Origin of the sequence: Streptomyces luteolifulvus (assembly GCF_008806595.1) — a bacterium.
GTDB lineage: Bacteria > Actinomycetota > Actinomycetes > Streptomycetales > Streptomycetaceae > Streptomyces > Streptomyces luteolifulvus.
The window spans coordinates 57,304-163,080 of the sequence record NZ_VZRB01000020.1 but is presented as its reverse complement, the minus strand read 5'-3'; the positions used below and the strand labels follow the sequence as shown (position 1 = coordinate 163,080).

General features: G+C 70.8%; 88 protein-coding genes, 2 tRNA genes and 2 pseudogenes (1 of these 92 only partly in view). 34 read left to right on the top strand and 58 right to left on the bottom strand.

The window, feature by feature from the left end:
• Window positions 1-293: 293 nt before the first annotated feature.
• The 3 genes from F7R91_RS26525 to F7R91_RS26515 all read left to right on the top strand — a co-directional run bounded on the left by F7R91_RS26525 (window position 294) and on the right by F7R91_RS26515 (window position 1,914).
• On the top strand, window positions 294-566 hold the full coding sequence (locus F7R91_RS26525) for a hypothetical protein (protein ID WP_191971648.1): 273 nt from the start codon (window positions 294-296) through the stop codon (window positions 564-566).
• Window positions 567-1,240: 674 nt separating this feature from the next.
• Window positions 1,241-1,495, top strand: coding sequence for a type II toxin-antitoxin system VapB family antitoxin (locus F7R91_RS26520; protein ID WP_150951920.1), 255 nt, complete (start codon window positions 1,241-1,243; stop codon window positions 1,493-1,495).
• Window positions 1,495-1,914, top strand: a complete 420-nt coding sequence (locus F7R91_RS26515) for a PIN domain nuclease (protein WP_150951917.1) — start codon at window positions 1,495-1,497, stop codon at window positions 1,912-1,914. Before F7R91_RS26520 ends, F7R91_RS26515 begins: the two co-directional genes overlap by 1 nt.
• A 372-nt stretch (window positions 1,915-2,286) precedes the next feature.
• On the opposite strand, the gene F7R91_RS26505 is transcribed toward F7R91_RS26515, so the two are convergent.
• Entirely contained in the window at window positions 2,287-8,100 is a 5,814-nt protein-coding gene (locus F7R91_RS26505; RefSeq protein ID WP_225320803.1) for an AAA domain-containing protein, read from the bottom strand.
• Window positions 8,101-8,634: 534 nt separating this feature from the next.
• On the opposite strand from F7R91_RS26505, the gene F7R91_RS26500 reads away from it, so the two are divergent.
• On the top strand, window positions 8,635-9,465 hold the full coding sequence (locus F7R91_RS26500) for a hypothetical protein (RefSeq protein WP_150951914.1): 831 nt from the start codon (window positions 8,635-8,637) through the stop codon (window positions 9,463-9,465).
• Window positions 9,466-10,115: 650 nt separating this feature from the next.
• On the opposite strand, the gene F7R91_RS26490 is transcribed toward F7R91_RS26500, so the two are convergent.
• The 12 genes from F7R91_RS26490 to bldG form a co-directional block, all read right to left on the bottom strand.
• A tRNA-Thr gene (locus tag F7R91_RS26490) sits at window positions 10,116-10,189 on the bottom strand.
• Between the two features lie 106 nt (window positions 10,190-10,295).
• Entirely contained in the window at window positions 10,296-11,897 is a 1,602-nt protein-coding gene (locus F7R91_RS26485) for an alpha/beta hydrolase (protein WP_150951911.1), read from the bottom strand.
• 112 nt (window positions 11,898-12,009) lie between these two features.
• Window positions 12,010-13,215, bottom strand: coding sequence for a DNA polymerase III subunit delta' (locus F7R91_RS26480; protein WP_150951908.1), 1,206 nt, complete (start codon window positions 13,213-13,215; stop codon window positions 12,010-12,012).
• 114 nt (window positions 13,216-13,329) lie between these two features.
• On the bottom strand, window positions 13,330-16,593 hold the full coding sequence (tmk, locus tag F7R91_RS26475) for a dTMP kinase (protein ID WP_150951905.1): 3,264 nt from the start codon (window positions 16,591-16,593) through the stop codon (window positions 13,330-13,332).
• A gap of 167 nt (window positions 16,594-16,760) precedes the next feature.
• A complete protein-coding gene (topA, locus tag F7R91_RS26470; protein ID WP_150951902.1) occupies window positions 16,761-19,610 on the bottom strand; it encodes a type I DNA topoisomerase in 2,850 nt (949 codons plus the stop codon).
• A gap of 267 nt (window positions 19,611-19,877) precedes the next feature.
• Complete coding sequence (locus tag F7R91_RS26465) at window positions 19,878-20,075, bottom strand: hypothetical protein (RefSeq protein WP_150951900.1); 198 nt, start codon at window positions 20,073-20,075, stop codon at window positions 19,878-19,880.
• Between the two features lie 149 nt (window positions 20,076-20,224).
• Window positions 20,225-22,486, bottom strand: coding sequence for a serine/threonine-protein kinase (locus tag F7R91_RS26460; protein WP_150951897.1), 2,262 nt, complete (start codon window positions 22,484-22,486; stop codon window positions 20,225-20,227).
• Between the two features lie 185 nt (window positions 22,487-22,671).
• Window positions 22,672-24,207 carry a DUF7059 domain-containing protein gene (locus tag F7R91_RS26455; RefSeq protein WP_191971647.1) on the bottom strand — a complete coding sequence of 512 codons (1,536 nt, stop codon included), beginning with the start codon at window positions 24,205-24,207 and terminating at the stop codon, window positions 22,672-22,674.
• Between the two features lie 195 nt (window positions 24,208-24,402).
• A complete protein-coding gene (locus F7R91_RS26450) occupies window positions 24,403-24,993 on the bottom strand; it encodes an oligoendopeptidase F family protein (RefSeq protein WP_150951891.1) in 591 nt (196 codons plus the stop codon).
• Between the two features lie 194 nt (window positions 24,994-25,187).
• Window positions 25,188-27,593 (bottom strand): sodium-translocating pyrophosphatase, encoded by a 2,406-nt coding sequence (locus tag F7R91_RS26445; protein WP_150951888.1) that lies wholly within the window; start codon window positions 27,591-27,593, stop codon window positions 25,188-25,190.
• A 322-nt stretch (window positions 27,594-27,915) separates the two neighbouring features.
• Entirely contained in the window at window positions 27,916-28,353 is a 438-nt protein-coding gene (locus F7R91_RS26440) for an ATP-binding protein (protein ID WP_150951885.1), read from the bottom strand.
• 111 nt (window positions 28,354-28,464) lie between these two features.
• Window positions 28,465-28,806 (bottom strand): anti-sigma factor antagonist BldG, encoded by a 342-nt coding sequence (gene bldG, locus F7R91_RS26435; RefSeq protein ID WP_150951882.1) that lies wholly within the window; start codon window positions 28,804-28,806, stop codon window positions 28,465-28,467.
• An 80-nt stretch (window positions 28,807-28,886) separates the two neighbouring features.
• On the opposite strand from bldG, the gene F7R91_RS26430 reads away from it, so the two are divergent.
• Window positions 28,887-31,436, top strand: coding sequence for a DEAD/DEAH box helicase (locus F7R91_RS26430; RefSeq protein ID WP_225320802.1), 2,550 nt, complete (start codon window positions 28,887-28,889; stop codon window positions 31,434-31,436).
• Between the two features lie 197 nt (window positions 31,437-31,633).
• Here the strand turns inward: F7R91_RS26430 and F7R91_RS26425 are convergent, their stop codons facing one another.
• The 7 genes from F7R91_RS26425 to ssd all read right to left on the bottom strand — a co-directional run bounded on the left by F7R91_RS26425 (window position 31,634) and on the right by ssd (window position 36,919).
• Window positions 31,634-32,074: an Rv3654c family TadE-like protein gene (locus F7R91_RS26425; RefSeq protein WP_150951876.1), complete on the bottom strand. Its 441-nt coding sequence runs from the start codon at window positions 32,072-32,074 to the stop codon at window positions 31,634-31,636.
• On the bottom strand, window positions 32,071-32,400 hold the full coding sequence (locus F7R91_RS26420) for a TadE family type IV pilus minor pilin (RefSeq protein WP_150951873.1): 330 nt from the start codon (window positions 32,398-32,400) through the stop codon (window positions 32,071-32,073). The genes F7R91_RS26425 and F7R91_RS26420 overlap by 4 nt, the downstream gene beginning before the upstream one ends.
• Before the next feature lie 22 nt (window positions 32,401-32,422).
• The gene (locus F7R91_RS26415) at window positions 32,423-32,632 is read right to left on the bottom strand and encodes a DUF4244 domain-containing protein (protein WP_150951870.1); all 210 of its coding nucleotides are present in this window, start codon (window positions 32,630-32,632) and stop codon (window positions 32,423-32,425) included.
• A gap of 91 nt (window positions 32,633-32,723) precedes the next feature.
• A complete protein-coding gene (locus F7R91_RS26410) occupies window positions 32,724-33,509 on the bottom strand; it encodes a type II secretion system F family protein (protein ID WP_150951868.1) in 786 nt (261 codons plus the stop codon).
• Window positions 33,506-34,369, bottom strand: a complete 864-nt coding sequence (locus F7R91_RS26405) for a type II secretion system F family protein (protein WP_150951964.1) — start codon at window positions 34,367-34,369, stop codon at window positions 33,506-33,508. The genes F7R91_RS26410 and F7R91_RS26405 overlap by 4 nt, the downstream gene beginning before the upstream one ends.
• Window positions 34,362-35,645 (bottom strand): TadA family conjugal transfer-associated ATPase, encoded by a 1,284-nt coding sequence (locus F7R91_RS26400; RefSeq protein WP_408056063.1) that lies wholly within the window; start codon window positions 35,643-35,645, stop codon window positions 34,362-34,364. The genes F7R91_RS26405 and F7R91_RS26400 overlap by 8 nt, the downstream gene beginning before the upstream one ends.
• A gap of 167 nt (window positions 35,646-35,812) precedes the next feature.
• Window positions 35,813-36,919: a septum site-determining protein Ssd gene (gene ssd, locus F7R91_RS26395; RefSeq protein ID WP_150951865.1), complete on the bottom strand. Its 1,107-nt coding sequence runs from the start codon at window positions 36,917-36,919 to the stop codon at window positions 35,813-35,815.
• A 562-nt stretch (window positions 36,920-37,481) separates the two neighbouring features.
• Between ssd and F7R91_RS26390 the strand changes: the two genes are divergently transcribed.
• Window positions 37,482-38,327 carry an HAD family hydrolase gene (locus F7R91_RS26390; protein ID WP_150951862.1) on the top strand — a complete coding sequence of 282 codons (846 nt, stop codon included), beginning with the start codon at window positions 37,482-37,484 and terminating at the stop codon, window positions 38,325-38,327.
• Between the two features lie 417 nt (window positions 38,328-38,744).
• Here the strand turns inward: F7R91_RS26390 and F7R91_RS26385 are convergent, their stop codons facing one another.
• Window positions 38,745-39,569 (bottom strand): Fic family protein, encoded by an 825-nt coding sequence (locus F7R91_RS26385; protein ID WP_150951859.1) that lies wholly within the window; start codon window positions 39,567-39,569, stop codon window positions 38,745-38,747.
• A gap of 100 nt (window positions 39,570-39,669) precedes the next feature.
• On the opposite strand from F7R91_RS26385, the gene F7R91_RS26380 reads away from it, so the two are divergent.
• Window positions 39,670-40,650, top strand: coding sequence for an ATP-binding protein (locus tag F7R91_RS26380; protein ID WP_150951857.1), 981 nt, complete (start codon window positions 39,670-39,672; stop codon window positions 40,648-40,650).
• A gap of 66 nt (window positions 40,651-40,716) precedes the next feature.
• Here F7R91_RS26380 and F7R91_RS26375 read toward each other — a convergent pair whose 3' ends face one another.
• Window positions 40,717-41,997: a polysaccharide deacetylase family protein gene (locus F7R91_RS26375; RefSeq protein ID WP_150951854.1), complete on the bottom strand. Its 1,281-nt coding sequence runs from the start codon at window positions 41,995-41,997 to the stop codon at window positions 40,717-40,719.
• Between the two features lie 338 nt (window positions 41,998-42,335).
• On the opposite strand from F7R91_RS26375, the gene F7R91_RS26370 reads away from it, so the two are divergent.
• The 6 genes from F7R91_RS26370 to F7R91_RS42990 all read left to right on the top strand — a co-directional run bounded on the left by F7R91_RS26370 (window position 42,336) and on the right by F7R91_RS42990 (window position 50,474).
• Window positions 42,336-44,756, top strand: coding sequence for a bifunctional SulP family inorganic anion transporter/carbonic anhydrase (locus F7R91_RS26370; protein ID WP_150951851.1), 2,421 nt, complete (start codon window positions 42,336-42,338; stop codon window positions 44,754-44,756).
• A 234-nt stretch (window positions 44,757-44,990) separates the two neighbouring features.
• Window positions 44,991-46,991, top strand: coding sequence for an acetate--CoA ligase (acs, locus tag F7R91_RS26365; protein WP_191971646.1), 2,001 nt, complete (start codon window positions 44,991-44,993; stop codon window positions 46,989-46,991).
• Between the two features lie 192 nt (window positions 46,992-47,183).
• Window positions 47,184-48,635 (top strand): Na+/H+ antiporter NhaA, encoded by a 1,452-nt coding sequence (gene nhaA, locus F7R91_RS26360; protein ID WP_150951846.1) that lies wholly within the window; start codon window positions 47,184-47,186, stop codon window positions 48,633-48,635.
• 95 nt (window positions 48,636-48,730) lie between these two features.
• Window positions 48,731-49,219, top strand: a complete 489-nt coding sequence (locus F7R91_RS26355) for a phage holin family protein (RefSeq protein WP_150951843.1) — start codon at window positions 48,731-48,733, stop codon at window positions 49,217-49,219.
• Window positions 49,216-50,163, top strand: coding sequence for an alpha/beta fold hydrolase (locus tag F7R91_RS26350; protein ID WP_150951840.1), 948 nt, complete (start codon window positions 49,216-49,218; stop codon window positions 50,161-50,163). The genes F7R91_RS26355 and F7R91_RS26350 overlap by 4 nt, the downstream gene beginning before the upstream one ends.
• 128 nt (window positions 50,164-50,291) lie before the next feature.
• Window positions 50,292-50,474: a hypothetical protein gene (locus F7R91_RS42990; protein WP_150951837.1), complete on the top strand. Its 183-nt coding sequence runs from the start codon at window positions 50,292-50,294 to the stop codon at window positions 50,472-50,474.
• A gap of 54 nt (window positions 50,475-50,528) precedes the next feature.
• Here the strand turns inward: F7R91_RS42990 and F7R91_RS26340 are convergent, their stop codons facing one another.
• The 3 genes from F7R91_RS26340 to nth form a co-directional block, all read right to left on the bottom strand.
• On the bottom strand, window positions 50,529-51,728 hold the full coding sequence (locus F7R91_RS26340) for a MarP family serine protease (RefSeq protein WP_150951834.1): 1,200 nt from the start codon (window positions 51,726-51,728) through the stop codon (window positions 50,529-50,531).
• A gap of 51 nt (window positions 51,729-51,779) precedes the next feature.
• Window positions 51,780-52,475, bottom strand: coding sequence for an NUDIX hydrolase (locus F7R91_RS26335; RefSeq protein ID WP_150951831.1), 696 nt, complete (start codon window positions 52,473-52,475; stop codon window positions 51,780-51,782).
• Window positions 52,476-52,553: 78 nt separating this feature from the next.
• Window positions 52,554-53,486, bottom strand: coding sequence for an endonuclease III (nth, locus tag F7R91_RS26330; protein ID WP_225320800.1), 933 nt, complete (start codon window positions 53,484-53,486; stop codon window positions 52,554-52,556).
• Between the two features lie 274 nt (window positions 53,487-53,760).
• On the opposite strand from nth, the gene F7R91_RS26325 reads away from it, so the two are divergent.
• Together F7R91_RS26325 and F7R91_RS26320 are read left to right on the top strand one after the other, a co-directional pair.
• Window positions 53,761-54,435, top strand: coding sequence for a Crp/Fnr family transcriptional regulator (locus F7R91_RS26325; RefSeq protein ID WP_094218401.1), 675 nt, complete (start codon window positions 53,761-53,763; stop codon window positions 54,433-54,435).
• Between the two features lie 223 nt (window positions 54,436-54,658).
• Window positions 54,659-55,265 (top strand): annotated as a pseudogene (locus F7R91_RS26320) (nucleotidyltransferase).
• Here F7R91_RS26320 and F7R91_RS26315 read toward each other — a convergent pair.
• The 4 genes from F7R91_RS26315 to F7R91_RS26300 all read right to left on the bottom strand — a co-directional run bounded on the left by F7R91_RS26315 (window position 55,262) and on the right by F7R91_RS26300 (window position 57,680).
• Window positions 55,262-56,092 carry an MBL fold metallo-hydrolase gene (locus F7R91_RS26315; protein ID WP_150951824.1) on the bottom strand — a complete coding sequence of 277 codons (831 nt, stop codon included), beginning with the start codon at window positions 56,090-56,092 and terminating at the stop codon, window positions 55,262-55,264. The pseudogene F7R91_RS26320 and the gene F7R91_RS26315 sit on opposite strands and share 4 nt — an antisense overlap.
• A 25-nt stretch (window positions 56,093-56,117) precedes the next feature.
• Window positions 56,118-56,987 carry an NUDIX hydrolase gene (locus tag F7R91_RS26310; protein WP_150951820.1) on the bottom strand — a complete coding sequence of 290 codons (870 nt, stop codon included), beginning with the start codon at window positions 56,985-56,987 and terminating at the stop codon, window positions 56,118-56,120.
• Between the two features lie 67 nt (window positions 56,988-57,054).
• The gene (locus F7R91_RS26305; protein WP_150951817.1) at window positions 57,055-57,522 is read right to left on the bottom strand and encodes a RidA family protein; all 468 of its coding nucleotides are present in this window, start codon (window positions 57,520-57,522) and stop codon (window positions 57,055-57,057) included.
• Window positions 57,519-57,680, bottom strand: coding sequence for a DUF4177 domain-containing protein (locus tag F7R91_RS26300; protein WP_003975360.1), 162 nt, complete (start codon window positions 57,678-57,680; stop codon window positions 57,519-57,521). Before F7R91_RS26300 ends, F7R91_RS26305 begins: the two co-directional genes overlap by 4 nt.
• 105 nt (window positions 57,681-57,785) lie before the next feature.
• Here F7R91_RS26300 and F7R91_RS26295 point away from each other — a divergent pair, with 105 nt between their 5' ends.
• Together F7R91_RS26295 and F7R91_RS26290 are read left to right on the top strand one after the other, a co-directional pair.
• Window positions 57,786-58,763, top strand: a complete 978-nt coding sequence (locus tag F7R91_RS26295; protein WP_150951814.1) for an ArsA family ATPase — start codon at window positions 57,786-57,788, stop codon at window positions 58,761-58,763.
• A gap of 40 nt (window positions 58,764-58,803) precedes the next feature.
• Window positions 58,804-60,147, top strand: coding sequence for an ArsA family ATPase (locus tag F7R91_RS26290; protein ID WP_150951811.1), 1,344 nt, complete (start codon window positions 58,804-58,806; stop codon window positions 60,145-60,147).
• Window positions 60,148-60,188: 41 nt separating this feature from the next.
• On the opposite strand, the gene wblA is transcribed toward F7R91_RS26290, so the two are convergent.
• Window positions 60,189-60,527 carry a transcriptional regulator WblA gene (gene wblA / locus F7R91_RS26285; RefSeq protein WP_063757766.1) on the bottom strand — a complete coding sequence of 113 codons (339 nt, stop codon included), beginning with the start codon at window positions 60,525-60,527 and terminating at the stop codon, window positions 60,189-60,191.
• A gap of 555 nt (window positions 60,528-61,082) precedes the next feature.
• Between wblA and F7R91_RS26275 the strand changes: the two genes are divergently transcribed.
• Entirely contained in the window at window positions 61,083-63,311 is a 2,229-nt protein-coding gene (locus F7R91_RS26275; protein ID WP_150951806.1) for a transglycosylase domain-containing protein, read from the top strand.
• A 205-nt stretch (window positions 63,312-63,516) separates the two neighbouring features.
• On the opposite strand, the gene F7R91_RS26270 is transcribed toward F7R91_RS26275, so the two are convergent.
• Entirely contained in the window at window positions 63,517-63,981 is a 465-nt protein-coding gene (locus tag F7R91_RS26270) for a GatB/YqeY domain-containing protein (RefSeq protein ID WP_150951804.1), read from the bottom strand.
• 94 nt (window positions 63,982-64,075) lie between these two features.
• On the opposite strand from F7R91_RS26270, the gene F7R91_RS26265 reads away from it, so the two are divergent.
• The 3 genes from F7R91_RS26265 (at window position 64,076) to F7R91_RS26250 (ending at window position 66,134) form a co-directional block, all read left to right on the top strand.
• Entirely contained in the window at window positions 64,076-65,002 is a 927-nt protein-coding gene (locus F7R91_RS26265; RefSeq protein WP_150951801.1) for a metallophosphoesterase, read from the top strand.
• Window positions 65,003-65,264: 262 nt separating this feature from the next.
• The gene (locus tag F7R91_RS26255) at window positions 65,265-66,026 is read left to right on the top strand and encodes a Pr6Pr family membrane protein (RefSeq protein ID WP_408056064.1); all 762 of its coding nucleotides are present in this window, start codon (window positions 65,265-65,267) and stop codon (window positions 66,024-66,026) included.
• A 34-nt stretch (window positions 66,027-66,060) separates the two neighbouring features.
• A tRNA-Pro gene (locus F7R91_RS26250) sits at window positions 66,061-66,134 on the top strand.
• 76 nt (window positions 66,135-66,210) lie between these two features.
• Here F7R91_RS26250 and F7R91_RS42985 read toward each other — a convergent pair.
• Window positions 66,211-66,960, bottom strand: a complete 750-nt coding sequence (locus F7R91_RS42985) for a bifunctional DNA primase/polymerase (RefSeq protein WP_225320798.1) — start codon at window positions 66,958-66,960, stop codon at window positions 66,211-66,213.
• A 168-nt stretch (window positions 66,961-67,128) separates the two neighbouring features.
• Between F7R91_RS42985 and F7R91_RS26240 the strand changes: the two genes are divergently transcribed.
• Complete coding sequence (locus F7R91_RS26240; RefSeq protein ID WP_150951798.1) at window positions 67,129-67,644, top strand: hypothetical protein; 516 nt, start codon at window positions 67,129-67,131, stop codon at window positions 67,642-67,644.
• Here the strand turns inward: F7R91_RS26240 and F7R91_RS42980 are convergent.
• Window positions 67,611-67,952, bottom strand: a pseudogene (locus F7R91_RS42980) (hypothetical protein); the annotation flags it as partial. The gene F7R91_RS26240 and the pseudogene F7R91_RS42980 overlap by 34 nt on opposite strands.
• Window positions 67,953-67,959: 7 nt before the next feature.
• On the bottom strand, window positions 67,960-71,460 hold the full coding sequence (locus tag F7R91_RS26230) for an ATP-binding domain-containing protein (RefSeq protein ID WP_225320797.1): 3,501 nt from the start codon (window positions 71,458-71,460) through the stop codon (window positions 67,960-67,962).
• Window positions 71,461-71,574: 114 nt separating this feature from the next.
• Between F7R91_RS26230 and F7R91_RS42975 the strand changes: the two genes are divergently transcribed.
• A complete protein-coding gene (locus tag F7R91_RS42975) occupies window positions 71,575-72,030 on the top strand; it encodes a DUF6153 family protein (RefSeq protein ID WP_331000619.1) in 456 nt (151 codons plus the stop codon).
• Between the two features lie 102 nt (window positions 72,031-72,132).
• On the top strand, window positions 72,133-72,771 hold the full coding sequence (locus tag F7R91_RS26220) for a DUF305 domain-containing protein (protein ID WP_150951789.1): 639 nt from the start codon (window positions 72,133-72,135) through the stop codon (window positions 72,769-72,771).
• A 54-nt stretch (window positions 72,772-72,825) separates the two neighbouring features.
• Here the strand turns inward: F7R91_RS26220 and F7R91_RS26215 are convergent, their stop codons facing one another.
• Together F7R91_RS26215 and F7R91_RS26210 are read right to left on the bottom strand one after the other, a co-directional pair.
• Window positions 72,826-73,113 carry an SHOCT domain-containing protein gene (locus tag F7R91_RS26215; RefSeq protein WP_150951958.1) on the bottom strand — a complete coding sequence of 96 codons (288 nt, stop codon included), beginning with the start codon at window positions 73,111-73,113 and terminating at the stop codon, window positions 72,826-72,828.
• 210 nt (window positions 73,114-73,323) lie between these two features.
• Window positions 73,324-73,941 (bottom strand): TetR/AcrR family transcriptional regulator, encoded by a 618-nt coding sequence (locus F7R91_RS26210; RefSeq protein WP_150951787.1) that lies wholly within the window; start codon window positions 73,939-73,941, stop codon window positions 73,324-73,326.
• A gap of 122 nt (window positions 73,942-74,063) precedes the next feature.
• Here F7R91_RS26210 and F7R91_RS26205 point away from each other — a divergent pair, with 122 nt between their 5' ends.
• On the top strand, window positions 74,064-74,711 hold the full coding sequence (locus F7R91_RS26205) for a DUF2218 domain-containing protein (protein WP_150951785.1): 648 nt from the start codon (window positions 74,064-74,066) through the stop codon (window positions 74,709-74,711).
• A 17-nt stretch (window positions 74,712-74,728) separates the two neighbouring features.
• Here F7R91_RS26205 and F7R91_RS26200 read toward each other — a convergent pair whose 3' ends face one another.
• The 8 genes from F7R91_RS26200 to F7R91_RS26165 all read right to left on the bottom strand — a co-directional run bounded on the left by F7R91_RS26200 (window position 74,729) and on the right by F7R91_RS26165 (window position 81,767).
• Complete coding sequence (locus F7R91_RS26200; protein ID WP_150951782.1) at window positions 74,729-76,162, bottom strand: MFS transporter; 1,434 nt, start codon at window positions 76,160-76,162, stop codon at window positions 74,729-74,731.
• Window positions 76,155-78,065 (bottom strand): glycoside hydrolase family 15 protein, encoded by a 1,911-nt coding sequence (locus F7R91_RS26195; RefSeq protein WP_150951778.1) that lies wholly within the window; start codon window positions 78,063-78,065, stop codon window positions 76,155-76,157. The genes F7R91_RS26200 and F7R91_RS26195 overlap by 8 nt, the downstream gene beginning before the upstream one ends.
• A 96-nt stretch (window positions 78,066-78,161) precedes the next feature.
• Window positions 78,162-78,611, bottom strand: a complete 450-nt coding sequence (locus tag F7R91_RS26190) for a spore germination protein GerW family protein (RefSeq protein WP_150951775.1) — start codon at window positions 78,609-78,611, stop codon at window positions 78,162-78,164.
• 127 nt (window positions 78,612-78,738) lie between these two features.
• Entirely contained in the window at window positions 78,739-79,077 is a 339-nt protein-coding gene (locus tag F7R91_RS26185) for a carboxymuconolactone decarboxylase family protein (RefSeq protein WP_150951771.1), read from the bottom strand.
• Between the two features lie 26 nt (window positions 79,078-79,103).
• Window positions 79,104-79,406: an SHOCT domain-containing protein gene (locus F7R91_RS26180; RefSeq protein ID WP_150951769.1), complete on the bottom strand. Its 303-nt coding sequence runs from the start codon at window positions 79,404-79,406 to the stop codon at window positions 79,104-79,106.
• A gap of 43 nt (window positions 79,407-79,449) precedes the next feature.
• On the bottom strand, window positions 79,450-79,872 hold the full coding sequence (locus F7R91_RS26175) for a DUF6325 family protein (RefSeq protein WP_150951955.1): 423 nt from the start codon (window positions 79,870-79,872) through the stop codon (window positions 79,450-79,452).
• 144 nt (window positions 79,873-80,016) lie between these two features.
• Window positions 80,017-80,745: a TIGR03943 family putative permease subunit gene (locus F7R91_RS26170; RefSeq protein WP_150951766.1), complete on the bottom strand. Its 729-nt coding sequence runs from the start codon at window positions 80,743-80,745 to the stop codon at window positions 80,017-80,019.
• Complete coding sequence (locus F7R91_RS26165) at window positions 80,742-81,767, bottom strand: permease (RefSeq protein ID WP_225320795.1); 1,026 nt, start codon at window positions 81,765-81,767, stop codon at window positions 80,742-80,744. Before F7R91_RS26165 ends, F7R91_RS26170 begins: the two co-directional genes overlap by 4 nt.
• A 183-nt stretch (window positions 81,768-81,950) precedes the next feature.
• Here F7R91_RS26165 and F7R91_RS26160 point away from each other — a divergent pair, with 183 nt between their 5' ends.
• Entirely contained in the window at window positions 81,951-83,942 is a 1,992-nt protein-coding gene (locus tag F7R91_RS26160; RefSeq protein WP_150951764.1) for a potassium channel family protein, read from the top strand.
• Window positions 83,943-84,197: 255 nt separating this feature from the next.
• On the opposite strand, the gene F7R91_RS26155 is transcribed toward F7R91_RS26160, so the two are convergent.
• Window positions 84,198-86,027 (bottom strand): S9 family peptidase, encoded by a 1,830-nt coding sequence (locus tag F7R91_RS26155; RefSeq protein WP_150951761.1) that lies wholly within the window; start codon window positions 86,025-86,027, stop codon window positions 84,198-84,200.
• Between the two features lie 129 nt (window positions 86,028-86,156).
• Between F7R91_RS26155 and F7R91_RS26150 the strand changes: the two genes are divergently transcribed.
• Both F7R91_RS26150 and F7R91_RS26145 read left to right on the top strand, forming a co-directional pair.
• The gene (locus tag F7R91_RS26150; RefSeq protein ID WP_150951758.1) at window positions 86,157-86,531 is read left to right on the top strand and encodes a nuclear transport factor 2 family protein; all 375 of its coding nucleotides are present in this window, start codon (window positions 86,157-86,159) and stop codon (window positions 86,529-86,531) included.
• A 44-nt stretch (window positions 86,532-86,575) separates the two neighbouring features.
• Window positions 86,576-87,370 carry an SURF1 family protein gene (locus tag F7R91_RS26145; protein ID WP_191971645.1) on the top strand — a complete coding sequence of 265 codons (795 nt, stop codon included), beginning with the start codon at window positions 86,576-86,578 and terminating at the stop codon, window positions 87,368-87,370.
• Window positions 87,371-87,420: 50 nt separating this feature from the next.
• On the opposite strand, the gene F7R91_RS26140 is transcribed toward F7R91_RS26145, so the two are convergent.
• From F7R91_RS26140 to F7R91_RS26125, 4 genes are all read right to left on the bottom strand, one after another.
• The gene (locus F7R91_RS26140; RefSeq protein ID WP_225320794.1) at window positions 87,421-88,539 is read right to left on the bottom strand and encodes a hypothetical protein; all 1,119 of its coding nucleotides are present in this window, start codon (window positions 88,537-88,539) and stop codon (window positions 87,421-87,423) included.
• A complete protein-coding gene (locus F7R91_RS26135; RefSeq protein ID WP_150951755.1) occupies window positions 88,536-89,132 on the bottom strand; it encodes a SigE family RNA polymerase sigma factor in 597 nt (198 codons plus the stop codon). The genes F7R91_RS26140 and F7R91_RS26135 overlap by 4 nt, the downstream gene beginning before the upstream one ends.
• 524 nt (window positions 89,133-89,656) lie before the next feature.
• Window positions 89,657-90,715: an aspartate-semialdehyde dehydrogenase gene (locus F7R91_RS26130; protein ID WP_150951752.1), complete on the bottom strand. Its 1,059-nt coding sequence runs from the start codon at window positions 90,713-90,715 to the stop codon at window positions 89,657-89,659.
• On the bottom strand, window positions 90,715-91,992 hold the full coding sequence (locus F7R91_RS26125; protein ID WP_150951748.1) for an aspartate kinase: 1,278 nt from the start codon (window positions 91,990-91,992) through the stop codon (window positions 90,715-90,717). Before F7R91_RS26125 ends, F7R91_RS26130 begins: the two co-directional genes overlap by 1 nt.
• Window positions 91,993-92,235: 243 nt before the next feature.
• Here F7R91_RS26125 and F7R91_RS26120 point away from each other — a divergent pair, with 243 nt between their 5' ends.
• Window positions 92,236-92,973 carry a sulfite exporter TauE/SafE family protein gene (locus F7R91_RS26120; protein WP_150951746.1) on the top strand — a complete coding sequence of 246 codons (738 nt, stop codon included), beginning with the start codon at window positions 92,236-92,238 and terminating at the stop codon, window positions 92,971-92,973.
• A gap of 60 nt (window positions 92,974-93,033) precedes the next feature.
• Here F7R91_RS26120 and F7R91_RS26115 read toward each other — a convergent pair whose 3' ends face one another.
• From F7R91_RS26115 to F7R91_RS26105, 3 genes are read right to left on the bottom strand one after another with little or no spacing between them, the layout of a single operon-like run.
• A complete protein-coding gene (locus tag F7R91_RS26115; protein WP_150951743.1) occupies window positions 93,034-93,693 on the bottom strand; it encodes a DUF5063 domain-containing protein in 660 nt (219 codons plus the stop codon).
• The gene (gene recR, locus F7R91_RS26110; protein ID WP_150951740.1) at window positions 93,686-94,285 is read right to left on the bottom strand and encodes a recombination mediator RecR; all 600 of its coding nucleotides are present in this window, start codon (window positions 94,283-94,285) and stop codon (window positions 93,686-93,688) included. Before recR ends, F7R91_RS26115 begins: the two co-directional genes overlap by 8 nt.
• A 59-nt stretch (window positions 94,286-94,344) precedes the next feature.
• The gene (locus tag F7R91_RS26105; protein ID WP_150951737.1) at window positions 94,345-94,683 is read right to left on the bottom strand and encodes a YbaB/EbfC family nucleoid-associated protein; all 339 of its coding nucleotides are present in this window, start codon (window positions 94,681-94,683) and stop codon (window positions 94,345-94,347) included.
• Between the two features lie 307 nt (window positions 94,684-94,990).
• Here F7R91_RS26105 and F7R91_RS26100 point away from each other — a divergent pair, with 307 nt between their 5' ends.
• Window positions 94,991-95,740, top strand: coding sequence for an SLATT domain-containing protein (locus F7R91_RS26100; protein ID WP_150951734.1), 750 nt, complete (start codon window positions 94,991-94,993; stop codon window positions 95,738-95,740).
• A 78-nt stretch (window positions 95,741-95,818) separates the two neighbouring features.
• On the opposite strand, the gene F7R91_RS26095 is transcribed toward F7R91_RS26100, so the two are convergent.
• From F7R91_RS26095 to F7R91_RS26080, 4 genes are all read right to left on the bottom strand, one after another.
• On the bottom strand, window positions 95,819-97,351 hold the full coding sequence (locus F7R91_RS26095; RefSeq protein WP_150951944.1) for a substrate-binding domain-containing protein: 1,533 nt from the start codon (window positions 97,349-97,351) through the stop codon (window positions 95,819-95,821).
• A gap of 100 nt (window positions 97,352-97,451) precedes the next feature.
• Complete coding sequence (locus F7R91_RS26090; RefSeq protein WP_150951731.1) at window positions 97,452-99,341, bottom strand: serine/threonine-protein kinase; 1,890 nt, start codon at window positions 99,339-99,341, stop codon at window positions 97,452-97,454.
• Window positions 99,342-99,501: 160 nt separating this feature from the next.
• A complete protein-coding gene (locus F7R91_RS26085) occupies window positions 99,502-99,948 on the bottom strand; it encodes a MarR family winged helix-turn-helix transcriptional regulator (RefSeq protein ID WP_150951728.1) in 447 nt (148 codons plus the stop codon).
• Window positions 99,945-100,559 carry a DJ-1/PfpI family protein gene (locus tag F7R91_RS26080; protein ID WP_150951725.1) on the bottom strand — a complete coding sequence of 205 codons (615 nt, stop codon included), beginning with the start codon at window positions 100,557-100,559 and terminating at the stop codon, window positions 99,945-99,947. The genes F7R91_RS26085 and F7R91_RS26080 overlap by 4 nt, the downstream gene beginning before the upstream one ends.
• A 197-nt stretch (window positions 100,560-100,756) precedes the next feature.
• Between F7R91_RS26080 and F7R91_RS26075 the strand changes: the two genes are divergently transcribed.
• The 3 genes from F7R91_RS26075 (at window position 100,757) to F7R91_RS26065 (ending at window position 103,702) form a co-directional block, all read left to right on the top strand.
• Window positions 100,757-102,112 (top strand): aspartate aminotransferase family protein, encoded by a 1,356-nt coding sequence (locus F7R91_RS26075; protein WP_150951723.1) that lies wholly within the window; start codon window positions 100,757-100,759, stop codon window positions 102,110-102,112.
• A gap of 104 nt (window positions 102,113-102,216) precedes the next feature.
• The gene (locus F7R91_RS26070) at window positions 102,217-102,918 is read left to right on the top strand and encodes a GntR family transcriptional regulator (RefSeq protein WP_150951720.1); all 702 of its coding nucleotides are present in this window, start codon (window positions 102,217-102,219) and stop codon (window positions 102,916-102,918) included.
• A 133-nt stretch (window positions 102,919-103,051) separates the two neighbouring features.
• A complete protein-coding gene (locus F7R91_RS26065; protein WP_150951941.1) occupies window positions 103,052-103,702 on the top strand; it encodes a hypothetical protein in 651 nt (216 codons plus the stop codon).
• A 14-nt stretch (window positions 103,703-103,716) separates the two neighbouring features.
• Here F7R91_RS26065 and F7R91_RS26060 read toward each other — a convergent pair whose 3' ends face one another.
• Window positions 103,717-104,001 (bottom strand): hypothetical protein, encoded by a 285-nt coding sequence (locus tag F7R91_RS26060; RefSeq protein WP_225320793.1) that lies wholly within the window; start codon window positions 103,999-104,001, stop codon window positions 103,717-103,719.
• 141 nt (window positions 104,002-104,142) lie between these two features.
• Window positions 104,143-105,426 carry an adenylosuccinate synthase gene (locus F7R91_RS26055; protein WP_150951715.1) on the bottom strand — a complete coding sequence of 428 codons (1,284 nt, stop codon included), beginning with the start codon at window positions 105,424-105,426 and terminating at the stop codon, window positions 104,143-104,145.
• A gap of 187 nt (window positions 105,427-105,613) precedes the next feature.
• Between F7R91_RS26055 and F7R91_RS26050 the strand changes: the two genes are divergently transcribed.
• On the top strand, window positions 105,614-105,777 hold the 5' end (the start) of the coding sequence (locus tag F7R91_RS26050) for a diacylglycerol kinase catalytic domain-containing protein (RefSeq protein WP_150951712.1). It continues 685 nt past the right edge of the window; the window shows 164 of its 849 coding nt (coding positions 1-164); the start codon lies at window positions 105,614-105,616; the stop codon falls past the right edge of the window.

The window sequence follows — 105,777 nt, the reverse complement described above, 5'->3', positions numbered from 1 at the left end:
CTCGACCAGCGCCCATAGTTCGTCCGACACGATCCACGGCCGCGACTGTCTCTTCCCCACGACCACACCAACGAGCGGACAAGTCAACAGTCACATGATCAACCACTTCTGTTAGGACCTCTTACACGACGGGTGAGCCGTCTTCGCGGCGGTCATGGCGCCGCTTGGAGGGGATGTGGAGCAGCAGACACCGTGGGACGGTGACCGCCGGCAATCAGCTGCAGCGCAGGTGCCGGAGCCGATAGAGCTGCCCGTTGCCCGGAGGGCAGAGAGGGAGGCGGTCCGACGCCGGGGTGATCCTGCCGGATCCCCACGAGGAGTGGGCCTCCGTCCTGATCGCCGCCGACGCCCTGGTCACCGACCACGGATCAACCGCCCTGTACTACTGCGGCGCCCAGGACCGCCCCATCTTGAGCGTCCACCGGGGCGGCGGCGAACTGATCCCCGGCAGCCCGATGGGCGTACTCCTCGACCGGATACCGCAGTTGGGACGGGCCGAAAAGATCGTCGACGCTCGCCGAGGTCAAGCACGGAGTTGCGTGGCAACGACGGGGTGCGCTGTGTAGCGCAGCCAGCGCATAGCCCTGATGGGGACAGAAGGCCCGCAAGGCCGCCAAGGTGACGAAAGCCCAGGCTGTGGCGGGGAAAAGGCACACGGAAGACGCCCAAGAAGCAGACCAGGGCGCCGCTCCGCTCACGCAAGCCGTTCCCACGTCGTTCCCATCCAGCGCCTCGCTATGCCTGAGCAGCACAAAGCCCAGGTCACGAGCTATGCGACCTGGGCTTTTTCAGAGCCGCCTGTCGTCGTTCCGTGAAGGTTCAGAGACCGCCGACACCGCCTTCGGGATTCGAACCCGAGACCTACGCATTACGAGACCGTGAGCGTTCGTGTTGCCTGCTGACGCATCATGCTGCCCAATGACGTTTCTCCTGATCAGGGCAACTGGCCCATGCCACCCCGTGATGCACTGTCCACAGGCGTCTGTCCACCGACTGTCCACCGGCAGGACCACTCGACCAGGCCCCTCTCGCCGCCCCATCCCTTCTGGCGAGACCCCCGACAGGGGCGGAACCTGACGCAAGGCACGGCTGTTCATTTCAGACAAGGAGCCGCGCAGCACTTCACCACGAACGTCGCAGCCTCCACCCGCGACGAGATCTCCCGAGCGAAACGACATCTATTTTAGACAACAAGAGGTATCATTTTACTGACAAGACTAGCAGCGGAGGAAGCATCCACATGGCCAGAACCGTCATCGACCTCGACGAAGACATGGTCACCGAGGCCATGCGCATCTTCGGCACCAAGACCAAGGCCAAAGCCGTCCGCCTCGCCATGGAGGACGCCGTCAAGAGGCACCTTCGTCAAGAGGGCTTCGACGCCATGGAGGCCGGCGAGCTCGACTTCAGCGAGATCGTGCAGAACACCGGGCCCCGCAACGCGGACGGCTCCCTCAAGCGCGACGGCGACCGGGACGGAGGGCGGGCTGCCTGATGCAGGACCGCTACCTGATCGACAAGTCCGCCCTCGCCCGCTGGACGAAGCCGAACGTCAAGGACGTACTCAAGCCCCTGCACGAGCGCTACCTCCTCGCTGTATGCCAGCCCACCGAGTACGAGATGATCCACTCCGCACGGGACAGCTCGGAGGCGACCCGGATCAGCACCTGGCTCCACGCCTTCGACTACCTCCACGCCGACGACCACACCTTCGCCCGCGCCCTGGAAGTCCAGCGCCACGCTCTCAACGCGGGCTTCCACCGCGCCCTGTCCCTCCCCGACCTACTGATCGCCGCCACGGCAGAACTGCACCAGCGGACGGTCCTCCACTACGACGGCGACTTCGACATGATCGCCTCCCTCACCGGCCAACCCACCGAATGGGTCGTCCCACCCGGCAGCGCCGACCAATGAGAATGCCGCCCTTCCCCACCTCCGATGAGTTGTCCGGTGTCCCTCATCGAATGGTTGCTGGGGAGCTCGGCAGCTGGCCTGCGTCAGCGCACTGGTCACCCTGTACAGCCTGGCTCTGCGTGGATCCCTGCGGGTCCTGGGCTGGATCGCCGGGGTAAGCCTCGTCGAACCGGCCCTCGCCTTCTTCTTCCTGGCGCCGATCGCAAGCGCCCCCTCCGTCTACTCCTCCTCTGCTCGGGACGGCGACCAAGCCCGTCGCCACCGGCCTGACGCTCCGTATCCGCACTGGCTTGGCGGGACGCGAGGCTGTTGGGCACGACCAGCTACGGACCGCCCCGCAGCCGCCGCGCAGTCCCGCTCCGCTGCGATCTCTCAGTCCTGGATGTACCGGACGATGACGCGCATGCGCGTGCCCCGCTCCGTTTGCCAGCTCACCTCGTCCCCGGCCTCTCGCCACATCAGGGCCTTCCCCAGCGGGGTGTCAGGGCTCAACCGCTCCGCCTCGTCACCCGCGAGCATCGCGATCTCGTACGTCATGATGCCGGGCTCGTCCGGGTCCTCGACTCCGACGAGGCATCCAGGGACGACCATCGCCCCGCCCGTCAGGGAAGAGTCAGGGACCACTTGGTCGAGCAGGGCACGCAGGTGACTGCGCCGCTCCTGCAGGGCCTGGCGCCGCCTGTCGTTATCGGCCAGCTGGGCATTCCTGGACGACGAGTCCACGGCCACGATCTCCGGAAGCGGCTGGTCCAGCGCGTCCTGCACGCGCTGGAGCTCGCGCTGCACCCGTCGATGGGCGGCGACGCTGAGCCGGTCGATCGGGAGACGAAGAGACGCCCCGGCACCGCCGAGAACCGCGATTCCCGTCACGGGGGCGGGTTCGTCGCCGTGGGTCGGCTGGCGCGGCACCGCCGGAAGACTCTTCACCGGGGCCGGGTCAGCCACCGCTCGTGCACGCAGCAACTCCGTCGTACGGCCGTCGGAAGCGCCGGAGGATCTGGGTGCGTGGTGCCGCGCCAGCCCCACCTGACCGTCGTCTCCCAGCACCGGTACGTCGGCATGGGCGATCGCGGCGCGGATCATCGCGTGTACCTCGGGGTGGGCGACCCGCAGGACGGCATGCCCCTCGCGCAGGATGTCCACGGCGTCGGCCCCCGGGAAGCCTGGCACACCCGCTCCCCCGAGGAACCGTGCGGCCTCGGGCACGGTCGCCCGCATGCTGAACGCGTGCTGGGCTGCATTGACCTCGTCGCGGTGCAGCCGTGCCACGGTCACGAATTGGGGCTGCGCCTCCTCGGCGCCGTGCGGGGGATGGAGGTTCACGCCTCCCCGGCGCGACACTTTTACGTGAATGCCAGCAGCGGCCAGCCCGTCACGAAGCCTTTGCCGCTGTTCATCGGTCCTCAGCCCGAGTCGGTCCGCCTCCAGTGCGAAGGCCCGCTGACTGATGACGCCCGCATTGGATGCGCCGCGCATCAGTCTCTCGATGACGTCGGGCTCCACGCTGCCAATGGGGGCGTCGTCGCTGTGGCCGGTAGGGACCGTAGGGCTGCGGCCGATCGGGTCCGTGTCGCCGTCACGCCTGGGGACTGCACTGCCGTCGCTTGTCGGAACCGTACCGCCGTCGGGGACCGTGCCGCCGTCCCCGGTCGGGTCCACAAGGTCATCGGTCGGGCCCGCAACGCTGTCCTCAGGGGCTCGGTTCAAGGGCGACGCTGCCCGCAGCCCGCCGCCAGGTGGGTACGCCGCCGACTCGATGCCGAGTCGGTCGAGTTCCGCCCACAGCGGTTCGAGTGCCCGTTCCGGGTCGAGGAAGAAGCGGCTGCCCCGGATGCGGACGAATGTCCATCCCACGCGCTCCAGTTCGCGCTGGCGTGCCGCGTCCGCGTCGGCGTTCTCCTCCGTGTGGAACGCGTCGCCGTCGCACTCCACGGCAAGGCGTCTGGTGCCGCCCTCGACGACGAGGTCGATGCGGTAGCGGCCGGCCGGATACTGCGGCCGCACCCGGTAGCCCCGGGCCCGCAGAGCCAGGTAGACACGCTGCTCGAAAAGGCTGTCGAATGCCTCGTGCGGAACGTCCGGCCGGACCTCGCCGAGTCCGAGGCCGTCCTGCTCCTCGGCCGGGCGGGAGAACCAGTCCAGATAGGCACGCCGCAGATCGGTCTCGCCGAGTTCCGTGAGAGTGAAGCTGTGGAACAACCACACCTGGTCGCGGGCCCGGGATGCGGCCACGTTGAGGTGCTGCCGGTTCAGGGAGCTGCTGAAGGAGCCGATGCGGCGCGGCCCGTCAGGGCCGGTGAGCGACACGACCGTACTGACGAAGACGATGTCGCGCTCGTCGCCCTGGAACTCCTCGGCGTTGCCCACGCGCAGGCGTCGGCGCTGTCTCTCATCCAGCGGGATCCGGTCGGCCAGCAGGTCTTCGATGAGGTACTTCTGTCCTGCGCCGAGCAGGGTGATCACACCCATGGTGCGCCCCGCGTATGAGGGGTCGTCGATGCACCGGGCGACCTCATCCACCAGCCGCACCGCCTCGAACCGGTTGACCTGCTTCTGCCCGCTCCCTTCGACATAGCCATCGGGTACATGCACCGGGCGCAAGGGCCGCAGCCGGTCGGCACCGTACTGTCGCAGCGGCTGGAGCCGGCCGCCGTAGCAGAGCTCGTTGGAGAATCCGATGATCTCCGGCATGCACCGGAAGTGTTCCTGGAGCATCAGCCTGCCGCGGCCTCCGGCCAGTCCGGACGCGATGTCGAAGAGGCTGGCGGTCGGTGTGAACAGGTTGCGGCGGGCGGCGGGCAACTGGGCGAGGAGCCGTCGCTGGAGCGCGAACTGCTCGTCGTGGTCCACGCCCACCTGGGCGGGGCTGACCTGCTGGTCGTCGCCGACGACGATCACCTTCGCACCCAGCCAGGCGAGCAGCAGCGCCTCGGAGCCGGACTGGCTGGCCTCGTCGACGATCACGACGTCGAAGCGACCGGCTTGGTCCATCGGCACGGTTTCGGTCACCTGGTGCAGCGGCATGATCCAGGCGGGCACCGCCGCCTGGCTGGCCTGCAAGCTCTCCCGGGCCTGTCTGCGGTAGGTGGCCGCGTATTTGCCGGTGCCCTTGCCCAGCTTGCGGACGTTCTGCTGGTACGAGGTGAGGGCCACGGCCTGGTCGTCCGTGAGCCGGGACAGACAGCTGAACCAGGCCTTGTCGGCCGCCAGCCGTTCCAGGCCGATGCGGATCTCGACGTCCGCCTCGGCGAGCAGCCTCATCTGCCGGGCCTCGGCCTCCGGGTCCGTCAGCTCCTTCATTCGGTCGTACCAGACCGACCACGCCCACGCGGCCTCGAAGTCCGCGAGTCGGGTGTCCCACTCTTCGTCCTCGGGTGTGGACTCCACTCTGTCGGCGAGGTCTGGGAGTTCGGCCGCGGCCGGCCGGTAGGCGTCGTCACATGCCTTCTTGCGCGCGAGTGCCTCCCGCAGATCGTCCACGTCGTTCACCGCGGCGCTATAGGCCGCCGGGTCGCGGGACTCGACCGCGGCGCGGGCTCGTTCCAGGGCTGCCGAGGCTCCCCTGCGGTGGGCCGCGGCGCGCAGTACACGCAGGGCGTCGTCGATCAGAGTGCGGGCAGGGGCGGCGTTCCTGCGCGCTGCTCTGGCCTTCAGAAGGTTTCGCACGGTGGTGGCCCGCTCCGGGTCGCCCCAGCCGACGCCGGCCAGCCCTGGTGCGGCTGCGGCTGTGCTGACCACGGCGTGGCGCATGTCGGCGAGAGCGGTCAGAGTGGTGAGGGTGGCAATGTCTTGGCGCAGGCGGGCGGTGCGCCGGGCGGTGGCCTGCCATGCGTCGTGGCCGTCGCCCCACTCCTGTTCGATGTCCTGGAGGTGCCGCTCCAGCGTGACGCGGTGCAGCACGGCGGACGCGGCGGTCGCTGTCTCCACGGCGCGGCCGTCGACGCGCACGGTCTCGGGGAAGTCGCCGACAGCCTTGCGCAGTTTGGTCTTCATGCCCAGGGCTCCGCGCAGCTTCGCACCGGACGCGAGCCCGTCCCGGAGGGTGCCGGCGAGACCGAGGGCCATCGGCACGTCGTACGCCTCCAGCCCAGTGACCAGGGTGGTGCCGAGGGCACGCTCCGCCTCCTCGATCGTGGTCAGGGCCGCGATGGTGCGCTCGTGGCGGCTGCGCGCGCCGAGGTCCTGTCCGGCGAGGATTTCGTCACGCAGCTCGGCAGCCCAGGCGGCCGGCATCGAGGTGGCCGCCCTGGCTGCGGCAGTGAAGTGGTCGAGCGCGGTGGCCAGTTGGTCCTGCTGTGTTGGGGTGAGGGCGGACACGGCGTCGTCGAGGCGGGAGACGGAGCCGTCCTGCCGGAGCGCGGCGAGGTCGGCCTCTGCCGCCTTTACCGTCTCGACCGCCTCGGCGAAGGCGGGCACCGTGGGCAGCTGCCCGGGCTCGGGCAGCGCGGCGCTCACCGATGCGGCGAGAGCACGGTGCCGATCGGTGAAGGCGAGCGCCGCACGGCGCAGGCGGGTGAGCACCTCGGCATTCAGCGTCGGGGCGTCAGCGGGGACGGCGCCGATCCAGCCGAACCGTGGGTGTTCCTCGGCGAGCCGCTGGGCGATCCGGGCCAGGGTTCCCTCGTAGTCGCCGATCTCGGCCGGATGGTGGTATGTCTCCTGCTCCCTCAGCGCACCAAGCGCCTTCAGGGCGAGCGCCTGCGCGGACCGGGCGGATCTGAGGCGCTCTTCGTGCTCCTGGATGCGTCGCCGGTATGCCCGTGAGGAGAAGTCTCCCTGCCGGTCGAGGATGGCCTTGACGGACTGCTCCAGTTCCAGTTGCCCGGCTCCGTCGTCGGTACGGCTCACGCACAGCTCGCGGATGGCGACGGGGAGTTTGTCTTTCAGAACCTTCAGAGCACGTGCCGTATGGCTGGTGATCAGTACGCGGTTGCCGTGCGCGAGAAGGTCGGTGACCAGGTTGGCGATCGTGTGCGTCTTACCGGTGCCCGGCGGCCCCTGGACCACGACGAGATCCCGGTCCCGCAGCCGCTCGGCGATGGTGCGCTGTTCGTCGTTCGAGGGCAGCGCGAAGTACAGCTCCGGCGGCGGTCCTGCTGCGTCACCGCTGCCCGGTTCCCCCAGCGGGCGGTCACCGCCCGCACCGGCGATCGCCCGCAGCAGAGCGGTGGGCTCGGCGCCTTGCTCGATGGACAGGGCGACGGCGCGCAGCGCTTCGAGCATGCTGCGCCGGGTGCGTTCTCTGAGCAGCAGCACCGGCGCGAAGCTGACGACCGGTGCGGAGGGGTCTCCAGCTGCTCGGTGCCGATTCGGTGCGCGGTCGTAGCGTCCTGCTTCGTGGGCCGCGATGATCCAGGTGGTGAGGGCCCGGTGCAGGTGGTCGGCGAGCTGCGGATCCGTGGTCTCGCCGGCAGCTTCCAGCTCCTGCCGTACAAGGGCGCGGATGTCGGCCCGCGCCTTCTGCCCGGGGTCGAGCATGGACTCCTCCAGCACCGGGCTGCCGTGCTCGGGATCGGGCCCGACGGTGATGGCTCCAGTGTCGGGGTCGATGGTGATGACGGCCCGGCAGGTGACGAGATGGCGACGGATCGGCTCGCCCTGCACCGACCAGGTGAGGTAGCCGAATCCGACGACCAGTTCGAAGGTCTCGCCGAGTTCGGAGGCGTCCACGCACAGGCGGTAGAGGCGGTCGTAGGCACGTATGACGGGCTTCATTGCGCGGTCGCGACGTGCCCACCCTTCCCATTCACGGGACCAGGCACAGTACTGGTCGTACACGGTGTCGCGCTGGGGCGAGTCGGCCAGGGACACGGTGATGTGCCGGGTGCGTGCGCTTCCCTCGGCGGAGATCTCTTCCGCCGCTATGTCCGTCTCGGCCCGCGGCTCGGGGGGCGTTTCCCTCGCCGAGTCGCGGATCTCCCGGTCGTCCAGCCAGTGGGCGAGCGGCAGCGGCGGAGCCGGCGGTTCGTGCCGTACGGGTCGGTCGGCCCGCAGCCACAACGGTGTGTCGCCGGGGACGGCGTCGGTGAGGAAGGAGCCGAACTGCGCGGGCAGGTCGGCAAACCACACCTGGTGCCTGGCATCGTCGTGCGTCCGCACCGGCTTGGTGCGGCTCTCACCCACCTCCGCGAGGTAACGGAAGACGTGGCGGACAACATCGTCGGGCGTCACGGCGGATGCGGACACAAGCCACCTCGCTGAACTGGTGGAACCAAAGTATGAAGAGTGTGCGCATCCTATGTGCGTGGCGTGTCCGAGAGGGCGGGGTACCGCCCTCTGCTGAGCTGCGATGCGCGTGATGGTCTGGATGTTGTCTTCGAGCAATGCTCCTTCATGCCCGCGGACTGGGCGGCGCGAGTCGACGACCTGGTCCGCCAGTTCGTCTACGTGGAACAGCGCCACCTCCCGCGCACCAACGAGGCCGCTGCTCAGGACGCCCAGCCTTGCCCCGTACGGCACTCCTGTTCTCGTAGTGAGAGACACCCGCTCGGATCCGTTGTCCGAGGAAGAGCGGCGCGCTGCCCAGGCTGCCATGGGGCGCCGAGGGCCGGTACGAGCAGTAGCTGGGGATGGGCGGATCCGACGGACATGAGGTCCCCGATCTCAGTCTCGCCGGATGCCCCCATCCCGCCTACTTTTGCCGAATGCAAGAATGCGGCCCTTGGGTGGACAAGTGCATCGGCTCGGGGCGGGCACGAACACTGTTGGAACGGGGTAGCCATGGCGTTGGTCATGTGTCCACTGTGCAGCGACGACGAGGACATCGAGGTGATCCGCACACTCGACGGCGCACGTCGGCTCGTGAAGCACCGGTGCGGCTACGAATGGGAGCACAAGGAGCCCACCGTCCCGCAGAGGAACCCGCTCCGCACCTTCGACGACCTCAAGGCCCGCTTCCCGAAACCGGAGGACGTCGATCCCGAACAGTTGGAGCGCGTGGCCCGGCTGAAGGAGCAGTACCTCGCCGTCAAACCGGACTTCGACCCCGACGTGGCGGCCTACTGGTCGAAGTACCAACAGATCTTCTCCCCCGACGGGCTGTGGGCATGCGATCCCAGAGTCCTCAAGGACTTCGCCAACTCCGAGGTCGGAGCCCGCCCCGGCAATCAAGCCACCTTCAACTCCGCGTGGAACGACATGGGCGATGCCGCGGCCGGGGAGGCGACCCGCAAGACGATCGAGTACCTCCTGTACGGCCCTGACGACGTGCCGCTCGAAGACCGGCTCCAGCATCTCCTGGACGGCACCAAGCCGTTCGCCATGACCGGTTTCAAGGAGGCCCTTCTCACGAGGGTGCTCTGCGTGATGTACCCCGACCGGTTCCTGACGATCCTCAAGTACACGACGGACGCGGGCGGCAAGCGCGAGATCGCGCGAATGGTCTACGAACTCGAGCTGCCGGCACCCGAGTCGGTGAACTTGACCCTCGGCCGGCTCATCCTCTGGAGCAACGACCTCCTGAATGACCTCGTCGGCCAGGACTTCGCCAACCAGCAGCACGCCGCCGCATTCCTGTGGTGGGCCAAGGATCAGATCGAGGGACTTCCGTAGGTTGCCGTACATCGCTTGTGGGCCCTCGTAGCCCCCGATGGGCTCGGCATGGCTGAACACGAGAACGCCACCAGGGTTCAGCCGCTTCGCAATGAGCTCGCCGTGCCCGCGAAGGAGTCCACGACCGCCAGAGGGCTGTCCCGAGTCGCCCTACCAGACGAAGTCCGGCTCACCTTCGCGCAAGTCTCCCGCTCCAGTCTGCACGACGGCTCCGCGCCATGAACGCGGAGGGTAAGGTCGTCACCCTCCGACGCTGAGCGCGACCCCCGAGGCCGTTCCCCCATGTGTATCGCGGGACCGCCGATTCCGCCTACGGCTGTCGGAACGACACAAGACCGAGACCGCTGATCGCAGCACCCCGACCGCCCGACCGGCGCCAGAACCCGGACTCGGCGAGAGAACTCCTGACTGCCCATCACGCACATCTGTCCACCGGGTGTCCACCGAAGATATCGAGATCTGACGGGCTCCGCGGTTCAGCCGAGCAAAACAGCAGGTCACAGCCTTGCGACAGCCTATCGACAAACAACATGTGAAACGGCGACCTACGCATTGCGATGCACAGACGGACAGTGTCGATTCGCCGAGATTCCAAGGTCAACGAAAACAAGAAACCCCAGGTCAGAGGCCTAACCTGGGGTTCACCAAAGAGCCGCCTTCGGGATTCGAACCCGAGACCTACGCATTACGAGTGCGTTGCTCTGGCCATCTGAGCTAAGGCGGCGCGCTGTCCGCACTATGGTGCGATCAGCAACGTCGGCAAGTCTACACAGTTTCCGGGGGTGCTCCGTACCAGCCCCGGGAGCGGGGGCCCCGGGCCGGTGGGACCGCTATGTGCAGCGCTTTCCCCGGGTGGGAGGGGTGCCGCGGAGCAAGTACGCGTTGATCGTGGAGTCGATGCAGGCGCTGCCGCGGCCGTAGGCGGTGTGGCCGTCTCCGTCGTAGGTGAGCAGGCGGGCCGAGGAGAGCTGGCGGGACAGGGACTGGGCCCAGCGGTAGGGGGTCGCCGGGTCGCGGGTGGTGCCCACGACCACGATCGGTGCGGCGCCCTTCGCCTCGATGCGGTGCGGCTCGCCCGTGGGCGCGACCGGCCAGTACGCGCAGTTCAGGGAGGCCCAGGCGAGGCCCTCGCCGAAGACGGGGGACGCCTTCTCGAAGGCGGGCAGTCCGTCCCGGACCTCGTCGGGGGTGGAGAACGCCGCCGGGAGGTCGAGGCAGTTCACGGCGGCGTTGGCGGACATCAGGTTCGTGTAGCCGCCGCCGGCGTCACGCTCGTAGTAGCTGTCGGAGAGGACGAGCAGACCCGCGCCGTCGTTCTCCTTGATCGCCGAGGTGAGTGCCTCGCGCAGCTGTTCCCAGGACGCCTCGTCGTACATCGCCGCGATCACGCCGGTGGTGGCGAGGGACTCGCCGAGCTTGCGGCCGTCCGCGTCGCCTGCGGGGATCGGGTGGGCGTCCAGCTTGTCGAAGAAGGCCTTGAGGTTCCTGCCGACCTCGGCGGGCTTCGCACCCTTCGCCGCGAGGGGGCAGTCCGGCTGCCGCACGCAGTCCTTCGCGAACGCCTGGAACGCCGTCTCGAAGCCTGCCGTCTGGTCGATGTTCAGCCGCCGGGCGGGCAGCGACGGATCCATCGCGCCGTCCAGGACGAGCCGGCCCGCGCGGTCGGGGAAGAGGCCCGCGTATGTCGCACCGAGGAACGTCCCGTACGAGGCGCCCACATAGTTCAGCTTCGGGTCGCCCAGCACCGCCCGCACGATGTCCATGTCCCGGGCCGCCTCGACCGTGGACACATGGCGCAGCACATCCGCGGAGTGCGCACCGCAGGCTTCCGCGAACTTCTTGTACGCGTCGACGAGCCCGGCCGTCTCCTTCGCGTCGTCGGGTGTGGTGTCCGTCTGCGTGTACGCGTCCATGCTCCGCCCGTCCAGGCACTCGACCGGCTCGCTGCGGGCGACGCCCCGCGGATCGACCGCGACCATGTCGTAGCGGGCGCGGACCTCCGCCGGGTAGCCGATCCCGGCGTATCCCTCCAGATAGTCGATCGCGGAGCCGCCCGGGCCTCCCGGATTCACCAGCAGGGAGCCCAGCGGCCTGCCCGGGCCCGTGGCCTTCTTGCGGGCGAGGGCGAGCCGGACGTCGCCGGCGCCCGGGTCGGCGTAGTCGAGCGGCGCCTTGACGGTGGCGCACTCGAAGCCCGGGACTCCGCAGGCGCGCCAGTTCGGCTTCTGGCCGTAGTACGGAGCGAGCGCGGACGGTGTGGCCCGGGGCAGCGCGGCCAGCGCCGCCTCCGCCGCCGAGGTGGCGGAACCCGTCGACCCGCCGGAGGAGCAGGCGGAGACGAGCAGTGCGGCGGCGACGAGGAGACCGCCGGTACGAGCCGGGCGGACCGAAGGACGCCGACGGAGCGGGCGGAGGTTTCGCCTGAGGTGCATCAAGCGAGCGTAACGCTGCGCAACGGAATGGACGCCCTCCGTGCACGCTCTGCCCCGTACGAGGTACGCCGTCAATCTGCGCACCCGCAGACCACCCCGGGCCCGGCCCCGGTCAGCCCGCTCTCAGGGCCATCGTCATCGCCTCCACCGCGAGCAGCGGGGCCACATTGCGGTCGAGGGCGTCCCGGCAGGCGGCGATCGCCTCGATACGGCGGAGGGTGGACTCCGGGGAGGTGCCGCGGGCGAGCCGCTGCAGGGCGTCCTCGGCGTCCACGTTGGCGATCGCCAGGCGGGAGCCGAGCTGAAGGGCGAGGACGTCGCGGTAGAAGCCGGTCAGGTCGGTCAGGGCGAGGTCGAGGCTGTCGCGCTGGGTGCGGGTTCTGCGGCGCTTCTGCTTGTCCTCCAGGTCCTTCATCACGCCGGCCGTGCCGCGTGGCAGGCGCCCGCCCTGCGCCGCGCCGAGGGCGGCCTTGAGCTCCTCGGTCTCCTTTTCGTCCATCTCCTCGGCGAGCTGCTTCGCGTCCTCCGAGGCCGCGTCGACGAGTTCCTGGGCGGCTCTGAGGCATCCGCCGACGTCATCGACCCGGAGAGGCAGCTTCAGTACGGCGGCCCGCCGCTCGCGCGCGGCCGGATCGGTGGCCAGTCGGCGGGCCCGGTCGACATGGCCCTGGGTGGCGAGGGCCGCGGCCCTCGCGGCGGCCGGTTCCACGCCCTCGCGGCGGACGAGCATGTCGGCCACGGCGTCGACCGACGGCGTCGAGAGGTTCAGCTGGCGGCAGCGGGAGCGGATGGTCGGCAGGACGTCCTCGACGGACGGGGCGCACAGCAACCAGACCGTGCGGGGGGCGGGTTCCTCCACGGCCTTGAGGACGGCGTTGGCCGACTTCTCGTTCAGCCGCTCGGCGTCCTCGACGAGGATGATCTGCCAGCGGCCGTTCGCCGGCGAGGTGAACGACTTGCGGACGGTGTCCCGCATGTCGTCGGCGAGGATCTGGGTGCCGACAGCGGCGACGGTGGTGACGTCGGCGTGGGTGCCGACCAGTGCCGTATGACAGCCGTCGCAGAAGCCGCAGCCGGGGGCCCCGCCGAGGGCGCGGTCGGGGCTGACGCACTGGAGCGCGGCGGCGAAGGCCCGCGCCGTCTGGTTCCGGCCCGCACCGGGCGGGCCCGTGAACAGCCAGGCGTGCGTCATCTTCGACGCCTCGGGCAGCGGCGCGTCCGCGGCGGCCGCGGTGACCAGGGCGTCGGCGTCCCGGGCGGCAGCGGCGAGCTGCTCGCTCACCCTCTCCTGGCCCACCAGGTCGTCCCAGACGGTCATGCCTCACCCCGCCCCTTCGTCATGTTTCGCGGTGCGGGATCCATTGTGCGCGGTGCCACTGACAACGCGGCTGCGGCCGGACAGGGCACGGGGCGGTGCGGGGCGTTACGGGGCTCAGCCCCGGCGCCCCCGGCCCCGTCCACGTCCGCGCTGATCACCAGGCTCCTCGCGCGCCTCGTCCCGTTCGTCCTCGTGCGGCCCGAGGAGCTCGTCCGCCAGGGTGGGCAGGTCGTCCAGCGGGGTCTCCTCGGCCCAGTCCGACCGGCCCCGCCGCGGCGCGCCCTCGGCGTCGAGCCGAGGCATCTCGCGCGTGCGGTCCTCGGCCCGGTCCGGTCCAGGCGCCGCCGCCTGCTCGTCGCGGAAGAACCCGGGCGGAACCCGGTCCACGGGCTGCTCGTCCCGTACGGGAGGAAGCACCGCCGTCTCGTCGGCATCTCCCGCGGGCACCGGCGGCAGAACCGCCGTCTCATCGGCCGCACCCGGCGGAACCGGAGGCAGCACGGCCGTCTCGTCCGCCGCACCCGGCGGAACCGGAGGCAGCACCTCTGTCTCGTCCCCGGCGCCCTGCGGAGCCGGCGGCTGGGGCAGCTTGGTCGTCACCTCGGACGCGGACTCCTCGGAGGACGGGCTCGCGGCCGGTTCCTCACCTCGCACCGGCCGCAGCACCGTGGTCTCGTCCGTCGCCCCGCCCGAAGCCGGCCCCACGACCGGCGACGGAACGGTCGCCGCCTCCGCGGGCGCGCCAGCGGACTCCTGCGGGCCAATCCTGGCGGCGGCCGTCGCCTGCTCGGCCAGCCGACGCGCATCCTCGGCACGCAGCAGCGCCTCCTCGGCCTTGCGCTGCTTCTCCAGGCGCCGCGCCTCGGCCTCGGCCCGCAGCCGGGCCTCGTCCTCGGCCTGCTTGCGCCGCCGCTCCTCCGCGGCCTTGCGCCGGGCCTCCTCCTCGGCGCGCGCCTTCTCCTCGGCGAGGAGCCGTACCCGCTCCTCCTCGGCACGACGGCGTGCTTCCTCGGCCCGCCGCCGGGCCTCCTCCGCCTGCCGTTCGGCCTCGCGCCGCTGCGCCTCCTCCAGCTCGCGCCGCTTGCGCTCCTCCTCCTCGGCGCGCAGCCGTTCGAGCTGCTCCTGGCGCTCGCGCTCCAGGCGCTCCTCCTCGGCCTTGCGGGCGGCCTCTTCCTCGGCCTTGCGCCGGGCTTCCTCCTCGGCCTTGCGCCGTGCCTCCTCCTGGGCCTTCACCTCGGCCTCGGACAGCGGCAGCATCTGGTCGAGCCGGTGCCGGACGACCGTCGTGACGGCCTCCGGCTCCTGGCCCGCGTCCACGACGAGGTAGCGGCCGGGGTCGGCGGCGGCCAGGGTGAGGAAACCGGACCGCACGCGCGCGTGGAACTCGGCCGGCTCCGACTCCAGCCGGTCCGGCGCCTCGGTGAACCGTTCACGCGCGGTCTCCGGCGAGACGTCGAGCAGCACGGTCAGGTGCGGCACGAGTCCGTGTGTCGCCCAACGGTTGATCCGGGCGATCTCGGTCGGGGACAGATCGCGGCCCGCCCCCTGGTAGGCGACGGAGGAGTCGATGTAGCGGTCCGAGATGACCACCGCGCCGCGCTCCAGGGCGGGCCGTACGACCGTGTCGACATGTTCCGCGCGGTCCGCCGCGTACAGCAGCGCCTCCGCCCGGTGCGAGAGCCCGGCGCTCGACACGTCCAGCAGGATCGACCGCAGCCGCTTGCCGACCGGCGTCGCCCCCGGCTCGCGGGTGAGCACGACCTCGTGGCCCTTGGCCCTGATCCACTCGGCGAGCGCCTCGGCCTGGGTGGACTTCCCGGCCCCGTCGCCGCCTTCCAGCGCGATGAAGAAGCCGTTCGCCACGGGCACCGTGTCGGGGTCGTCGCCGCCGAGCAGCGCGTCCCGCAGGTCGTGCCGCAGCGGTACGCCGGAGCGGTCGTCGACCTTGGCCAGCACCAGCACGGCCACCGGCAGCAGCAGGGCGCCGACCAGCATCAGCGTGAATGCCGCGCCGCCGTGCGCGAACACGAACTTGCCGTTCTCCAGCCGGTGCGGCCCGATCCCCGCGGCCACCAAGGGCGCGACCAGCGCGCTCAGGGCCACGGAGACCCGTACGACCGCGTGCAGGTGCTCGGTCGTGCGCGCCCGGCGGTGGTCCTCGGTCTCCTGGTCGAGCAGGGTGTGCCCGGTGTTGGCGGCCACGCCCGCGCCGATGCCGGCCAGCGTGACGATCAGCAGCACGGTGGTGACGTCCGGGACGAGCCCGGCGGCCAGCAGCGCGACGCCGGTGAAGGCGATCGCCAGCGACAGCAGCCGGCGCCGCGACAGGGTGGGCAGCACGGCAGGCGCCGTACGGATGCCCACGACGACCCCGCCGGTCAGTCCGAGCACCAGCAGCCCGTACATCACGGGGCCGCCGCCCAGGTCCTTGGCATGCAGCACGGACACGGCGACGGCGGCCGCGATCGCCGCGGCGACGGCCGCGCAGGCGAGCACCAGCAGGGGGATGGCGCCGGTGCGGCCCTTGTCGGCGCCGGTGCCCGTCTTGGGGCGGCGCAGTCCCTCCAGCGGCGAACGCGCGCGTGGGGTGCGCGTGTCGGGAAGTTCCAGGGCGGTGAGCACGGACAGGGAGGCGGCGAACAGTCCGGCCGCGACGTACGAGGCGAGGGCCGCCTGGTGCTGGGCGAACCAGTCGACACCGGCGCCGAGCAGGTTGTTGAACAGCGACGCGACGACGAGTGCGGCGGCGGCGAGAGGGACGGCGACGAAGCCCGTACGCAGCGACAGGCGGCGCAGGGCGTCGAGATGGTCCGGCAGCGGTCGTACCGTCGCACCCTCCGGGGGCGGGGCGGGCAGCAGTGCGGGCGCCGCGCTCTCGCGGCACACTGTCCAGAATCGTTCGGCGACGCCCGTGACGAACACGGTGACCAGGACCATGGCCAGCGTGTCGTCGGGCATCCAGTCGATCCACAGCGGCGCCACGATGAGCACCGCGGCCCTCAGGCCGTCCGCGCCGACCATGGTCCAGCGGCGGTCGAGCGGGCCCTCCTTGGAGGTGAGGGAGCTGAGGGGGCCCAGCAGGACGGCGCCGAAGAGCAGCGTGGCCAGGATGCGCACCCCGAAAACGCTCGCCACTGCGAACGCCGCGCCGCGGTAGCCGCCGCCGAACGAGCCCGCGGCGATCGCCGCCTGAAGGGCGAGGACGATCAGCACCAGGAGCGCCAGCGTGTCGCCGACACCGCTCACCAGGTGTGCGCTCCACAGCCGCTTCAGCTGCGGCCGCCGCAGCAGGGCGCGGACGGCGCGCTCTCGGGAGTCGGCGACCAGGGCGTCGTCGGGGGCCGGATGGGGGGCCGTTGGCTGCTCGGCTCGCGTCATGCTTTCAGCCTATCGGGAGGCGCCGACAGCCCGTGGCGACCGTCCGAACGTGCGCACGCCTTGACATCAAACCGATGCCGGGGCGTTCGTTTTGCGAACTCGCTGTGGAGAACTCGCAGGGAAACGGTGGAGAAAACGCTGAGAAGCGGGCGCTGTTCAGTCGTCGCTCAGTCGTCGGCGGCGGAGGCGGCGGAGTTCGAAGCCGTCGCCTTCTTGGCGGCCGTCGTCGTCTTCTTCGCAGTCGTCTTCTTCGCCGTCGTCTTCTTCGCGGCCGTCGTCTTCTTCGCCGCGGTCTTCTTGGCGGCCGTCGCCTTCTTGGCCGGAGCCTTCTTCGCGGGCGCCTTCTTCGCGGTCTTCTTGGCCGGACCCTTCGCCCGCTTCTCGGCAAGCAGTTCGAAGCCGCGCTCCGGGGTGATCGCCTCGACACTGTCGCCGGAGCGCAGGGTCGCGTTGGTCTCCCCGTCGGTGACATACGGGCCGAAGCGACCGTCCTTGACGACGACCGGCTTCCCGCTGACCGGGTCCGCACCCAGCTCCTTCAGCGGCGGCTTGGCGGCGGCCCGGCCACGCTGCTTGGGCTGCGAGTAGATCTCCAGCGCCTCTTCGAGGGTGATCGTGAAGAGCTGGTCCTCGGACTGCAGCGAGCGCGAGTCCGTGCCCTTCTTCAGATACGGCCCGTAGCGCCCGTTCTGCGCGGTGATCTCCACGCCTTCGGCGTCCTTGCCGACGACGCGCGGCAGCGACATCAGTTTGAGCGCGTCCTCCAGCGTCACCGTGTCGAGCGACATCGACTTGAACAGCGAGGCCGTACGCGGCTTCACGGCGTTCTTGCCGGTCTTCGGGGTGCCCTCGGGGAGCACCTCGGTGACGTACGGGCCGTAGCGGCCGTCCTTGGCGACGATCTGGTGACCCGTCGCCGGGTCGTTGCCCAGTTCGAAGTCGCCGCTCGGCTTGGCCAGCAGCTCCTCGGCGAGCTCGACGGACAGCTCGTCCGGCGCCAGGTCCTGCGGGATGTCCGCGCGCTGGTGGAGCTCGGAGTCCTTCTCGCCGCGCTCGATGTACGGGCCGTAGCGGCCGACTCGCAGCACGATGCCGTTGCCCACGGGGAACGACGACACCTCGCGCGCGTCGATCGCACCCAGGTCGGTCACCAGCTCCTTGAGACCGCCGAGGTGGTCCCCGTCGCCATTGCCCGCCTCGGCCGCATTGCCGTTGTTGGTGCCCTCGCCGAAGTAGAACCGCTTCAGCCACGGCACGGCCTGCGCCTCACCGCGCGCGATGCGGTCGAGGTCGTCCTCCATCTTGGCGGTGAAGTCGTAGTCGACGAGCCGCCCGAAGTGCTTCTCCAGAAGGTTGACCACGGCGAAGGACAGGAAGGACGGCACCAGTGCCGTGCCCTTCTTGAACACATAGCCGCGGTCGAGGATCGTGCCGATGATCGAGGCGTACGTCGACGGGCGGCCGATCTCGCGCTCTTCGAGCTCCTTGACCAGGCTGGCCTCGGTGTAGCGGGCCGGGGCCTTGGTGGCGTGCCCGTCGACCGTGATCTCCTGGGCCGACAGCGCGTCGCCCTCGTCGACCTGCGGCAGCCGGCGCTCACGGTCGTCCAGCTCGGCGTTCGGGTCGTCGGCGCCCTCCACGTAGGCCTTCAGGAAGCCGTGGAAGGTGATCGTCTTGCCGGAGGCGCTGAACTCGACGTCGCGGCCGTCGGCAGCGGTGCCGCCGATCTTCACCGTGACCGAGTTGCCCGTCGCGTCCTTCATCTGGGAGGCGACGGTCCGCTTCCAGATCAGCTCGTAGAGCCTGAACTGGTCACCGGTCAGACCCGTCTCGGCCGGGGTGCGGAAACGATCACCCGAGGGGCGGATCGCCTCGTGCGCCTCCTGCGCGTTCTTGACCTTCCCGGCGTACGTACGCGGCTGCGCCGGCAGATAGTCGGCGCCGTACAGCTGCGTGACCTGCGCACGAGCGGCGGCGACAGCGGTGTCGCTCAGCGTCGTGGAGTCCGTACGCATGTACGTGATGTAGCCGTTCTCGTACAGCTTCTGCGCGATCTGCATGGTCGCCTTGGCACCGAAGCCGAGCTTCCGGCTGGCCTCCTGCTGCAGCGTCGTCGTACGGAAGGGGGCGTACGGCGAGCGGCGATACGGCTTCGACTCGACGGACCGGACGGAGAACCGCGTGCTCTCCAGGGCGGCGGCCAGGCCGCGGGCGTTCGCCTCGTCGAGGTGGAGGGTGTTCGCGCTCTTGAGCTGTCCCAGGCTGTCGAAGTCGCGGCCCTGCGCGACCCGCCGGCCGTCGACGGACTGCAGACGGGCGACGAGCGACGACGGGTCCGAGGTGTCCCCCGCGCGGCCCGTCGCGAAGGTGCCCGTCAGGTCCCAGTACTCGGCGGAACGGAACGCGATGCGCTCGCGCTCCCGCTCGACGACGAGCCGGGTGGCGACGGACTGGACACGCCCCGCGGACAGCCGCGGCATGACCTTCTTCCACAGGACCGGCGAGACCTCGTAGCCGTAGAGACGGTCGAGGATGCGGCGGGTCTCCTGGGCGTCGACCATGCGCTGGTTGAGGTCGCGCGGGTTGGCGACGGCCTCGCGGATCGCGTCCTTGGTGATCTCGTGGAACACCATCCGCTTGACCGGGACCTTGGGCTTCAGCACCTCCAGGAGGTGCCATGCGATGGCCTCGCCCTCGCGGTCCTCATCGGTGGCGAGCAGGAGCTCGTCGGAGTCCCGCAGCAGATCCTTGAGCTTCTTGACCTGGGCGCGCTTGTCGGCGTTGATCACATAGATCGGCTGGAAGTCGTGTTCGACGTCCACACCGAGCCGGCGCACCTCGCCGGTGTACTTCTCCGGCACCTCGGCGGCGCCGTTGGGGAGGTCGCGGATGTGCCCGACGCTCGCCTCGACGACGTACCCGGGGCCGAGGTAGCCCTTGATCGTCTTCGCCTTGGCAGGCGACTCGACGATGACGAGTCGGCGGCCGCCCTGTGCGGTCTCGCTGGTCGGGGACAACTTCGCTCTTCTCTCCGGTCGACGCTGGGGTCTCTCCCCAGGGGCTGTTCCCGGGGTCGGGTTGGCTGACGCTGCGGAGTGTGACGGTACATCCCGCCCCCGTGTCAAACGGGAAAAGCCCACAACGGCCACTCGAACGGTAACCCGACTACCGCCATTCCTGCCGCCCGGAGTGGTCACCGTCCTTTCGCGCCTGTCCGGAGTGTGACCTCTCAGTTACGCGATCCGCAGCTTCGCCGCAGCGGGACCGCGGCTCTGCCGGGCTGCTCAGAGGCGCGTGAAGCACCACACCGACAGGGCCAGCGCGATCACCGCGGCGAGGGTCGCGAGAGCCGCCGATGCGACGGGGTTCACGCCGTGCGCGACGGGTTCGCGATGCCGCACCCGGGTCGCCGTCCACACCAGCAGACCGCCTCCGAACAGGGCGAACACCATTCCCGCGAAGATCGCCGGTCCGCTCTCCATGGCTGGCGTGCCCCTTTTCTCCCTGTCCGTATGTGCCCAGCCCGGGGAGGCTGACACGCGCAGGCGGCGGGCAGGCGAACCCCGGGTGAACACGGGGCCGACACGGTTGTGGACCGCCCGGCTCAGCCTGCCCCGCGATGAGGCCGGGCTCACACCGAGCCGGGCGCGGGTATTTTTCCGGTCGTCTTCTCGTTGTCGGCACGGCTCACCGTGCACACGATCTTGTCGAAGCCCTGCTCCCAGTCGTCCTCGTCGGCGACCCAGCCGTAGACGACCCGCTCCGGGCCGGGCGCCCAGACCGACTCGAACCGGTTCCGGCACAGCTTGGTCGCGTTGTCGGTGCCGTTCTTGTAGGTCATGTCCTCGGGGGCGCGGACGCTGCCTATGACCTGGTCGGTGTGCGGCTCCGTGCAGTCGGCGAGCGGTGCTTCGTAGCCGTCCTCCACTTCCTCGTAGACCCAGCAGTCGCCGACGCTCATCTGGCCGACCCACAGGTTCGTGCCCGTGTCGCGGAAGCGGCCCACTTCCCCGCCGATCGCGGCATGGCGGCCGAGTACGAGACATGCCGTACCGCTGCCCGCCGCCGTGAAGCCCTCCTTCGTCGGCACGACGGCGTAGGCGGCCGCGTCCGGCAGGGCGCCGACGACCGCGCGGCTCAGGTCCGCGCAGCGCTGCGCGCCCCGGTCGCGGGCGTCCGCGTAGTCGGCGGCCGTGTCGACCGCCACGACCTGGCCGTCCGGCCAGTCGCCGGCGCAGTCCACCACGCCCAGGTTCGGCACCGACCTGAACGGTGTCCCCGACCAGACCGCCCGCACACAGTCGCCGGTCTCCAGCGGCTCCCCGAGGCCGACCACATCGCCGTACGGCAGTACGGGACCGGTCGGCGACGGCGATCCCCGGGAGCCGCTCGGCGCGGGCGACTTCCTGGTTGCGGCCTTCTCCTTGCCACCGCCCTCGTCCCCGGTCAGCAGGACGGCCGCCCAGGCACCGCCGGCGATGACGAGAACGGCGGCCACGACGAGCGCGATGAGCGCCGCGCGCTTCCTGGCGCCCGGGGGCGGGGCGAGGGGCCCGCCGAGGGGGGTGGGCCCGCCGGAACCCCAGATGCCACCGGGGCCGCCCGAGTACGGCGGCGGGGGCGCACTTCCGGCGTACGGCGGCGGCATGGCACCTCCGGCGTACGGCGACGGGCCGCCGGTTCCCGCGTGGCCCGCGTACGGGCTGTGGGCGCTGCCGGAGGAAGGGGGCGTGTACGGAGGACCGGCTCCCTGCACATAGGGGTTGCCGGGCGCCGGGCCCGGCGTCGGCGCGGTCTGCCGCCACGGGTGGTACGGCGTCGATCCGGGGGGCTCCGGAGTGCGCGGTGTCCGCGGCGTCCGCGGTGTGTCCGGAGCCGGTGCCGCGCCCGGAGTCCGTGGAGTGCTCGGCGGCGGACCGAACCCCGCCTGAACCGCCCCGGGCCCTGCCGGTGCGGCCCCCGCCCACGGCGGCGCCGTACCCCACGCGGGCGGTGCCCCGTAACCCCCAGGCGATGCCCCCGCCACCCCAGGAAGGACCCGCTCCAGCCCCCGTGCCACCGCCTCCGGCGCCGATCTGCGCACCGGGTCCTTGACCAGTAACCCCTGCAGCACGGGCGTCAGTTCACCGGCCCGGACCGGCGGTGTGGGCTCCTCGCCGAGCAGGGCCGTGAGGGTCGCGTAGTCGCCGTGGCGGTCGAAGGGACCGCGGCCCTCCACGGCGGCGTACAGCGTGGCGCCGAGGGAGAACAGGTCGGCGGCCGGGGTGGGCGGCTCGCCGCGGGCCCGCTCGGGGGCGAGGTAGCCGGGTGTGCCGAGGATGCCCGCGGTGGCGGTGAGCCGGGGCTCGCGGGACTCGGGCTGGAGGGCGATGCCGTAGTCGGTGAGCAGCACGCGCGCGTAGGCCTCGCCCGAAGCGTCCGGCGCCAGAAGGATGTTGGCCGGTTTCACATCCCTGTGGAGGATGCCGATCCGGTGTCCGGCGGTGAGCGCGTCGAGGACGGCGAGCCCCACGCGGGCCACCTGCGCCGGCGACAGCGGCCCGGAACGCCGTACGACCGCCTGGAGGTCGACCGCGTCCGGCACGTACTCGATGACGATCCAGGGCAGACCCTCGTGCACCACGACGTCGTGCACCGTGGCCACATGCGGATGGCCGCGCAGCCGCGCCGCGTGCCGGGCCTCGCTGCGGGCCCGGGCGATGCGCTGGGCGGGCTCGCTCGCGTCCGTCGGCGTGTCCGGCAGCGCGATCTCCTTCAGCGCGACCTGACAGGCCAACTCCTCGTCGTACGCGAGCCAGACGCGCCCCATGCCTCCCGCGCCGAGCGTCCGCAGCAGCCGGTACCGCTCGTTGATGACCCTGCCCTCGCCGTGATCCGGCGTCTCCCCCGCCATCGCGCCTCCCCCTGGGACAGCGCGCCTCCCCCGAGGACGCGCGGAGTTTGTCCCTTGAAGGTAGCTTCGCACCCGCCACTGACAGGAGCCCTTTTCCGCAGCAATCCCACCAGATCAGACACTGCGGCCCCAGAAGTGCGGGGGCGTCCCGGCCGTCGAGCACAGGGTGTGCGCGCGCCCCGGGCTCAGGCCGGTTCGAGGAACCCCTGCTCCACCAGCAGCCGGATCTGCGCGGGCGTACGGTCGCGCAGCAGGACCGGGTCCTCGCCCACCAGTTGCGCGATGGCGTCCAGGATGCGCCCCGCGCTCAGCGTGCCGTCGCACACGCCCGCGAAGCCCGCGCCGACCGTGTCCACCTTGGTGGCACGGCGCATTCCGCGGTTCTGGCGCAGCACCACATGCTCGGGATCCTCGGCGCCGGGCAGTCCGACCTGCTCCTGGACGATCTCGGCGGCGAGCCTGAAGTGGCCGGCGAGCAGGGCAGCGTCGTCGTGCTCGCGCAGATAGTCGAGGCGGGTGAAGTGCGCCCGGACCGCGTCCCCGAGCGGCTGCTCGACCGGGTGCGGCCACTCCTCGACGGTGACCGAGGGCACGGGAGAGCCCGTCTTGCGCAGGGTGATCCAGCCGAAGCCGACGGCCCGCACCTTGCGCGCCTCGAACTCGTCCAGCCAGGCGTCGTACCGCGCCTGGTAGTCGGCCGGGTCGCCGCGGTGGTCACCCGCGTCCCTCAGCCACAGCTCGGCGTACTGCGTGACGTCCTGGACCTCACGCTGCACGATCCACGCGTCGCACCCGCGCGGCACCCAGGACCTGAGCCGGTCCTGCCAGTCCTCCCCCTCCACGTGCTGCCAGTTGGCGAGGAACTGTGCGAATCCGCCCTCGTTCAGCCGCTCCCCCGCCCCCTGAACGAGCGACCGGCACAGATCGTCCCCGCCCATCCCGCCGTCGCGGTAGGTGAGCCGGGCACCCGGCGAGATCACGAACGGCGGGTTGGACACGATCAGGTCGTACGTCTCGTCGTCCCGGACCGGGTCGAACAGCGAGCCCTCGCGCAGGTCGGCGGCGGGCGCCCCGGACAGCGCCAGCGTCAGCGCGGTGATGTGCAGCGCGCGCGGGTTGACGTCGGTCGCCGTCACGCGCGTGGCGTGCTGTACGGCGTGCAGCGCCTGGATCCCGGAGCCGGTGCCGAGGTCGAGGGCGGCGGAGACGGGGGTGCGCACCGTGATGTTCGCGAGGGTCGTGGAGGCGCCGCCCACCCCAAGGACAACGCCTTCGTCGCGGCTGCCGATGCCTCCGGCGCCGCCGACCGCGCAGCCGAGGTCGGACACGATGAACCAGTCCTCGCCGTCCGAGCCGCCGTACGGCCGTACGTCCACGGTCGCGGCGACGGCGTCCCCGGCGCCCTGGCCGACGCGTACGAGCCACCCGGTCTCCAGGCACTCCGCGACGGGCAGAACGCCCTCCACGCGCGCGTGGGGCACGGGCTGCTGCAACAGAAACAGCCGCACGAGCACCTCCAGCGGCGTGTCGCCCCGGGTGGCCCGGAGCGCGGGCACGGTCTCGCTGCGCGCGAGCGCCGCGTACGCCGGGGCGCCGAGCAGGTCGAGCAGGCCGTCGGCCGTGAAGGAGGCCCCGAGCAGGGCCTCCCGCAGCCGGGCGATGACGTCGGTGCGGTCGGAAGCGGGCAGGGTGTGCAGGCTGGAGTCACTCACGCCCCCCATTGTGACGCGCACCGCAAGAGCGCCGCTCACGCCGCGGGCCGTGTCTGGCGGACGGTCGCAGGCGGTGCCGTGCGGCGGTCGCAGGCGATACCGACCGGGAGCCGCACGCCGTGCCGACCGGCGACCGCAGGCCACGCCGACCGACCGCAAACCGTGCCGACCGGCGACCGGTGTCAACCCGCGGTCACGGCCCTGTCAGCTCGACGCCGCCGGGGCCGAGGAGGCCGCCGCCTTGCAGCTCTGCTGCTTGGCCATGGCCTTGCCGACCTCGCCCTCCTCGAGGGTCTTCAGCGCGTCGTTCCCGCTCTGGCTCAGCTTGTCCAGCTCGGTCGCGATGTCCTTGAGGCCGTCGGCGAACTTCGCCTGGTCCTTGGTGTCGAGCTTGTCGACCTGGGCCTTCAGGGACGCGTACGACGAGGAGATGTCGTTGAGCTCCTTGACCGCGTCCTGCTGCTTCTTCGCGCCGTTCTCGACGTCGGGCGCCCCCGCCTTCTGCACGGCGGCACCGATCGCCTTGTAGGCGTCGGACATGTCCTGGAAGGCCTGCGCGTCGGTCTTCTGCACCTCTGCCGGCGTGCTGTTGTCCGAGGTCTCCTTCTGGATCGCGGCGTTGGCGGCCTCGATCTTCTTGGCCTGCGGCTGCACGGCGCCGCAGACCTGCTCGGCCCAGGCGTTCAGCTTGTCGTCGCCGTCGTCGCTGCTGCATCCCGACAGCGCCAGTACCAGTACCGCACCGCCGGACAGTGCGGCCGCGAGCTTCTTGTTCACCGGATTGGTCCCTTCCATGGCTCTCGGCCCCGGAACATACACGCCAGGTGGGGGACAACCGCATATCGAACGCCCGTTATAACACGGATTGTAACTGTTCGCACCAAGCGAGAGAAGGCTCACGGTGACGGCGCACACACGCAGGAAGCGGGCGGGCGGCGCATCAACTCGCGCCACCCGCCCGCCCGTTGCACGGGACTCCGTACGACCGCCTACGAAACCACCGCGGGATCCGCCGACTTGGCCATCCGCTCGGCATTGTCCTCGTCACCCACGGCGATTCCGCGCCGCTTGGAGACGTAGACCGCTCCCGCGATCACGAGGAGTGCCAGGACCGCGATGACGATCCGTACGCCGATGCTCTTGTCGTCGCCGTAGCTGAACTGGATGACCGCGGGCGCGATCAGCAGCGCCACCAGGTTCATCACCTTCAGCAGGGGGTTGATCGCGGGACCGGCGGTGTCCTTGAAGGGGTCACCGACCGTGTCGCCGATCACCGTCGCGGCATGGGCCTCGCTGCCCTTGCCGCCGTGGTGACCGTCCTCCACGAGTTTCTTCGCGTTGTCCCACGCGCCACCGGAGTTGGCCAGGAACACCGCCATCAGCGTGCCCGTCCCGATCGCGCCCGCGAGATACGCGCCGAGCGCGCCGACACCGAGGGTGAAGCCGATGAAGATCGGCGCCATCACGGCGAGCAGACCGGGTGTGGCGAGTTCACGCAGGGCGTCCTTGGTACAGATGTCGACGACCTTGCCGTACTCCGGTGTCTCGCTGTAGTCCATGATCCCGGGCTTCTCACGGAACTGCCGCCGCACCTCGTACACCACGGAACCCGCCGACCGCGACACGGCGTTGATCGCGAGCCCCGAGAAGAGGAAGACGACCGCCGCACCGGCGATGAGACCGACGAGGTTGTTGGGCTGCGAGATGTCCATCATCAGGCTCATCGGCGCACCGGCTCCGCCGAGCTTCTCACCGACGTCCTGCGCGCCGGTCGTGATCGCGTCACGGTACGACCCGAAGAGCGCCGATGCCGCGAGGACCGCGGTGGCGATGGCGATGCCCTTGGTGATGGCCTTGGTGGTGTTGCCGACCGCGTCCAGGTTGGTGAGCACCTGCGCGCCCGCGCCCTCGACGTCGCCGGACATCTCGGCGATGCCCTGCGCGTTGTCGGAGACCGGGCCGAAGGTGTCCATCGCGACGATCACACCGACCGTGGTGAGCAGGCCGGTGCCGGCCAGCGCCACCGCGAACAGCGCCAGCATGATCGACGTACCGCCGAGCAGGAACGCCCCGTACACACCGAGGCCGATCAGCAACGCGGTGTAGACGGCCGATTCGAGACCGACGGAGATGCCGGCCAGGACGACGGTGGCCGGACCGGTGAGCGAGGTCTTGCCGATGTCCTTGACCGGGCGTCGGCTGGTCTCGGTGAAGTAGCCGGTGAGCTGCTGGATGACGGCCGCCAGCAGGATGCCGATCGCCACCGCGACGAGCGCCAGGATCCGCGGGTCGCCGTCCTTGGCGCTGATCGCCGCGTCGGTGACACCGTCGAGTTCGGCATACGTGCCGGGGAGATAGACGAACACGGCCACGGCCACCAGCACGAGCGAGATCACCGCGGAGATGAAGAACCCACGGTTGATCGCGGACATGCCGCTGCGGTCGGAGGCCCTGGGCGCCACCGCGAAGATGCCGATCATCGCGGTGATCACGCCGATCGCGGGGACGAGCAGCGGGAAGGCGAGCCCGGAGTCGCCGAACGCCACCTTGCCGAGGATCAGCGCGGCGACCAGGGTCACGGCGTACGACTCGAAGAGGTCGGCCGCCATGCCCGCACAGTCGCCGACGTTGTCGCCCACGTTGTCGGCGATGGTCGCGGCATTGCGCGGATCGTCCTCCGGAATGCCCTGCTCGACCTTGCCGACCAGGTCGGCGCCGACGTCGGCGGCCTTGGTGAAGATGCCGCCGCCGACACGCATGAACATGGCGATCAGCGCGGCCCCGAGGCCGAAGCCCTCGAGCACCTTCGGGGCGTCGGCCGCGTACACCAGCACCACGCAGGAGGCGCCCAGCAGACCGAGCCCCACCGTGAACATGCCGACGACGCCGCCCGTGCGGAAAGCGATCTTCATGGCTTTGTGCGAGACGGCGGTGAGATCCTTTTCCGGCTCGCCTTCCGCCGGGGTGGCTTCGCGGGCCGCCGCGGCGACGCGGACATTGCTGCGCACGGCGAGCCACATGCCGATATAACCGGTCGCCGCCGAGAACGCGGCGCCGATCAAGAAGAACACCGATCGGCCGATGCGCTGATTCCAGTCGTCCGCGGGCAGCAGCATGAGCAGGAAGAACACGACCACGGCGAATACGCCGAGCGTGCGCAGCTGCCGGGCCAGATAGGCGTTCGCGCCTTCCTGGACCGCCGCCGCGATCTTCTTCATGCTGTCGGTGCCCTCGCCCGCCGCGAGTACCTGGCGCACCAGGATGCCTGCGACCACGAGCGCCGCCAGCGCCACGACCGCGATGACGGTCACGATCAGGCGGTTGCCGTCGGTCAGCACTGCGGCTGCGAAGGTTGTGGGGTGATCCAACTGATGAGGGGTAGAAAGCCCCGCCATTCGTCCTCCTTGACGCTTGGGCTGAGCTCAAGATGTGGACGGATTGTAGGTACCGGAACCTGATCAAAACAGTGCGCGGTAAGCGGAATTGGCCTTCACTTGCTCCTCAGCAAATGATCGAGGTCCCTGCACAGAACTCAAAAGCGGTAATGCCTCAAAACCGTTGACGCTTGATCCAATTATCACCTGATAGATCGTGAAGGAATTCACGAAAAGGCTTCACGGGACCACTGTACGACCGTTGCCCGCGGCCGGACATGCCGAAGGGCCCTGGTCACCAGGGCCCTTCGGGTCGGAAACTTCGCAGCGGGGGACGCGCGCCTCAGGGGAGCACCGCGGCCGGCGGCGTGGTCGGCCAGGTCATACGGATCAGTCCGCCGTGCTCCCCGGCGGTCACCTCGACGTCGTCGACGAGCCCGCTGATCACCGCGAGACCCATCTCGTCCTCCTCGGCCTCCACCTCGGTCACGTCGCCCGCGGAACCGGAACCCCGGCCGCCGGGCGCCGCGCGGGGTGCCTCGTCGCCGACCTCGATGGAGAACTGTTTCTCCTCCTCGATCAGCAGCACCTTCACCGGCGAAGAGATACCGACGGTCTGATGCAGTCCGACGGCGCGGGTACAGGCCTCGCCGACGGCGAGTCTGAGCTCGTCGAGGACGGCCTCGTCCACCCCGGCCCTGCGCGCCACCGCTGCCGCCACGAGCCGGGCGGTCCTGACGTGCTCGGGCAGCGCGCTGAAGCGGAGCTCCACGGTGGCCATGCATCCCCCTCGGAACGGGCGTGCTGTCGGGGGCCCGGGCCGCCGAAAGCCCGGCCCCCTGCGTTCACTGCTGCCGGCCCGTCACGGACGGGGTCCGCGCCGGGCCGGTGATCAGTCGGTGGCCTCGACCGCTTCCTCGACCGAGGTGTGGATCGGGAACACCTTGGTGAGGCCGGTGATACGGAAGATCTTGAGGATGCGTTCCTGGTTGCAGACCAGGCGCAGCGAGCCCTCGTGGGCACGCACCCGCTTGAGTCCGCCCACCAGCACGCCGAGCCCGGTGGAGTCGAGGAAGTCCACGCCCTCCATGTCGACGACAAGGTGGAAACTGCCGTCATTCACCAGCTCGACCAACTGCTCGCGCAACTTGGGCGCGGTATATACGTCGATTTCGCCACCGACCCTGACGATCGTGCGATCGCCGATGGTCTCGGTCGACAGGGACAGGTCCACGGATCCTCCAGCACCTTGCTATCGAGCGGTCGCCCTGCGGGACACCTCGGCAGAGCCCCCGGGACGGTTCGCCAGCCGCGATGGCATTCAATCACTTACCGGCAGGCGTGCACGACGCCTTGGTCCCATTGTCCGTCAAGCCAGTGACACACTCGGTGCCGATGGCCAAGAATCACCGATCCGATCGACACTCGGCGGAGCCCGTGTCCCGCCTCTCGCCGGGCGCAGTCCTCGCCCGGCTCGCCACGGGGCCGAGCCGGGCTTCGCGCATCACTCATACGGAGCACTTGCCCCCGCGCGAGGGTCGCCATGCCGTCTGGCCCGACCGGATCCGCTCCGAGGTCATCGCGGCGGTCCGGGCCTGCGGCATCGAGCACCCCTGGGCCCACCAGGCACGGGCCGCCGAACACGCCCTGGACGGCGAATCCGTCGTCGTCGCCACGGGCACGGCGTCCGGGAAGTCCCTGGCCTACCTCGTACCGGTCCTGTCGACGCTCCTGGACGGATCCGAAGCCCCCAACGGCCGCGGTGCCACCGCCCTGTATCTGGCTCCCACGAAGGCCCTGGCAGCGGACCAGTGCCGCTCTGTGAAGGAACTTTCACAACCTCTGGGTAATTCCGTCCGCCCGGCCGTGTACGACGGCGACACGCCGGTCGAGGAACGCGAATGGGTGCGCCAGTACGCCAACTACGTCCTCACCAACCCCGACATGCTGCACCGCGGCATCCTGCCGTCCCACCCGCGCTGGTCCTCCTTCCTGAAGGCGCTGAAGTACGTCGTCATCGACGAGTGCCACACCTACCGCGGCGTCTTCGGCTCCCACGTCGCCCAGGCGCTGCGCCGGCTGCGTCGCCTGTGCGCCCGCTACGGCGCCTCACCGGTGTTCCTGCTCGCCTCCGCCACCGCCGCGGAGCCCTCGGTCGCCGCCCGCCGCCTCACCGGCCTCCCGGTGGTCGAGGTCGCCGACGACGCCTCCCCGCGCGGCGAAATGGTGTTTGCCCTGTGGGAGCCCCCGCTCACCGAGATGCAGGGCGAGAAGGGCGCGCCGGTCCGCCGCACCGCCACCGCCGAGACGGCCGACCTGCTGACCGACCTCGCCGTCCAGGGCGTCCGCACGGTCGCCTTCGTCCGCTCCCGGCGCGGCGCCGAGCTGATCTCCGTGATCGCCCAGGAACGCCTGGCCGAGGTGGACCGGTCGCTGGCGCGGCGCGTGGCGGCGTACCGGGGCGGCTACCTCCCCGAGGAGCGCCGCGCCCTGGAACAGGCCCTCCACTCCGGCGAGCTTCTCGGTCTCGCCGCGACGACCGCGCTGGAGCTCGGCATCGACGTCTCCGGCCTCGACGCCGTGCTGATCGCCGGCTACCCGGGCAGACGCGCCTCGCTGTGGCAGCAGGCGGGCCGGGCCGGGCGGTCCGGGCAAGGCGCCCTCGCCGTCCTGGTCGCCCGTGACGACCCCCTCGACACCTTCCTCGTCCATCACCCCGAGGCACTGTTCGACCAACCGGTGGAGTCCACCGTCCTCGACCCCGACAACCCGTACGTCCTCGCCCCGCACCTGTGCGCGGCGGCCGCCGAGCTGCCCCTCGTGGACGAGGACGTGGAGCTCTTCGGCCCCGCGTGCGAGGAACTGCTCCCCCAGCTGGAGGCGGCGAAGCTGCTGCGCCGCCGGACGAAGGCCTGGCACTGGACGCGCCGGGAACGGGCCGCCGACCTGACCGACATCCGCGGCGCGGGCGGACAGCCGGTCCGGGTCGTCGAGTCCGGCACGGGACGGCTGCTGGGCACCGTAGACGCGGGCGCCGCCCACACGACCGTCCACGAGGGCGCGGTGCACCTGCACCAGGGCCGTACATATCTGGTGCGCTCCCTCGATCTGGAGGACTCGGTGGCGCTGGTCGAGGAGGCAGGCCCGTCCTATTCGACGGTCGCCCGCGACACGACGTCGATCTCCGTCCTGGAGACGGACACCGAGATCCCGTGGGGCGACGGCCGCCTGTGCTACGGCTCCGTCGAGGTCACCAACCAAGTGGTCTCCTTCCTGCGCCGGCGTGTCATCACCGGTGAAGTGCTGGGCGAGACGAAGCTCGACCTCCCTCCTCGTACGCTGCGCACACGCGCCGTGTGGTGGACGGTCACCGAGGACCAGCTGGACGCGGCCCGGATCGGCCCGGAGATCCTCGGCGGCGCCCTGCACGCCGCCGAGCACGCCTCGATCGGCATGCTGCCCCTCTTCGCGACCTGCGACCGCTGGGACATCGGCGGCGTGTCGATCCCGCTGCACCCCGACACCCTCCTCCCGACGGTCTTCGTCTACGACGGCCACCCCGGAGGCGCGGGCTTCGCGGAGCGCGCCTTCCACACGGCCCGCGCCTGGCTGACGGCCACCCGCGAGGCCATCGCCTCCTGCGAGTGCGACGCGGGCTGCCCGTCCTGCATCCAGTCCCCCAAGTGCGGCAACGGCAACGACCCGCTGCACAAGAGGGGGGCGGTGCGGTTGCTCACGGTGCTGCTGCGGGGGGCGCCGGAGGAGCGGGTGGCGGAAGGGACGGCGGAGGGGGCAGCTCCGCGGGATCCGCCGGTGGAACGGCCGGCTCCGCAGGACCCGGCGGTGGAAGGGCGGGTTCCGTAGAGGCCGCCGGTGGAGGAGCCCATTCCGCAGGACCCGCCGTGGAGCGGCCTGTTCCGCAGGTCCCGCCCGTCGAGCGGGCTGTCCTGCAGGGCCCGGCCGTGGAACGGGCTCTTCCGCAGGCCCCGTCCGTCGAGCGGCCTGCACCGTAGGACCCGCCCGTCGAGCGGCCTGTTCCGCAGGACCCACCCACGAGCGGCCTATTCCGCAGGGGCCGCGGGTGGCAAGGCCTCGTCCGCAGGGCCCGCCCGTGCTCTGACCTCGGCCGCGAACGGGCCCCGTCCAGACGCCGCCGTCACGTCCGAGATCTCGCCCACGACCGCGCAGCGCACGAGCCGCACGCCCTGTGCCCGAGCCACCCGGTCGGCGCGGGCACAGGCGGCCGCTGCGCCCTCCGCCCAGTGGTCCGCCGCCGCGAGCGCGGCGAGATCCGCACCGCCGGCCGCCCGGTGCCGGATCACGACGGCCTGCCCCATCGCGACCACGACACCGAACACCACACACAGGACGGCGATCGCCCCGATGCTCCAGACGGTGGCGGAGCCACGGTCGCAGCGGCGGCCGAGAGCGAGTATGCGACCGCCCGGCCGGACGGCCCCAGGCTCCCAGCCGTTGCTCCGGACGGCCCAACCGTGTCTCATCTCCCCTCCCCCACCGTGTCCTCCGCCGCCGCCACGGCCTCCTCCCGTACCTCGAAGGGCAGGCCGTTCAGCGCGGGCGGCTTGGCCACGACCGCCACGCGGACCTGGTCCCCCTCCCGGCTGATCGTGACCTTCGCTCCGCGCGGTGCGGCCGCACGGGTGAGCTCCACGACCGCGTCCGGCGGATCCTGCCGGGCTGCCGCGCGGGCCCCCGTGCGGGCCGCGTCCACGCACTGGATCTGGGCGGCCACCACGAGCAGCCCCCACACCAGCGCCATCGCGAACATGACCAGCACGGGCAGCACCACGGCCGACTCCGCCGTCACGAACCCCTGGTCCGTCTCCCGCTCACATCCGCGCACCGAGCGCCCGCTTCACGATGCCCTGGAGCTCCGCGCTGACGGCCCCGCTCGTCACCACCTTGTAGAGGACCACGGCGAACGCCACCGCCGCGACGATCCCCATCGCGTACTCGGAGGTGACCATCCCCGCGTCCCTCCGTGCCACCCGCATCCTGCACACCAGGGCACGCAACCGCGCCCGTACTACCTTGCTCATCTCAACCCCCGTAAGGATCAGTACTGTTGCCACGCTTCTGACAGCTCTTGCGACTACTGGCTCTCCATCACCGGCCGTCGGCCCACGCCGGTCATCCACCTCCTCCTCCCAGCACGCCACCCGCAAGTCCGATCACCACGGGCAGCACCCCCACCGCGATGAACGCGGGCAGGAAGCACAGCCCGACCGGTGCGGTGACCATCACGGCAGCCCGCCGTGCCCGTGCCGTGGCGGTGCGGGCCCACTCCGCGCGGGCGTCCGCGGCCAGCCGGGCGACCGGTCCGGCGGCGGGAAGCCCGGACACGTCGGCCCGTTCCAGCAGTCGCGCCAGGGCCTCGGCGCCCGGTATCGAGGCGAGCGTGCGCCAGGCTTCGGCCGGCTCGCCGCCGAGCCGCACCTCCGCCGCGCCGCGAGCCAGCCCCTCCCCGACGGGGCCGCCCAGGGCCTCCCCCACGGCCTGCGCCGCGATCACCGGACCGGCACCCGCGGCGATGCAGGCCGCCAAGAGGTCCGAGGCCAGCGGAAGTTGCCGTCGAGCCGCGCCCGCGTCACGTTCCTCCGCGACTCCGGCCGCCGTCCGACGCAGACTCCACCGCCAGAGCCCGACCGCGATCCCCAGCCCTACCCCGGCACCGGCGACACCGCCGACCAGGACCCATCCGGCACACACCGCTCCCACTCCCGGCAGCCACCGTCTCCCGGCGTCCCGCAGGTCGAATCGCGGTCCGGCCGTCATCTCCTCGCCGACCAGCATTCCGGCCAGTCGCCGCCGCACCCTGCGTTCATGCCGTACCGCCCGGAACCACCGGATCAGCCACCCGAGGACCAGCAGAACCCCCATGACCGCCCCCAGCCTGTGGACAACCTCCGCGCTCACACCGCCTCCGCTCTCCGTACGATCCGCATCGCCCACCACATCCCCAGGCCCTCCAGCAGACCGCCGGCCAGCAGGCAGCCCAGCCCCGCCCCGGTGTGCAGCAGCACATGCAGCGGATCGGCGCCCAGAGCCACTCCGGGCACCAGGCCCAGGACGGGCAGCCCGGCGAGCATCAGGGCCGTGGCGCGCGCTCCCGCCAACTGGGCGCGCAGATCGGCTCGTTGGTCTCGTTCGGCGCGCAGCGCCCCTTCGAGCCGGTCGAGTCCGGCGGCGAGTCCGGCGCCCTGGTCCACTGCCACCCGCCAGCACGCCGCGAGGCCCAGCAGCCCTTCGGCACCCGGCTGACGTGCCGCCGCCGCAAGTGCGCCCGGGACATCGCCGCCGAACCGCGCCGCCGCGAGCACGGCCGCCTGGCCGTCACCGAGCCCGCCGGCGTCCCGGGCGGCAAGCAGCAGCGCCTCGCCGGGCTGCCGTCCGGCGCGCACCTCCCCGGCGAGCGCCCCGCACAGCGCGATCACCGCGTCGCCCCGGCGCTCCCGGGCGCGCCGGTCCTGAGCGGCCAGCCGCACCCGTCGCAGCAGCGGCACACCGGCCGCCCCCGCGACGGCCGGCAGCACGGAGGCGCCCAGCAGGGCGAGGACCAGACCGGCGGCCAGTGACCACCACTCGGCCCGCAGCCGCCCACGGACCCGTCGCAGCCCGTCGGCCAGTTGCCGCCGGGCCGGCGGACCGACCCCCACCGTTCCGCTACCGGCCAGCAGCAGGTGGGCCCGCCGGGCAGCCCCGAAGTGCCTCCCGCCGAGCAGCCAGGCCGCCGCTCCGGCGCACACCACGGCCGCTCCCATCGCCGTCTCACTCATCCCGGTCACCGCCCCTCTCCCACGCCGACTCACCGCGCCCGAAGCCGACCTCACCGCCGGCCTCACCGCCGACACCCAGCAGTCCGCGGCCGTTGCCCGCCGACTCACCGCCCCCGCACCCCGGCCCGCTCCCCCCGCTCCGAAGCAGCCCCCGCAGCCGCTCCCACCCCCGCTCGCCGACGAACGCCTCCGCGCCCCACCGCAGCGCCGGTACCGTCCGCACCAGCCCGGAAGGGTCCCGTTCCAGCACATGCACCTCGGCGATCCGCCGCCGACCGGCCCGGTCGCGCACCAGGTGCAGGACCACGGACAGCGCTGCCGCCAACTGGCTGTGCAGTGCGGCCCGGTCGAGCCCCGCCGCGGTGCCCAGGGCCTCCAACCGAGCCGGTACATCAGCCGCCGCGTTGGCGTGCACGGTTCCGCACCCGCCCTCGTGGCCCGTGTTCAACGCGGCCAGCAGATGCACCACTTCGGGCCCTCGCACCTCCCCCACGACCAGCCGGTCCGGCCGCATCCGCAGCGCCTGCCGCACCAGGTCCTGGAGCGTGACGAGCCCCGCGCCCTCCTGGTTGGCGGGTCTGCTCTCCAGCCGGACGACATGCGGATGGTCCGGCCGCAGCTCCGCCGAGTCCTCGGCGAGCACGATCCGCTCACCCGGGCCGACGAGCCCCAGCAACGCACTCAGCAGGGTTGTCTTGCCGCTTCCGGTGCCGCCACTGATGAGGAAGGACAAGCGCGCGTCGAGCAGCGCCCGCAGCACCCGGTCCCCGCCGGGCGGCACCGTGCCCGCGGCCACCAGTTCGTCGAGCGTGAACGCACGCGGTCGTACGACGCGCAGCGACAGACAGGTGCAGCCCACGGCGACCGGCGGCAGCACCGCGTGCAGCCGGGTCCCGTCGGGCAGCCTCGCGTCGGCCCAGGGCCGTGCGTCGTCCAGGCGGCGTCCGGCCACCGCGGCCAGGCGCTGCGCGAGGCGTCGTACGGCCGCGGCGTCGGGGAAGCGGACGCCGGTCAGCTCCAGTCCGCCGCCTCGGTCCACCCAGACCCGGTCCGGGGCCGAGACCAGCACATCGGTCACCGACGGATCGGCGAGGAGCGGCTCCAGCGGGCCCGTGCCCACCAGCTCCGACCGCAACTGTTCAGCCGCGCCGAGGACTTCGGCATCCCCGAGCACCCGCCCCTGCTCCCGCAACGCCTGCGCCACACGCGCTGGTGTCGGCTCGGCCCCGCTCTCGGCCAGCCACCGCCGCACGCCGTTCAGCAGCCCCGAAGACATCCCTGGAGACATCCCAGAAGGCATTCCTGGAGGCATCCGAGATGGCATTCCTGGAGGCATCCCCGAAGACATGCCTGACGCCCTCGCCGAAGGCACGCCCCGACCGGCCGCCCCACCGCCCGCGGCACCCGTCGAACTCCCCGCCCGCTCAAGCCCGGAGACCGTGTTCATGCCGCACCCGCCTCCAGCAGCGCCCGCTCCCAGAACCCCTTGCAGAAGCGCGCGAGCGGACCGCGGGCCGCCGCGGCAGGCGGCTCCTTGCCCCCGTCCGGGCGCAGCAGTGCGGACTCGACGGGTACCTCACCGGCCAGGGGGAGCCCGAGCAGCCGGGCCACCTCGCGGTCGTCCAGCCCGGGCGCATACGGACCGCGTACCGCCACCCGCAGATCGCGCAGGACCATGCCGACGGCGGAGGCCACACGGGCGGCGGCCGCGACGGAGCGCAGTTCGGCGGGGACCACGAGGAGCCCCACGTCGAGCTGGGCGAGAACCTCGGCGACGCCGTCGTCCACACGGCGCGGCAGGTCGACGACCACCGTGCCGCCCCGCCGTCTCGCGGCGGCGAGCACCGCCCGCACGGCCTGCGGCGGGACGGCCACGTAGTCCCCGCGGTCCCAGCTGAGGACCCTGAGCGAGTGCAGCCGCGGCAGCGACTCCTCCAGGGCGCCCGAGCCGACCCTGCCGCGCGAGGCGGCGAACGCGGGCCACCGCAGCCCCTCGGCGGTCTCCCCGCCGAGGAGTACGTCGAGTCCGCCGCCCAACGGATCGGCGTCCACGAGCAGGGTGCGCAGTCCCTCGCGCGCGGAGGCGACGGCGAGTCCGCAGGCCAGCGTGGACGCTCCGGCCCCTCCCCGGCCGCCGATGACGCCGACGGTGAGGGCCGGCCGGCCGACCCCCTCGGCCACGTCGGCGATACGGTCGACCAGCCACTGCTCACCGTCGGGCAGCATCAGGACGTGGTCGGCGCCGATCTCCACGGCTCGCCGCCAGACCCCGGAGTCGTCCTGGTCACGGCCGACCAGCACCACTCCACGTCTGCGCGCGGCCCCGCGCACCCGCCGCGCGGCATCGTCGCCGACCAGGACCAGCGGTGCGGCCTCCCAACTGCTGTCGTGCACGAACCGATGGACCTCGGGTGTGGCGCCGGCTGCCGCGCACAGGCGCAGCAGGTCGTCGAGCAGTTCGTCGTCCTCGGTCACGATCAGTGGTGTGCCCTGCCGCCCTGAGGCGGCGGGCGGCGGATCGTGTGTGACGGATCCGGCCACGGTTTCCATCCCCCTTCGCTGCATCTCTCGCAGCGCCCCTGCGGCCCCGCGATTCCCAAACGTGTGAAGAACCGGCAACCGGCCTCCATATGAACGGCCGATACGAACCGGCCAAACGCGACCGACTTACTGGAACCGGCCAATGAGTCGGCACCCGCAGGACGCGTTGGAATCACGGTGCGACGAACCCGGAAATCGTGTGGATCTTGGTCGATAACTGTGGACAACTCGGCAGTTGTGAATATCGCCGTCACCCAAACCAGTGACTCGTGTACTGCCTCGTGTGCGACTCCGGCAGAGCGGAACGGCAACTACCCACGGTGACGGATCATGGGCGTTCGGAGACGACGGCCCCGACGGCCCGGCGTCGACGCCGCGGCCGCGCGCAGAAAGGGGCAAACCCACCCGGACATGCGACGACCCCCGCCGGGGGGGAGAGCGGGGGTCGTCTCCACGGCCGACTCGGGGGGGGAGGAGTCGGACCGGGTTAGCACGGTCGCGAACGATCCGTGACTTCCATGGTGTACCCGAGAGGCCTCTCAGGCAAACCCACGCGCCTACCTTACGCCGAATGGGCTGCGCCTATGCTCGGGGCGTGGAAAACCACTCCTTGCCCCGCACAGCGGCCTTCTTTGACCTGGACAAGACGGTCATTGCGAAGTCGAGCACGCTCACGTTCAGCAAGTCCTTCTACCAAGGCGGACTGATCAACCGCAGGGCCGCCTTGCGTACCGCATATGCCCAGTTCGTCTTCCTCGCCGGCGACGCGGACCACGACCAGATCGAGCGCATGCGGAAGTACCTCTCCGCGTTGTGCCGTGGCTGGAACGTCCAGCAGGTCAAGGAGATCGTCGCCGAGACGCTGCACGACATCATCGACCCGATCATCTACGACGAGGCGGCCTCGCTCATCGAGGAGCACCACACCGCCGGACGGGACGTGGTGATCGTGTCCACGTCGGGCGCCGAGGTGGTCGAGCCGATCGGCGAACTCCTCGGCGCCGACCGCGTGGTGGCGACCCGGATGGTGGTCGGCGAGGACGGCTGCTTCACCGGAGAGGTGGAGTACTACGCCTACGGCCCGACGAAGGCGGAGGCGATCAGGGAGCTGGCCGAGTCCGAGGGGTACGACCTCGAACGCTGTTACGCCTACAGCGACTCGGCGACCGACCTGCCGATGCTGGAGGCCGTCGGCCTGCCCCACGCCGTGAACCCGGACCGGGCGCTGCGCCGCGAGGCCGTCGCGCGCGGGTGGCCGATCCTCGACTTCCACCGCCCGGTGCGGCTGAAGAAGAGGCTCCCCGCGTTCTCCGTACCGCCCCGTCCGGCGCTCGTCGCGGCCGCCGCCATAGGCGCCGCGGCGGCCACCGCGGGACTGGTCTGGTACGCGAGCCGGCGTCGCGCGGCGGCGGCCTGACCTGCCATTTCGCCACCTCCCGACCCTCGTTCGGAATTCCCGCGCCGGATTAGTACGTGTTTGAACTTAAAGGTAAAGAAGTGCAGCCAGGCCTTCCGCTTGCTCAGGGCCTGGAGTACAAAGGGGTTAACGGCCCGCGAGACCAAGGACGTCCGAGAGGATCACCTTAAAATACGCAAACTGGCCCCACGGACCGAGCATGAACACCGGGCACCCACGCGACGTCGACCCGTCGATTACGGGCCAGCCGCACCAGGTGACGGGCAAAGTTCCCGGCCTGATGGGCGAGATATCGAGGACGCTTGGTAACCCGGTGGACATGCCAGCGGCGGTGCGAATTCTCGTACCGCCGCAACCCTGTGAGGCCTCCTCCCGGGGGCCTTTCCGCGTTACACGGCTTGCGTTACACCACGCGCGTCACGCCGCCCCGCGCTGCAACGCCTCGCACACCGCCGTCGACTCACGCGCCCCAAGTTCGACCGCCTTGCCGCAGTGGGCGATCCAGGCGGCCATCCCCTCCGGGATGCCGGAGACATAGCCGTCGAGGGCGGCGAGATACGCGGTCCGGCCCAGCTCGGCGTGGCCGACCTCCGCCGGACAGACGGACTTGGGGTCGAGACCGCTGCCCACCAGGACGATGCGCTCGGCCGCGCGCGCGACCAGGCCGTTGTGGGAGGCGAAGGGGCGCAGCGCGAGCAGTTCGCCGTGCACGACGGCGGCCATGACCAGCGCCGGGGCCGAACTGCCCGCGATGATCAGCTCGGAGAGCCCTTCGAGACGGCCGGACACCTCGGCGGCATCCGGCAGCGGAAGCTCGACCAGCGGCTCGTCGACCGGCTCACCGTCCTGGCGCGGCCGCCCGACCTCGTCGCCGGTGCCCGCGGCCGCGACCAGGTGCAGCCGGGCCAGCACCCGCAGCGGCGACTGCCGCCAGATGGACAGCAGCTGGCCCGCCTCCGCGCTCAGCCGAAGGGACGCGCCCACCACACGCGCCTCGTCGTCACCGCTGAAGTCGGTGCGCCGGCGCACCTCTTCGAGGGCCCAGTCCGCACCGGACAGTGCCGCGGAACCGCGGGAGCCACGCAGGGCGGCCTCGGCCGTGATCTCGTTGCTGCGCCGCCGCATGACCCGGTGCCCGTAGACCCGGTCCACGGACTTGCGCACGGACTCGACGGACTCGGCCACGCCGGGCAGCGAGCCCAGGGCTGCGAGCGGATCGGCGGTCGCACCTGTCGTACTCATGAGTACGACCCTACGCACCTTGAGGGCAGACCCACGAAGGAGTGGTCTTCTTCACGTCCGTCTGCCACGCACAGCCATCACCTGACTACCCTTTGTGAACATGAAAATTGCTTTCGTCGGGAAGGGCGGCAGCGGCAAGACCACCCTGTCCGCCCTGTTCATCCGCCATCTAGCCCATGCCGGCGCCCCGGTCGTCGCCGTCGACGCCGACATCAACCAGCACCTGGGCCCCGCGCTCGGCATGAACGAGGCGGAGGCCGCCGCACTGCCTGCGATGGGCGATCGGCTGCCGCTGATCAAGGACTACCTGCGCGGAAGCAACCCACGGATCGTCTCCGCCGAGACCATGATCAAGACGACCCCGCCCGGCGAGGGCTCGCGGCTGCTGCGGGTGCGCGAGGACAATCCGGTGTACGACGCCTGCGCTCGGCCGGTGGAACTCGACGGCGGCGCCGTCCGTTTGATGGTCACCGGCCCGTTCACCGAGTCCGATGTGGGAGTGGCCTGCTACCACTCCAAGACCGGTGCGGTGGAGCTCTGTCTGAACCATCTCGTCGACGGCCACGGCGAGTACGTCGTCGTCGACATGACGGCGGGCTCGGACTCCTTCGCGTCCGGTCTGTTCACCCGCTTCGACATCACGTTCCTCGTCGCCGAGCCGACCCGGAAGGGAGTCTCCGTCTATCGCCAGTACAAGGAGTACGCCCGCGACTTCGGCGTCGTGCTGAAGGTCGTCGGCAACAAGGTGCAGGGCCAGGACGACCTCGACTTCCTCCGCACCGAAGTCGGGGACGACCTGCTCGTGACGGTCGGGCACTCGGACTGGGTGCGTGCCCTGGAGAAAGGCCGGCCGCCCCGGTTCGAGCTCCTGGAGGATGCCAACCGCCGCGCCCTGCGCCTGCTGCAGACGGCCGTCGACGCGACGTACGAGCTGCGGAACTGGGAGCGCTACACGCGCCAGATGGTGCACTTCCACCTGAAGAACGCGGCCTCATGGGGCAATGCGCGCACCGGGGTCGATCTGGCGGCGCAGATCGACCCCGGGTTCGTGCTCGGCGAGGGTGCGGTGGTCAGGGTTTGAGCGTGCGGCGGTCAGGGGTTTGAGGGTGCGGCGTCAGGGTTTTGAGAGGGCGATGGCGAGGGCCGACTACGGCCTGACCGCCTTCGCCCCCGGTACGCCCCTCGGTGCCGGGGCGGGCCGACCGGCCAGGAAGGACGCCCAGCCCTGCTTCGGGGCCTCGCCGACCTTCAGGGTGCCCAGCTTCTTCAGGACCTGCGGGTCCTGGGCGTCGAGCCAGTCGGCGAGCTGCCGGAAGGAGACGCACCGCACCTCGGACCTGGTGCACACCTCCTCCACGACCTCCTCGACGGCGCGCATATAGGTGCCGCCGTTCCACGACTCGAAGTGGTTGCCGATGATCAGTGGGGCGCGGTTGCCGTTGTAGGCGCGGTCGAAGCCCTTGAGCAGACCGTCGCGCATCTGGTCGCCCCAGAGATCGTGCTTGGCGGGGTCGCCCTGGGTTCTGGTGCCCGACTGGTTGACCATGAAGTTGTAGTCCATGCTGAGTTGTTCGTAGGAGTGTCCGGGGAACGGCACGAGCTGCATCGACAGGTCCCACAGGCCGTCCTTCTTCCTGGGCCAGACCTGCTGGTTGACGCCGCTGGTGTCGTAGCGGAAGCCCATGTCGCGGGCGGCCTTCATGAAGTTCTTCCGGCCCTCCAGGCAGGGGGTGCGCGCGCCCACGAGTTCCTTGTCGTAGTCGAAGGGCAGCGGGGCCGCCGTCCTCGTGCCGGTGTTGGTCTTCCAGGACTTGACGAACTGCTTGGCCTGGGAGATCTCGTCCTTCCAGTCGTCCACCGACCACTCGCCCACCCCGCCGCCGCTGCCGCAGAAGTGGCCGTTGAAGTGGGTGCCGATCTCGTTGCCCTCCAGCCACGCCAGACGCAGCTGCTTCACGGTGTCGGCGATGCCCTCCTCGTCGTTGAAGCCGATGTCCGAGCGGCCCGGGGAGTGCTGCGGGGGCCGGTACAGGTCGCGCTTGTCCTCCGGCAGCATGTACACGCCGCTCAGGAAGTACGTCATCGTCGCGTTGTTGGCCTTGGCGACCTTGCGGAAGTAGGAGAAGAGCTTCTGGCCGTCCTCGCCGGCACCGTCCCAGGAGAAGACCACGAACTGCGGGGGCCGCAGGCCGGGCTTGAGGCGCTCGGGTCTGGGGAGGTGGGGCTGCGCCCCGGTGTACGAGGTGGAGCCGTCCCCGATCAGCCGGACCATGCTCCTGGGCGGCGGGCCCGGGGCCCCCTTCGGTGGTCCGGGCGCCCCTTGCTTCGAACCGCTGACGCCGGTCGCGCAACCGGCGAGTGACGCCGCACAGGCCGCGGCGGCCGCGGCGACCACGGCGCCAGCGGCGATCCTCTGGGTGGCTGCCATGATCGGCCCACCTTCTTCCTACTCTCGGGCCCACGCCGACGAGGGCGTTTTCTGGTGATGCGCCGGGAAGGTCCGACAGCGCCGCCAAGGTCGCACGGGACCGAGAGGGAATTAGTAAGACAAGCCGATCAAGTAGTTACTTCACCTTTCCGGGTGACTTGTTGCCCCATTTGCCCGGAAAGTCTATGCCCGCCCTTTACTCTGCATTACGATTCATTTACCGAGCGTGATTCATCCCGCCGCTGCATGCCGTGACCCACGGCCGCGACCCGACCCCCCGCCATCGACGGGGGACCACCTGATCCGCGACCGCGCTGCCCCGGAGGAGACGGGAAACAATGTCAGCTTGCGTCCCCACCCGCGCCGCCGACCCGACCCGGTCGACGACCAACCACCCGCCCCACAGCCCCCCGCCGACCCCGCCCCGCCGCTTCCGCGTCGCGGGCGCCGACGTGTCCGCCTCGATCGCGGTCTTCCTGATCGCCCTCCCCCTGTCCCTCGGCATCGCCCTCGCCACCGGCGCGCCCCTCCAGGCCGGTCTCGTCGCCGCCGCCGTCGGAGGACTCGTCGCCGGGCGGCTCGGCGGCTCCGCCCTGCAGGTCAGCGGCCCCGCCGCAGGGCTCACCGTCGTCACCGCCGACCTGATCCACCGCTACGGATGGCGTACGACCTGCGCCATCACGGTCCTCGCAGGACTCACCCAGATCGGCCTCGGCTGCCTGCGCGTGGCCCGCACCGCCCTCGCCGTCAGCCCCGCCATCGTGCACGGCATGCTCGCCGGTATCGGCGTCACCATCGCCGTGGCCCAGCTGCACATCGTCATCGGCGGCACTCCACAGAGCTCCGTCCTCGCCAACCTGCATGCCCTGCCTGCCCAGTTGGCGCATCTGCGTCCCGCCGCCCTGTCGGTGAGCACGCTGACCCTGGCCCTGTTGCTGCTGTGGCCGCGGATCCCCGGCCGGGCCGGACACCTGCTGCGCAAGGTCCCCTCGGCGCTCGTCGCCGTCGCCGGGGCCACCGCGGCCGCCTCGCTCGCCGGACTGACCCTGCCCAAGGTCGCCCTGCCCGCCTGGAGCGGCCATGCCCTGGCCGGGCTGCCCGAGGGCCCGGTACTGGGCCTCGCCACCGCCGTGCTCACCATCACGCTGGTGTGCAGTGTGCAGTCGCTGCTCGGCGCGGTCGCCGCGGACAAGCTGGCGGCCGGCCGCCCGGGCCTGCCCGCCCGCGCCGGACGCTCGGACCTGGACCGCGAACTGCTCGGCCAGGGCGCCGCCAACATCGTCTCCGGCACGCTCGGCGGACTCCCGGTCGCCGGGGTGGCCGTGCGGACGTCCGCGAATGTGAAGGCGGGTGCCCTGAGCCGGAACTCCACGATGCTGCACGGCGTTCTCGTAGTGGTTGCCGCGCTGCTGATGGTCCCGGTCCTGGAGCTCATCCCGCTCGCCTCGCTCGCCGCCCTGGTGATGGCCATCGGCATCCAGATGGTGTCCCTGCACCACATCCGCACGGTGACCCGCCACCGGGAAGTGCTGGTGTACGCCGTCACCACACTCGGCGTGGTCCTCCTCGGCGTCCTTCAGGGCGTGACGCTGGGGGTCGCCGTTGCCGTCTCCGTCGCCCTGAACCGCCTCGCCCGCACCCGGATCACTCGTGAGGAGAAGGAAGGAGTCCATCACGTACATGTACGAGGACAGTTGACGTTCCTCGCCGTGCCGCGGCTCAGCCGTGTGCTGCATCTCGTACCCCAAGGGGCCGACGCCGTCGTCGAGTTGGACGGCTCCTTCATGGATCACGCGGCGTACGAGGCGCTGCAGGACTGGCAGAAGACGCACACCGCGCAGGGTGGGTCCGTCGAGGTGACCGGCCGTCGCGCCGGAGTCCGGATCGGCGAGCCCACGGGTCTTTCCGGTCAGCTCTCCGAGGCGGGCGACGACGAACCGGTGAACTCCACCGGCTGCCGCTGCCGTCCCTGGACGCCCTGGCGCAACCACCAGTGCGACCGTGTGCAGCCCGCACCGTCACCCGGCGGGCATCCGGGCGGGTCCGGCGCGCCCGGGCCAGGGGGTTGCGCAGCGGCCGCCTCAGGCCCGAGCGGGCACGAACTGGCGCGTGGCATCAGCGCGTTCCAGCGCGACACCGCACCCCTGGTGCGGGGCGAGCTGGCGCGGCTGGCGCGCGAGGGACAGCGTCCTGCCCAGCTCTTCCTCACCTGCGCCGACTCGCGGCTGGTCACATCGATGATCACATCCAGTGGTCCCGGTGACCTCTTCGTGGTGCGCAATGTGGGCAACCTCGTGCCGCCGCCGGGCCAGGAGAGCGGGGACGACTCGGTGGCGGCCGCCATCGAGTACGCGGTGGACGTGCTGAACGTGCGCTCCATCACCGTGTGCGGACACTCCGGGTGCGGCGCCATGCAGGCGCTGCTCAACGCCGAGCCCACGGGCGCCCGGACCCCGCTCAAGCGGTGGCTGCGGCACGGGCTGCCCAGTCTGGAGCGCATGGCCGACACCGGCCGGCCGTGGCGGGGCCTGGCCGGACGCCCGCCCGCCGACGCGGTCGAGCGGCTCTGTCTGGCCAATGTGGTCCAGCAGTTGGAGCATCTGCGTGCCCACGAGTCCGTGGCCCGGGCCCTGCGGCACGGGGAACTGGAGCTGCACGGAATGTACTTCCATGTGGGCGAGGCCCAGGCCTATCTGCTCTCGGGAGCCGACGGGGAAGAGCTCTTCGATCACGTGGGAACGGCGGACCTGTCCGCGTGAGCCCACCGCAGGGAGGGCCGGTCACGTCATCCGGGAGCGGTCGGCGTCCGACCCGCCCGGGTCACTTCATCCGCCGCGCCGCACCCTCCCCTGTGAAACGCGTTACAGCCTCTGAACTCCGTCCCGTCGGCATCCGTGGGTACGGGTGACGCAGCCCGCCGCTACCATCCCGCAAACAGGTCTAAACCAATTCTCCCGTCGACCCTTGTCATCGGACCCCCCGTCTGATGAGCTGTGGCCTGGGACACAACGGACACCCTGGGAAAGGCAGATGCCGTGAGCAACGAAAGCCTGGCCAACCTGCTCAAGGAAGAGCGCAGGTTTGCACCCCCCGCCGACCTGGCCGCGCGCGCCAATGTCACCGCGGAGGCGTATGAGCAGGCCAAGGCTGACAGGCTCGGTTTCTGGGCCGAGCAGGCCCGCCGGCTGGCCTGGGCCAAGGAGCCGACCGAGACCCTCGACTGGTCGAACCCGCCGTTCGCCCAGTGGTTCAAGGACGGCGAGCTCAATGTCGCGTACAACTGCGTGGACCGGCATGTGGAGGCCGGCCACGGGGACCGGGTCGCCATCCACTTCGAGGGCGAGCCGGGCGACAGCCGCGCCATCACCTACGCCGAGCTCAAGGACGAGGTCTCCAAGGCCGCGAACGCCCTGCTGGAGCTGGGAGTTCAGAAGGGCGACCGGGTCGCCGTCTACATGCCGATGATCCCCGAGACGGCGGTCGCGATGCTGGCCTGCGCGCGGATCGGCGCCGCGCACTCGGTCGTCTTCGGCGGCTTCTCGGCGGACGCGCTCGCCACCCGTATCCAGGACGCCGACGCCAAGGTCGTCATCACCGCCGACGGCGGCTGGCGGCGCGGCAAGCCGTCCGCGCTCAAGCCGGCCGTGGACGAGGCGATCGCGCGCGTGGACAACGTCGGGCATGTGCTCGTGGTCCGCCGCACCGGCCAGGACGTCGCCTGGACCGAGGGCCGCGACGTGTGGTGGCACGAGATCGTCGAGCGGCAGTCCGCCGAGCACACCCCGCAGGCGTTCGAGGCGGAGCACCCGCTGTTCATCCTCTACACGTCCGGTACGACGGGTAGGCCGAAGGGCATCCTGCACACCTCCGGCGGTTACCTCACGCAGGTCACGTACACGCACCACGCGGTCTTCGACCTCAAGCCGGAGACCGACGTCTTCTGGTGCACGGCCGACGTCGGCTGGGTCACCGGACACTCGTACATCGTCTACGGGCCGCTGGCGAACGGCGCGAGTCAGGTCATGTACGAGGGCACCCCGGACACCCCTCACCAGGGCCGCTTCTGGGAGATCGTGCAGAAGTACGGGGTGACGATCCTGTACACCGCGCCCACCGCGATCCGTACGTTCATGAAGTGGGGCGACGACATCCCCGCGAAGTTCGACCTCAGCAGCCTGCGGGTGCTGGGCTCGGTCGGCGAGCCGATCAACCCCGAGGCCTGGATCTGGTACCGCAAGCACATCGGGGCCGACCGGACCCCCATCGTGGACACCTGGTGGCAGACCGAGACCGGCGCGATGATGATCTCGCCACTGCCGGGCGTCACCGAGACCAAGCCCGGTTCCGCACAGCGCCCGCTGCCCGGTATCTCGGCGACCGTCGTCGACGACGAGGCGAACGAGGTGCCCAACGGCGGGGGCGGCTACCTGGTCCTCACCGAGCCGTGGCCGTCGATGCTGCGCACCATCTGGGGCGACGACCAGCGCTTCCTCGACACGTACTGGTCCCGCTTCGAGGGCAAGTACTTCGCGGGGGACGGGGCGAAGAAGGACGACGACGGCGACATCTGGCTGCTCGGGCGCGTCGACGACGTGATGCTGGTGTCGGGCCACAACATCTCCACCACCGAGGTCGAGTCGGCGCTCGTCTCGCACGCGTCGGTCGCCGAGGCGGCCGTCGTCGGCGCCTCCGACGAGACCACCGGACAGGCCATCGTCGCCTTCGTCATCCTGCGCGGCACGGCGAACGCCGAGGACGAGCAGCTGGTCGCCGAGCTGCGAGGTCACGTCGGCGCCACCCTCGGCCCGATCGCCAAGCCGAAGCGGATCCTGCCGGTGGCCGAGCTGCCGAAGACCCGCTCCGGCAAGATCATGCGCCGTCTGCTGCGGGACGTGGCCGAGAACCGCCAGCTCGGCGATGTCACCACGCTGACGGACTCCACGGTCATGGACCTCATCCAGGCGAAGCTCCCGGCGGCGCCCAGCGAGGACTGAGCACGGCGGAGTACGGCTCCCGAGGGCACCTGGCAGCAAGCGCGCCGGGTGCCCTTTTCGCACCTAACGTGGGGATCGCCGGATTCCTTCTCGCGTACCTTAGGTAAACTAAGCAAAAAGACAACACTCAGGGTGCGCCGGGAAGTCTGGTCGGCATGTGCTCCGTCCTGCCCACCGACCGGAGGTCTCCCCGTGGCCGCGCCCCGCACCACCGTTCCCCGCAAGGTCCTCGGACGCCTGTCCCTGCCCGAGCGGACCTTCGTCACGGACGCGCTGCGCACCGAGACCGTCGGCGGTGTCCTGCTGCTTCTCGCCGCGATCGCCGCGCTGGTCTGGGCGAACATACCCGCGCTGCACGACAGCTACGAGAGCGTCAGCGACTTCCACCTCGGCCCCGCGGCACTCGGGCTCGACCTGTCGGTCGCGCACTGGGCCGCCGACGGACTCCTCGCGGTCTTCTTCTTCGTCGCCGGCATCGAGCTCAAACGCGAACTGGTCGCCGGTGACCTGCGCGACCCGAAAGCGGCCGTGCTGCCCGTGGTGGCGGCGCTGTGCGGGATGGCCGTACCGGCGCTCGTCTACTTCCTCACCAGCCTCACCGGCGGCGGCTCCCTGGAGGGCTGGGCGGTGCCCACCGCCACCGACATCGCGTTCGCGCTGGCCGTGCTCGCCGTCATCGGGACGTCCCTGCCGAACGCCCTGCGGGCCTTCCTGCTCACCCTCGCCGTCGTCGACGACCTCTTCGCGATCCTGATCATCGCGGTGTTCTTCACCGACAGCATCGACTTCGCGGCACTCGGCGGCGCCGTGGCCGGTCTCGCCGTCTTCTGGCTGCTGCTGCGCAAGGGCGTACGCGGCTGGTACGTCTACGTCCCGCTCGCCCTCGTCATCTGGGGGCTGATGTACAACAGCGGCGTCCACGCCACCATCTCCGGCGTGGCCATGGGCCTGATGCTGCGCTGCACCACCCGGGAGGGGGAGGAGCACTCCCCCGGTGAGCACATCGAGCACCTGGCACGCCCCTTCTCGGCGGGCCTGGCAGTGCCGCTGTTCGCCTTGTTCAGCGCCGGTGTCTCGATCTCCGGCCACGCGCTCGCCGATGTGTTCGACAGGCCCGAGACGCTGGGCGTGGTCCTCGGCCTCGTGGTCGGCAAGGCGATCGGCATCTTCGGCGGGACCTGGCTGACGGCCCGTTTCACCCGGGCCTCGCTCAGCGACGACCTCGCATGGTCGGACGTCTTCGCCGTGGCGACCCTGGCCGGCATCGGCTTCACGGTCTCGCTGCTGATCGCCGAGCTCGCCTTCGAGGGCGACACGGTACTGACGGACGAGATCAAGGCCGCCGTCCTGACGGGGTCCCTGATCGCGGCCGTCCTCGCGGCCGTCCTCCTGAAGATCCGGAACGCCGGATACCGCAGGCTCTTCGAGGCGGAGGAACGCGACGACGACCTCGACGGCATCCCCGACATCTACGAGGAGGACAACCCGGCGTACCACCTGAGGATGGCCGCCATCCACGAACGCAAGGCCGCCGAGCACCGCCGGACCGCCGCGCTCAAGGCCGCGGAGCAGGAGGCCGCCGTACGGCACGGGCTTGCCGAAGTGGCGGGCGGGGCAGGCGAGGAGAACGACCGTCCGGCATGATCTGACGGGACGGTACAAAAGAGCCCGTTCACCGTCAGGCATGATCCGGACAGACAATCAGACGGACAATCGGACAGACAACAAGGGAGACCGCGATGAGCGCACCCGACGGCAGCCCGGTCGGCGCCGAACGCAGCATCGGCCAGCTGTTCGCCTCGGCGACGACCGAAATGTCGGCGCTGGTGCACGACGAGATCGCACTGGCCAAGGCGCAGCTCAAGCAGGACGTCAAGCGCGGGGCGACGAGCGGCGGCGCGTTCTCGCTGGCGGGCGCGGTCCTGATCTTCTCCCTGCCGATGCTGAACTTCGCGCTGGCGTACGGCATCCGGACCTGGAGCGACTGGAACCTCGCGATCTGCTTCCTGCTGTCCTTCGCGGCGAACGTGCTGGTCGCCGCGGTCCTCGCGCTGATCGGCGTGGTCTTCGCGAAGAAGGCCAAGAAGAGCCAGGGCCCGCAGAAGGTCGCCGCCTCGATGAAGGAGACGGCCGGCGTGCTGCAGAAGGCCAAGCCGCACCCGCGTCCGGAGCTCCCCCAGGACCGGGCCCCCCAGGCCATCGAAGCTGTGGCACGCTCGTCGTCATGACGGATCCCGCCGCTTCGGCGCAGCCTGCCTCGCTCGTACGACTGGACCTCCCCGGCGGGCACGAGGTGACCCATCGCAACGTCGCCGCCAACGGCGCGCGTTTCCACATCGCCGAACTGGGCGACGGGCCGCTGGTCCTGCTGCTGCACGGCTTCCCGCAGTTCTGGTGGGCCTGGCGGCATCAGCTCGTCGCGCTCGCCGACGCGGGCTTCCGGGCCGTCGCCATGGACCTGCGGGGCGTCGGCGGCAGCGACCGCACCCCGCGCGGATACGACCCGGCCAACCTCGCCCTCGACGTGACCGGCGTGATCCGCTCCCTGGGCGAGCCGGACGCCGCGCTGGTCGGCCATGACCTGGGCGGCTATCTGGCGTGGACGGCCGCCGCGATGCGGCCCAAGCTCGTACGGCGGCTCGCGGTGGCGTCCATGCCGCACCCCCGGCGCTGGCGCTCGGCCATGCTCTCGGACCTCAAGCAGACCAGCGCGGGCTCCTACATCTGGGGATTCCAGCGGCCCTGGATCCCGGAACGCCGGCTCACCGCCGACGACGGCGCGCTGGTGGGCCGGCTGATCCGGGACTGGTCCGGCCCGGGCCTGCCGGACGACGATGCGGTGGAGGCGTACCGGCGCGCGATGTGCATCCCCTCCGCGGCGCACTGCTCGATCGAGCCGTACCGCTGGATGGTGCGGTCGATCGCCCGCCCCGACGGCATCCAGTTCAACCGTCGTATGAAGCGCCCGGTGCGTGTGCCGACGCTGCATCTGCACGGCTCGCTCGACCCAGTGATGCGGATCCGCAGCGCGGCCGGATCCGGGGAGTACGTCGAGGCGCCGTACCGCTGGCGGCTCTTCGACGGGCTCGGGCACTTCCCGCACGAGGAGGATCCGGTCGCCTTCTCGGCAGAGCTGATCAACTGGCTGAAGGATCCCGAACCCGATCGGTGACCACGCCGATGCGCCCGGTGTCCGGGGCCTGAACGCGTGTCCTGTGAACGGCCAATTGCCTGGCGCATAGGCCAATTGGGCGGCCCGGAGGCGATTATCGACCATGGGGCAGGGGCAGACGTCGGGGTATGGGCTGGACGCACGACTACAGTGACGTAGTTCGCAATCGACGCTCGGGCAGCGGCCTGAGCTCCCACCAGGAAGGCGCTGCCCCGCAGCTGCCGGACACGGATCTCCGGGTGGGTATCCCGCGCATCCTGCGCCGCCGGGCCCGCTGGGTCTCGGTACGCCTGCGCCACCCGCGCGGCTGACACGCCGTTCGGCCCAGGGCCCGCCCCAGCAGGTCCTGTCGTCAACGACAGGACCTAGAGTGCGCAGCTGTCGCTGTCCACCTGCTGCGTGGCGGTACGGCCCTTGGCGATGTCCCCCTGGATCTCGTCCGCGGTGAGCGCGTAGCCGGTGTCGGAGTCGTCGAGCGACTTCGCGAAGACCACGCCGTACACCTTGCCCTCGGGCGTGAGCAGCGGGCCGCCGGAGTTGCCCTGGCGGACGGTCGCGTACAGCGAGTACACATCGCGGTGCACGGTGCCGCGGTGGTAGATGTCCGGGCCGTTGGCCGTGATGCGGCCGCGCACCCGCGCGGCGCGGACGTCGTACGCCCCGTTCTCCGGGAAGCCCGCGATGATCGCGCCGTCGCCGCTGGCCGCGTCCTCGGACGTGAACTTCAGGGCGGGCGCGCTCAGGTCCGGCACGTCCAGTACGGCGATGTCGCGCTCCCAGTCGTACAGGACGACCGTGGCGTCGTACTTCCGGCCCTCGCCGCCTATCTGGACGGTGGGCTCGTCGACGCCGCCCACGACATGCGCGTTGGTCATGACACGGCGGTCGCCGAAGACGAAGCCGGTGCCCTCGAGGACCTTGCCGCAGCTCTGCGCGGTGCCCATCACCTTGACGATGGAGCGCTGGGCCCGGGTGGCCACCGGGCTGTTGGCGAGGGCCGGGTCCGGCGGCTTGACCTCCTTGATCGGCTCGTTGGAGAACGGGCTGAAGACCTGCGGGAAACCGTTCTGCGCAAGGACCGAGGTGAAGTCCTTGAACCAGGTGTCGGCCTGATCGGGCAGCGCCTCCGAGACGCCCAGCAGCACCTTGGAGTTGCGGACCTCCTTGCCCAGCGTCGGCAGTGTGGTCTGTGCGAGGGCGGAGCCGATCAGCCAGGCCACCAGGAGCATCGCGACGACGTTCACCAGAGCGCCGCCGGTGGCGTCCAGGGCGCGGGCCGGTGACCAGGTGATGTAGCGGCGCAGCTTGTTGCCGAGGTGGGTGGTCAGGGCCTGGCCGACCGAGGCGCAGACGATCACGATGACGACCGCGACGACGGCGGCGGTGGTGCTGACCTCCGCGTTGTCGCTCAGGGCGTCCCAGATCACCGGAAGCACGGAGACGGCGACGAGACCGCCGCCCAGGAAACCGATCACCGACAGGATGCCGACCACGAAGCCCTGGCGGTAACCGACGATCGCGAACCACACGGCGGCGACCAGCAACAGGATGTCCAGCACGTTCACCGGTTTTTAGCCTCGCCTCATCACTTCGCGGTCACCTCAGGGGACACCCTGTCATGACCGCCAGTCGAGCGGGACCTGCTTCTCCCGGTCCCAGGGCCGCTCCCAGCCCGAGAAGTGGAGCAGGCGGTCGATGATTCCGGCCGTAAAACCCCAGACCAGGGCCGATTCGACCAGAAATGCCGGACCTCGGTGGCCGCTGGGGTGGACGGTGGTGGCCCGGTTGCCGGGGTCCGTGAGATCCGCCACGGGGACCGTGAAGACACGGGCGGTCTCGGCCGGATCGACCACCCCGACCGGGCTGGGCTCGCGCCACCAGCCGAGAACGGGGGTGACGACGAATCTGCTGACCGGGATGTAGAGCTTGGGCAGCACGCCGAAGAGCTGGACTCCGGCCGGGTCGAGCCCGGTCTCCTCCTCGGCCTCGCGGAGGGCGGCCCGCAGCGGCCCGTCGGCCTTCGGGTCGCCGTCCTCGGGGTCGAGGGCGCCGCCGGGGAAGGACGGCTGGCCGGCGTGGGAGCGCAGGGAGGTCGCCCGCTCCATGAGCAGCAGCTCGGGGCCGCGCTCGCCCTCGCCGAACAGGATGAGGACGGCGGACTGGCGCCCCGCGCCGTTCTCCGGGGGCAGGAAGCGGCTCAGCTGCAGCGGCTCGACCGTCTCCACGGCGTGCACCACCGGGTCCAGCCAGCCGGGAAGGCCCTCCTTGCTGAGTGTCACCGGGCCGCCCCACGTATTGCTCGCTCGCGTCATCGCCACCCCCGTTCCCTCGGGTCCAACGCCCGGACCTCACGAGATCGTTCCGTCATCCCGCCCCCAGCGGTCGTTCCGTCATCCCGCCCCCAGCGGCGGGGCCGGCTTGCCGCCCGCGTCGAGGTACGCCTGCGGGGGCTTCAGACGCTGGCCCGGGAAACCGCCCTTCTCGTACTTGAGCAGCTTCCTCGCCTTCTCGGGGTCCGTCTCGCCCTCGCCGTACGCCGGGCAGAGCGGGGCGATGGGGCAGGCGCCGCAGGCGGGCTTGCGGGCGTGGCAGATGCGGCGGCCGTGGAAGATCACATGGTGCGAGAGCATCGTCCAGTCGCTCTTCGGGAAGAGCGCGCCGACGGCGGCCTCGATCTTGTCGGGGTCGGTCTGGTCGGTCCACTGCCAGCGCTTCACCAGCCGCTGGAAGTGGGTGTCGACGGTGATGCCGGGGCGGCCGAAGGCGTTGCCGAGCACGACGAAGGCGGTCTTGCGGCCGACGCCGGGCAGTTTGACGAGGTCTTCCAGCCGGCCGGGGACCTCGCCGTCGAACTGCTCCACCAGGGCCTTGGACAGCCCTATGACGGACTTGGTCTTCGCCCGGAAGAAACCGGTGGGCCTGAGGATCTCCTCGACCTCCTCCGGGTTGGCCGCGGCCAGGTCCTCGGGCGTCGGGTACCTGGCGAAGAGGGCGGGCGTGGTCTGGTTGACCCTGAGGTCGGTGGTCTGCGCGGACAGCACCGTGGCGAGGATCAGCTGGAAGGGGTTCTCGAAGTCCAGCTCCGGGTGGGCGTACGGATAGACCTCGGCGAGTTCGCGGTTGATCCGGCGGGCCCGGCGGACCAGGGCCGTGCGCGACTCGTTCTTCGGCGGCTTCGGGGCGATGGTCTTCGCGGGACCGGCCTTCTTCACGGCGGCCGTGGCCTTCTTGGGAGCGGCGGCCGTGGCCTTCTGGGGAGCGGCCGCCGTCTTCTTTGTCGTTCTTGCCGTTTTCCTGCCACCGCCAGAGGCTTGTTCGCCCACAGCGGAATCGCGACGTACAACCACCCGCCCAGCCCCCTCGGCCTGCGCTCTCACCGGCAATTTGGACACCCGGCCAGCCTAAAGCCCGGCACCGACATCCGCCCCGGACCCAGAAGATCGGCCCCCAATTGGACCCCTGCCGCTTACCTCGGGACACCTGTGCGGCATCCTTGTGACAGATCACACTGTTTGGAACGTCCGGCAAAATGGGGAGCAGGGTCCCCTGGTACGCGGGGCGCAAGATCCCCTGAGCAGGTCGACAAGGAGAGAACTCGTGGACGACGTTCTGCGGCGCAACCCGCTCTTCGCGGCTCTCGACGACGAGCAGGCCGCGGAGCTCCGCGCCTCCATGAGTGAGGTGACCCTCGCACGCGGCGACTCGCTGTTCCACGAGGGCGACCCCGGTGACCGGCTGTACGTCGTCACCGAGGGCAAGGTCAAGCTCCACCGCACGTCCCCCGACGGCCGCGAGAACATGCTGGCCGTGGTGGGTCCCAGCGAGCTCATCGGCGAGCTGTCGCTCTTCGACCCGGGCCCGCGCACGGCTACGGCCACCGCGCTGACCGAGGTCAAGCTGCTGGGCCTCGGCCACGGCGACCTCCAGCCCTGGCTGAACGTCCGCCCCGAGGTGGCGGGCGCCCTGCTGCGCGCCGTCGCGCGCCGGCTGCGCAAGACCAACGACGCGATGTCCGACCTGGTCTTCTCGGACGTCCCGGGCCGTGTGGCCCGTGCGCTGCTCGACCTCTCCCGCCGCTTCGGCGTGCAGTCCGAGGAGGGCATCCACGTCGTCCACGACCTCACGCAGGAGGAGCTGGCCCAGCTGGTCGGCGCGTCCCGCGAGACCGTGAACAAGGCGCTGGCCGACTTCGCGCAGCGCGGGTGGCTCCGCCTGGAGGCGCGGGCCGTGATTCTGCTGGACGTGGAGCGACTGGCCAAGCGGTCCCGCTGACGCGGGGTCTTGTGCGGTACGTCTGGGTAGGTCTGGGTACGTCTGAGGGCCCGTCTTCTTGAAGGCGGGCCCCGTTCGTGTGACCGCCCCTCCTGGGTGCGGCGCCCCCGGACCCCCACTTCCCCCACATCCCCGACTTCGGCCACTTCGGCCAGAAACGGCCTCCCCCTCACCGCGCCGAATTCAACGCGCCCAGGCCCCCCGATCGCGGCAGAGTGACCCTATGGCCGCACCCCCTCCCCCCAAGGGCCTCGACGCCCAGGGCTACATCGAGCGCGAGGGCTCCCTCGGGCGTATCCCGCACGTCTTTCGTCCCGTCGTCGCCGTGGGGCGGGACGAGGTGCTCGATGTGTTCGGGGCGCGGCTGCACAGCGCGTACCACCCCGCTGCTCGGCGAGGACCTCGCCGAGTATCTGCCGCGCTACCGCCCCGACTCGCTGCTCGCCCGGGAGACCAACGGGGACCTCGCCGTGCTCCTGCCGCGCTGGCGGGAGCGGGTCGCCGCCGCCGACTCCGGTGACGACCCCGACGAGGCCCGGCGGCGGCTGGTGCGCTTCATGTCGCGGCACCTCGTCCGTACCGGCTTCACGCTCGTCATGCCCCGCTGGAACGGCTGGACCAGTGAGCTGGAGGAGATGGCCGCGGTCTTCGGCGCGTACCACCCCGAGCGGGCCGAACAGATGCGGGCGGCCGCCGCCCTCGGGCACGAGCCCACCGGTGACCGGGCCGTCCTCACCTCGTACGTCGACGATCTCGGCCCCTGGCTCGCCGCGGAGTACACGCGCGTGCACGGCGTCAAAGCACCGCGGCCGGAACTGGCGGGCAGCTAAATGAGTCCGTGCTCCGACAGATAGTCCAGCTGCGCCCGTGCCGACAGCTCCGCCGCCGGCCACAGGGAGCGGTCCACGTCCGCGTACACATGGGCGACGACCTCGGCCGGGGTCCGGTGGCCGTCCTCCACCGCCGTCTCGACCTGGGCGAGCCGGTGGGCACGGTGGGCGAGGTAGAACTCGACGGCGCCCTGGGCGTCCTCCAGGACCGGGCCGTGGCCCGGGAGCACCGTGTGCACGCCGTCGTCGACCGTGAGCGACCTGAGCCGCCGCAGCGAGTCCAGATAGTCGCCCAGGCGGCCGTCGGGGTGCGCCACCACGGTCGTACCGCGGCCCAGGATGGTGTCGCCGGTCAGGATCGCGCCGTCGGCCGGGAGGTGGAAGCACAGGGAGTCGGCGGTGTGCCCCGGGGTCGGTACGACCCTGAGCTCCAGCCCTCCGACGGCGACCACGTCCCCGGCGGCCAGCCCCTCGTCGCCGAGCCGCAGCGCCGGGTCCAGCGCCCGCACCGTCGTCCCGGTCAGCCCGGCGAAGCGTGCGGCGCCCTCCGCATGGTCCGGGTGGCCGTGCGTCAGCAGGGTGAGGGCGATGCGCTTGCCGGCCTTCTCGGCCGTCTCGACGACGTTGTTCAGATGTCCTTCGTCCAGCGGCCCCGGGTCCACGACCACGGCGAGTGCTGAGCCGGGCTCGGAGAGGATCCAGGTGTTCGTCCCGTCCAGGGTCATCGCCGAGGCGTTGGGCGCGAGCACGTTGACGGCACGCGCGGTCGCCGGGCCGGACAGGACCCCGCCCCGCGGCCGGCCGGGGAGAGCGGCTGCGTCCGTCATACGAGGCGACCTTCCGGGACGTGGTTCATGCGGTGGGCCCGCCCGTCGGGATGCGCTTGGTGAACTCGCCGTGGCCCGGCCAGGACAGCACGATGTCGCCGTTCTCCAGGCGGGCCTGTGCCAGGACGGGGGTCAGATCGCGCCCCGGGGCCGCGGCGAGCGCCCCGGCCGCCGTGCCGTGCGGGGCCAGCTGGCGCAGGGTCGCGACGGTGGGCGGCATCATCAGCAGCTCGCCCTTGTCGTACGAGGCGGCGGCGTCCTCGGGCCGGATCCACACCGTACGGTCGGCCTCCGTGGAGGCGTTGCGGGTGCGCTGGCCCTCGGGGAGGGCGGCCACGAAGAACCAGGTGTCGTAGCGGCGGGCTTCGAACTCGGGGGTGATCCAGCGCGTCCACGCGCCGAGCAGGTCGGAGCGCAGGACCAGTCCGCGCCGCTCCAGGAACTCGGCGAACGACAGATCGCGGGCGACCAGCGCCGCACGGTCCGCCTCCCAGTCCTCGCCCGTGGTGTCGCCGACGACGGAGTCGGGGGCCGGGCCGGCCAGCAGGACGCCCGCCTCCTCGTACGTCTCGCGGACGGCCGCGCAGACGATCGCCTGGGCCGCGGTCTCGTCGACGCCGAGCCGGTCGGCCCACCACGCGCGCGTGGGGCCCGCCCAGCGGATGTGGTGGTCGTCGTCCCGTGGGTCGACGCCGCCACCGGGGTAGGCGTACGCGCCTCCGGCGAAGGCCATGGAGGCGCGTCTGCGCAGCATGTGGACGGCGGGACCGGTGTCGGTGTCCTTGAGGAGCATGACGGTGGCCGCGCGCTTCGGGGAGACCGGGGTGAGGCTGCCGTCCGCCAGCGCGCGGATGAGGTCCGGCCACTCCTTGGGGTACCACTGACCGTTCGCCATGGTCGGAGGCTATCCCGAAGCGCGCTGATGTTCGAGAGGCAGAGATCGTCCCCGAGGCGGGGCGCGGCTACGCCTCGGTCAGCTCCACCTGGACCTCGACCTCAACCGGCGCGTCCAGCGGCAGCACCGTCACGCCCACCGCGCTGCGCGCGTGCACGCCCTTGTCGCCGAAGACCTCGCCCAGCAGCTCGCTCGCGCCGTTGAGCACGGCCGGCTGGCCGGTGAAGTCCGAGGCCGAGGCGACGAAGCCGACGACCTTCACCACGCGCGCGACGCGGTCCAGGTCGCCGGTCACCGACTTGACGGCGGCCAGGGCGTTCAGCGCGCACGTCCGCGCCAGGTCCTTGGCCTCCTCCGGCGTGACCTCCGCGCCCACCTTGCCGGTGACCGGGAGCTTGCCCTCCACCATCGGCAGCTGGCCGGCGGTGTACACGTAGGCGCCCGATCGCACGGCCGGCTGGTACGCGGCGAGCGGAGGCACGACCTCCGGCAGGGTCAGGCCGAGTTCGGCGAGCCGCGCCTCGACCGCGCTCATGCCTGCTTCTCCCGCTTCAGATAGGCCACGAGCTGCTCGGGGTTGTTCGGTCCGGGCACGACCTGGACGAGCTCCCAGCCGTCCTCGCCCCAGGTGTCCAGAATTTGCTTCGTGGCGTGCACGAGCAGGGGCACGGTTGCGTATTCCCACTTGGTCATGTGGCCGACTCTAGCCCCTGCCGCGGACCGCTCCGTGCCCGGCCGCAGCCGCGTTGTCCACAGCCTCCCGCGTGACTCGGACGCGGACTGGTTAGGCTCGAAGACGTGAGCAGGCTCCAGGTCGTCAGCGGCAAGGGCGGGACCGGAAAGACGACGGTCGCCGCAGCCCTCGCGCTGGCCCTGGCCACCGAGGGGAAGCGGACGCTTCTCGTCGAGGTCGAGGGCAGGCAGGGCATCGCGCAGCTCTTCGAAACGGAAGCGCTGCCCTACGAGGAGCGGAAGATCGCCGTCGCTCCTGGGGGCGGGGAGGTGTACGCCCTCGCCATAGACCCCGAACTGGCCCTTCTGGACTACCTCCAGATGTTCTACAAACTGGGGGGCGCCGGACGGGCCCTGAAAAAGCTAGGCGCGATCGACTTCGCCACCACGATCGCGCCCGGGCTCAGAGACGTACTCCTGACGGGCAAGGCGTGCGAGGCGGTGCGCCGGAAGGACAAGTCGGGGCGTTTCACCTACGACTATGTCGTGATGGACGCCCCGCCCACCGGGCGCATCACCCGGTTCCTCAACGTCAATGACGAGGTCGCCGGGCTCGCGAAGATCGGGCCGATACACAATCAGGCGCAGGCCGTGATGCGGGTGCTGAAGTCCCCGGAGACGGCCGTGCACCTGGTGACGCTGCTGGAGGAGATGCCCGTCCAGGAGACCGCGGACGGGATCGCCGAGCTGCGGGCGGCACGGCTGCCGGTGGGGCGGATCATCGTCAACATGGTCCGGCCCGAGGTGTTGGACGCGGCCGACCTGGAACTCGTACGGAGCGTTCCGCGCACCGCCGTCGCCAAGTCGCTGTCCACGGCGGGGCTCGGCGGGGCCCGGCGCGGCGGGAACGCCGAGAAGCTGGTGGACCCGCTCGTGCAGCAGGCCGGGGAGTACGCCGAGCGGTACGAGCTGGAGCACGAACAGCGGGCCGTCCTCGGCGAGCTGGGCCTGCCCGTGCACGAACTGCCGCTGCTCGCCGAGGGCATGGATCTGGCGGGCCTGTACGAACTGGCCGCGGAGCTGCGGAACCAGGACCTGTCATGAGGTCGTTGAACGGGTTGAAGAGTCGGAAGCAGGGGATGTCATGAGCCGTCCGGAACCGGCCCACGCGCACGACCACGCCGCCCGGCATCTGTCTCCCGCGCGCACGCTCGACCTGGACCCGCTGCTCGACGACCCGAAGACCCGCATCGTGGTGTGCTGCGGCTCCGGCGGCGTCGGCAAGACCACGACCGCGGCGGCGCTGGGGCTGCGGGCCGCCGAGCGGGGCCGCAAGGTGGTGGTCCTCACCATCGACCCGGCCCGCCGGCTCGCCCAGTCGATGGGCATCGACTCGCTGGACAACGTCCCCCGCCGGGTGAAGGGCCTCGACGACTCCGCGACCGGCGAGCTGCACGCCATGATGCTCGACATGAAGCGCACCTTCGACGAGATCGTCGAGGCGCACGCGGACGGCGAACGGGCCGCCGCGATCCTGAACAACCCCTTCTACCAGTCGCTTTCGGCGGGCTTCGCGGGCACGCAGGAGTACATGGCGATGGAGAAACTGGGACAGCTGCGCGCTCGGGACGAGTGGGACCTGATCGTCGTCGACACGCCGCCGTCCCGCTCGGCGCTCGACTTCCTGGACGCGCCCAAGCGGCTCGGGTCCTTCCTGGACGGGCGGCTGATCCGGCTGCTGACGGCCCCGGCGAAGCTGGGCGGGCGGGCCGGGATGAAGTTCCTGAACGTGGGGATGTCGATGATGACCGGCACCCTCGGCAAGCTGCTCGGCGGACAGCTCCTCAAGGACGTCCAGACGTTCGTGGCCGCGATGGACACCACCTTCGGCGGGTTCCGCACACGCGCGGACGCCACGTACAAGCTGCTCCAGGCGCCCGGGACGGCGTTCCTGGTCGTCGCGGCGCCGGAGCGGGACGCGCTGCGGGAGGCCGCGTACTTCGTGGAGCGGCTGGCGGCCGAGGACATGCCGCTCGCCGGTCTGGTGCTCAACCGGGTCCATGGCAGCGGCGCCGCCCGGCTGTCGGCCGAGCGGGCACTCGCGGCCGCGGAAAATCTTGAAGAGCCCCGCATTGTCGATCAGGACGGCGGGAAAGCTGGACTTCGTAACTCCCCCGACATGTACGGAAGTTCACAATCTCCCGCATCCGATCCGGTGTCCGGGTCAGGCTCCCCCGCCATGGACCGAACCGCAGACCGGAGCGTGGAACAACTCACCGCGAGCCTGCTGAGGCTGCATGCCGAGCGTATGCAGCTGCTCTCCCGTGAGCAGCGCACGCGCGACCGCTTCACCGCACTCCACCCCGAGGTGGCGGTGGCCGAAGTGGCCGCGCTGCCCGGCGACGTACACGACCTCGCGGGGCTGCGGGACATCGGAAACCGGCTGGCGGCCGGGCGGCCGGAGCTGCCCGGGGCGGCCGACGGCTGAACCGAGCCGAAACCGAGCCGAAGCCGGGCCGAGGGCCCCCCTCAGCCCACCGCTGCGTAGTTCTCGTACACCTCGTCGTCGTCGAGGGGCAGGATGCCCACCCCGCGCTCGTACTCGGTACGTGCGGTCTCGAGCAGCCGACGCCACGAGGTGACGGTCGGCCGCCTGCGCAGCAGGGCGCGGCGCTCCCGCTCCGTCATGCCTCCCCACACGCCGAACTCGACGCGGTTGTCGAGCGCATCGGCCAGACATTCGGTGCGTACCGGACATCCGGTGCACACCGCCTTGGCCCTGTTCTGCGCTGCTCCCTGAACGAACAGTTCATCCGGATCGGTAGTGCGGCAGGCCGCCTGCGCACTCCAGTCGGTTACCCAGCCCATACCGGCGCCGTCCTCTCCCGAATCGAGGCTCCCCCACGGCGGCAGCGGCATATTCACCGCCGCCAGTTGAGGACGTTACGGAAGGCGGGCACAGCGCAACACCCCCTTCGGGCCCAATCTTGAATGGCCCGAACGGACTATGCGTAAGCGGCAGATCACCCGGGGGAGTGAGCTGGCGACATATGTAACCTCCCCGGCAAACGGGGACAGTTCAGTTGAGTCACAACGGGCGCCGAGTGACACACAAGGCGGATTCGGACACGCCCCCACCAAAAAAGGTCGGGGTACGACCGGAACGATTCGGGGTCGCCGGACGTATAGATACGTGGCACTACTGCTGTGACAGTTGAGTGCAGCTTAGGCCAATGCCTGTACGCGTGTCCGGCGAATGAGAACCTCGACACCTCACTTTGCCGTGCCGTCAAGTAGGGCGCCCGAGAATTTGCCCCGGGATGTCACGATCCGGCACTCGAAGGATCTCGGGAACATCCCAGGAACATCCCGAGGAGCATGCGCTCCGTCGGAACGTTCACCACCACGGATTAGGCTGCCCCCATGCCAAACAAGCGCTCGGGCGGCGGTCTGTCGACAACACAGCAGGCCGCCAAGTTCCTCGGTGTCAGTGTGCTCGCGGGAGCCGTGATGGCCGGCATCGCGCTGCCCGCGGCCGGTGCGCTCGGTCTCGCGGCCAAGGGCTCGGTCGAGGGCTTCGACGAGATCCCGGCCAATCTGAAGCGCCCCCCGCTGAGCCAGCGCACCACGATCCTGGACAGCGAGGGCAACCAGATCGCCACGGTCTACTCGCGCGACCGCACGGTGGTCCAGCTCAAGGACATCTCGCCGTACATGCAGAAGGCGATCGTCGCGATCGAGGACTCGCGCTTCTACCAGCACGGCGCGATCGACCTGAAGGGCGTCCTGCGCGCGCTCAACAAGAACGCCCAGAGCGGAGGGGTGTCCCAGGGCGCCTCCACGCTCACCCAGCAGTACGTGAAGAACGTCTTCGTCGAGGAGGCCGGCGACGACCCGACGAAGGTCGCCCAGGCCACCCAGCAGACGCTCGGCCGCAAGATCAAGGAACTGAAGTACGCGATCCAGGTCGAAGAGGAACTCGGCAAGAAGAAGATCCTCGAGAACTACCTGAACATCACGTTCTTCGGTCAGCAGGCCTACGGCATCGAGGCCGCCGCCCAGCGCTACTTCTCCAAGCACGCCAAGGACCTGAACGTCCAGGAGTCGGCGCTGCTCGCCGGCATCGTGCAGTCCCCGAGCCGCTACGACCCGGTCAACGACGAGACCGAGGCCACCAAGCGGCGCAACACCGTTCTCCAGCGCATGGCCGAGGTCGGTGACATCTCCCAGGCGGAGGCCGACAAGGCCAAGGAGAAGCCGCTCGGCCTGAAGGTGAGCAAACCGAAGAACGGCTGCATCACCGCGGTCAAGGGCGCCAGTTTCTTCTGCAAGTACGTCGAGAAGGTCTTCCTCAGCGACCCGGTCTTCGGCAAGACCAAGGAGGCCCGGGCGAAGATCTGGAACCAGGGCGGCCTGACGATCACGACGACCCTCGACCCGCAGGCGCAGGAATCGGTGCAGGCGTCGATCAAGAGCCACGTCTACAAGTCCGACAAGGTCGCCGCGGCGGCCACACTGGTCGAGCCCGGCACCGGCAAGGTCGTCGCGATGGGCCAGTCGAAGCCGTACGGCTACGGCAAGAACGAGACCGAGTACAACTACTCGGTCGACGCCTCGATGGGCGGCTCCAACTTCGGCTTCCCGACCGGATCGACGTTCAAGCCGTACGTGGCCGCGGCCGCGCTGGAAGAGGGCCGGCCGCCGACCCAGGAGTACGAATCGCCGTACAAGATGCCGTACCCGAGCCCCGTCCAGACCTGCGGCAGCGCTCCATGGACCAACCAGGACGGCGCGACCGTCGAGAACGAGAGCGAGGAGGAGGTCGGGCCGTACCGGCTGAAGGAGGCCATGGCCAAGTCGGTCAACACCTACTTCGTGCAGATGATCTCCGACATCGGCCTCTGCCCCGTCGTGAACATGACCGACAAGCTCCAGGTCAGGCAGGGCAACGGCGAGAAACTGCCGGAGCGGCCGGCCATCGCCCTCGGCTCGGTGGGCCTGTCCCCGCTGACGATGGCGAGCGCGTACGCCGCCTTCGCCTCCCGCGGCATGTACTGCACCCCGATCGCCATCGAGTCGATCACGCAGAAGGTCGCCGACGAGCAGAAGTCGCTGGAGGTGCCGAAGTCGACCTGCTCGCGGGCGATGAGCGAGACGACCGCGGACACCGTCAACACCCTGCTGCGCGGTGTGGTCGACTCCGGTACCGGTCAGCAGGCCGGCCTCAGCGACCGCGAGAGCGCCGGTAAGACGGGTACGACGGACGAGCGCAGGAACGCCTGGTTCGTCGGCTACACGCCGAACATGTCGGGCGCCGTCTGGGTCGGCAGCGCCACCCAGAAGGTCAAGATGACCAACATCTCGATCGGCGGCGTCTACCACCCGCTCGTCTACGGCGGCCAGGTCCCGGGCCCGATCTGGAAGGACGCGATGTCCGGAGCCCTCGCGGGCAAGCGCGTCGAGTCCTTCAACCTGATCGACATCCCGGACGGCCGCGACAAGGACAAGGACAAGGGCGACGACGACAACGGCAACGGGGACGGCCGCGGCAACGGCGGGCCCTTCCCCGACCCCACGTTCTCGATCCCGGAGAACCTCTTCGAGGGGCTGACCAACGGCGGGAACGGGAACGGGGGCCGCGGGCGCGGCTGACGCCGGCTGAGGACGGGAACGGCCCTTTCCCCTCGTACGGATCTCTGTCGTACGAGGGGAAAGGGGCCGATTGCCTTGGGGTGGCCGGTGCGATCCCCTTGGGGTGGCCGGTGCGAATCCCTTGGGGTGGCCGGTGCAATGGCCTTGTGGTGGCCGGTGCGATTGCCTTTGTGGTGCCGGTATCGGTCGCGGTCGGTGTCGGTCGTCAGCCGGCCAGGAGCTTCTTGACCACCGCCGCGACCCTGCCGCCCTCCGCCTGGCCGGCCACCTTCGGGTTCACGATCTTCATGACCGCACCCATGGCACGCGGCCCCTCCGCACCGGCCGCCTTCGCCTCCTCGACGGCCTGGGCGACGATGCCGTTCAGCTCCTCGTCGCTGAGCTGCTTGGGCAGGTACGCGGCAAGGACCTCACCCTCCGCCTTCTCCCGCTCGGCCGACTCGGCCCGACCACCCTGCGCAAAGGCGTCCGCGGCCTCACGGCGCTTCTTCGCCTCCTTGGTGATCACCTTGAGGACCTCGTCGTCGGAGAGCTCGCGCTTCTCCTTGCCCGCGACCTCCTCCTTGGTGATCGCGGCGAGCGTCAGCCGGAGCGTCGAGGAGCGGAGCTCGTCGCGCTCCTTGATCGCGGCGTTGAGGTCTTCCTGAAGCTTCGACTTGAGCGTGGTCATGGGTTTGATTGTCGCAGGTGTGGACGGCCCGACGCCCGTTGATTTAGGGGACCGTGAGGCACGGGGCACTGCCAGGGTCTGACACGATGGACGTATGCGCGCGCGATACCGAGTACCCCTGTCCCTCGCGGCGGCCGGTGCCGCCGGTCTGGTGTACGCGGCGGGTTTTGAAGCCCGCTCGTTCCGGCTGCGGCGGGTGACGGTCCCCGTCCTCCCCGCCGGAATGCGCCCCCTGCGCGTGCTGCAGGTCTCCGACATCCACATGGTCGGCGGGCAGCGCAAGAAGCAGCGCTGGCTGCGCTCGCTGGCCGGGCTGCGCCCCGACTTCGTGATCAACACGGGCGACAACCTCTCCGACCCGGAGGGCGTCCCGGAGGTCATGGACGCGCTGGGCCCCCTGATGGAGTTCCCCGGTGCGTACGTCTTCGGCTCCAACGACTACTACGGCCCCATGCTGCGCAACCCGGCCCGCTACCTGCTGGAGAAGGTTCGCGACAAGCACGGCCTGAACGGCAATCCGCCCGCCGTGGGCGTGATCCACAACCCGTGGGAGGACCTGCGGGACGGCTTCGACAGCGCGGGCTGGCTGAACCTGACCAACACGCGGGGCAGGCTGAAGATCGAGGGCATGTCCCTGGAGCTGACGGGCCTGGACGACCCGCACATCAAACGGGACCGCTACGAGCAGGTGGCCGGCGGTCCGTCGAGCGACGCGGACTTCACGATGGGCGTGGTGCACGCCCCGTATCTGCGCAGCCTGGACGCCTTCACCGCCGACGGCTACCCCATGGTCCTGGCCGGCCACACCCACGGCGGCCAGCTGTGCATCCCCTTCTACGGCGCGCTGGTCACCAACTGCGACCTGGACACGGACCGAGTGAAGGGCCTGTCCACGCACACGGCGGAGGGCCGTACGTCGTACCTGCACGTATCGGCAGGCTGCGGAACGAACAAGTACACGCCCGTACGGTTCGCCTGCCCACCGGAGGCGACGCTGCTGACGCTGGTGGGCCGGGAGTAGCTGCTGACGCTGGTGGGCCGGGAGTAGACGCGCGCCATAACCCACCCAGCCCTCCCACATCGCCCGTTTTGTCACCCTTGCCTAGCGTGAGGGCATGACCGCCCCGATACGGCAGACACCCCCGACGGGTCCGACGGGTCCGACATCCTCGATGGGTCCGGCGGGTCCGACACCCTCGACGGGTCCGGCGGGCTCGGCGGGTCCGACATCCCGGATATCACCGCTACCCCCGACGACCCCTACGCCCCCGATACCCAGGGACATCCCGGGGCTCCCCGCGGTCCCGGGTAGGGCCGCACTGCTCCCCTCCCGCGTGCCCGCCTCGGCGGTGGTGGCGCCGGCACGCCGCCCAGGGGTGGCCGCGTACCGCCTCCTGGTCGCGCTGGCGGCAGCCGCGGCCGTGACGATCGACCTGGTCCTCGGCAGCGCGGTCCGGGTCCTGAGCGACTTCGCGATCCAGAGCAACATCCTCCTGGCCCTGGTCCTCGCGGCGTCGGCCCGCCGAGCCTGGACGGCCCGCCGCCCCCTGCCACCACTAGTGACCGGGGCCGCACTGCTCTACGCCCTCATCACGGGCCTGGCCCACCACCTACTACTGACCGACGCAGCGAGCCCTCTCTCCCTCGCGGGCGGCACGACAGACCCGACGGGCTGGCAGGCGATCTCGGCCCAGATCCTCCACACGGTGACCCCGATCGCGGCGGCGCTGGACTGGCTGCTCCTGACCTCCCCCGGCCATCTGCACCTGCGCCAGGCCCCGACGTGGCTGCTCTACCCCCTGGCCTACCTGGCGTTCTCCCTGGCCCGCGGCGAACTGATCGCACCCGGCCCACCGGGCCGCTACCTGTACCCGCTCCTCGACGTGGACCACCACGGCTACAAGAGCGTTCTCGGCAACGCACTCCTCCTGGGCCTCTCCCTCTACGCCCTGGCAGCCCTCCTCGTGGCCATCGACCACATCCGCCCGAACCCCCGCCACCACGGCACGAAAACCGGATTTCGTCTCCAGCCACCAGTGGGCTAAAGTAAGCGACGTCGCCGCGACGAGCAGCGACAATCGGGGTGTGGCGCAGCTTGGCAGCGCGCTTCGTTCGGGACGAAGAGGTCGTGGGTTCAAATCCCGCCACCCCGACAGTGAAGTAACAGATCAGGGGCCTGATTCGCGAAAGTGGATCAGGCCCCTGAGTCGTTTTCAGGGTGTCTGGGTGTCAGCTGGGTGTGATCTTCAGAGGCGCTCCCGCCGATGCTGCGCGCTCCTGCAACAGGGCATCGAGCGTCGGCACCGCCGACCGGGGAGCGAGCGCAAGGCGATCGTCCAACGAGCGGGGCCACACATCCGTCAGCCCGTCCACCATGGCGGCGCGCATCGAGTCGGTGATGTGCGTGCAGAGGGCGCTCACCGAACCGTCCTCATGCCCCATCCGCTCATCGATAAGGGCCTTCGGCACACCCAGCTCCTCGAGGAGCGTGCGGTGCCCGTGCCTCAGCCCGTGCCGCGTCAGTCCGTCCTTGATCGGCAACCAGCACGCCTCTGCTCGCGCTGCCGCCCCACGTCCGCGTACGGGTACGCCTGGCCACGGCCCGGCGGTCACCGGAACAGGGTGCGCCTCCCGAGGCGCCTTCTCCCGGGCCCATGCGACGGCGGCCGCATTGTCGAGGTCGACCACGGTCAGTCCGGCGCCCCCGGGGTGGTAGGCGACGACCGCAGCAGCACGCCACGCCGGGCCCCATGCGGGCGAGTTGATCACGTGCGGGTTGGTGGTGGCGGCTGCCCACGCGTGGCAGACGCCCGCGCACTGGCAGGGCCCCGGGTTCTTCATGTTGGGCCGTCCGCCACAGGCGTTGCCCGCGCAGGCACGGCAGTTACCGAAGGGCACCTTGCCTCGCAGCGGCAGCACGGGGAGCCCGTCGGCGGCGAGGCTGAGCGCCACTCGCCGGATGTGGGTCTGTTGGGTCATGCTGGGAGACCTCCAACACGTCTGTTGAGGACTGGAGACAAGGGCGGCCCCGCGACTTTGACGAGACGAGGGGGCCGCCCTTGGCGTGAGTGGATGTCGATTGCTGGTTCGTTACTTGATCTCCGGGCGCGGGTAATGCCCCGGTACTTTCGATCTGGGGGGACCGAAGTGACCGATATATTCGGGGTGATCGCGTCCATCGGGATTGTGGCGTCTTTGCTCGTGTCGGCTTGGCAGACGCGTGAGCTCACACGACAGACAAGGACTAGCAACGGCGTCGCGGGTGGGGCTGCGATCTACAACGGAATGGAACGGCTACACCACGTTGAGAGCCTGATCGCGGCACAACCCGAGATGCATGCCTGCTTCTACGGGGGTGCTGGTCTTCCTAGGCAGGAGGACGCGCGTGCCCGGGTTCTTCTCATCGCCGCCATGCTCGCCGACACGGTGAACTACGGCCTGTTGATCAACACCCTCAACCCTGAGCTGAAGGGGTATCGAGGGTGGCAGTCCTTCGCCCAAAGGCTGCGCGACTCGGCTCCCGTCCTAGTTCATGTGGTGAACGAGCATCCACACTGGTGGTCGGCGCTCGGGCCTCAGAGCCCCGTCAGGCGACATGTGGTGAAACGGGGACGACAAGCGACAAGCGATCAGCCGTCGGACGTGTGGGAGCGGTGGACGTAGCGGGCCTTGGTGCCCTCCCCGATACGGACGGCGGTGCCGTCCTGCATCCACGCTTTCAGCCAGCCGACGACCGTTTGACGGTTCGTGCCGTACTCGTCCGTGAGCGCGCGGGCGATCGCGGATGCTCCGGTGCCTTTGGGCCCGGCGGCGATCAGTGCGGCGAGCGCGGCCTGTTGTGCGGGGCTGTCTTGCTCGTCCCGTAGCGCGGACAGATTCAGTCCGGCCGGCCGGTCCGGTCCGTCGCGCTGCTCGGTGGTGTGGGGTTCGGGTGCGGTGCCGGACTGTGCGTCGATCTCCTCACGGAACCGGCCATGCTCAGTCCGTCATGTGCAGGGCGGCGGGCATGTCCCGGCCCGCCCATCCGGCCTCGGTCCGCCAGACGGTCTCCACCCCGAAGACCCGTCGTACCGCTTCCGGTGCCCAGTCCTCCTTCGGCGGCTCGGACAGGACCAGGAACCGGCGGTCGGCAGTACGGGAGCCGATGTGATCGAGCTCCATGAGGCGTGCTGCTCCCGCACGCAGGTCCGCATGGGCCGAACGGCCCGCGCCGAGCACTTCGTAGAGGAAGAGGCCGTTCGGACTGTCCGCGATCACGTCGGTCGTCGGGGAGTCCGAAGGGCGTAGCCCGGCCCGCAGGAGGGCGGCCTTCACCTCGAAGCGTACGGCTTCGTGTGTGTTGCAGTCCCGGTCGGTCTCCGCCGCGAGCGCCAGCTCGTGTGCGAGTGCCAGCTCATGTGCGGGTGCCAGCTCATGTGCGAGTGCCAGCTCATGTGCGGGTGCCAGCTCATGTGCGGGTGCCTCGCCGTGTTCCGTCTGCCCGGCCGGCTGGGACGCATCGATGTCCAAGGGGGCGGCTTCCATGGGATGAGAGTCCTTCTGTTCGTGTGTCGTACGGAGGTCCGGCGACAACGCCGGGTCTGGCTCGTCCTGCTCCGTGGGTACGGGTACGGGTACGGGTTCGGGTGCGCTGTCCGGCTCGGGGGCCGGTGCGGTGTCGGACCGGCGGCGCAGTTCCTCCTGCGCGTGGGCGAGCCGGCCGCACCAGTCGTCGAACGCGGGGTCGGCCGACAGGGCTGTGCGCAGGTCGGGGGTCTTCGACGTGACCGCGTGACGCGCGCGCTGAGCGAGGTCCGCGAGAGCGCTCAATCGGTGCCGGTCCGCAGAGCCCAGAAGGCACCACACGCTCAGCCAGTCGGCACGGTCGCGGCGCAGGCACCGGTTCGCCATGCCCTTCAGTTCGGAGAGACGGTCCGCGGTTCCGGGCGGGACCGGGCCGTCGCCGTCGGCGATGTCCTTCAGGACGCCCAGGGCTGCGAGGTAGCGCGGTGCCATCCGGGCGGTGATGGGTCCGCGGCCGAAGTCTCCGGCAGAAACGAGGCTCACCGGCCCTTCGGTGCGGGTCACCCAGGCGTCCAGACGGGAGCCGGCCGTGGGCGTGGGTTCGCCGTGGCGGGACACGAGGAGGAGGGTTCGTTCGGTTGCCGGGGCAAGTGCCCTGACCTTCCAGTGCTCGCCGGGGCCCGGGCCGAGCACGCGCACGGTGACAGGGGTGCCGACCGGCAACTCCTCGGTGGCCGGGGACGCGGTGGGCTCCGGTGTCCTTGCGCCGGCCGCAGGGGGAGGCGTGTCCTCGACTGCATCGAGTTCCCTGGGCAGCGGTGTCGTATGAAGGATCGTCAGTGTCTGGGTGCTCCGTGTGAGAGCGACGTACAACTGCCGCAGACCGGCCGGGCCACGGTCGGCGATGGTCGAGGGTTCGAGAACGAGGACATGGTCGAACTCCATGCCTTTGGCCTGTGCGGCGGGCAGCACGGACACCGTCTGCAGCTTCTCCGCGGTCATGCCGTCCGCCTGGTCCACCCGTCGGCGGACCTCGTCCAGCCAGTCGGAGTCGTCGGGCACTACAACGGCGATCGACCGCGGAGATCGGCCGTCGTCGGTGCCGACCAGGCGCGCTGTGCGGGTCGCGGCCTCGCCCAGCAGTTCCCAGGGAGTCGTCGGGACGAGTCGTACCGCGTCCTCGCCGGCTCGGCGCACGGCTGCCGGGTAGGGCAGGGAGGGTGCGACGGCCCGCGCCAGGGGTGCCACGAACTCCATGATCTCCGCGGGGACCCGGTAGCTGGTGTTCAGCTCGGCCACCCGCCAGTCCCCTTGATCGGAAAGGAGCCCGCCCAACCGGTCCCACGTGGTGTACGAGTGCGGGCCGGTGGCCTGCGCCAGGTCGCCGAGCACGGTCATCGAGCCGGTCGGGCAGCGTCTGCGCAGGGACCTCGCCTGCATCGGGGTCAGGTCCTGGGCCTCGTCGACCACGATGTGCCGGTACCTCTCCGGCGTCTCACCGGCGATCAGAAACCGCAGTTCTTCGAGGCACACCAAGTCGTCCAGGGTCCACGGATCTTCCGCCGCGTTCTCGGCCTTCGGGCGCTGGAGGGCGGCCTGTTCGTCGTCGTCCAGGTCCGGCGCGGCACACTCGCCGAGCCGGCTCGCGGAGTTGAGCAGACTGCGCAGTGCCTCCTCGGGGCTCAGCGCGGGCCATGTCCGGTCGACGAGCGTCGTCACCTGCCGGTTGCGCTCCAGATCACGGCGTACGGTGCGGTCTCGGCTGCGGCGCGGGGAGATCCGGACGAGTTCGCCCAGCAACCGGTCCACCAGCAGGGTGCGGAACCGGTCCCGGCGCGCCCGGTAGGCTCCCGTGCCCTCGCGTGCGTCCCGGAGGAGACCGAGCACGTCCGACCGCGGCAGACGCAGGGACGTGCTTCCCACGGCGACGACGAAGGCCGGTTCGTCCTGGTCGTGAGAGGGAGCGGAGACGAGGGAATCGAGGACTTCGGGCCGGCACTCGCTCTCCACGCGCCGTCGCAGCACGGCCGCCATCCGTTCGTCGGACTTCACCAGCCGCGCGGCGGGTGTGTCCGTACCCCGGATCTCGCCTTCCCAGAGGCGGGCCACTTGCACCGCGGTGACGTTGCGGGTGCCAAGGGTGGGCAGGACGCGCCCGACGTATTCCAGGAAGTTCTGGTGCGGTCCCACGACCAGGATGTCCTGTGCGCGGAAGTGGTCGTTGCTGACGAGCCAGGTGACGCGGTGCAGACCGACCGCCGACTTTCCGGTGCCGGGCCCGCCCTGGATGACGAGGATGTCCGCGGGTGAACCGGTGACCAGAGCCATCTGGTCACGTCTGATCGTCTCGACGATGTCACGCATCCGGCCGCTCCGGGAGCGGCGCAGTTCCCGCAGGAGGAACTCGTCGACCGGTTGCGGTTTCCTCCGCCTGCTGCGGCGGACATCCCGCGGCGGCGGGACGGGACGCAGGCGTCCGGGTTCACTTCCTGCGGATCGGCCAGCGGTCTCCTCCGGCGTCTGCGGTCCCGCTGCCGGGGTGATCTCGTCCAGGAAGTCCTGGACCGTACGCTCGCTGCAGCGCAACTGGCGCCGCAGGAGCACCTCGCCGGGCGTTTCCGGCCGGGCGTTGTGCCAGCGCACGGCAATCGGGTTCGTCCAGGAGACCACCACCTGGTCGCGGGTCTCGGTGTCGAAGACATGGCGTCGCCCGACGTAGAACGTCTCCGGCTCGGTGTCGCCCGTTTCCTGGACGTCGACCCGGCTGATGACCAGAGCCTCTCCCCCGAGGCCGCCGTACTCCTCCGCCGTGGTCTCGGCGCCCTGGCGGACCGCGATGCTGTCCTTGCCGCTCGCGGATGCGGTCGCCGCCTTCTGCGAGGTCATCTCCGCGAGCCGCGCCTCGTAGCAGTCGTAGGCGCGGTCGACGGCCTTCTGCTCGACGGCGATGACCGCGTTTCGTGGTGTCCTGCTCACGTGTGTCCCCTCCTGACAGCGCCCCTCGCGCTGCCGCGGGCCAGTGCCCGCCTCCCCTGTCACACACCTAGCAGAAACCAACACCTGAACTGCGATCAATCGGACAACAGGCCCATGACCGCGGCGACTTTGGTACGCCGATTCCGTAGCATGTGGGCCGTGACAGCTCATCCACTGCTCCGGCGTGCGCGATCGCCCCTTGGGCGATGGCGGCTGCTGCTGGGGCTGGGGCTGCTTGCCGGACTGTTCGGGATGCATGCCCTCGGTCCGGGCGGCGTGGTCGTGGCCGGGGGCCATCATTCCCCCGCCGTCCCGGCGCACGCGGGCATGGTGACGACCGGCGACGAGGTCGTCTGTCACGGCGATGGCAGCGGTGGCGGGCATGCTCAGCATGCCGATCCGACGTGTGCTTCCGGTGCCGTTGGTGCGGGGCCGGTGCTGCCTGTGCTGGTGCCCGATCCCGTCGGGACGGGGTCGGGCGTCGACAGTCGGTACGGGGCTTTCGTCGCCGCTATTGAGGGTGGACGTGCGCCGCCGAGTCTGGCCGAGCTGCAACTTCTGCGGATATAGGACGAGACCGAGCCGTGGCTGCCCTCTCAGGGGGCGACGCGGCGCTCAGTCATGTCCAGCGCCGATCGGCGCAACCTCTCGCACCATCGCAGGAGTATCAGCATGAGCAGCACCCGTTCCCTGTTCCGTCGTGCCGCGCTCGGCACGGTGGCCGTGGCCGCCGCCCTCGTCCTCGCCGCCTGTGGCAGTGAGGACAGCGGGTCCGGTTCCGAATCCGGTCCCGGTTCGAAGGCGTCGGCGGGCGCCGATGTCACCGCCGGCGCGCACAACGACCAGGACGTGTCCTTCGCGCAGGGCATGATCCCGCACCACCGGCAGGCCGTCGAGATGGCGCGGATGGCCGCCGAGCAGTCGTCCTCCGCCGAGGTCAAGGACCTCGCCTCGCGCATCGAGAAGGCCCAGGACCCGGAGATCGAGACGATGTCCGGCTGGCTGGAGTCATGGGGCGAGGACGTGCCCTCCGGCGCGCCCGGCATGGATCACTCCGGGCACGGCGGCAGCGCCGGCATGTCCGGGATGATGGACCAGGGCGACATGGACCGGCTGATGAAGGCGTCCGGTACGGACTTCGACACGATGTTCCTGTCCATGATGGTCGAGCATCATGAGGGCGCCGTGGAGATGGCCGCCACCGAGAAGGACAAGGGCCAGTACGCGGCGGCCAAGAAGGTGGCCGGCGAGATCATCACCGCGCAGAACGCCGAGATCAAGGAGATGAACAAGCTCCTCGGCAAGGGCTGAGCATCCCGGGGGGCGGGCCTGCGTCCGTGCAGCCCCGCCCCTCCGCGGAAACCGTCAGCTCTTCGTGAGCCGTGGGCCGTCCTCCGTGCGTCCCCTCAGGGTCGTGAGGCGGCGCTCGTACTCCTCCTCTTCGATCTCGCCCCGTGCGAAGCGTTCGGCGAGGAGTTGTTCGGGGGTGGGGCGCGGATGCGCCGGACCGGGGGTCGTCCCGATGTCGCCCGGCCGGGCGAGTGCCCGGTAGAGCAGGACGCCGAAGGTGATGATCAGCGCCCAGAAGACGATCATGCCGGCCGACATGGTGAACCAGCCCCATCCGCTGAGATCATGGCCGTACCAGAACATCGCGGTCACCCGCTTCTTCCTCACGGGCTGCCGGAGGCGGGGCCCGGCGCCTACGCCTTCCCGGTGGCCTACCTTCACCGTCGTCCCGACCGCGCGGCTCGGCATGGGCCGGCCGGGGCAGGGTACCCGGGCCATTGGACCCTTACCCCGCGGGGGTATACCGGATGGAGCGGATGGGTCCGCGTGCGGGATGAACATCTAGGGGCAAGATCAGATGCCGCGCCTTCCCTGCGACGTGATCTGCCGGACAGGCCCCCGCTCCGGGCGCAGCCCGTCCACCGTGACCCGGACGAGTCTGCGTACCGCCGCCCGGGACTTCAGGCCGCCCGCGGCGGCGAGGGCGTGCAGGCAGTAGCCGGCGAGTTCGTCCGGCGACACGTCGTCCCGCACCTCACCGGCCTCGACACCTTCCGCGAGCAACTCGCCGACGAACCGGAGCAGATGCCGCTCGGCACGGTCCACATGGTCCCCGCGGTGCAGTACGGCGCTGATCTCCGGGTCGTGGCCGTGGCGCCGCTGCTGGATCAGGGCGTAGGCGTCGAGGACGGCCGTCAGCCGCTCGCCCGCACTGCCGGGACGGTCGCGGAGCGCGGCGAGTTCCTGGAGATGGCCGGCGATCTGGCGCTCATGCCAGGCGCTCATGATCGACTCGACGTCCGGGAAGTACTTGTACAGCGTCGCCCGGCCGATCCCGGTCCCCTCGGCGATCCGCGACATCGTCACCCCGCGCAGCCCGTGTTCGGCCACCAGGGCCGCGGTGACCTCCACAACCGCGTCGCGTACGGCGCGGCGGTGCTGCTCGATCGTCTCGTTCCACAGCTTCGGCACACCGGCAGTGTACGAGGTGCGCCATACGGAGTGACATCACCGGAGACACCATGGCTTGACCAAGACACAGTGTATCGATAACCCTGGCTGGGTCGTCGTACCGTCAACCGCCGAGGACCACCATGCCGACCGCCGAAGCCCATGTCCCGACCGACCGGCCCGGCCGGTTTCTGACCCAGCTCTGCAAGCACTTCAGCAACAAGGGACGCCATCTGGACCACCGCCCGCGCGCCCACCAGGGCGGCGGCCCCGACACGCGCCACCGGCCCCCGGACTTCGACCCCGCTCAGATCCAGGTGGAGTGGTCCGACGCCCGCGGAACGGTCACGCTGCCCTGGGGCCGGTGCACTCTCCAGGCGTCCGAGGGCCTGCTGACCCTGCGGGTCGAGGCCGCGGACGAGGAGGATCTGCGGAAACTCCAGGACCTGCTCGCCGGTCACCTCGGCCGGTTCGGCAGACGCGACGAACTGCGGGGGGACTGGCAGCAGCCCACGACGACGGACCCGTCACCGGCGTCACCGGCCACTCTCGACACCGGCGTCGTACGAACCCGGCCCGCCCGCCGACGTCACCTTGCCTGGGCGGGACTCGCCGTCCTCGTCGTGGTGATCGCCTCCCTGCATCTGGGCCTGGCCGGAGCGCTGCTGTCCGCACCGGGCTGGACGGCCTGGGCCGTCGGAGCGGTGCTGGTGATGATCGTCGCCAAGCTCGTCGCCGTCGTGTTCCTGGGCCGGCACATGCATCGATGGAGCCGCCGGCGCGCCGGATAGCCGACGGCCCATTCAGTTCAGGAATCCCCCAGCGTGGTCGTCGGTGCCGTGGTGCGCGCGGCCAGCGGGGCGCCGCCGCCCGTGGTCCGGGGAAGGAGTGCCGCCGCGGCCAGACCGCCGAGGCCGATGACCGCGAGCGTGATCATCGCGGCGGCGTACGCGCCCTTGGTCAGGCCGGAGACCAGGATCGTGCCGGCGATGGCCGTGCCGAAGGACGAACCGAGGTTGGAGACGCTGCGGGAGAGGCCGGAGATCTCGCCCTGCTGTTCCTCGGGGAAGCTGGACTGGACGACGTTGACCGAGGGGGTCAGCATCACGCCGAGGCCGAGGCCGATCAGGAGGAGGCCGGGGACAAAGGCCCAGGCGGTGGTGTAGGCGGCGGCCAGGGCGATCAGGACGGCCACGCCGATGACCGTGAGCACGAAGCCCGTCATGATCAGGGTGCGTTGGGGGCGCCGCTCGGCGAGACGTTCGGCGGCCAGCGACGAGGTCAGCAGGCCGAGTGTGGCGGCGGTGAAGATGACCCCGGTCTCGATGGCGTTGTAGCCGCGCACGACCTGGAGGTAGGCCGCGACGGTGAACGAGGAGCCCATCAGCAGCAGCCACTGCACGTTCTGGGTGATCAGCCCTAGGTTGGACGTGCGGTTGCGGAACAGGGCGAGGGAGAGCAGCGGTTCCTGACCGGACGCTTCCTTCGCGCGTACCCGGCGGAAGAACCACAACAGGACGAAGGCGCCGAGCGCGATCAGGGCGATCATCAGCCAGACACTGTTGTCGGTGGCCAGGATGCCCATGACGACGAGGACGAGACCCACGGCCGACAGGACCGCTCCGCCGGTGTCGAAGGAGCGGGTCGGGTCGGGGGGCAGGGGGTCCTCCAGGTGGCGGCTGAGCAGGACGATCACCGCGATGACCAGGGCCTGGAAGACGAAGGCGGCCCGCCAGCTGATCCCTTCGGTGATGAGTCCGCCGATCAGCGGTCCGGCGGCGGCGCCGATGCCGCCCAGCGCCATGATCACCCCGAAGGCCCGGGCCCGGGAGGTCACGTCCTGGTACAGGATCGTGGTGAGGATGTACACGGGCGGGATGAGCAGGGCGGTGCCGACGCCTTCGAAGATCGAGTTGCCCAGGATCAGCACACCGAGCCCCGGGGCGGCCGCGCTGAGCAGGGCGCCGACGGCGTAGACGATCAGGCCGGTGACGAAGCAGCGTTTACGGCCGTAGCGGTCGGTGAGCTTGCCGCCGGGAATCATCAGCGCCGCCATCACCAGCAGGAAGACGGTGATGGCGACCTGGACGCCCTGCACGGTGGTGTCCAGGTCCTCGCTGATGTCGTTGATCATCACGTTCATGTTGGAGCCGGCGAAGCTGCAGATGAACTGGGCGAGGGCGAGCGCGGCGAGGACCCGACCCTGTCCTGCCCGCTGTCCGGAGCTGCTCGTCTCAGCCACCTGATTCGCCGCCGCTTCCGGCAGGCGCGGTGATGCGCCGGGTGGCCGGGTACGGGTGTTCGCCGACGGCCCGCGCGGCACCTTCCCCGCTCAGTGCCTCGTCCAGGGCCATCGCCGCAGTGACCAGCGCGAGGTGCGTGAATGCCTGCGGGAAGTTGCCGAGTTGTTCGCCCGAGGGGCCGATCTCCTCGGCGAACAGGCCGACATGGTTGGCGTAGGTGAGCATCTTGTCGAAGGCGTAACGGGCCTGACCGACCCGGCCGCTGCGGGCGAGGGCCTCGACGTAGAAGAAGCTGCACAGGTTGAAGGTGCCCTCCGAGCCGCGCAGTCCGTCGGGGGAGGCCTGCGGGTCGTAGCGGTAGACCAGGCTGTCGCTGACCAGCTCGTCGTCCATGGCGTCGAGGGTGCTGAGCCAGTCGGGATCGTGCGGGGAGAGGAAGCCGACCCGGGGCATCAGCAGCAGTGAGGCGTCCAGGACGTCGGTGTCGTAGTGCTGGACGAAGGCCTGGCGCTTGTCGTGCCAGCCCTGCTCGACGATCTGCCGGAAGACGGTGTCCCGGGCCTCGGTCCAGCGCCGGACGTCGGCCGGGCGGGAGTATCGGGTGGCCGCGTGGATCCCGCGATCGAACGCCACCCAGGTCATCAGCCGGCTGTAGGTGAAGTTCTGCCGGCCACCGCGGGTCTCCCAGATGCCCTCGTCGGGCCGGTCCCAGTGGTCGGCCAGCCAGTCCAGTACGCCCGAGAGGTCCTTCCAGCCGCGGATCGCGCCGATGTCACCGCCCATGATCAGGGCGTCGGACGCCTCTCCGTAGATGTCGAGCTGGAGCTGGTCTGCGGCGGCGTTGCCGGCCCGGACGGGCCGTGAGCCCAGGTAGCCCTCCAGATGGTCCAGGGTCTCCTCGGTCAGATAAGGGTCGCCGTCGACCCGGTACATGATCTGCAGAGGGTCGCCCGAGGCCGTGCCGCCGCCCGATTCGATACGGTCGCGCAGCCAGCGGCGGAAGGCGTGTGCCTCGGCCTCGAAGCCCAGATCGATCAGCGCCCGCACGGACAGCGAGGCGTCTCGGATCCAGGTGTAGCGGTAGTCCCAGTTGCGCTCACCGCCGACCTGCTCGGGCAGGCCCATCGTGGCCGCGGCGATGGGGGCCCCGGTGGGTGCGTAGGTGAGCAGTTTCAGCGTGATCGCCGACCGGTTCACCATGTCCTGCCAGCGTCCGCGGTAGGTGCACGAACGCAGCCACGACAGCCAGAACTCCCGGCACGACTCCACCGCCTCGACGACCCCGCCCAGGGAGGGCGGGGGCGGGACGGGGCCTCCGCCGGCCGTGGTGGTCAGGACGAAGGCGACGGCCTGTCCGGCGGAGAGCGTGACGTGCGCGGTGACGTCGTCGCCGTCGGCACGCAGGGCGACACCGCCGGTGGTCTGCACATGCAGATCCGTTCCCGGTCCGCGCAGGACCGCGGCATGGTCGTCGGACCGGGTGAGCGTGTGCGGGGCCCGTCCGTAGTCGAAGCGCGGGCGGCAGTCGAAGGAGAAGGGCAGGCTTCCCCGTACGACCCTGGCGACCCGGATCAGACTGTGCCGGTCCGTCGCCGTGGACGAGTCCAGGGGCGCCATGAAGTCGGCCACCTCGCCGACGCCGCCGGGGGCCATGAAACGGGTGATCAGAATGGCGGTGTCGGACAGATACAGCTGCCGGACCGCCATGTGGTCGCCGTCCGTCAGGTCCGCGGCGAGCCGGCAGTGCCCGCCGCGCTCACTGTCCAGGAGCGAGGCGAAGAGACTCGGGGAGTCGAATCGGGGTGTGCACCACCAGTCGATGCTTCCCTCGGACGACACCAGGGCGGCGGTCTGAAGATCGCCGATCATGCCATGGTCCGCGATGGGCGGGTACCGGTTCACAGGCCCTCCTCAGACGCCGATGCACCCCTCGACACGGCGAGCGCTGGTTACCGGCCGACACCCGTTCAGCGTTCGCCCGAGCCGCCGCCCACGGCATCACCCACCGCGGGTGAAACGAGCCCGGCTCAGGGCCCGCCGGGCCCTGAGGGCTCGTACGATCTTCGGTGCCGCAGTTCCGGCCAGCAGCGCCGCGAGGGGGAGGGCGATGTCCACCCAGGGGTCGCGGATCGGCTTGTAGGTCGCCGTACCGTTCTTGATCTCGATGAAGCCCAGCGGTGTGGCGGCGGCCCCTCCGCCACCGCCACCGCCCTCGCCCGTCTTCGCGGTGCCGGTCTCGCGTCCGGCGCCCCCGCCGAACCCGAAGCCGATGCCCGCGACGGGGATGACGGTGATGTCGTCCCTGGTGACCGGCTCACCGAAGACGGCGCTGACGGAGGCCCGTCCGCCGAGCTTGTCGGCCAGGCGCTCCAGCAGGTTGACGGATGCGTGGGCCGCGGTGACATCGGTGAGCGCGGCGGCCGGCGGGGTCTGGTCGGGGCTGCTCATGCTGCCTCCTTGTGAGAGGTGCGGGTGGGAAGTGCGGTCGTCCCGCCGGCGTCTCACCGGCCGAGGTGTGTCAAGTGTGAAGATCCGCAGGTCACTTGTCATCACCGGATGCGTCACCGTGACTCGCTCAGTCGGTCCGCCCGTCCGCGGCGAGGGCTTCCGCGATCTTCCCCGCGGCGGACACGACCCGGGCGCTGCCCACCACCGGCGCGATCGCCACGAGGACACCCCGCACCGTCTCCATCGGCACACCGGCCTCTTCGGCCGCGGTGATGTTCAGCAGATACGAGGCAGGGGCCGCGTCCATCGCGACCAGCGCGGCGATGCGGGTCAGGAGGTACGTCTGCGGATCCAGGCCGGAGCGTTCGAAGGTGTCCAGCGTCATCTGGAGGACTTCCTCGAACACGCGGGCGTCCGCTCCGGCGAGGGCCTCGAAGGCACCGCCGGGTACACCGTCGTCCGGCATCACGCTCCGCCTCCCCGGCAGCTCGGTCAGCCGAGGAGCCTGCGCTTCTGTTCCTCGAACTCGGCCTCGGTGAGCACGCCTTGTGCCTTGAGCTCGCCCAGTTGCTTGAGCTGGTCGAGCTTGCTGGCCATGTCGTCGGCCGGCGCGGCGGCCGGAGCCGCGGCCGGTGCCGGCTGTGGTGCCGGGGCGGGCTGCGGCGCGGATTGGTACTGGTAACCCTCCTGGGCGGCCCAGCGTCCCTGCTGGCGGCGCGACACACGGTTGGACACCGCGGTCGCCGTGCCGGCGACGACCGCCGTGCGGGCCACTCCGCGAAGAAGACCTGGCATGGCGAGATCCTTTCTCACCTGGACATGACGGGAATCGAGCACCTCAGGACGCGGCCTCGGCCGCTTCGAGCGAGGCGATGAGCGCCTGCACGGGAAGCCGCCCGGAGGCCACCAGCTGGGCGCCGCTGCGGCGCAGCGCGGCGGCGAACGGGGCGGCCCACGCGTTCTCGTAGATCAGCAGGCCGGCGGAGTTGCCCGGCTCGACGGCCGCGGCGGCTTCCTCGATGTCGTCGTCGCCCAGCAGGCCGGACTTCGCACCCTCGAAGACGGCGAGGTCGAGATTGCCGTCACCGGTGAGATCGGCGATCTCCAGGGCGTTCACCGAACCGTCCTCGTCCTTCCTGATGAACACCAGGTCCAGGATCCGGATGAGGCCGCGGTCCACCAGGTCGACCAGCAGCGGGAAGGCCTCGCCTGTCATGCGGTTGCCGGGGAACTCCACGACGATGTAGTCGACGGGTCCCATCTCGTCGATCTGCTCGTTCACGGCTCACCTCTTGTGTCTGTAAGCCCCCGAATGCCCCTGAATACCCCCGAATGCCATTGCATCACCGGACTCCTGCCGACGCACCCGGTACGACGCACCGGGACCGGATCGCCGGTCCGGCCGTCAGGTGTTCCAGGTCTCGTCGTACGGGTCGTGCGGCGCGTGCACCGGAGCGGCCCTGGTGACTTTCAGAAAGGGGATCGGGCCGTGGTTGACCGGGTCCTTGGTCTGCCGCGGGGTGTATGTGCCGGTGACCTCCAGCCAGGTGTCCGGCTGGAGGACCGGGGGGATCCGGCCGGTCAGGCCGATCTTCACCGGCTGGGCGTCCGCCGCGCAGCAGTTGAGGGCCATGCGGACCAGATAGGGGGCGCCGGAGCGGTCCAGGGCGACGAAGCCGGTGATCCTGATCTGTCGGCCGCGCAGGGAGCGGCCGTGGTCGTAGACCGCGCGGCTCGCGTAGTCGGCGAGGCTGAGGCGGAGGGTCCGGCCGGCGGCGGGCAGGGCCGGATAGCCGTACGACTGCTGGAGGGCCGTACCGGTGTGCATGGCGCTGTACGAGCCGAGGGCCGGCGGGGCGACCAGGATGAGCGCGAAGAGCGGGAGGACGAGGAGCCAGGAGACCCGGGGTTCGCGATGGGCGTGGCCGTGGTCGTCGTCCGGGTGGTCCACTCTCCCCCGCCGCCACTCGTACCACGCCGTCGCCAGCGCCGCCGCGATCAGTACCGCTCCGGACGCCAGCAGCATCGGGCGCAGGCCGGCCTTGACGTAGCGCAGATAGAGGTCGGTGAGGCCCGCGTGCAGCAGGGCCGCGCCGAGGAGGAACAGAACCGCCGACTGTGCCTGCCGGTTCACAGCAGCACCGCCCCGGTCAGCACGGACACCCCGACGGCGAGGGCGAAGGTGGCGGGGGCGAAGCGCAGGGCGAAGCCGCGGCCGAAGGTGCCCGCCTGCATCGCGAAGAGCTTCAGGTCGATCATCGGGCCGACGACCAGGAACGTCAGCCGTGCGGTGAGCGAGAACTGGGACAGCGACGCCGCCACGAACGCGTCCGCCTCCGAGCAGATCGACAGAAGTACCGCCAGGATCGCGAGGGCCAGGACCGACACCGCGGGGTTGTCCGCCGCCGTGCGCAGCCAGCCCGACGGGACCACGGCCTTCAGGGTCGCCGCGGCCATCGCGCCGACCACCAGGAAGCCGCCCGCGTGCATCACGTCATGCCGGACCGAGCCCCAGAACGCCACGCCCTTGCCCTGGCCCTCGTACGACGTCCGGGCCGGCGGGCGCAGCCAGTCGGCGCGGCCGAGACGCAGCCACAGCCAGCCCATCGCGCAGGCCACCAGCAGACTGGCGACCAGCCGGGCGAGCACCATCTCCGGGTTGCGCGGGAACGCGACCGCCGTCGCCGTCAGCACGATCGGGTTGATCGCGGGAGCCGACAGCAGGAACGCGAGCGCCGCGGCCGGCGTGACGCCCCGGCGCACGAGCGCTCCGGCCACGGGGACGGACGCGCACTCGCAGCCGGGCAGCACCGCGCCCGCCGCCGAGGCGACCGGGACCGCGAGGGCGGGGCGGCCGGGCAGGGCGCGGGCGAAGAACGAGGGCGGTACGAACACGGCGATCGCCGCCGACAGCAGCACCCCCAGCACCAGGAACGGCAGCGCCTGGACAACCACCGCGACGAACACGGTCATCCAGCTCTGCATCACCGGCGCGCCGAGCGCCCTGCGGACCGGGCCCTGCAGGAGCACGGCCATGACGAGCAGCAGGGTCAGGACGAGGGGTGACTTCGAGTCCGGCTGCGGGCCGCCCTCGTCCCCGTCACCGGAAGCGTCCGTGTGCGCGGCCCGGCTCGGCGCCGACTTGGTGATGGCCACGGGCGAGGTACCTCCGGTGATGCGGAAAGGGCGCTGGTTTCCCTCGCCTTCGATACGGCGGACAGGGCGCCCCGGTTCACCGCGGCGCCCGTGATCCTTGGAACCACCCGTCCCGCCCTGGCAGTCTTTTCCCTCGTGGGGAGCGTTCCGAATCAGGGTCGGCCGGGTGATGCCCCGGCGCACATGGTGGTGTGCGGTGACGACGGACTCGTGCACCGGCTCGCGGCAGAACTGCGCGGTGTGTACGGCGAACAGGTCACGCTCGTCGTACCACCGTCCGAACGCGGCATGCGGCCACCGGTGGTCGGCCGGGCCCGGGCCGCTTCGGCGGCGCTGCTCGACCGGGTGGTGAACGCGGCCGTCGGCCGGGCCATCGGCGCAGGCGGTACGAACTCCCCGGGCACCACGAACGGCACCGACGCAACGAGCGGCGGGAGCAGGGGCTCCGGCGGCGAACCCGCCGGGGACGAACGGGTCGTCGCGGCCGCCGAGCCGACCGAGGCCGTGCTCGCCGAGGCGGGCGTCGCACAGGCCGCCGCGCTCGCGCTCGTGTACGACGACGACGAGACCAACATCCGCGCCGCCCTCACCGCCCGCCGGCTCAACCCCCGGCTGCGGCTCGTACTCCGGCTCTACAACCGCCGGTTGGGGCAGCACATCGAGGAACTCCTCGACCAGGCCGCCGCGTTGGCCACCGGCGAGGGGGACGGCGCAGAACCGGGCCCGGGGTTCGACCCGTCCGACTCCTCGACGACCGTCCTGTCCGACGCCGACACCGCCGCGCCCGCGCTGGCCGCCACCGCGCTCGCCGGTACCAGCAAGGTCGTACAGACGGACGGCCTGCTGCTGCGCGCGGTGGAACGACCGCCGCCGCGGCCCGGGCAGACGGCCGATTCCGGGCTCGGCACGCTGGCCCTGCTCTCCACGACGAGCAACAACCCCGCAGGCACGGACGGTTCCGAGGGCAGCGGGGCCGAGGGGCCACTGCTGCTGCCCGACGCGGCGGCGGTACGGGACGCCCGCGGGCGCGGGAGCGTCGTGCTGGAGCAGGTGTCGTACTCCGGGCCCTCGCTGCCCACGGGCAGTGGGGTCGTCCCGGCGTTCGCGTCGCTGTTCTCGCGGCGGCTGCGGTGGTCGCTGGCGGGGCTCGTGGGGTGCGTGCTCGCGCTCGCCGTCTCGTTATGGCTGGTCACCGGGATCCATCCGCTGAGTGCCTTTTATCTGACCCTGCTCGATCTGTTCGCCATCGACGATCCGGCCATCGGGGATTCCGTGGGACGGCAGGTCCTCCAACTGCTGTCCGGGCTGGTCGGGTTGCTGATGCTGCCGGTGCTGCTGGCCGCGGTGCTGGAGGGGCTGGGGACCTTCCGCAGCACGTCCGCGCTGCGCAAGCCGGCGCGCGGGCTCGGCGGGCACGTCGTGCTGCTGGGGCTGGGCAAGATCGGCACACGGGTGCTGACGCGGCTGCGGGAACTGCACATTCCGGTGGTGTGCGTCGAGTCCGACCCCGAGGCGCGCGGGCTCGCGACGGCGCGGCGGCTGCGGGTGCCGGTGGTGCTCGGAGACGTCACACAGGAAGGGGTCCTGGAGGCGGCCAAGATCCACCGGGCGGACGCGCTGCTCGCGGTGACCAGCTCGGACACCACGAATCTGGAGGCCGTGCTGTACGCGCGGTCCGTGCGGCCGGATCTGCGGGTGGTGCTGCGGCTGTACGACGACGACTTCGCGACCGCGGTGTACCGCACCCTCCGGGCCGCGCACCCCGACGCGTCCACGCGCAGCCGGAGCGTGTCCCATCTGTCCGCGCCCGCGTTCGCCGGGGCGATGATGGGGCGGCAGATCCTGGGGGCGATTCCTGTGGAGCGGCGGGTGCTGTTGTTCGCTGCGGTGGATGTGGGCGGGCATCCGCAGCTGGAGGGGAAGACGGTCGGGCAGGCGTTCCGGGCGGGGGCGTGGCGGGTGCTGGCACTGGACACGGGGGTCTTGGACGGGCAGCGGGAGCCGGCGGCGGAGGAGGCGTACGAGGACGGGTCGGCGGGTGCGGGGTCGGGACTGGTGTGGGATCTGCCCGAGGGGTACGTGCTGCGGGGCGAGGACCGGGTGGTGCTGGCGGCGACGCGGTGGGGGCTGGCGGAGTTGCTGGGGCGGCGGTCGCGGGAGCGGGCCGGGATGTGAGCGGGCAGGTGTGGGGGTGGGCGTGAGCGGCACCCGGCGCCGGGGCTGGGCGGGGGTGGGTCGCGCGGCCCGGCGCTGACGGGGTGCCGCCCGCGCCCACCCGTGCCGCCCCCGGCGGCACAGCTGCCCGCGGCACACACAGCTGCCCGCGGCACGCACAACTGCCCCCGCCATACACGGCTTGCGCGACCCGCCGCCGACCGAGCGCCACCCCCACGCACCCATGCCACCCCCGCGGCACAGCTGCCCGCGCGGCTAGTGTCCCGGCAGGTGTCGTGATGCGAAGTCCAGTTCCAGTCTCACCTGCTTGATCCTCTCGTCCACCACCAGTGAGCCGTGGCCCGCGTCGTAGCGGTAGACCTCGTGGAGGGCGCCGCGGGCCTCCAGGCGTTTGACGTAGTTGTCGATCTGGCGGATCGGGCAGCGCGGGTCGTTGACGCCCGCCGAGATGTAGACGGGGGCCTTGACCTCGTCGACGTACGTCAGCGGGGACGACGCCTCGAAGCGGCCCGGGACCTCCTCCGGGGTGCCGCCGAGGAGCGTGCGGTCCATCGCCTTCAGCGCCTCCATCTCGTCGTGGTACGCCGTGACGTAGTCGGCGACCGGGACCGCCGCGATGCCCAGCGTCCACGCCTCCGGCTGGGTGCCGAGGCCGAGAAGGGTGAGATAGCCGCCCCAGGAGCCGCCGGTGAGGATGAGCCGGGACGGGTCGGCGAGCCCCGAACCGATCGCCCATTCCCGCACCGCCGCGATGTCCTCCAGCTCGATCAGGCCCACGCGGTGCTTCAGTGCGTCCGTCCAGGCGCGGCCGTAGCCCGTCGAGCCGCGGTAGTTGACGCGGACCACCGCGTAGCCGTGGTCGACCCAGGCCGCCGGGCCCGCCGCGAAGGAGTCGCTGTCGTGCCAGGTGGGACCGCCGTGGATGTCGAAGACGGTGGGGAGGGGGCCCGTCGCGCCCGCCGGCTTGTGGATCAGCGCGTGGATACGGCCGCCGGGGCCGTCCACCCACACGTCCTCCACAGGAACCGAGCCGGGTGACTTCAGCCCGGGCGGGTCGAGGACCACTCCGCCCTTCGTGGAGCGGACCGCCGACGGCTCGGCGGCCGAGGACCAGAGGTACTCCACGCTGCCGTCGGGGCGTGCCGTGGCCCCGGAGACCGAGCCGGCCGGGGTGGGGATCTTCTCCAGCGTGCGACCGGCGAGGTCGTAGCGGAACAGTTCGCTGCGGGCCTCGAAGCTGTGGGCGATCAGCAGACCGGTGCCGTCCGGGTACCACTCGGCGCCGACGTCACCGGGCAGGTCCAGGGCGAGGTCCGTCTCCTCGCCCGTGGCCACGTCCCACACCAGGGGCTCCCAGCGGCCCCGCCGCTGATGCCCGATCAGCAGCCGGGTGTCCCCGTCGACCGGTGCGAAGCCGAGGACCTCCAGGCCCAGCTCCTCGGTGCCGCCCTTGGTGTCGTCGAGCTCGGCGACCGTCGTGCCGTCGGGGCGCAGGACGCGCAGGGCCGAGTGCATCGCGTCGCCGTGCTCGGTGTGCTCGACCGCGATCAGCGAGCCGTCGTGGGAGAGGTCGCCGACGCCCGCCGACTCGCGGTGACGGTAGATCTCCGCGGGGTCCGCGCCGGCCAGGGCGAGGTGGATCGTCGTACCGTCCTCGTCCGTCGAGCGGCCCACGACCGCTGTACGGCCGTCCCGGCCCAGGGCCAGGCCCGCCGGGTACGAGGGTGCGAGGCCCGGGGTGGCGGACTCGTCGGGCCCGCCGCCGAAGGGCTGGCGGCGCCAGACGCCGAACTCGTCGCCGTCCTTGTCGTCGAACCACCAGATCCACGCGCCGTCCGGGGAGAGCACGCCGTCCGTCGTGCCGTTCGGCCGGTCGGTCACCTGGCGTTGGTCGCCCGTCGCACGGTCCCAGGCGTACAGCTCGTACGTCCCCGTCGCGTTCGACACGAACAGGGAGCGGTCCGGTGCGTCCTCCGCCCAGTCGGGCAGGGACACCCGGGGCGCCCGGAAGCGCTTCTCCCAGTCCGGCGTCGCATCGCTCTGTCCCTGCTGGTCGCGCTGATCCGACCCGTTGCTCTCAGTCATGGCCCCATAGTGCACGCCTGATCGGACATTGCGCGGACGAGGTCCCCAGCCTGTGGAAAACCTCCACCGGCGAGGTCGGCTCGTCAAGCTCACGGCCGATTGTCAGTGGCGGGGTGCAGACTCGTCCGCATGACCGATCTACGCACCACAGTCGAGCGGTTCTGGGCCAGTGCCGAGGCCCGGGACTGGGAATCGTTCGCCGACACCCTGGCCGACGACGTCGTCTACACGCTGCCGCAGACGCGCGAGCAGATCAGCGGCCGGAAGAGTTACGTCCGGTTCAACCGGGAGTATCCGAGCGACTGGCATCTGCGGATCGAGCGGATCGTCGCCGAACCGGACCGCGTCGTCACCTGGATCCGCTTCACGGTCGGGCAGGACGAGATGAACGGCATCTCGTTCTTCACGTCGGACGGATCCGGTCGGATAGCCACCGTCACCGACTTCTGGCCGGAGCCCTACGAGCCGCCCGCGGGCCGGGAGCACCTGGTCGAGAGGTACTGACCCCGCAGCCCGGACCGCCGCCCGTGCCCCGTACCGTGGAAGGCGTGTACCGGTTTCTGCTGACACCCCGCTGGTGGGGGATCAACGTCTTTGTGCTGCTCGCCATCCCCTTCTGCGTCTTCATGGGGTCATGGCAGCTGAGCCGCTTCGAGGCGCGGATGCAGGACCATCGCAGCGCCGACGCGCGGGCGGCGTCCGACCGGCAGGAGGCGGCCCGGCCGCTCGGGGACCTGCTGCCGGTGGACAAGGCGACGTCCGGCAAGCCGGTCACCGCGACCGGCCGGTACGCCCAGCAGCTGCTGGTGCCCGACCGCGACCTGGACGGCAGGAGCGGCTTCTACGTCCTGACGCTGCTGCGCACCGACGACGGCAGGGCGCTGCCGGTCGTGCGGGGCTGGCTGCCGGGCGAGGCCGATCCGGCGAAGGCGCCGGCCGCCCCGAGCGGCGAGGTCACCGTCACCGGTGCGCTCCAGGCGTCCGAGACGCCGGGCGACAACGGGGTCAGCGCGCAGGGCGGGCTGCCGTCCGGGCAGACCGGGGCGATCAGCGCGGCGTCACTGGTGAACCTCGTGCCGTACGACGTCTACGACGCCTGGGTCACCCTGGAGCGGGCCGACTCCGGGATGAAGGCCGTACCGGCGGCGGCGCCCGCGGGCACGGGGCTGGACCTGAAGGCGTTCCAGAACCTCGGGTACACCGGGGAGTGGTTCGTCTTCGCGGGGTTCGTGGTGTTCATGTGGTTCCGGCTGCTGCGACGCGAGATCGAGTTCGTACGGGACGCGGCGCTGGGCCTGGCACCGGATGAAGAGCCGGTGCCTGTGGACGTCGGGGGCAAGTGAAGCGGGGCCGAGGCTCGGGCGGGGGTATCGCCCGCCCCGCCGGACAGTCCCTAGGAACCCGTCAGCACACCCGTCCAGTACACCGTCCCCGCACACGCGTTGGACACCGTCGCCGAGACCACCGGCCCGCCGTCCTGCGCCGTGTTCGTGACCGTCACGCTGCCGTCGGCCGTGCCGTCCTCGGTGACCAGCTGGCTGGTGACACCGCTGTCGGTGCCGGTGGTGGTGCCGCCGCCGTTCGTGCCGGTGTCCGGGGTGGCCGTCGGGTCGGGACTGGCGCCCCCGGTTTCGCCGCCGGGGCCATTGCCGGTGGGGCACGTCTCGGAGGGGACCCAGGCGAACTTCACCTCGTAGGCGGAGCCGGACTGCAGGAGCAGGGAGGAGACCTCGACGGACGGGTCGGGCAGGGCCGCCGCAGCGTCGCCGGAGACATGGCGGACGGCGCTGATCTTGGTGGCGTCCGCCGCGCCCTGGGGCGTGGTGCTGAGGGTGCCCGGGCCGGTGACCGTGCATGCCCCCGTGGAGACGTTGACGATGCGGAAGGTGCCGTAGACCGCGCCCGCGGAGTCGGGGACCTCGGTGGTGCCGGTGGCGGAGCCGAGCTGGACCGAGGTGCACGCCGGGGCGTTCGCCGCGGTGGTGGCCGGGGTTTCGGAGCCGCTGCTCGTGCCGGTGCCGGTGGCGGCGCCCGGGTCCTTGTCCTCGTCCTTCTCGCCGTCCGTGCCCTGGTCCTGGTTCGTGCCGGAGGAACCGCCGACGGTGCTCTCGCCGCCGTCCGGCCCCTTGCCCTGCCCGGAGCCGCCCTGAGCCTGTGAGGCGTGGCCGGCCATGGAGGGGTCGGCGTCGGTGCCGGTGGAGGTGGACACGTGCACGAGCGCCGGGACGGCGGTGCCGAGGAACAGGGCGGCGGCCGCCATGCCGACCATGGCCTGCCGTTTGCGGGCGCGCCGTGCGGGGACCGCTCGCCGCAGGTGGTCCAGCGCGCCGTCGCGCGGCGCGACCTCCTGGACCGCCTGGTGCAGCATCCTGCGCAGGTTCAGCTCGTCCGAGCCGAGCCCTTCGGGGCTCTGTCCGTCGGGGCCGTGGTTCACAGTTCCGTTCCCAGCGTGCGTGTGCTTCGGCTGTTGCTCGTCCCGCGCCCGGCTCTGCCTGTCGTCGTGCTCGCTCATGCCGGCGCCTCCATCGCGACGCGCAGGGCGGCGATGCCGCGCGAGCCGTAGGCCTTGACCGAGCCGAGCGATATCCCGAGCGTCTCGGCGACCTGTGCCTCGGTCATGTCCGCGAAGTAGCGCAGGACCAGGACCTCGCGCTGGCGGCGCTGAAGGCCCTTCATCGCCTTGATCAGGGAGTCGCGCTCCAGCTGGTCGTACGCCCCCTCCTCGGCGCTCGCCATGTCGGGCATCGGCTTGGAGAGCAGCTTCAGGCCGAGGATGCGCCGGCGCAGGGCGGAGCGGGAGAGGTTGACGACCGTCTGACGCAGGTAGGCGAGTGTCTTCTCGGGGTCACGGACGCGCTTGCGTGCCGAGTGCACGCGGATGAACGCCTCCTGGACGACGTCCTCGCAGGAGGCGGTGTCGTCGAGAAGGAGGGCGGCGAGGCCCAGTAGCGAGCGGTAGTGCGCACGGTAGGTCTCGGTGAGGTGGTCGACGGTGGTACCGGCCGCCGCGATGTCCTCGGCGCCGTCGCGCTGATCGGGTATGCGGGTGGGCCGCGCTGCGGGCATGGGTGCGATCACCGGCATGCCGCCGGGCGCGCCGGGCATGCGGGGTCGAAGGGACGGGCGGGGCGGCCGTAGGGCCGTGCCGCGCGTCGCCACAGGGAAGTCGAGTACCTCTGCCACGCCAGTTGGACACGTTTCCCCCTGTCAGGGTTGTACGTGCCCGGCGTCACTTTTGTGTCGCACGCTTCCACGCTCCACGGCATCGCCGCCCGTCTTGTGGACGGCGCGGCCCGCCGTCTTGTTCCAGGCAGCACAACTGACCGTGCGTCAAACGCGCTCATGCCTACCCGCTCTTCCCCTATATCCAGAATGTCCAGAGCGTCCCCACGCCCCTTGAAGCATCCCCGCACCCCCGAAGGGCGTTCGCAAAGACGCTCCCCGCTCTCCGTGTGGTTGCGGAGAGCGGGGAGGAAAATTTTCGGACGCCCGGGCAGCCCGGATCAAGTGGTCCGGACCATTACTCCGGCCACACTTCTTTCATAGATCCTACAAATGGGCCCACCCACGGCCAGCACTTTTGCCCGCAGCAAGCCCTTACTCACCCAGCGTGACGCGAGCGGCGAACGTCACACGAACTCCGCCGCCACCAGCTCCGCGATCTGCGCGGTGTTGAGTGCGGCCCCCTTGCGCAGATTGTCTCCGCAAACGAAGAGCTCCAGCGCGGTGGGGTCGTCGAGGGCCCGCCGCACCCGGCCCACCCAGGTCGGATCGGTGCCGACCACATCGGCGGGCGTGGGGAACTCCCCCGCGGCCGGGTTGTCGAAGAGGACGACACCGGGGGCCGTGGCAAGGATCTCCCGCGCCTTGTCGACGGTGACCTCGCCCTCGAAGCGGGCGTGCACGGTCAGCGAGTGCGTGGTGATCACCGGCACCCGCACACAGGTCACGGCGACGGGCAGCCGGGGCAGCCCGAGGATCTTGCGGGACTCGGCCCGTACCTTCATCTCCTCGGAGGACCAGCCGTCCTCGCGCAGCGAACCGGCCCACGGTACGACGTTGAGGGCGACCGGTTCCGGGAACGGCCCGGTGTTGTCCCCCACGGCCCGCCGTACATCACCGGGGCAGGTGCCGAGCTCGGTGCCGGCGACCAGGGCGAGCTGCTGGCGCAGCGTCTCGACACCGGCCCGGCCCGCCCCGCTCACGGCCTGGTAGGAGGAGACGACCAGCTCGCGCAGCCCGAACTCGGCGTGCAGCGCGCCCAGGGCCACGATCATGGAGAGGGTCGTGCAGTTGGGGTTGGCGATGATTCCGCGCGGCCGGCGCCGTACGGCGTGCGGGTTGACCTCGGGGACGACCAGGGGCACCTCCGGGTCCATCCGGAAGGCGCCCGAGTTGTCCACCACGACCGCGCCCCTGGCGGCCGCGATCGGCGCCCACTGGGCGGCGACCTCGTCGGGGACGTCGAACATGGCGACGTCGACCCCGTCGAAGGCCTCCTCCGACAGGGCCGCCACCTCCACCTGCTCACCGCGCACGGTCAGCTTGCGGCCGGCCGAGCGCGGTGAGGCGAGCAGTCGGATCTCGCCCCAGATGTCCGCGTGCTGGGACAGGATCTGGAGCATGACCGTTCCGACGGCGCCGGTCGCCCCCACGACCGCGAGCGTCGGCCGCGCGGACCGCTTCATCAGCGGCCCGTGCCTCCGTAGACGACGGCCTCGGCGCTGTCGGAGTCGAGCCCGAAGGCGGTGTGCACGGCGCGGACGGCCTCGGGCACATCGTCGGCACGGGTGACCACCGAGATACGGATCTCGGAGGTCGAGATCAGCTCGATGTTCACGCCGGCGTCGGAGAGCGCCTCGAAGAAGGAGGCGGTCACACCCGGGTTGGTCTTCATGCCGGCGCCGACGAGCGAGATCTTGCCGATCTGGTCGTCGTAGCGCAGCGACTCGAACCCGATCGCGGTCTTGTTCTTCTCCAGCGCGTCGATCGCCTTGCGGCCCTCGGTCTTGGGCAGCGTGAACGAGATGTCCGTGAGACCCGTCGTCACCGCGGACACGTTCTGCACGACCATGTCGATGTTGATCTCGGCGTTCGCGATGGCACGGAAGATCGAGGCGGCCTCGCCCGGCTTGTCCGGCACACCGACGACCGTGATCTTGGCCTCGGAGGTGTCGTGCGCGACACCGGAGATGATGGCCTGCTCCACCTTCTTGTCCCCTTGCTCGATCGGCTCACTGCTGACCCACGTGCCCTGGAGTCCGCTGAAGGAGGAGCGGACGTGGATCGGGATGTTGTACCGGCGGGCGTACTCCACACAGCGGTGGAGCAGCACCTTGGACCCGGAGCTGGCCAGTTCGAGCATGTCCTCGAACGCGATCCAGTCGATCTTCCGGGCCTTCTTCACCACGCGCGGGTCGGCGGTGAACACACCGTCGACGTCGGTGTAGATCTCGCAGACCTCGGCGTCGAGCGCGGCGGCGAGGGCGACGGCCGTGGTGTCGGAACCACCGCGCCCGAGCGTGGTGATGTCCTTCTTGTCGGCGCTGACGCCCTGGAACCCGGCGACGATGGCGATGTTGCCCTCGTCCAGCGCCGTACGGATCCGGCCCGGCGTGACGTCGATGATCCGGGCTTTGTTGTGGACCGAGTCGGTGATGACGCCTGCCTGGCTGCCGGTGAAGGACTGGGCCTCGTGGCCCAGGTTTTTGATCGCCATGGCCAGCAGGGCCATGGAGATACGCTCTCCGGCGGTCAGCAGCATGTCGAATTCACGCCCGGCAGGCATCGGCGATACCTGCTCGGCGAGATCGATCAGCTCGTCCGTCGTGTCGCCCATCGCGGAAACGACGACGACCACCTGGTGGCCGTTCTTCTTCGCTTCCACGATCCGCTTGGCGACGCGCTTGATGCCCTCGGCATCGGCTACGGAGGAGCCTCCGTACTTCTGCACGACAAGGCCCACGTGCGCTCCTCGCTCAGTCCGTGTGTGTCGGCTCAGTTTAACGAGCGCCCGAATATCCCCTCCGGAGTACCGCATGGTGAGATGTCCGGCCGCCCGTTGCGCACATGCCCGGTGCGTGCCGACGCCACTCGGAAAGTGCCGCGGGTCACAGGTGAGAGCCGTAAATCAAGTTTCAAGCACCAAGGTGTCGGGCCGTGCCCGCACTGTCCCGTCTGCCGGGCCGATGGTGTAGGCAGGTGCACCATGACAGGGGGATGGACGGGCGATGTGCTGCTGGCGGCCGTCGTGCTGCTCGGTTCCACCGTCCAGTGGCTCACCGGCATGGGGTTCGCGCTGGTCGCCGTGCCCGCGCTGGTGCTGCTGCTCGGGCCGGCCGAGGGAGTCGTCCTCGCGAACTGCGCCGCCGGGGCGATCAGTGGGGTGGGCCTGGCGGGCGGCTGGCGCCGGGTGCGCCCGGGCGCGATGGTGCCGCTGTGCCTGGCGGCCGCGTGCACCGTGCCGGTGGGTACCTGGCTGACCCGTCAACTGCCGGAAGCCGGCCTGATGTTGGTCATGGGCGGGTTGGTGACGGGGGCGGTCCTGCTGGTGATGAGAGGCGCACGGGTACGGGCGCTGCGCGGCACACCGGGTGCGGTGGCCGCGGGTGCGGTGGGCGGATTCATGAACTCCGCGGCGGGGGTCGGCGGCCCGCCGGTGTCCCTCTACGCGGTCAACGCGGGCTGGAGCGTAAGGGAGTTCATCCCCAACGCCCAGTTCTACAGCGTGATCGTCAACACGTTCTCGGTGGCGTCCCACGGGGTGCCGGCGCTGAGCGCACCCCGCTGGATCTCCGTGGCCGTCGCCATGGCCGCGGGCGCGGCGATCGGCAGAGGGCTGGCGGGCCGCCTGCCGGAGAAGCGAGCCCGGCTGCTGGTGCTGATGCTGGCGCTGACGGGCGGGGTCACGGCGGTGGGGAAGGGGTTGTGGGGGCTCGGACCGTGAGGCGGGCGTTTCCGGAGCACCCCTGCAACTCCCCTGGCTGCAGGCCGTCCGCCGCTACCGCTACTGCGCCGTCCGCACGCCCAAGGGACCCGCGATTTCGCGCTGCATGACCTTTCCGGCCTCGAATTCCAGGGTGTCGTCGCCCACGCCCTGGTCCGTGTCCAGGCCGTCCAGTTCCTCCAGGGGCTGGTTCAGGCGGACGTGCGCCAGGACCGAGTGCAGGGCGCGCAGGGTCGCCGAGGCCGTGGTGCCCCAGTTGGAGAAGTAGGAGAACTGCCACCACCACAGGGCCTCGGAGGTGCGCCCGGCACGGTAGTGGGCCATGCCGTGGCGCAGGTCCGTGATGACGTCCGCGAGATCGTCGGAGATACGGGCCGGCACCGGTGCCTTGCGCGGCTCGTACGGGTCGAAGACCTCCGAGTAGACGTCGATCGGCTCCAGGAGACGGGCGAGGTTCTCACGGAGCTCGTCCACATCCGGTTCCGGGCCCGGGTCGGGCTCGTAGCGCTCGTCGGGGACGATGTCCTCGTGGGCGCCCAGGCGGCCGCCGGCCAGGAGCAGTTGGGAGACCTCCAGCAGGAGGAAGGGGACCGCCGAGTCCGGCTCGTCGCCCTTCGCTACCTCTGTGACGGCCACCAGGAAGCTCTCGACCTGGTCCGCGATCTGGACCACGAAGTCGTCGGGGTTCTGGCTGGTCGCGTGCAGCGTGGCGTCAGACATCTAGGAGTCGTCTCCCCTCGAAGGCGCGGCCGAGGGTCACCTCGTCCGCGTATTCCAGGTCGCCGCCCACCGGGAGGCCGCTGGCCAGGCGGGTGACCTTGAGGCCCATGGGCTTGATCATGCGGGCGAGGTACGTGGCCGTCGCCTCGCCTTCGAGATTCGGGTCCGTGGCCAGGATGAGCTCCGTGACCGTGCCGTCGGCCAGGCGAGCCAGCAGTTCCCTTATCCGCAGGTCGTCGGGGCCGACGCCCTCGATCGGGCTGATCGCTCCGCCGAGCACGTGGTAGCGGCCGCGGAACTCGCGGGTGCGCTCGATGGCGACCACGTCCTTCGGCTCCTCCACCACACAGATGACGGAGGGGTCGCGGCGGCTGTCACGGCAGATGTTGCACAGCTCCTCCTGCGCGACGTTGCCGCACGTCGCGCAGAAGCGGACCTTCGCCTTGACCTCCAGGAGGGCCTGTGCGAGCCGCCGTACGTCGGTCGGTTCCGCCTGCAGGATGTGGAAGGCGATCCGCTGCGCGCTCTTGGGACCGACGCCGGGCAGCCGCCCCAGCTCGTCGATGAGGTCCTGGACCACGCCTTCGTACAACGGACTGCCCGTCCTTCCTGGGTTCCTTCAGTACGTACCGTAGTTGGCCACCGGCCGTCTTAGAAAGGCAGGCCCGGGATGCCGCCGCCGAGGCCCTGTGCGAGGGGGCCCAGCTTCTGCTGCTGAAGGGTCTGCGCGTTCTCGTTGGCCGCCTGGACCGCCGCGACGATCAGGTCGGCGAGGGTCTCGGTGTCCTCCGGGTCCACCGCCTTCGGGTCGATCTTCAGGGCGCGGAGCTCGCCGGCACCGGTGACGGTGGCCTTCACCAGGCCGCCGCCCGCCTGCCCGTCGACCTCGGTCCGCGCCAGTTCCTCCTGGGCGTTCGCCAGGTCCTGCTGCATCTTCTGGGCCTGCTGGAGCAGCTGCTGCATGTTGGGCTGGCCACCACCGGGGATCACGATCAGCTCCTGGTCTCGTACGGCTGTTACGGCTGTCCGAGCGGGTTTTTTCCGCCTGGATCGAGCCTACGTGGTCCGGGCAGCCGTCGCCCCAGCACTCTTTCGAGTGAGTCGACGTCGATCCCTCTACCTGATCAAGGACCTCTTCCGGGCGGAAAAGAGACGGAAGGGACGCCTTCGCCACCCATGGGGCGCTAGGAAGGGTGCGGCGCATCAACATCAGGCGTCACGCAGCGTGATCGATCGCGTCGGTGCCGTGACCGGTGCCGGCCGGGATCAGTCGGTCGGGATCAGTAGGGAGTGCCGGGTGGGTCAGCCGGAGATGCAGCCCGAGGGTCCGCCTCAGGACGGGCGGGGCGAGGGCGCGGCCGGGCTGCGGCCGGGCGACCTGACCGGGCGGACGTTTCCGCTCGGCGACTGGGGGGAGCCGGCCGAGCGGCTGGACGAGCTGTACCGGTGGGTGGAGCGCGGGGCGCTGGAGACGGTGGCCTGGTATCTCTCGGAACGTGCGTGGAAGCGGCGGGCGGCCTGGGCGCTGCGGGTGGGAGCGGCGACCGGCGGGGTGGCCGGGGCCGCGCTGCCGCTGCTCGATCTGACCGGGGTGGCCGGCGGGGTCTCGCCCTGGGGGTATCTGGCGCTGCTGCTGGCGGTGGCGTGTGTGGCCGGGGACCGGTTCTTCGGGGTCACGTCCGGGTGGATGAGGGACGTGACCACGGCCCAGGCCGTACAGCGCAGGCTTCAGGTGCTCCAGTTCGACTGGGCGTCGGAGTGCGTACGGGAGGTGCTGGGGCCAGCGGAGGGGACGGCGAGTGAGGCGGCCGAACGGTGCCTCGGAGTGCTGCGGAGGTTCTCCGAGGATGTGACGGACCTGGTGCGGACGGAGACGGCGGACTGGATGACGGAGTTCCGCACCGGCATGGCACCGGTGGGCCTCCGGTCGACGACGGCTCCCGGCGGACGCACGGACCCGGGCGCGGCCCAGGGAAGATTCGCGATGCCTCCGGGCACCAACGCCCGCCCGAACATGCCACGGCAGCGGCCGCCCGAGCCCAGGTGACGCCGGACGAGCTGATGCTCCGCCAGTCCACCTCTGGTCCCCCCTCCAGTCGTCCTCCAGTCCCCCTCTAGTCCTCCTCTAGTCCTCCGCGCAGAGTCTCAGCCCCTCCGGCGTCCAGCACGGGATGTGGCCATGGGTGCGGATCACGTCCTGGCCGTTGCCGCGGGACAGGTAGGTCAGGAAGCTGGAGGCCAGGGAGTCGGCGGGGGGCCGGCCGTAGGTGTAGGCGTACTCGATCTCGCGGTACGGGTAGGCGTTCGCGCCGTGTTCGATGGCGTCGACGGAGGGGGCGTCGCCGTCGAGTTTCAGCGGGGTCAGGCCCTCGGCCCGGTTGGCCGCGTTGAGTTCGCTGTAGCCGACGGCGCCGGGAAGCCCCGCCACCGTCGTCAACACCTGTTCGGTCGAGTCGAGTTCACAGCGGATGACCGGTGCCGTCGCATCGTCCTTGTGCACGCAGTCGACGGAGGAGTTCGCGATCTCGCCGCGGCCCAGCACCCGGCGCTGGAACACCTGCCGGGTCCCCGAGTTGGCGTCGCGGCTCACCAGATGCACCGGCAGGTTCGGGCCGCCCAGCTGCCGCCAGTTCCTGATCTCGCCGCGGTACAGGCGTCGTACGTCCTGAGTCGACAGGTTCTTCAGACGCACATCGTCATTGACCACGAGCGCGAAGACCGACAGCGCCACCCGGTTCTCGCGCAGCTTCGGCAGGCCGCTGGGCTTCGGACCGTCGGAGAGGGCCACGACGGGCGGGCTGCCCTTCTTGTGCTGCGCGCCGGCCCCCGCCAGTTCCCGCACCCCCGCGGTCGACCCGTGCGGGTCCACGGTGACGGCTGCTCCCTCGCAGTCCCGCTCGTACTTCTTGGCCACCTCCTCCAGCACGGGCGCGAACGCGGTGGAGCCGGTGAGCGTCAGAGTGCCCTTCGCGCAGCCGATCGGGGGCCGGGTGTCGTCCCGGGTCACCACGATCGTGGCGAGGGTGAGCACGCTGACCGTGAGCATGATGGTGATCAGTCGGGCGGCCCGGCTGAACAGGGGTGGTTTCTCGTCCGGGGTCGCGCTGCGGTTCGGGTGGACCTCGCCCTCACGGATACCGCCGATCAGCCGTATCTCGCTGCCCACGTCACCGCCGGACAGCAGCACCAGCAGCTTGAAGTGGTCGCCGCGGTTGAGCGGGACGCGCGGGATGCGCAGGGTGTTGCCGTCGTAGCCGAAGCCCCGGGTCGGGGTGAAGTGGTCCATGAGGTGGCCGGTGTCGGACGGCTGGGTGACCGAGACGCCGCGGATGGTGCGGTCGCTGAACACCGCGGTCAGGCCGTGGACTTCGGGGCTGGTGTAGTCGTCGCGGTCGATGCCCTGCGAGCCGTCGTTCTCGACGCGGAGCAGGACGAGCGTGGCGTCCGACATGCCCGGCGCCTCGTCGAACAGGCCGGCGCGGACATTGGCCCGCCCGAGCCGTACGTCGTCGCCGATCGGGTTGTCCATCTGGACGCGGTAGCCGATCCGCTTGCGGCGCGGCACCCGCCGCTCGTACCAGACCATGACGCCGGACGCGGCGATACCGAGCACCGCGGTGCCCACGGCCACGACGTTCTCTGCGCTCAGCCACTCCACCGTGGTGCCCCCGCCACTGCCCGAGCCGGAATCGTAGGGGGTCACCGTACGGCCGTACGAAGGGACGTGTGGGACCGGTGAGCCGAAGTTCGCCTTACGTTCACTGGCGCGTGTAGGTCAGCTTCTCCCCGGTCTCCGTGTTGACGCGCTCCAGTCTGCCGTCCGACCGCAGGGTGATCTCGGTGGCCGCACCCGGCGCGCACGAGGAACGCGGTTCGCCGGTCGTCACGGTGGACGGGCCGATCTCCAACGGGCCGTCCTCGGTGGGCTCTTCGGCCAGCTCGGCCTTGAACACACAGTGGTAGGTGCCCGAGCCCGCGGGCCCGTCGGCGACGAGGGAGAGCACCGTGTCGCCCACCTCCCCCTGCTTGATGGTCAGTTCACGGGTGTTGTGCCCGGAGTCGTTGTCGATGGACGTCGTCCAGGTGCCCACGTATGCGGCCGGGATCGTGCCGTCCGGCGGGGCCGGGGCGGAGGTCTCCGCGTCCGTCGGGGACGGCTCGGGGGTGCTTTGGCCGGGGCTCTCGGGCGCGCCGGCGGTCGGGGACGGGGAGGGGGCGGTACCGCCCTTGGCGCCGTCGTCGCCCTGCATCAGGGCGTAGACCGAGCCGCCGGCGCCCAGCGCGACGACCAGCGCGACCACGACGAGCGCCGCGGTGGAGCGTGCGCTCCTTCGCGCCGGCTGTTCCGGGACGTCCGGCGGGACGAAGGACGGGCCGCCCGCCCCGACGGGCGGCGGGCCGTACGGCGGCGTCGAGCCGAGTCCGCCGTACGACGCGTAGGGGCCCGGTGTGCCGGGCTGCTGCGGATAGCCGTAGGCGGAGGGCTGCGGGTGCTGTTGCGGATAGCCGTAGGCGGGGTGCGGCGGGACCCCGCCGGGGGGCGCTACCCGCCCGGCGGCCCGGGTGGGGAGGTGCTCGGGCGATGTGCCCGGCGCGGGCGGGCCGGCCGCGACCCGTGGGCCCTGCATCGTGGGCGCGTCGCCGGACGAGTGGTCGGCGACGGGAGCGTGCTCGGGCGAGACTTCGGGAGCCGGCGCACCGGCGTGGCCGTACCCGCCCGCCGGGCCCTCCGGGTCCTCCGTCTCCAGCAACCGCACCGCGTGCCGTCCGAGCTGGGCCACGAGCGCGCTCGGCAGCCACGGGTCCCGGGAGCGGCCGTCGGAGACGGTGTCCTCCGCGCCCGTGCGCTCCAGGATCCCGTCGAGCGTCGGCCGGGCGGCCGGGTCCTTGCGCAGACAGTCGTGGACGAGGTCGGCGATGCCCTCGGGCAGGCCCCTGAGGTCGGGCTCCTCCTGGGCGATACGGAACATCAGGGCGTGCACGCCGCTGTTGGCGGCGCCGAACGGGAGGCGGCCGGTGGCGGCGTACGCGAGGACGGAGCCGAGGCAGAAGACGTCGCACGCGGGCGTGATCCGGTCGCCCCGCACCTGCTCGGGTGCCATGAAGCCCGGTGAGCCGACGAGCGCGCCGGTCCGGGTGAGCCCGCCGTCGGTCACGCTCTCCAGGGCCCGCGCTATGCCGAAGTCGATGACGCGGGGGCCCTCGATGGTGATCATGACATTGGACGGCTTGAGGTCGCGGTGGACGATCCCGGCCGCGTGGATGTTGGTGAGCGCATGGGCGAGCCCGGCGGCCAGTATCCGCACCGACCGCTCGGGCAGCGGGCCGTGGTCCTGGCTCACCACCTGCTGGAGGCTCGGCCCGGCGACATAGCCGGTGGCGACCCAGGGCACGGCGGCCTCGGTGTCGGCGTCCAGGACCGGCGCGGTCCAGAATCCCCCGACCCGCTGGGCATTGCGGACCTCCTGCCGGAACCGCGCACGGAACTCCTCCCGCGCGGCCAGCTCCCGCCGGACCATCTTCACGGCGACCGTCCGCCCCCGGTCGGAGCGCGCGAGATAGACCTGCCCCATCCCGCCCGCGCCCAGCCGCGCGAAGAGCCGGTATGCACCGATGCGCTGCGGATCCCCCGGCCCCAGTTTCTCCATGGCCGCCCCGCCTTTCCCCCCATAATGTGATCGAGCCGAGAATAAACCGGCCCTTCGGGGAGTCGAGCGGCGAGCTGTCTACGGTTCCGTAACGGGCGGTCGGTCCTGTATGACACCTTCCCGCCGCCGGCCCGCAGGCGCACGGCGGCCGGGAACGTCGTCAGGCGGGCCCCAGCTCGTCCAGCGCCTTCGACAGCCGCTCCAGCACCGCCACGCCCGCCGCGAGATCCGCCTCGCCGAATGCCTCGGCCAGGCGGTCGGCGAACGCGGCGTGGCCGGGACTGATCCGGGCGACGGCCGCGCGACCCTCCTGCGTGGGCGCGAGGAGCTTGGCGCGGCGATGGGCGGGGTTGGGCCGGTATTCGGCGAGGCCGCGCTCCACCAGCAGGTCGGCGATCCGCTGGACGCTCTGCCGGGTGATGCCCATGGCGCGGGCGATCCCGGACACGGGCAGCGGCTCGCCCAGCACCGCGCCGAGCACCTGCCACCAGGCGGCGGTGAGCCCGGCCGGCCGGGCCAGTTCCTCCGCCACCGCGAGGAACTGGCCGTTGAGCCGGAAGACACCGAGCGCGCTGCGGCTGAGCAGGTCCTGACGCTCCCGGCTCACAGTGCCCCGGCCTTCTCGAGGACCACGTACGCCCCCGCGTCGGAGTCGTGGAACAGCCGGTACCAGGCGTCGAGCACCTCGCCCTCGTACACCCCGAGCAGCCGCAGCACCTCGCGGGCGAAGGCGACGGGCTCGGTGGGGCCGGCGGTGACGAGGCCGCGGTCGGTGACCGCGTCGGTGTCGAGGTAGCGGCCGCCGCCCTGGTAGCCCGTGGCGGCCAGGTAGAAGGAGACCGCGCTGGTGTGGTCACGGTCGTCGAGCAGGCCCTCGCGGGCGAGTCCGGCGGTGGCGCCGCAGATGGCGGCGACGGGCACGCCGGCGTCCAGGAAGGCGCGGGCCGTGCGGGCGAAGGGCGCAAGGTCGTCGGTGGTGTCCCAGAGGTCCGCGCCCGGGAGGATCAGCAGGGAGCTGTCCTCGGGCCGTACGTCGTTCAGGGCGGCGTCGGGCTGGATGCGCAGGCCGCCGATGCTCGTGACGGCGGCCGTGGTCGGGCCGACGGTCCGGATCTCGTACCCGGCGCGGGCGAGGTGGGCGGTCGTGTGCCCGGTCTCCCAGTCGGCGAGGGTGTCGTACACGGCGAGACGGACGGGCTTGCGAGTGGTGCTGTTCATGACTCCTCCTCGGACCCTTGGCTTATGACAGCATCCTGTCATTAACGCAGCATGCTGTCAATCGGCCTTCGACATCAGGGGGTGCGGCCGCAATGCCGGGAGTGCACCCCGTGTCGACAACCTGTCGCGGAAAGCCCCGGACCGCGGGACAGGACGCCGATGTCGCTCCCCGGCCCCGCCCGCCTAGCCTCGGGCGCATGACCCCTCAGCCAAATCCCGAGGCCGGCGCCGCCGTGAAGGCCGCGGACCGTGCGCATGTCTTCCACTCCTGGTCCGCGCAGGAGCTCATCGACCCGCTCGCCGTCGCCGGCGCCGAGGGGTCGTACTTCTGGGACTACGAGGGCAGGAAGTACCTCGACTTCACCAGCGGGCTCGTCTACACGAACATCGGCTACCAGCACCCCAAGGTCGTCGCCGCGATCCAGGAACAGGCCGCCACCCTGTCCACGTTCGCGCCCGCCTTCGCCGTCGAGGCGCGGTCCGAGGCGGCGCGGCTGATCGCCGAGCGGACGCCCGGCGACCTGGACAAGATCTTCTTCACCAACGGCGGCGCGGACGCGGTGGAGCACGCGGTGCGCATGGCGCGGCTGCACACCGGCCGGCCGAAGGTGCTCTCGGCGTACCGCTCGTACCACGGCGGCACACAGCAGGCCGTGAACCTCACCGGCGACCCGCGGCGCTGGCCGTCCGACAGCGGCACGGCGGGCGTGGTGCACTTCTGGGCTCCGTTCCTGTACCGCTCCCGCTTCTACGCAGAGAGCGAGGAGCAGGAGTGCGCACGGGCCCTTGAGCACCTGGAGACGACGATCGCCTTCGAGGGGCCGTCGACCGTCGCCGCGATCGTCCTGGAGACGATCCCGGGGACCGCGGGGATCATGGTGCCGCCGGCCGGCTATCTGGCCGGCGTCCGGGAGCTGTGCGACAAGTACGGCATCGTCTTCGTTCTCGACGAGGTCATGGCCGGGTTCGGGCGGACCGGGCGGTGGTTCGCGGCCGACCTGTTCGACGTCGTGCCGGACCTGATGACCTTCGCCAAGGGCGTGAACTCCGGCTATGTGCCGCTGGGCGGTGTCGCCATCTCCGGGGCGATCGCGGAGACCTTCGGCAAGCGCGCGTACCCGGGCGGCCTGACCTACTCCGGGCACCCGCTGGCGTGTGCCGCGGCCGTCGCGACGATCAACGTCATGGCCGAGGAGGGCGTCGCGGAGAACGCGGCGCGGCTCGGCACCGAGGTCGTGGAGCCGGCGCTGCGGGCACTGGCGGAGCGGCACCCCTCGGTCGGCGAGGTGCGGGGCGTCGGGATGTTCTGGGCGCTCGACCTGGTGAAGAACCGGGAGACACGGGAGCCGCTGGTGCCGTACAACGCGGCGGGCGAGGCGAACGCCCCGATGGCCGCGTTCGCGGCGGCGGCGAAGAAGCAGGGGGTGTGGCCGTTCGTCAACATGAACCGGACGCATGTCGTGCCGCCGTGCAATGTGAGCGAGGCGGAGCTCAAGGAGGGGCTGGCGGCCCTGGACGTGGCACTTTCCGTTGCGGACGAGTACACGGAGTAGACCACCCGCCACGGGGGCCGTTCACGCATTCGAACGCGTAAGGTGGCGTGCTCGTAGACATGTACGTGCACGCCACCCGAACGCGATGAGGTGACCCCCCGACCATGCGCGGCAGCAGCGGCATCGGCGCCGTGACGCGAAGCACCCTGCGGCAGCAGATCGCCGAGGCGCTGCGTGACGAGGTGCTGGCGGGGCGGCTGCAGCCGGGGCAGGAGTTCACCGTGAAGGAGATCGCCGAGCAGTACGGGGTGTCCGCGACCCCCGTGCGCGAGGCGCTCGTCGATCTCTCCGCACAGGGTCTCCTCGACGCCGACCAGCACCGCGGTTTCCGCGTGCACGAGTACTCGGCCGACGACTTCCGGGGCATGATCGAGGCCCGCAGCCTCGTCACCGACGGGATGTTCCACGCGCTGGCGGGCGGCCACGGCGGCTTCCAGTGGTTCGACGACGCCCGTACGGCCGCTGCAGTGGCCGTCGTCCGCCGGCGCGGCGAGGAGGCGCGGCGCGCCGCCGTCGCCGGTGACCTCACCGTTCTGATCGGCTACGACCTGCGCTTCTGGCGCGAGCTCAGCACCCTGTTCGGCAACCCCTATCTCGTCGATTTTCTGCACCGTCTGCAGGTCCAGGGCTGGGTGTGCGCGGTGCAGCACCTGCGCCGGCTGCCCGACCTGCGGGGCGAACTGTGGTCCGGCCACACGGACCTGGTGGACGCCCTGACCCGGCGCGATCTCAAGGCCGCCCGCGCGATCCTCGCCGGGTACAGCGCACACTCCCTCGCCCTGATCGAACGCCTCGCCGCCGGATGACCGCCGCGGGCCAGGGTAAGGGTCCTGCACGAGGGCAGCCGACCCGTGCCGCACCGACTACCCTTCCTTGACCACCGTGCGCCGACCGACGCACGACGACCGCTGGGCGCTGCGAGTATCCGAGGAGCTCTCTTTGGCCTGTGACCTGTGGCTGGTGCCGCTCGTGGACGTGTTGTGCCACACCCCCGACAACCCCTTCGCCGACGAACTCGCGCAGTACAACAAGGTGCTCGGCGAAGCCGGCCTCCCGCCGGTGCCCGTGTACCAGTACATGCCGGGACTGTCCGGCGAGGTCGCCCCGGTGGCCGGCTTCGACTACGACGCGCTGCACTTCCTGCGCCGCGCGTATCTGCTCCAGGTGTGCGGGCTGGCGGTCACGCCGGTCGACGAACTCGGCGGCGACTACGAGCAGTTGCTGGAGATGTTCGAGACCACGGCGCAGCAGTCGCATCTGGTCTGGCACTACGACCACGCGGGCGCGTACGTCCCGGTCGACTTCCCGCACCCGCTGTCCAACGACGAACTCCTCGCCGGCGGCGGCCCGCTGGGCTCCTCGCAGACCCTGCTGCGCGAACTGGAGCTGGTGGCCCCCGTCATCGGGATCGACCCGGCCAACCCGCCGGCCGCGCCCCAGCCGCCGATCGCACCGACGGAACTGGAGGAACCGGCCGTCCCGGCGCCGTACGACCCCAGCCCCTTCGCCCGTGAGCGCCACGTCTGGCTGGGGCTGCACGCGGCGGCGACGCGGAGCCTGGCGCAGGGGTCGATGATCATCTTCAGCTGACGGGCGGCCGACGATCAGCCGAGCTGGGACAGTCCCGTCCGGAGCTCCTGGGCGTCCATCACCGGTGTGAAGTAGACCTCGGCGTTCCCTTCCATGAAGAACGGCTCTCCGATCACCGGCATCTGGGAGCTGTCCTGCATGTCGAAGACCATGTAGCAGGTGCGCTCACCGTGGTCCGTGGTGAAGTAGGCGGCCTCCGGCTTGATCCTCTCCAGCGCGCCCTCGATCAGCCCGGGCATCTTCCCGCTGCGTATCAGCTCGTTCGACTTCTCCGTGTCGAAGGAGGCTTTGAGCAACACGCGCCTCCAACTCACCCTCTATCTCCCGAGACACACACGTACAGCCCCAGAATATGCCGTTTGCCGGGTGATGTCCGGGCCCCACCGTGCCTGTGCCCCCGGCCCATGTGTCGGCGGCCGGGGGCACAGGTACGTCCGGGGCTACAGGAACGAGTTGATCTCGATCGTCTCGTCCCGGCCCGGGCCCACGCCGATCGCGGAGACCGGGGCGCCGGACATCTCCTCCAGCGCCTTGACGTAGTTCTGCGCGTTCTTCGGGAGGTCGGCGAACGTCTTGGCCTTGGTGATGTCCTCGGACCAGCCCGGGAGGGTCTCGTAGACGGGCTTCGCGTGGTGGAAGTCCGACTGCGAGTACGGCAGCTCCTCGACGCGCTTGCCGTCGATCTCGTAGGCCACGCAGACCGGGATCTGCTCCCAGCCGGTGAGGACGTCCAGCTTGGTCAGGAAGAAGTCGGTGAGCCCGTTGACGCGGGTGGCGTAGCGGGCGATCACCGCGTCGAACCAGCCGCAGCGGCGGTCCCGGCCGGTGGTCACACCCCGCTCGTGGCCGATCCGGCGCAGCGCCTCCCCGTCCTCGTCGAACAGCTCGGTCGGGAAGGGGCCGGAGCCGACCCGGGTCGTGTACGCCTTCAGGATGCCGATGACGCGGCTGATCTTCGTCGGGCCGACACCCGCGCCGGTGCAGGCACCGCCCGCGGTCGGGTTCGACGACGTGACGAAGGGGTACGTGCCGTGGTCGATGTCGAGCAGGGTGCCCTGCCCGCCCTCGAACAGCACCACCTTGTCGTCGTCGAGAGCCTGGTTGAGCACGAGGACCGTGTCGGCGACGTACGGCTCGATCTTCTCGGCGTAGCCCAGCAGCTCCTCGACCACCTGGTCGACGGCGATGGCGCGCCGGTTGTACAGCTTGGTGAGCAGCTGGTTCTTGACGTCGAGGGCCGCCTCCACCTTCTGCGTGAGGATCGACTCGTCGTACAGGTCCTGCACCCGGATGCCGACACGGTTGATCTTGTCGGCGTAGGTGGGCCCGATGCCCCGCCCGGTGGTCCCGATCTTCCGCTTCCCGAGGAAGCGTTCCGTCACCTTGTCGACAGTGACGTTGTACGGCGTGATGATGTGGGCGTTGCCACTGATCAGGAGCTTGGACGTGTCGACGCCTCGCTCGTTCAGCCCGCTCAGCTCGGAGAGCAGGACCGACGGGTCGACGACGACGCCGTTGCCGATGACCGGGGTGCACCCCGGGGACAGGATTCCGGAAGGGAGGAGGTGGAGGGCGTACTTCTGGTCGCCCACGACTACCGTGTGGCCGGCGTTGTTACCACCCTGGTAACGCACCACGTAGTCCACCGACCCGCCGAGCAGATCGGTCGCCTTTCCCTTGCCTTCGTCACCCCACTGAGCACCGAGCAGCACAAGTGCGGGCACGCGCGTACACCCCTTCCGGGCGGGGCATGTCCAGGGTCAGGGGCGTACGCGGCACGGAGTGTGCCTCGTACACCGGCGACCCTCGTCGGCCGCAACCCGTCGGACCGGATGCCCCGGAATAGACGAAGCCCCTGGCGCAATAGCGCAAGGGGCTCTTGCACAAAGATGCTACCCGAGGAAGCGAGGCATGACCGAGGTGGCGACTTCCGACCAGCTGCTGATGGTCATCGACCCGGTCGCCGTCCGGGCGGACGGCGAGTCCGTACGGATCGCGAAAGACGTGCTCAGCGCGGGTGCGACCACCAAGGTGTGCCTCCCGCAGGGGCCCGAGGAATTCGTCCGGGCACTGGA

Excerpts from the sequence above, each read along its gene's own strand:
- F7R91_RS26520 (WP_150951920.1), top strand. The coding sequence starts at position 1,241 with ATGGCCAGAACCGTCATCGACCTCGACGAAGACATGGTCACCGAGGCC.
- F7R91_RS26515 (WP_150951917.1), top strand. The coding sequence starts at position 1,495 with ATGCAGGACCGCTACCTGATCGACAAGTCCGCCCTCGCCCGCTGGACG.
- F7R91_RS26500 (WP_150951914.1), top strand. The coding sequence starts at position 8,635 with ATGGCGTTGGTCATGTGTCCACTGTGCAGCGACGACGAGGACATCGAG.
- F7R91_RS26485 (WP_150951911.1), bottom strand. The coding sequence starts at position 11,897 with ATGCACCTCAGGCGAAACCTCCGCCCGCTCCGTCGGCGTCCTTCGGTC.
- F7R91_RS26480 (WP_150951908.1), bottom strand. The coding sequence starts at position 13,215 with ATGACCGTCTGGGACGACCTGGTGGGCCAGGAGAGGGTGAGCGAGCAG.
- tmk (WP_150951905.1), bottom strand. The coding sequence starts at position 16,593 with ATGACGCGAGCCGAGCAGCCAACGGCCCCCCATCCGGCCCCCGACGAC.
- F7R91_RS26465 (WP_150951900.1), bottom strand. The coding sequence starts at position 20,075 with ATGGAGAGCGGACCGGCGATCTTCGCGGGAATGGTGTTCGCCCTGTTC.
- F7R91_RS26460 (WP_150951897.1), bottom strand. The coding sequence starts at position 22,486 with ATGGCGGGGGAGACGCCGGATCACGGCGAGGGCAGGGTCATCAACGAG.
- F7R91_RS26455 (WP_191971647.1), bottom strand. The coding sequence starts at position 24,207 with ATGGGGGGCGTGAGTGACTCCAGCCTGCACACCCTGCCCGCTTCCGAC.
- F7R91_RS26450 (WP_150951891.1), bottom strand. The coding sequence starts at position 24,993 with ATGGAAGGGACCAATCCGGTGAACAAGAAGCTCGCGGCCGCACTGTCC.
- F7R91_RS26445 (WP_150951888.1), bottom strand. The coding sequence starts at position 27,593 with ATGGCGGGGCTTTCTACCCCTCATCAGTTGGATCACCCCACAACCTTC.
- F7R91_RS26440 (WP_150951885.1), bottom strand. The coding sequence starts at position 28,353 with ATGGCCACCGTGGAGCTCCGCTTCAGCGCGCTGCCCGAGCACGTCAGG.
- F7R91_RS26430 (WP_225320802.1), top strand. The coding sequence starts at position 28,887 with ATGGCATTCAATCACTTACCGGCAGGCGTGCACGACGCCTTGGTCCCA.
- F7R91_RS26425 (WP_150951876.1), bottom strand. The coding sequence starts at position 32,074 with ATGAGACACGGTTGGGCCGTCCGGAGCAACGGCTGGGAGCCTGGGGCC.
- F7R91_RS26415 (WP_150951870.1), bottom strand. The coding sequence starts at position 32,632 with ATGAGCAAGGTAGTACGGGCGCGGTTGCGTGCCCTGGTGTGCAGGATG.
- F7R91_RS26405 (WP_150951964.1), bottom strand. The coding sequence starts at position 34,369 with ATGAGTGAGACGGCGATGGGAGCGGCCGTGGTGTGCGCCGGAGCGGCG.
- F7R91_RS26400 (WP_408056063.1), bottom strand. The coding sequence starts at position 35,645 with ATGTCTTCGGGGCTGCTGAACGGCGTGCGGCGGTGGCTGGCCGAGAGC.
- ssd (WP_150951865.1), bottom strand. The coding sequence starts at position 36,919 with ATGGAAACCGTGGCCGGATCCGTCACACACGATCCGCCGCCCGCCGCC.
- F7R91_RS26390 (WP_150951862.1), top strand. The coding sequence starts at position 37,482 with ATGGGCTGCGCCTATGCTCGGGGCGTGGAAAACCACTCCTTGCCCCGC.
- F7R91_RS26385 (WP_150951859.1), bottom strand. The coding sequence starts at position 39,569 with ATGAGTACGACAGGTGCGACCGCCGATCCGCTCGCAGCCCTGGGCTCG.
- F7R91_RS26380 (WP_150951857.1), top strand. The coding sequence starts at position 39,670 with ATGAAAATTGCTTTCGTCGGGAAGGGCGGCAGCGGCAAGACCACCCTG.
- F7R91_RS26375 (WP_150951854.1), bottom strand. The coding sequence starts at position 41,997 with ATGGCAGCCACCCAGAGGATCGCCGCTGGCGCCGTGGTCGCCGCGGCC.
- F7R91_RS26370 (WP_150951851.1), top strand. The coding sequence starts at position 42,336 with ATGTCAGCTTGCGTCCCCACCCGCGCCGCCGACCCGACCCGGTCGACG.
- F7R91_RS26355 (WP_150951843.1), top strand. The coding sequence starts at position 48,731 with ATGAGCGCACCCGACGGCAGCCCGGTCGGCGCCGAACGCAGCATCGGC.
- F7R91_RS26350 (WP_150951840.1), top strand. The coding sequence starts at position 49,216 with ATGACGGATCCCGCCGCTTCGGCGCAGCCTGCCTCGCTCGTACGACTG.
- F7R91_RS42990 (WP_150951837.1), top strand. The coding sequence starts at position 50,292 with ATGGGCTGGACGCACGACTACAGTGACGTAGTTCGCAATCGACGCTCG.
- F7R91_RS26335 (WP_150951831.1), bottom strand. The coding sequence starts at position 52,475 with ATGACGCGAGCGAGCAATACGTGGGGCGGCCCGGTGACACTCAGCAAG.
- F7R91_RS26315 (WP_150951824.1), bottom strand. The coding sequence starts at position 56,092 with ATGACGGACGCAGCCGCTCTCCCCGGCCGGCCGCGGGGCGGGGTCCTG.
- F7R91_RS26310 (WP_150951820.1), bottom strand. The coding sequence starts at position 56,987 with ATGGCGAACGGTCAGTGGTACCCCAAGGAGTGGCCGGACCTCATCCGC.
- F7R91_RS26305 (WP_150951817.1), bottom strand. The coding sequence starts at position 57,522 with ATGAGCGCGGTCGAGGCGCGGCTCGCCGAACTCGGCCTGACCCTGCCG.
- F7R91_RS26300 (WP_003975360.1), bottom strand. The coding sequence starts at position 57,680 with ATGACCAAGTGGGAATACGCAACCGTGCCCCTGCTCGTGCACGCCACG.
- F7R91_RS26290 (WP_150951811.1), top strand. The coding sequence starts at position 58,804 with ATGAGCCGTCCGGAACCGGCCCACGCGCACGACCACGCCGCCCGGCAT.
- wblA (WP_063757766.1), bottom strand. The coding sequence starts at position 60,527 with ATGGGCTGGGTAACCGACTGGAGTGCGCAGGCGGCCTGCCGCACTACC.
- F7R91_RS26275 (WP_150951806.1), top strand. The coding sequence starts at position 61,083 with ATGCCAAACAAGCGCTCGGGCGGCGGTCTGTCGACAACACAGCAGGCC.
- F7R91_RS26270 (WP_150951804.1), bottom strand. The coding sequence starts at position 63,981 with ATGACCACGCTCAAGTCGAAGCTTCAGGAAGACCTCAACGCCGCGATC.
- F7R91_RS26265 (WP_150951801.1), top strand. The coding sequence starts at position 64,076 with ATGCGCGCGCGATACCGAGTACCCCTGTCCCTCGCGGCGGCCGGTGCC.
- F7R91_RS42985 (WP_225320798.1), bottom strand. The coding sequence starts at position 66,960 with ATGACCCAACAGACCCACATCCGGCGAGTGGCGCTCAGCCTCGCCGCC.
- F7R91_RS42975 (WP_331000619.1), top strand. The coding sequence starts at position 71,575 with ATGACCGCGGCGACTTTGGTACGCCGATTCCGTAGCATGTGGGCCGTG.
- F7R91_RS26220 (WP_150951789.1), top strand. The coding sequence starts at position 72,133 with ATGAGCAGCACCCGTTCCCTGTTCCGTCGTGCCGCGCTCGGCACGGTG.
- F7R91_RS26215 (WP_150951958.1), bottom strand. The coding sequence starts at position 73,113 with ATGTTCTGGTACGGCCATGATCTCAGCGGATGGGGCTGGTTCACCATG.
- F7R91_RS26205 (WP_150951785.1), top strand. The coding sequence starts at position 74,064 with ATGCCGACCGCCGAAGCCCATGTCCCGACCGACCGGCCCGGCCGGTTT.
- F7R91_RS26190 (WP_150951775.1), bottom strand. The coding sequence starts at position 78,611 with ATGAGCAGCCCCGACCAGACCCCGCCGGCCGCCGCGCTCACCGATGTC.
- F7R91_RS26185 (WP_150951771.1), bottom strand. The coding sequence starts at position 79,077 with ATGCCGGACGACGGTGTACCCGGCGGTGCCTTCGAGGCCCTCGCCGGA.
- F7R91_RS26180 (WP_150951769.1), bottom strand. The coding sequence starts at position 79,406 with ATGCCAGGTCTTCTTCGCGGAGTGGCCCGCACGGCGGTCGTCGCCGGC.
- F7R91_RS26175 (WP_150951955.1), bottom strand. The coding sequence starts at position 79,872 with ATGGGACCCGTCGACTACATCGTCGTGGAGTTCCCCGGCAACCGCATG.
- F7R91_RS26160 (WP_150951764.1), top strand. The coding sequence starts at position 81,951 with ATGGTGGTGTGCGGTGACGACGGACTCGTGCACCGGCTCGCGGCAGAA.
- F7R91_RS26155 (WP_150951761.1), bottom strand. The coding sequence starts at position 86,027 with ATGACTGAGAGCAACGGGTCGGATCAGCGCGACCAGCAGGGACAGAGC.
- F7R91_RS26150 (WP_150951758.1), top strand. The coding sequence starts at position 86,157 with ATGACCGATCTACGCACCACAGTCGAGCGGTTCTGGGCCAGTGCCGAG.
- F7R91_RS26140 (WP_225320794.1), bottom strand. The coding sequence starts at position 88,539 with ATGAGCGAGCACGACGACAGGCAGAGCCGGGCGCGGGACGAGCAACAG.
- F7R91_RS26135 (WP_150951755.1), bottom strand. The coding sequence starts at position 89,132 with ATGCCCGGCGCGCCCGGCGGCATGCCGGTGATCGCACCCATGCCCGCA.
- F7R91_RS26130 (WP_150951752.1), bottom strand. The coding sequence starts at position 90,715 with ATGAAGCGGTCCGCGCGGCCGACGCTCGCGGTCGTGGGGGCGACCGGC.
- F7R91_RS26120 (WP_150951746.1), top strand. The coding sequence starts at position 92,236 with ATGACAGGGGGATGGACGGGCGATGTGCTGCTGGCGGCCGTCGTGCTG.
- F7R91_RS26115 (WP_150951743.1), bottom strand. The coding sequence starts at position 93,693 with ATGTCTGACGCCACGCTGCACGCGACCAGCCAGAACCCCGACGACTTC.
- F7R91_RS26090 (WP_150951731.1), bottom strand. The coding sequence starts at position 99,341 with ATGGAGAAACTGGGGCCGGGGGATCCGCAGCGCATCGGTGCATACCGG.
- F7R91_RS26080 (WP_150951725.1), bottom strand. The coding sequence starts at position 100,559 with ATGAACAGCACCACTCGCAAGCCCGTCCGTCTCGCCGTGTACGACACC.
- F7R91_RS26075 (WP_150951723.1), top strand. The coding sequence starts at position 100,757 with ATGACCCCTCAGCCAAATCCCGAGGCCGGCGCCGCCGTGAAGGCCGCG.
- F7R91_RS26070 (WP_150951720.1), top strand. The coding sequence starts at position 102,217 with ATGCGCGGCAGCAGCGGCATCGGCGCCGTGACGCGAAGCACCCTGCGG.